Genomic DNA, 115,343 nt, shown 5'->3' on the forward strand with positions numbered 1-115,343 from the left:
AGGCGCTGGAGCTGCTGCTGCGCGCGGCGGAGCTGGCGGAGAAGAACCCCGACCTGGAGCCGGCCGCCGCCCTCTACCGGCAGGCCCTGGAGCTCCAGCCGCAGTGCCTGCCCGCGCTGCACGGCGCCCGCCGCGTGGCCCTGCGCCGCGGCGACTTCGCCACCGCGCGCGCCATGATGGAGACGGAGGCCAGGGCGAGCCGCGATCCCAAGAGCGCCATCGAGGGCTTCGTCGCCGCCGCGAAGCTCGCGTTCCAGAAGCTCCAGGACGCGGACGGCGCCGCGGCCCTCTACCGGCTGGCCCTGGAGCGCGACCCGCTGCACCCGGGCGCGGCCACCGGCCTGGAGGAGCTGCTCGCGCAGCGCGGCGGCTCCTCGGACCTCGCGGCCCTGCATGAGCGGCGCGCGGAGGCCCGGCTCGCCCAGCGCGACGCCGAGGCGGCGGCGGCGGCCTACGTCACCGCGGCCCGGCTGCACAACGTGGCCCTGGGCGACCGCGCCCGCGCGCTCGCGGTGCTGGAGAAGGCCCTGGCGGCCCGGCCCGGCTACCCCGACGCGCTGGAGACGCGCGGCCTGCTGCTGCTGGAGGCGCAGCAGTACCTGGAGGCCGCGCAGATGCTGGGCCAGCGCGTGCAGCAGGGCGGCGACCCCCGCGTGCTCGCGCAGCACCACCTGACGCTGGGCGCGCTCTTCCAGCAGCACCTCAACGACCCGGGCCGCGCGGCCGCGCACCTCCAGACGGCGCTGGCCACCCTGCCCCGCCACCCGGAGGCGCTGGAGCGGCTGGCCACGGTGTACGCGCAGGGCCGCAACTTCGGCGGCGCGGTGGACTGCCTGCGCCGGCTGTTGGATCAGGACCTGCCCAACGACGCCCGCGCGCGCTTCACGGTGGAGCTGGCGCGCATCCACGACGAGGGCCTGGGCGACGTCGCCGCCGCCACCGCGCTCTACAAGAAGGCGCTGGAGCTGACCCCGGGCGAGCCCGCGCTGGTGGACCGCCTGGTCGTCCTCTACGAGCGCGTGCGCAACCTGCCGGAGCTGGCCCAGATGCTGGAGGCCCAGGCGGCCGCCACCGCGTCCACGGACGTCAAGCGGGCCGTGTCGCTGCGCATGCGCGTGGCCAGCTTCTACGCCGGGCCGCTGTCGGAGCCCGCGCGCGCCACCGTCATCTACCGGCAGCTCGTGGAGCAGGACGCACAGAACCTCCAGGCCCGCGCCGCGCTGGCGGACCTGTACGGCCGGGACACGACCAGCTACCCGCTCGCCATCGAAGAGCACCGGCAGCTGCTCCGCCAGGACCCCGCGCGCGTGGACAGCCTGCATGCGCTGTTCAAGCTGTGGGAGGCCCAGAAGCAGCAGGACAAGGCCTACGCCGTCGCCGCGGTGCTGACCTTCATGCGCGCCACCAACGAGGTGGAGCAGGCCTTCTACTCGGAGGCCCGCCTCCGTCAGCCCCAGGAGCCGCGGGATGCCCTGCCCGCGGCGGATGTGGACACCGTCCTGATGCACCCGGCCGCTCGCGGGCCCCTGACGGAGCTGCTGCGCGCCATGGGCGACCACCTGGGCAAGGTGCACCCGCCCCAGTTCGAGATGCTCGGCGTCAACCCGAAGACGGACAAGCTCAAGCAGGACTCGGCCGTGTACAAGGCCGTGCGCGCGGTGGCGCAGACCTTCGGCGTGGAGGAGTTCGAGGTCTACCTGGCGCGGCGTGGGCTGATGCAGCCGGAGACGACGGAGCCCCCGTCCCTCTGCGTGGGCCAGGACGTGGTGCGCCGCTTCAACGCCCGCGAGCAGAAGTTCCTCATCGGCAAGGCGGTGCTGGGCCTGCTCAACAAGACGGCCGTCCTCTCCAAGCTGTCCCAGGGCGAGACGGCGGACCTGTTCGGCAACGCCATCCGCGTCCACGTGCAGCAGTACAACGGCCTGGGCCGGCGCAATGACGACGTGACGAAGCAGCTCAAGAAGGCCTTCAGCCGCAAGGCGATGAAGGCCTCCGAGGGCCCCGCGCAGGCGCTGTCGGAGCAGCCGAAGCTGGACGTGCCCGCGGTGGTGGACGCGCTGGGCTTCTCCGCCGACCGCGCGGGCCTGCTCGTATGCGGCGACCCGTCCGTGGCCCTCAACATGGTGCTGCGCGAGGACCCGAACATCACCGCCAACCGCCAGGAGGGCACCGACGCCATCCTCCAGGCGGTGCGCGAGCGCGCCGACCTGCGCGCCCTGCTGGGGTGGCTGCTCACCGACGACTTCTTCCGCCTGCGCCAGCGGATGGGGCTGTCGCTGTAGTCGCCGCCCTCGGGAAGCCTCAGCCCCGGCGGACCAGCGCGTCCGCCGGGATCCCCGAGAGCAGCAGGCCCACGGCGACGTCCACGTGGGCCCGCTCGGGCGCCTCCACCGTCACCTTCACCCGGTAGTCCAGCGCCTCGTCGAAGACCGGGTACGAGCCGATGGCCACGTGGGGCATGTCCAGCGCCACCCGGTCCAACACCCCGGCCAGGGCGCTCTCCCCCAGGTTGAAGAACAGGTTGACCAGGTGCACCGGCGTGCCGCTCAGCCGGGCCAGCACCGTCTCCAGTTGCATCCGGAACAGCTGCGGCACCCCGGGCAGCAGGAAGAGGTCGTCCACCGTCAGCACCGGGAACCACATCCCCGGCTGGGCCAGGAGCACCGCGCCCTCCGGGGCGTCCGCCAGCCGCAGGGACTCCGGCGTCACCGGCCCCCCGCCCGCGCGCGCGTGGATGGCGGAGACCATCTCCGGCAGGCGCACCACGGAGCGGCCCAGCGCGAGCGCCACCGCGCGCACCGTGACGTCGTCGTGCGTGGGGCCAATGCCCCCGCTGGTGAAGACGTAGCGGGCCTTGCGCCGGGCGCGCGCCACCGCGTCCACGATGGCGTCCACGTCGTCCAGGATGGTCTCCACCGAGACGAGCGGAATGCCCAGCTCCCGCAGCCGCTGGATGAGGTGGGGGCCGTTCTCGTCCTTCACCTTCGCGGTGAGGACCTCGTTGCCGATGATGATCGCCGCCGCGCCGGTGCGCTCCATGGAGCGCCGGACTCTAGCCCATCGCCTCCACCCGGTGGACGCGCGGACGTCCCATCCGTTTCCACCGGAACGCGGATGTCAGACCCCTGGGCCATGGTTCGGGATGAGCAGTTTTTTCATGATAAGGTATATGTTCATGAATTCAGCGGATGGCAGCGAGAGCAAACTGGGCTTGACTTCCAGCCTCGTTGACCAGCTCGTCCCGCGCCCGGAGCGGCAGACGCAGGCACGGCTCTATTGGTTCCAGGAGACGGACACCGAGGACGGCCCCACGGAGGAGTGGAGCTTCGCGGACCCGGGAGCGCGGACCCATGCCCTGAAGGCCCGGTTGCAGGCCCGGGGCGCGGCGGACGAGCGGGTCCTGCTGCCATGCCATGGCCTGGCGGAGGCGGCGCTCGCTGGCGGGGAGTCCTCGGCGGTGCATGCGCGGCCCGCGCTCGCGCTCGACCTGTCCTCCGGGTTCCGGGCGCAGGCGGGCCGGAGGCCGGACGCGGTGGCGGTGGTGGGGGGCCACGAGCGGCTGACCTACGCGGAGCTGGATGCGCGCAGCGACGCGCTGGCGTGGCACCTGCGGGAGCACGGCGTGGGGCCGGACGTGCGGGTGGGCCTGGCCATGGAGCGCTCCGCGGGCATGGTGGTGGCGATGCTCGGCATCCTCAAGGCCGGGGGCGCCTGTGTGCCGTTGGCCATGGACGCGACGCGCGACGCGCGGGCCTCCGTGCTGGAGGCCGCGCGGGCGCGGGTGCTCGTCACCCGGTCGGGCCGGGACGTCTCCGAGCCTCCGGACGGCGTGTGCACCGTCTTCGTGGACTCGGAGGAGGCATACGAGCTGGGGGTGCTCGGGCCGCCGCATGCGGGCACGTCGCCCGGGGACGCCGCCTCGGTCCTCTACTCGATGGTCCCCCACGGACGCCCCCGGGGCGTGACGGTGTCACACGCGGACATGGCGGACGCCTTCCTCGCCATGGACTCCCGCGTGGGCTCCGTCCCCGAGGGCACGTGGCTGACCATCACCCCACCGGCCCGCGACGGCTCCCTCCTGGAGCTGCTCTGGGCGCTCGTGCGCGGGTTCCGGGTCGTGATGCCGGACGCGTGACGTTCGCGTCAGTACGGATGGAAGCGGATGACGAAGGGCTCGGCTTGCGTGCCGCCCTCCGGGGTGCGCGAGCCGGCGACGCGCAGGAACCCATCCGCGCCCAGCACCGCGGCGGTCGGCTTCTCGTCCCCAGGCAGGTCGGTCCGGTTCGAGCGGAGCGTGGCCGATCCATTCGCGCGCAGGTGGGTGACCCCCACCGCGGAGGCGCCCTGGGCATCCTGGCTTGAAGTGGCGACGACGATCGTCCCATCCGCCAGCAGGCCCGAGCCCACGACCGTGTCGGTCACGCTCGCCGGGTATGCGAAGGTATTGAAGGACATGTAACCATTGTCGCCAAAGGACGAGTCCTCGGCCCCGGTCGACGTCAGCCGCGCGACGACGGCGGAGGTGCTTCCGCTGTAGGATACCCCCTTCCCAGCCACCAGCCAGTTCCCGTCGGAGAGCCGGTGCAGTGAGCGCGGGGTGACTTCCGGGTAGGCGGCCAACGGGAGATAGCGGAAGGTGCTGTCCGGGGAGCCATCCGCGTTCAGGCGCTTGAGGGCCAGCAGATTGAAGCTGCCCGTGGACGTGCCCGCCAGCATGATCTTCCCGTCGGGTTCGACGACGACGCAGCGGCCGTCATCCGACCGGCCCAGATCCACGGAGGCCACGCCATCCCCACTGAAGGTCGTGTCCAGGGCCCCGGTCGGAAGCAGGCGGACCACGACCATGTCCGTGCCGCTGTTGTCGCCGGTGCCCACGCCGATGTACCGGCCACTCGCGTCGACCGTGAGCCCGTGCAGGGTGGCGATGCCCGTGGTGATCTTGAACGTGCGCACGCCCGTCCCCCCGAACGTCGTGTCCAGCGCTCCCGCCGCCGTGTAGCGGGCCATCAGCAGGCCCTGCTGTTTCGTGCCCCCGCAGGTGTTCGTCCCGGCGACGGCGCCCCCCGCCACGACAATGCGGCCATCCGGAAGCACCGCGACGGCATCCGCGTAGTCATCGCCGCCGCAGATGTCGCTGACCACCACGCCGTTCGTGCCGAACGTGGGGTCCGGCGTCCCACCCGGAAGCAGACGGGCGACCCACACGTCCCGCAGGCCAATGACGGAACCGGTGAAGCCCGCGAGGATCCACTTGCCGTCCGGCTGCACGGCCATGGAAGTGATGGTCACCGGCGAAGGACCGAGCCCGGGCACCATCACCCCGCTTGCTCCGAACGCACTGTCCAGCGCGGCCGGACCGGGCTGGACCTCCAGGGTCAGCGGGAACTCGACGCGCTCGCCGCCCCCCACTCCGACCAGCTTGAGGGAGTAGCGGCCATATGCCGCGAACTCATCCGGGACATAGCCCAGCAATGCCGACGTCTCCGAGCCAGGGATGAGCAGCGGCAGCGCCTGGACGGTGCGCACGTGGGGAGGCAGCCCGTCCACCGTCACGGAGACGTCCCCGGTGAACGAGGGCTGGCGGGTGACGTAGACCCCGCTCGAACTGGACGCGCCGGCCATGAACTGGACCGTCTGTTCTGGGGACGTCGACAGGGAGAAGGAAGGCTCCACCCCCGCATCCGGCTCCGAGGGGCCCGCATCGCCTCCGCCATCCGTCGTCCCCGGCCCCGCGTCGACGCCCGCGTCGACGCCCGCATCCCGGGGCGGGGGCACGGGTGGGTCGACGGTCTCGTCGGAGCCGCACGCCGCGGACAACAGGGCCGCCGCGCAGAGGGCGAGCACGACGAGGCTCCTGGGGTGGAACCGCGAACGAACACGGGGAGGAGCAGCGGGACGCAGGATGGAGTTCATACCTGTCCGGGTGAAGGGTGGCGCGGACCGGGCCAGGCCCAGGGTCCGCGCGCCGGATAAGTCACCCTTGTCACCCGCGAAAGGTGAAAAACGACCGAGGCAGGAACAGCCGGAGCTCAGCGCCCGCGCGCGAGCACCCGCCGCACCTGCATCAGGCACGCGTCCGTCACGGCCTCCACGGACAGCTCGCCGTCGATGCGAACGATGCGCTCTCGCTTCTGCCGGAGCGTGATGGCCTTGAGGTATTGCCTGGCGATCCGCCGCTGGGCCTCGTCCGCCTCGAACAGCTCCGCGGGCGCGCCGCGCACGGCCCGGCGCTTCGCCGCGACCCTGGGGTCCACGCCCACGAACAACGTCAGGTCCGGCGACACCGCGTGCGCGTTCACCGTGTCCACCCACGCCATGGGCAGGCTCGCCCCCTGGTACGCCAGCGAGGACAGCACGTAGCGGTCGCACAGCACGACCTTGCCCTCCTCCAGCGCCGGCAGCACCCGCGCGTGCAGGTGGTCCGTGCGGTCCGCGGCGAACAGCAGCGCCAGCGTCTCCGGCGCCAGCGGCCCGCGGCCCTGCGGCAGCCCCAGGCGGCCCGTGAGCGCCTGACGCACCATCGTGCCCACGGGCCCGTCGGAGGGCTCGCGCGTCGTCACCACGGCGTGCCCATCCGCGCGCAGCGCGGACGCCAGCCGCTCCGTCTGCGTGGTGGTGCCCGCGCCGTCCAGTCCCTCCAGGACGATGAACCGCCCCGGGCGGGCGGTCTTCCTCGCGGCGCTCACCGGGGCAGGAGCGCGGCGGGGTTGTCCAGGTGCAGCTCGCTGCGCAGCGCGAGCAGCGTCTCGTAGCGCTGGAGCTCATCCGCCAACACCGCGCGGCCCTTGCGATAGCTGCGGAAGCCGTACCCCAGCAGCCCCAGCGCCAGCAACGCCGCACCCCAGGCCAGCAGCGGTGTTCGCAGCGAGTCGTGGAACAGCTTCCCCGCCGCCCCTGAAATCAACAGGAAGGCGATGGTGGAAACCCCCGCATGGGTGAAGTGGGTCGTGCTCTGCCGGGTCGCCAGGCTCTCCTGCAACTGGTCGAACCGAGCCCGCTTGTCCTGGATGTCTGCGCTCACGGAGCCAAAGACCCTACATCACCCGCCCCAGGCCGTCGAGTCGCGGGCCTGGACCCGGACGCCCTGTCACAGGTTCCCCTCATCCCACCTATTGAACGGACGCACGCCTGCTCCCCGGGCACGGCTTGCCACCCCACCCCCCTCGCGTTACATGCCGCCCACCATGCCCCTCCACGTCGTCAGCAGGATGAGCAGCCCCGCAATGAGCCCAGACTCCGAGTTGAACACCATCGAGGAGGCCATCCGCGACATCCAGGCTGGCAAGTGCGTCGTCGTCGCCGATGACGAGGACCGCGAGAACGAAGGCGACCTCATCATGGCCGCCGAGCTGGCCACGCCGGAGCAGCTGGCCTTCATGGTCCGCCACACCAGCGGCATCATCTGCCAGCCCATGCTGGCCGAGCGGCTGGACGCGCTGCGCCTGCCGCAGATGGTGGCGGAGAACACCGAGTCCCACCGCACCGCCTTCACCGTCTCCGTGGACTTCCGCCACGGCACCACCACCGGCGTCTCCGCCGCGGACCGCACCAAGACCATCCGCGCGCTGGCGGATCCGAACAGCACCGCGGATGACTTCCTGCGCCCCGGTCACATCTTCCCGCTGCGCTACCGCGAGGGCGGCGTGCTGCGCCGCGCGGGCCACACCGAGGCCGCCGTGGACCTGGCGCGGCTCGCGGGCCTGCAGCCCTCCGGCATCCTCTGCGAGCTCGTGAAGGACGACGGCACCATGCAGCGCATGCCGGACCTCAAGGCCTTCGCGCGCGAGCACAAGCTGTCGCTCATCACCATCGCGGACCTCATCCAGTACCGCAGCCGCAAGGACCGGCTGGTGCGGCGCGAGCCCGGCCAGAGCGTCGTGCGCACCCGCCACGGCGAGTTCACCGCCCTCACCTATTCGTGGACGCCCGACGGCGCGAAGTCCCTGGTCCTGGTGAAGGGCGACCCCGAGCACGCCCAGCCCGCCCCGCTGGTGCGCCTGCACGGCGCCTGCGCCCTGGGGGACGTGTTCGGTTCGCCGGACTGCAAGTGCCACCTGCTGTTGGATCGCGCCCTGGAGCACGTCGCGCGCGAGGGCTCCGGCGTCATCGTCTACCTGCCCGGCATGCACGGCGACGACTTCGGCATCCACCACAAGCGCGCGGGCGATGGCAGCAACACGGCCTCCGGCCGCACGCCCCACGAATCACGCGACGTGGGCATGGGCTGCCAGATCCTCACCGACCTGGGCATCGGCGCCATGCGCCTGATGACCAACACGGACATGACCTACCGCGGCCTTTCGGGCTTCGGTCTCACCATCGAGTCGCGCATCCCGCTCCTGGTGGAGTAGCGCCGCCGTCGTGCGCGGGGCCCGGCTCAGCCCAGGTCCTTCAGGGCCGCGCGCACGGCGGACAGGTCCGCGGGCAGTTCCACCGGCGGGTTCGCGTGCGCGGCCTTCACGTCCGCCAGCGCCTCCCGGTGGTAGCCCACCTTGAAGTCGGCGAACTTCAGGCCGTGCGCGGTGGCCACCACCGCGACGCTGGCCCCCTTCGCCATCACCCCCGACGCCACCAGCTTCTCCACCGCCGCCAGCGCCACGCCCGTCTGCGGGCAGGCGAAGGTGCCTTCGCGGTCCGCGCGGGCCGCGGCGTTCGCCAGCTCCGACTCCGACGCCTCCTCCACCACGCCGTCGAACGCGCGCAGCATCCGCACCGCGCGGCGGAACGACACGGGGTTGCCAATCTGGATGGCGGACGCGAGCGTGGCCCCCGCCTGCATCGGCACCAGATCCTGGAAGCCGCCCCGGAAGGCGCGCGCCAGGGGGTTGGCCCGCTGCGCCTGCGCCACCGCGATGCGGGGCCGGCGCGCGATCAACCCCAGGGTGAACAGCAGGTCCAGGCCGCGCCCCAGCGCGCTCGCGTTGCCCAGGTTGCCACCCGGGATGACGATCCAGTCCGGTGGCTCCCAGCCCAGGTCCTGGCACAGCTCGATGGCGATCATCTTCTGGCCCTCGATGCGCAGCGAGTTCATCGAGTTCGCCAGGTACAGCCCGGTGTCCGCCGTCACCGCCTGCACCAGCTTCATGCAGCCGTCGAAGTCCGTGTCCAGCGACAGCACGCGCGCCCCGTTGGCGATGGGCTGCACGAGCTGCGCGAGCGACACCTTGTTCTTCGGAAGGAACACCACCGCCGGGATGCCCGCCGCCGCGGCGTACGCGGACAGCGCCGCGGACGTGTCGCCGGTGGACGCGCACGCCACCGCGCGGATGGGCGTGCCGCGCGAGCGCAGGTGCTTCACCGCGGACACGAGGACCGTCATGCCCCAGTCCTTGAAGCTGCCCGTCGGGGACACGCCGCACTCCTTCAACATCAGCGAGCCCAGGCCCAGCTCCGCCGCCATGCGGGGCAGCGGCTTGAGCGGCACGCGCCCCTCGCCCAGCGAGACGATGTCCTCCAGCGGCAGCTCGGGCAGCGCCCACTCCCGCTTGCCCCACACCCCGGAGCCGTCCGGCAGCCGCGACGTCGCGAAGCGCGACTCGAAGCGGCGCTTCCACTCCGCCGCGGGCACCGCGCGCAGGGCGGCCTCGTCGTGCGCCACCTCCAGCAGGCCCTCGCAGCGGGGGCAGCGGTAGACGACGTCCCACAGCGAGGCGGTGAAGCCACAGCCCTCGCTGCACGCGTAGCCCGCCTTGAGCGCCGGGGCCGTCACGCCTCCACCTCCACCCTCGTGCCGCACGCCAGGCACGCGCGGCCGGGGTACGTCAGCACGTGGCAGGAGGGACAGGGGATGCGCTCGCCCGCGTCCGCCCCGCGGCCCTTCGCGGCCACCGGCGCCGCCACGCGCGCGCGGGGCAGGCGCATGCCGCAGCCGTCACACATCAGGCCCTCGGCCTGCACATGGCGGCAATAGCGGCACGTCACCGCGCCCACGGGCGCGGCGGTGCGCACGCCGTCGTCCTGCGCGCGGCCCGTGTCCAGGTCCATCATCGGGGCGACAGGCACCGCGCCGGTGTCCCCCGAACGGGTCAGCTCCAGGTCCGGCACCGACATGGCCGGCAGGTCCGGGCCCGAGCGCAGCCGCGTCAGGTCCAGCTCCGGCAGCGGGGGCGCGTCCACCTCCGCGCGGCCCCCCGCGTGGTGCGTCAGCTCCAGCTCCGGCATCGGCGCCACCACGGCGGGCGGGGCGTTCACGAGGTCGGGGAAGCGCCTGCCACAGCCTTCGCACTCTTCGCCTTCCGACTGCACGTGGTCACAGACCGGGCAGATGATCATGGGCGGGACGTTACCGGTCCCCTCCCCGCTCGGCAACGCGACCCCGGACGGAGGGGTGGCGTGCAGGCGGACGCCCTGGCGCCCCATCCGCTCCCCCCATCAGCTCATCGACGAGCCCTGCCCCGTCATGGGGACGAAGCGCACCGGCAGCAGCCGCTCCACCCGGGGCAACAACCCGGGCATCCCCCGACGGATGCGCAGCAGCTCCTGCGTCTCGTTCATGGCGCCCACGGGGATGACCATCCGGCCCCCCCGCTTGAGCTGATTCAGGAGCGCGCGGGGGATCTCCTCGGGCGCGGCGGTGGCGATGATGGCGTCGAAGGGCGCGGCTTCGGGCCAGCCCAGCGCTCCGTCCCCCTCCCGGAAGAACACGTTGCCGAAGCCCAGCCGGTGCAGGCGGCGCCGCGCGCCCCGCGCCAGCTCGCGGACGATCTCCACCGTGAAGACCTCTCGGGCCAGCAGCGCCAGCACCGCCGTCTGGTAGCCGGAGCCGGTGCCGATCTCCAGCACGCGCTCACAGCCGCGCAGGCGCAGGGCCTCGCTCATCAGGGCGACGACATAGGGCTGGCTGATGGTCTGCCCATGGCCGATGGGCAGGGGGACGTCCTCCTGGGCCGCGTCCCGCTCGTGGGCGGGCACGAAGTCCTCACGGTTCAGGCTGGCGATCGCCGCGAGCACCCGGCGGTCCCGGATGCCCTCTCTCGCCAGATATTCCGCTCGCCCCCAGTCTCCCATCGCGTGCGTCCCCCGTGGTCCTCCAACGCCCAAAGTAGGCATGCCGAAAGTCGGAGACACCCTGACGGACGAGCGCCGCTCGTGCCTGCCCTACCCGACCCGGGCCAGCGCCAGCCGCCCCTCCCACCGCTCCTCCAGCGCCTTCACGAGCCCCTGGTGGTCCGGCTCCTGGAGCTTCGGATCGGTGTCCATGATCCGCCGCGCCTCCACCTGCGCCAGCGACAACAGGTCGCCGTCTCGCACCAGGTTGGCCACGGCCAGCTCCGGCAGGCCGCTCTGCCGCGTGCCCAGGAACTCACCGGGGCCGCGGATCTCCAGGTCCTTCTCCGCGATGACGAAGCCGTCGCTGCTGCGCTCCATCACGCCCAGCCGCTCGGTGGACTCCCAGGAGCGGGCGGCCCCCGCGACCAGGAAGCAGAAGCTGGCCGCGGCGCCTCGGCCCACGCGCCCGCGCAGCTGGTGCAGCTGTGACAGGCCGAAGCGCTCCGCGGACTCCACCACCATGACGGACGCGTTGGGCACGTCCACGCCTACCTCCACCACCGTGGTGCACACGAGCAGCTGGATGCGCTTGTCGCGGAAGGCCTCCATCACGGCGTCCTTCTCCTCCGGCTTCATGCGCCCGTGCAGCAGGCCCACGCTCGCGGAGGGGAAGACCTGCTGCAGCTTCGCCGCGCCCTGGGTGGCGTCCTCCAGGTCCAGCTTCTCCGACTCCTCCACCAGCGGATAGACGACGTAGGCCTGATGGCCCTTGGCCAGCTCCGCGCCCACCGCCTCGTAGACCCGGGCTCGGAACTGGATGTTGAAGACGCGCGTGGTGATGGGGGTGCGGCCGGGCGGGAGCTGGTCGATGACGGACACGTCCAGGTCGCCGTACAGCGTCATCGCGAGCGTGCGGGGGATGGGCGTGGCGGTCATCACCAGCACGTCCGGCGTGAGGCCCTTGCTCATCAGGGTGTGGCGCTGAAGCACGCCGAAGCGGTGCTGCTCGTCGATGACCACCAGCCCCAGCTTCTGGAAGGACACGCCGCCCTCCAGCAGCGCGTGCGTGCCCACCGCGAGGTGCAGCTCGCCCTTCGCCACGGCCTCGCGCACCCCGCGCTTGTGCTTCGCGGTGCCCGCCGCGCTCACCAGCCCCACGCGGAAGCCCAGGGGCTCCAGGATGCGGCGGAAGGTGCGCTCGTGCTGTTCGGCCAGGATTTCGGTCGGGGCCATCACCGCCACCTGGTAGCCGTCCTGGAGCGCCACCATGGCGGCGACGAGCGCCACCGCCGTCTTCCCGCTGCCCACGTCGCCTTGCACCAGCCGGTTCATCGGCTCCGGCCGCGCCATGTCCCGGGCGAGGTCGCCCACCACGCGGGCTTGCGCGCCCGTGAGCTGGAAGGGCAGCGCGGCGCGGGCCTTCTCCAGCCGCTCCGGGGTGACAGCGAAGGCGATGCCCTCTTCCGCCTTGATGCCCTGGCGCTTGAGGGCCATGCCCAACTGGAGGAAGAACAGCTCGTCGAAGGCGAGCCGGCGGTGCGCGGGGCTCTGGTGCGCGTCCAACGCCTCCAGGTCCGCGTCCTCGGGCGGAAAGTGGATGAAGCGCAGCGCGTCCGGCAAGCCCATCAAGTGGTAGCGGCGACGGAGGTCCGCGGGCAGCGGCTCCTCCAGGTGATGCGCGTGCTGCTCGCTGATGCGCGAGGCCAGCTCGCGGAACGAGCGTTGTTCGCCGCGCTCGAAGCCCGGGTAGATGGGGACGATGCGGTGGAAGTGGACGGACGTCGTGGACTCCAGGTCCTCGGCGGGCTCCAGCTCCGGGTGGGCCATCTCGCGGCCATTCATGGAGGCGCGCACCTCCCCGGAGAGCACCAGCTGCTTGCCCACGGAGAAGCGGCTCTTGAGCCAGGGGCCCGCGTGGAAGTACGTCGCGGCGATGCTGCCGGAGCGGTCGCCCACGACGGCGCGGAACATGCGCCGGCCACCGCGGCCCGGGACGAAGTCCGCGGTCTTCACGGTGCCCACCGTCACGCCGCGCTCGCCGGGGATGAGCTCCGCGATGGTGCGCAGCTTGCGGCGGTCCTCGTAACAGCGTGGCAGGAGGAACAGGATGTCGCCGGTGCGGCGCAGGCCCTTCTTGTCCAGGACCGCGATGAGGCGGGGCCCCAGTCGCTTGCCCAGCGTCTTGAGCGGCGCGGACAGCGGGCCGGAGCGCGGCGCGATGGACAGGAGCTTCGCCTCGGAGCGCGACGCCTCCGCGCCCACGGCCTTGGCCTTCTTCTTCCGCGCCTTCTCCGCGGGAGGACGGTCCGCCGGAGGGGCCGCCTTGCGGGGGTCGGCGCCCACGCCGGTCCGTCCCGCCGGAGCACGGGCCGCCGCGACACCAGGGCCGCCCCCCATGTTGCTCCGTCCCGCCGGAACACGAGCCGCCGCGACACCAGTGTCGGAGTCCATCGCCGCGGAGCGCGCAGCCGGGGCACGGGCCGCCTCGCCACCAGGGCTGGAGTCCATCGCCGCGGAGCGCGCAGCCGGAGCACGGGGCGCCGCGCCACCAGGGCCGGAGTCCATCGCCGTGAGCCGCGCGCCCCGAGGCGGGGCTTCGCTCATGGGCGACGGGCCAGCGGCGCCCCCTCGCGGCGCGGTGGCACGCGGGCCGCGCGGCGAGCCCTCCGCCTTCAGCGACGGAAATGAATCGACCTGCGTGGGACCGCCGCCCGGGTGCGTCGAGCGAGGGCCGTCGAAGCCCGGGGACTGGGCCACCTTGCCTGCCCCAATCCCCTCTGGATGCACGCCGCGTGCGACCGCATTCCCCGGGCCGCGCGCACCCACTCCCGCCGTGCGTGAAGCGGACGATGTCGCGCCTCCGGGCGCGCTCCGGTTCTCTCCCCTCACCAGGGGCACGGGGTCCTGGGAGCGCCAGGGCGGCACCGCGCTTCCCCGGGCCTCCACCGTTCCCGGGGGCGGCGTCATCCGGCGACGAGGCGGCGCGGGGTTCGACTCCGCTTCGAGCAGGTGCCCACGCTCCGGCGCCCGGGGGAACCGGGCCGCCACGGCGTTGAGCTCCCCCGTGACGACGACCCGCTCCAGCTCCTCCGGAAGGGCCACGCCGCTCCGCTTCAGCGCCCCCAACACCTGGCGCAGGGCCGCCTTGCGGTGCTCCGGTGGCGCGGGGGGATCCACATGCGGGAGCGCCGCCCGCAGGTCCTCCAACGCCCCCGCGTCCACGCCCCCAGCCGCCGCCAGGGTGCGCTCCATCAGGGTGCGCAGATCCCGAACAGTGCCCAGCTGGGCGAAGTCACGCTGGCACGCGTACTTCAAGGGTCCGATGAGGCTGGCGAGCGGGTGGTTCACGCGGGTTTCCAGCCTCCATCCTACGAAGCGGTTCTGACGCCGCGCGGAAAACGAAACCGGGGGAGCGAGCCCATGCCCGCCCCCCCGAAGGACCCGCTGACCACCGGGCTTCAGCCCTGGCCGGGCTGCGCGTCTTCCCGCGGCTCCTCGAAGCGGATCTCCACGATCTCCAGCTCGCGCACGCCCCCAGGGCTCTGCACGGTCGCGATGTCGCCCACCTTCTTGCCGATGAGCGCGCGCGCCACCGGCGAGGTGACGGCGATCCACCGCTTCTTCAGGTCGGCCTCCGTCTCCCCCACCAACCGGTAGGAGATGGTCTTGTCGTTCTCCGTATCCACCAGCTCCACCGTGGCGCCGAAGATGACCTTGTCCCCCCCCAGCTTCGACGGGTCGATGACCTCCGCGCGCGCAATCCAGTCGTTGAGGGTCAGGATGCGCCCCTCGATGTGCGACTGCTTCTCCTTGGCCGCGTGGTACTCGGCGTTCTCCCGCAGGTCGCCGTGCGCGCGCGCGACCTCGATTTCACGCGAAATCTTTCCCCGCTCCACGGACTGGAGGTGCTTCAGCTCGTCCTTGAGCTTCTGCAGACCGTGGGGGGTCATCGGGATGTTGTCGCTCCCGCTCATCGAACCACCGCTCCTTCCATCACCTGGCTGCAAACATCGGGGACCCGGCGCTCCCTCCTGGAACCCGGCCCTCGACTGGAAACGGGCAATGTAGGGAACGAGTCGCTGGTGGGTCAACGAAAGCCGTACCGCCATCGTCCGGTACCGGCTGGGCGCCCGACTGCCGACCCGTTAGGCTGCCCACGTGTTGTCCGTCCAGGAACTGCGCGCGCTCGCCTCGGGACTCCCCGTGGGTACCTTCCAGCACCAGCTGGGTCCCTTCGCACTGGTGCAGCGTCCGCCGTCGGAGCTGTCCGCCGCCGCGCTCGCGCCCACCCGCATGGCGGATCCCGGCGACGTCGAGCAGGGCATGCTCGCGCTGCTCTTCGAATTCGACGACCTGCTCGTCGCCACCCTGCCCACGCTCAAGGACGCCGACGTGCTGCGGATCGGCCGCAGGCTGGACTGCGAGCTGGTGCTGGACGACGCCTCCGTCTCCAAGCAGCACGCGGAGCTCCGGTGGAGCCGCGCGCAGAGCCGCTGCACCGTGCGCGACCTGGGCTCCACCAACGGCACCTTCGTCAACGCCAGCACCATCGGGCAGCGCGAGGTGCCGCTCCGGGGCGGCGACATCCTCAGCTTCGGCAACGTGCAGTTCTGGTACCTGCTCACCGACGCGCTCCATGAACGGCTGCGCGCGGGCGCGGCCTCCGGCCTGGGTTCCCACTCCGGCTGAAGGCCGCCCCACCCTCCTTCAGGGGCACGCCCCGCAGTCCGCCGCGCACGCGTCGTACGTGGTGGATGCACCGCAGGACTCCGTCACCTGACAGGTGCCGTCGCCACAGACGGCCACGTCCGCGTCGCGGATGCGCGTGGTGATCGGCGAGTACGTGACGCCCCCCGTCGAACAGTGGAGGAATGAGAGCCCGGCCGTGCCGTCCGGCTCGCACACCGCCGAACAGCTCCCCACGTAGACCAGGGGCGCGCATTCGATGCGCGGCATCCCGGAGCCATCCACCACCGCGCACGCGCGCGAGGTGCTCTGCGTGGCGTCCAGCGGCGGGTTCTGGCTGCCCGCGTAGACGCCCTCGCCCTGGAAGAGGTTCCCGAAGAAGCACGACTCTGGCCGGGTGAACGACGCCAGCTCCTCCGGGGTGGAGGGGATCGTCTGTCCCAGCGCGTCACGGCCCTGCACGGAGATGGGCACGCTCACGCCAAACGGGTTGGTGTGCGCCGCGAGGCACGCGGAGACGAGCTGCTGCTCGGCCACCGTCGCCGCCGCGCCCCCGGACCAGCCCGGCGCAAGCCCCAACAACCCGCTCCAGGTGTACGCCGTGTTCGTCCCCGCATCGGTGTACGTGCGCGTCTGGCCCGCGGGGACGGCGCAGAGGACGACGTAGTGCATGACCTCGGCGGCCAGCGCCGGATCCAAACCGAACCACGACGCGAAGGCGGGCGATGACAAGCCATTGAACGACAGCCCGTTGAAGGACAGGCCATTGAACGACAGCCCGTTGAAGGACAGGCCGTTGAAAGACAGTCCATTGAAGGACAGGCCGTTGTAGCTGAGGGCCGCCTGTTGCTGCGTCCCCACCGGGTCCGCGGGCGAGGGCCCGCTGCCGCCAGGGCCGCACCCCGCCCCCAGCACCGCCAGGGACACGCCCCACGCCCAGGACCGCGTGCGCATCCCCATTCCATGACGGCGCCCGTTCTGCATGCTCCCCATGTGCATCCCCCCTGCTGACGCGGGTCTTCCGGTCACACCCACGGTCGTTCGGACAAGGAGGCCGCCAAAGACAAACAGGCGTGCCGCGCCCCCTCTTGCGCGAAAAGTGTGAGCACGGCGGATGTGGGGCAAGCCGCGACAGAGGCAGGGACCGCCACGGCGAGCTCAGGGCGGACAGTCCGCGCGTCGGGGGCTGAACGGGCTGGCGGGAACCCATTCACAAACACGAAGGCCGCGGCCCTTCGGGGCGAGGACACCTGTCCCCCCGGAGCCACGGCCCTCGTTTCGTTCGGGTGGAAAGCGGACCCTACCGGCGCGCCTGGGTTCCGACCTTCACCTGGGTCTGCTGCACCTTCATCACCGACAGCTCGCGCTTGATGTTCGCCAGGTCCGCCTGGGTGATGAGGCCCGGATCATCTCCACCCGGGGGGCCGCCCTTGGGGGGCTTGCCTTCAGGGGACACGGCGCCGCCCTTGCCCGGGTCCATGAGGGACGTGCCGCGCTCCACGGCGGCCAGGTCCTTCAAACTCGAGGTGGCGCTGGCCGAGTCCTTCTGAGTGACCTGCTTCACCAGCGTGAGCTTCCCGCTGGACCGGTCGTACCGGTACAGCCGGGTGCCCTTCGCGCCGTCGTCCACCGCCACGTCGACCGTGCCGCTGCTCTTCGTGGCCGTGCTGGCGACGGCCGTCGTGCGGGGCGCGAGCTGCACCGGCTTGTTCGCGGCCTTCACGTCCTCCGCCCCGGCACTCGCCGACGACAGGGTGACGAAGCCCACTGCCATCCATCCCACTGCGGACATCCAACGCTGGTGCATGGTGATTCCTCCCGCTCTCCATACGCGGAGCGGCGGCGATATTCGTGGAGGCCTATTCGAACGCGACCAGGTCCTGGACCCACGTCGCGCGGCCCTGCTGGAGCCACCGCTCGCGGGTGTCCCGGAGCGCCTGCGCGGGGGGCTCGCCGCGGCGCAGGGACTCCAGCAGCCGTTGGAAGAAGGCGCCGGCCTCCACGTCCGGCACCTCCGTGGAAGGCGCGACCACCGCGCGCGCGCCGGCCTGGATGAGCGCGGAGGGCAGGCTCCACACCGCGTGGTAGCGCCATGCGCCCACGTTCGCGTCGCACGCGGCCAGCAGCACCACCGGGGCCCCGCGGAGCGTGTGCCCCTCCAGGTCCTCCGCGGTCAGCGCGTAGCGGCCCGCCGTGTCCGGAGACAGCACCAGGAAGGCCGCGTCGGACAGGCCCGCGCCGGAGAGGCCGTGCGTATGCAACTCCACCTCCGTGGCGTCCTCCATCTCCGCGAGCACCGCGTCCGGCGTCGCCGCGCGGCCCCGCAGGTGGACATCGCCCGGCGCCGCGACGCCCTTCCAGGGCATCAGGCGCGGAAGGCTCAGGGCCGCCGGCGGCTCCACGTCCGACACCACCAGCCGCTTGGACGTGGGGGCCACGGCCGGAGCCTCCACGCGGTGTCCCCCAGGGGCGAGGTAGCTCCAGGCCCGGTCCGCGGGCAGCAGCCCGGGGCGTCCCTGGAGGATGGGCTCCGCGAGCACGCGGACCGCGTCACAGCCGGAGAGCAGCTGGAGGATCCGCTCGGGCACCGCCGGCACCCGTTCGCGCAGGGGCCGCTTCAGCGCGTGGAGGTACACCCCGTCGCTGGCGCCCGTGGGGCCCCGGGCGACGAAGAGCAGCCGTTCATCCTGGCCGGCCAGCGCCAGCAGGCATGACGTGGGCGCGGTGCGGTCCACCTCCTCCGCGAGCAGCTCCACGGCCGGGCCCCACTCCTTCGAGCGGCCCGCGTCCATCACCAGCACGTGGTGGCTGTGCGCCCAGGCCTTGCGCGCCTCGATGTCGGTGGAGCGCCGGAGCGCCGACCCGGCGATGACGCCGCGCAGGAGCTTCTGGCCCGCCTCGGGGTCGCGCTCGATGAGGATGCGCCCCTCCAGGTGGTTCACGAGCAGCTGGTCCCCGGCCGTCAGGGACGGGTCCTCGCGCAGCACGCGGATGCGCTCGCGCACCCGGTCCAGCTCCCGGCCCGGCACCGCGGTGCCCTCCAGCCGGAGCAGGTCCCCCGCGACGGCGATCTCCAGCAGCGTGGGCGCCGTCGGACAGCCCAGGGCGTCCTGCACCTCGCGCCGGGCCGCCTTCGCGTCCAGGTCCTCCACGGCCAGGAGCGCCCGGGCGTGGTGGTACTCCGAGCGCCGCGCGCAGTCCTCGGGCGCGTGCTGGACGTACTCGTCCAGATACGCGCGGGCCAGCGCCGGCGCATGGCTCAGCCGCGCGCTCGTCACCAGGTCCGAGAGGAGCACCTCCTCCTGGAACCAGCTGTCGGTGCGGAACGCCTCCTCCAGCGCCGAGCGGGCCAGCTTCTGCGCCTCCTTGCGGCGGTCCAGCCGGTTGTAGAGCGCCGACAGGTGCTGCTGGAGATCCACGCAGCGGTACTGGAAGCCCGCGCTCCGGCACGACGCCAGCCCCTCCTGGAGGGACTTCTCCGCCGTCTGGGTGTCGCCCCGGGCCAGCGCGGCCTGCGCACGGCCGCGGGCGAGCGGGGCTTCGTACCAGGCGGGTTCGCCGGACTGGCGCACCAGCGTCGCCAGCTCCTCCACGAACCGGTCCTCCTGGCGCAACAGCAGCACCGCGCCCAGCAGCAGATCGCGCTCGCCGGAGCGCCGCAGCTTCGCGAGGAACGCGTCCGCCTCCGCGCCTACCAGCGTCCGCGTGCCGGCCAGCACCTCGCGGTAGGTGTCCGCCAGCGGGCCCCGCTTGCCGAAGTCCGCCGCCGCCACGCGCGCCACGTAGGCGCTGGCGGTCTTCGTCCGCGTGGCGTCATCCAGCACGTCGGCCAGCGGCGCCAGGGCCCGCACGCGCGCCACGGACGGCGCCGCGCGCAGCGCATGGTAGAGGTACAGCCTCGCCAGGTCGGGGTTGCGCCGCGCCATCGGAGCCGGGTACGGCGTGCCCTCCAGCGCCAGCGCCATGCCGGCCGTGTTCATCGCCTGCCATGAATCCCGCCGCGCCAGCGCGCCCTGGCGCAGGCCGTCCGCGCGCTCGGTCGCCTCGGCGCTCCAGCCCGGCTCCTTCGCCTGGGCCACCCGCTGGAACTCCGCCGCGGCGGCCAGCTCCAGCGACAGCGCCTGGAGCGCGAGCCCCCGGTTCCAGTGCAGGCGCGCGTCGTCCGGCGCCGCCTCCAGGCCGGCCTCCAGCAGCCCCAGCGCGCGCTCTGGCTGGCCCTGGCCCAGCGCCGCCAGCGCCCGGTCTCCCAGGACGGCGGGGGACGGCGGCAGGCGCTCCAGGATGGGGGCCGCGCGCGCGAAGTCCCCGGCGGCGAGCCACGCGGTCGCGACGCCGTGCAGGTCCCCCTTCGCTTCCAGCGCCGCCAACGCGGGCAGGTTCAGCTCCGGACGCCCGTCCGCGCCGCCGCGCATCGTGCCTTGCGCGCGGTAGTCCGCGAGGCCCGGGTGGCTCAGCCGGCCCTCCAGCGGACGCGCGGAGGCGACCGCGAAGGGCAGCTCGCGCTCCGTCCCGGACTCGCGCCACGGACGCACCACCGCGAGCACCGCGAGCACCACGGCGGCCGCCGCCGCGGCGAACCCGGCCACGCGCCGACGGTCCCAGGCCGGCGTCGGACGGGAACGCGGGCGTTCGGACCGGCCGGGCGGAGGCGCCACGGGGCGGACCGCGCCGAGCACCTCCCCGGACCGCGCCTCCGCGCCAGGGCTCCACCCGAACGAGTCCCCGGGCCGCGCCTCCGGGCCGGACGCGGCCCGGGCCTCCGCGGCGGCCTGCACCGCGAGGCTCGCCTGCACCTGGTCCTCCAGGTCGGCCTGGCAGCTCTCGCAGTCCACCAGGTGGACGCGGAAGGCCTCGGTGTCATCGAGGGGGAGCTCTCCGTCCACGAAGGCGGCGAGCTGTTCACACGGGGAGCTCACGCCGGGCCCCCAGCGCTTCCCTGCCCTGCGAGGAGCAGCTCCTTGAGCTTCTTGCGGGCGCGGAACAGGCGGGTGCCCACCGTCATGGACGGGATGCCGAGCCGTCGGCCGATCTCCGCGTAGCTCTGTCGCTCCATGTCCTTCATGCGGACCACCTCGCGCAGCTCCGGGGGAAGCTGTTCCACCGCGCGCCACACGTCATCCAACGTGTAGCGCGCCCATGTCTCCGGCGGGGCTTCGGCTTCCGCCAGGGTGTCCCCCATCGCGTCGGTGAACTCCTCCTGGGGGTGGCGCCGGTCGTGCCGGCACCAGTCGAGGAATCGTCGAACGAGGATGGACGCCAGCCACGCCATGGGGGGCGCGGACCGGTCATACGTATGAAACGCGCGGAAGGCCCGCTCGTAGGTCTCCTGCAACAGGTCCTTCGCGTCCGACGGGTTCCGGCCCCGGCACAGGATGCGGGCCCGCTCCTCCAACGCTGGCGCGCACCGCGCGACGAGCGCCTGGAACTCCGCGACGTCCTCTCGGGAGGCCGGGGAAAGCTCCTTCACGGAGGGGGAGGACTCCCCGGGCCGGGGGACGGCGCTGGGCGATCGCGGGCGGAACACCACGGGGCCGTTCCTAGCAGGAGCGGACCCGGCCGCGAAGTCCGTCGACACCCGGATCTTCGGTTCCCACCCGGTGGGTGGGCGATCCGGGACGGCGGCCTGGAGGGCTAGCAGGGGCCCGTGCCCAGGCGCACGCCGGTGCGGACCCGGGTCTTGAACACGCCGAGCGCCGCCCCCAGGCCCGTGACGCGGATCTTGCTGTAGCCCGAACCTCCCGAGCCGATGTTGAAGCGCAGCCCGCAGTGGGCCGGCCAGAAGAGGGTCGCGGGGTACCAGACGCCATTGGTGGTCAGCTCCCCCAGTCCCCACCAGACGCCGCCCTTGTACCCGAACGCCGCGCCGGAGATCGCCAACCCCTTGCACGCGCTCTCGGTGACGTTCGAGGTCGCCGGGATGACCTCCACGAACGGCTGGGCGAAGTTGCCCCCCAGGCCGGTGACCTCGGTCACGAAGCGATGGGGACACGACGGCTGATCGTAATTGCTGTCATTGGAAGCCGCCGCCGAGTCCGAATACGAGCAATTGGGAATGACCGCTGTCACCACCGCGCCGTCCGGCTGCGCCAGCACCACGTCCGAACCCACGCACGACTCGTCCAAATCCTGCTCCTGGCTGGCGACGGACTCGTCCGTGACGCCCGCGGCTGCGTGCTCCTCGGCCAACGGACCTCCACAGGCGGCACAGAGCGAGGCGGCGAACAGGAGGGCGGCGGACGGGGTGAGGCGCATGGCATGCAACTCCGCGAGGGCGGGCCCTGAAGCGGGCTCATGCCTGTTACGTCCAATGCCGCGCTTATTCCCCCGGGCCATTTCCACGCCGTTTTTGGGCCGTGCTAAGGCACCGCCCGTGGACATCGACAAGCCCTACCTGCTGTTCCTGGGAGACGTGAAGGATCAGCTCGCGGCCAAGACAGCTCACGGCATCGTGGACTGGCGGCCGGAGTGGTGCGTGGGTCAGCTGCGCCTCCCGGGCTGCGCGGCGGACTGTGGCCTGGTGGACATGGACCTCGCCCAGGCGAAGGCGAGGGGCGCGCGCACGTTGGTGGTGGGCGTGGTGAACCCCGGGGGGGTGTTGGCGGAGGCGTGGGTGGACACGCTCGTGCGGGCGCTGGAGGCCGGGCTGGACGTGGCCACCGGGCTGCACAAGCGGCTCTCCAGCTTCCCCGCCGTGGCCGCGGCGGCGGCGCGACACGGGCGCAAGCTGCACGACGTGCGCTTCCCGGACCGGGACTTCGCCACCGGCCAGGGCACGAAGCGGCCCGGGCTGCGCATGCTGACGGTGGGCACCGACTGCGCGGTGGGCAAGAAGTACACGGCGCTGGCGTTGGAGAAGGAGCTGCGGAGCCGGGGGTGGAAGGCGGACTTCCGGGCCACCGGACAGACGGGCATCCTCATCTCCGGCAGGGGCGTGGCGCTGGATGCCGTGGTGTCCGACTTCGTCGCGGGCGCGGCGGAGTGGCTCACCCCCGCGAACGACGTGGATCACTGGGACGTGGTGGAGGGCCAGGGCTCGCTGTTCCACCCCTCCTTCGCGGGCGTCACGCTGGGCCTGCTGCATGGGGCGCAGCCGGACGCCTTCATCGTGTGTCACGAGCCCACGCGCACGCGCATGCGCGGCGTCAGGCACCCGCCGCCGTCCATCCAGGACGTCATCGACCGCACGGTGCTGGAGGGCCGGCTGACGAACCCCGCCATCCAGTGCACCGGCATCGCCCTCAACACCGAACAACTGGGCGAGGACGCCGCGCTCGAGCTCCTGGAGGCCACCGGCCGGGCGCATGGCCTGCCCTGCGTGGACCCGCTGCGAACGGGCACGGGCCCCCTGGCCGACGCGCTGGCGAGCCGCTTCCCGCGCGGATGACACCCTTGCGGAAACCCATCCTCCCGGGACGGGCCACGGTATATTGAGGAAACCATGGGACGCATTTTCGAGACACGCAAGGCGACGATGTTCGCCCGCTGGAACAAGATGGCGAAGGTCTTCACGCGCATCACGAAGGACATCGTGATCGCGGTGAAGGCCGGCGGGCCGAATCCGGAATCCAACCCCGCGCTGCGCCGGGCCGTCCAGAACGCCCGCGCCGCGAACATGCCGAAGAACAACGTGGACAGCGCCATCAAGCGCGCCAGCGGCCAGGACCAGGCCGACTACCAGATCCTCCTCTACGAGGGCTTCGCGCCCCACGGCGTGGGCATCCTGGTGGAGGCGGCGACGGACAACGTCACGCGCACCGTGGCCAACGTCCGCTTCCCCTTCACCAAGCTGGGCGGGAGCATGGGCACGGCGGGCAGCGTGTCGCGCCTCTTCGAGCGCATGGGCGCCATCCGCCTGGCCGCCGAGGGGCTGAACGCGGAGGAGCTGGAGCTGGAGCTCATCGACCACGGCCTGGAGGAGATGGGCGAGACCACCGGTGAGAAGGGCGAGAAGCAGCTGCTGCTGCGCTGCAAGTTCTCCGACTTCGGCAAGCTCCAGGCCGCCATCGAGGCCAAGGGCATCTCCCCCGTGTCCGCGGAGTCCGAGTACATCCCCCTGCCCGGCACCCTCAAGGAGCTCCCCGAGGAGCAGGCCACCGAGGTCCTCAAGCTGGTGGACATGCTGGAGCAGGACGACGACGTGCAGCACGTGTTCCACAACCTCGCCTGAAGCACCGGCGCCCGGCCCCCGCGTGAGTCTTTCCCGGGGGCTGGCGCGCCACGCCTGGAATTGAAGATGTGCTGGGCTTGTGCTTGAAGGCAGCGAGGGCCGGGAGCACGCGGATGCGCGAGGAAGTCCATGTCGGACGAGGGCGGTGAGCAGGACCTGCGGGACACGGTGAAGCGGCTGGAGGCGACCGTCTCCGCGCTGGAGACGCGGCTCGCCACGCTGGAGGGACAGGGAGCACCGCGTCCACTGTCCCCGGCCGCTGTCGTCACGCCCCCTCCCCCCGCCCCCGAGCCGCGGGACCTGGAAGCGCACGTCGGCACCTATTGGTTGAGCCGCCTGGGCATCGTGGCGCTCATCATCGGCATCGCGTACCTCATCACGTACCACTTCGGGGAGCTGGGGGTGCTGGCGCGGGTGGGCGCGGGCTATCTGTTGAGCGCGGGGCTGGGCGGGTTTGGGCTGTGGCTGGCGCGCAAGCACCAGCTCTTCGGACGCATCGTCTTCGGTGGCGGTCTGGCGCTCGCGTACTTCGTCACCTACGCGCTGCACTTCATCCCCGCGGTGCGGGTCATCGACAGCGAGGCGCTGGCGCTGGTGCTGTTGGCGGCGTTCGTGGTGGCCATCGTCACCATCGCGCACCGGATGCAGTCGGAGACGGTGGCGGGCATCGCGCTGTTCCTGGGGCTGCACACGGGGATGCTCAGTGACATCACCGCGTTCACGCTGCTGTCCACGACGCTGCTCGCGGCGGGCGCGCTGTTCTTCCTCGTGCGCAACCGCTGGGTCATCGTTCCCTTGTCCAGCCTCGTGGCGGTCTACAGCACCCACGTCGTCTGGGCGGTCCGCACGGGCCACATGGCCCCCGGGGCTCCCGAGCACGACCGGCTGCTCTTGAGCATGGGCTTTCTCTCGCTCTACTTCCTGCTCTTCTCCGCGGCGCTGCTCGTCCGGCCCCGCGACCTGCCCCTGCGCGCGAGCCTGGCCTTCACGCTGCTCAACTGGGTGGGCCTGACGTCCCTGGGGGCCTACGAGGTCTCCCGGGAGCAGGACTCGCGCCTCTTCGCCTTCCTCCTCGTCGTCGCGCTGGCGCACGGCGCGGGGGCGGGGGTGGCCCGGCTCCAACGCGCGCCCGTGGCGCTGATGCATACGTACCTGGCGCTGGGAGCGGTGACGCTCGCGCTGGCCATGCCCGCGCGCTACGACGACGTCGCGCTGGTGGCGGCGTGGACCGCGACGGGGCTCATCGCGGGGCTCGCCGCGCGCGGCGTGGGTTCGCCGGTGCTGCGCGGCGTGGGCGTGCTCATCCTCTTCGTGGCGCTGGCCGCGTGTGAGTGGGAGACACCGGGGCGGATGACACCGCTCCTGGGGCTGGGGGTGGCGTTCGTGCTGGTGGAGCGCGGCGGGACGGTGCGCGTCTCCGGGCGGGTGGAGCCCCAGGTCCACCCGTTGTTCACGGCGGTGTGCGCCGTGGGCGCGGGGCTGTCGCTGGTGGCGCTGGTGGGCGCGAGGATGCCCTCAGGGCTCGTCACGCTGGGCTGGGTCATCGCCGCGTTCCTCCTCTTCGGCGTGGGGTTCGCGCTGCGCGAGCGTTGGTACCGGCTGGCCGCGCTGGCGGTGCTGGGGCTGTCGCTGGCGCGGCTGGTGCTGGTGGACGTCGCGCGGCTCCCGCCGGACCAGCGCGTGCTCACCTTCATCCTCCTGGGCGTGATGCTCCTGGTCGTCTCATACACATACACCCGACTGCGCGACCGGCACGGTTGAGGCCATCCGGCTCGCGGGAGCGAGGGCCTCGCGCCTGACGCGGCATCCCGTTACGATTGTGAAGCTGGATTTCAGCGACAGCGCGCTGTCGCCCGGGTCCACCGTCACGGAGATGTCATGCGCCGGTCCCGCTTCCATGCGCTGTTGCCCGCCCTCCACCCTGGCGTGCTGGGCTTGATGGTCTGGGGGGGCGTCGTGACGCAGGCGGGCGGTGCCCCTCGTCCCGAGCCCGCGCAGGAGGAGCTGGCGAGCGAGTTCTCCGCGATCTCTGGCGGAGACATCCTCTTCGTCGGCAACAGCTTCACCCACGGCAACGAGGCGCCGGTCTATTCGTACAACAAGGCCGCGGTCACGGACCTGAATGGCTCCGGCGTGGGAGGGATTCCAGGCATCTTCAAGAAGATGACGGTCCAGGCGGGGCTCTCCTTCAACGTCAGCCTGGAGACCGCCAGTGGACAGACGCTCCGCTGGCACCAGGTCAACCGGGCGTCGATCATCGGCCAGGCGAACTGGGACGCCGTCGTCTTGCAGGAGCAGAGCGTGACGCCGCTGCCCGCGGCCCGGGGTGGCGCGCCGGCGAACTTCATGGATGCCGCCCGCGCGCTGCGCGCGTTGGTGCTGTCCAGCAACCCCGCCGCGAGCGTGTTCCTCTATGAGACGTGGTCATCGCCCACGTCCGTCGGCACGCAGGGCTACCCGAGCGGGACCCCGGGCTTGCAGGCGATGCAGGCCGACCTGCGCGACGCCTACTTCAAGGCGTACCGGGACCTGGGCTTCACGGGGGTCGCCCGGGTGGGCGATGGCTACATGCGCGCGGTGGAGCAGGGACTGGCCGACCCGAACCCCGCCGATGGAATCACCCCGGGGATGTTCAACCTGTGGAGCGCGGCGGACAGCCGCCACTCGAGCAAGTACGGCAGCTACCTGTCGGCGGCGGTGCTGTTCGCGAAGATCACGCAGGCCGATCCCCGCAACCTGGCGACGGGGGCGGGCAGCGCGGCGGCGGACCTGGGGATCAGCGCGACGGAGGCCAGCGAGCTGCACCGCGTCGCGTATGAGATCTCCTCGCTCGCCGACCCGGTCGGGACTCCTCACACCCGGATGCCGGTCACGGGCGCGACCTTCACGGGCGCGGTGACGGCGGGCACTCCGGCCCAGCTGACCGGCGCCGCGCAGCTGGCGTCCGTTACCACGGCGGAGGGCACCTTCACCCAACTCGTGGGCGCCACGGCCAACGCCATCACTGGCACCAACACGCCCAGCGCACGGGGCTCGGCGCCCGCCAATGCCAACGCGGCCGCCTCCGGCCTGGGCATCCACGACGGCGCGAACAACGTGGGCGCGGGCAACTTCCAGTTCGGCATGGCCTTCACCGCCAAGACGCGCTTCTTCATCGTCGACAGCACGCTGGCCTCCGCGACGATTGGCGACGACACCACCGTCACGTTGATCAACGCGTCCAACCAGCCCGTGGGGACGTATTCGCTGTCCCTGCTCGCGAGCGACTTCACCGCGTCGGCCGCGGGAAACACCTCCACCTCGCTGGCGACCGTCTCCTACACGAGCGGTGTGCCGAGCATCACCGGCAACCCCGTGGGCACGGTGCCGTCGAAGCTGGGGGCCGTGTCCTTCTCCTTGTCGGACCTGGGGGTGACCGACGTCGCGAGCGTCAGCGGCGCCACCGGCCTCCGGCTGACCAGCGCGACGCTGGATCCGAACGTCGTCGGGCTCTACACCGTCCCCTGATCCGGCGGGAGGCATCGCAGGCATGCGCTCCGCCGCGCGGTCATCTTTTTCTGGAGAAGGCGCTGGCCGGCTGATTCACACCTCCGGTCATTCGGTCGTTGCCCAAAGCGAACCGAGACCGTGACTCGGCTGTCGTCAGATGCCGGATGACGTGAGGAACGCCTCGACCTTCGCGTCGAGCGCTTGCGCCGCCACGAGGAGCTCCCGGTTGTCACCCACGGCAATCAACGACGATGGCCGGACATAGGTCACGGTGCATCCAGCCGCGGGCACGGCCTCTTCGATGAGGAGCTCGACAGGCACGAACAAGCCCGCCGTCGCGTCATGCCGCAGCATCGTGGCCGCGATGATGGGATTGCCGAAGATCCAGCGCACCAGCCGTCGGTGGATCCCCACCCGGTGCATCCACGCACCGTGGTCGATCTCCGCCATGAGCACGAAACCGCTGCCGCCGAGCAAGGGACGCATCCGCTCCTCGAACTCCTGGGCGGACCCGGTCTCCATGCTCAGCCGCGCGATCTCCGGCACCGTGACCTCTCCAAGGCGGGAGCGAAGCCGGCTTCGCACCTCGTCGAACGCGAGCGTGCTCCGATGGGTCACTCGCACGCCCGTGAAGGGCGTGGCCTCGGGGCCAGGCACGTGCTTCGTCATGGGGAGCGTCCTTTCGGTCCACGCCTGAAAGATACGACCGGCCCTCATGACCGGTACCCCTCGCAGCGCACGCGAGCCGTGCGGCCCCCGTTCGCCTGAGCGGCCTGCGCCGCGTCCGCCTCCCCGCCACGGTGGGGTTCGACACGCACCTCCGTGGGTGGGGGGCGCTGAATCTGGCCTAAGCTCCAAACGCCCTCCCCGCCGTTCCCCTGGACCTCTCCATGAGCCAAGACACCCCGCTCCCCGCCCCCGAGCAGCACGGTCCGCTCGGCCCCCTCGCGCTGGCCCTGTCCGGCGGCGGCTATCGCGCGGCGGCGTTCCACCTGGGAACGCTGCGCCTGCTGGACACCGTGGGACTGCTGCCCGACGTCGTGGGGCTGTCCACCGTCTCTGGCGGGACGCTCCTCGGGCTGGCCTGGGTGGTGAGCCAGATTGACGGCACCCCGTTCAAGACGTTCCACGAGGCCTATTCGGCCTACCTGAAGCGCACGAACGTGATCGCCGAGGCGCTGACCGGGCTGACCTCGGACCGCGAGCACGGCAGCCATGCCTGGGCCAGCCTGATCCGCTCCGCCGCGGACGTCTACGCGCGGCCTGACTTCCTGGGGGACCGCCGCTTCGGAGAGGTGCTTGGCGCCAGCGGACTCCCACTCCAGGAGGCCATCTTCAACTCCACCGAGTTCCACACGGGCCTGGACTTCCGCTTCCGGCGCAGCGGCAACCCCAACACGATCCTCGGCAACAACGGCTACCGGCTGCCCCGCGCCGTGGCCCCGCACATCCGGCTGGCGGACATCGCGGCCGCGTCGTCCTGCTTCCCGGGTGGCTTCGAGCCGCTGGTCTTCCCGCAGCAGTTCCACTGGCCTGAAGGCTTCCCGCTCGAAGCCGCGCGCGAGGCGCTGGGGCCGAAGTTCCAGGACGGCCTGCCGCTGATGGATGGCGGCATCTACGACAACCAGGGCATCGACAGCCTGCTCCTGGCATACGACCGCGCCGAGTCCCCGCCCACGTTGCTCATCTCCGACGTCAGCACGCAGGATCCGCAGATGTACAACGTCCCCGAGAACCCGACGAAGCGGGGCTGGGTGACGCTGAACGGGGTCTCCTGGCTCGCATGGGGGCTGCTCCTCCTGGCCCTGGCCTCCGCCGCCATCCTGGCGTGGCGCGGGTTCGACGCCGTGAGCTCGGGCACCTGGGCGCCCCGGGACTACCTCCTTTACCTGGTCCCCGGCGTCCTGACCGCGGCGGTGGCGACGGCGCTGTTCTGGGTCCGCGCCCGGCTGGACGACGCCACCGCCCTGCTCAAGAAACAGATGAACCTGGACGTGTGGCCCTCGTTCAAGAAGCTCACGGTCCCGGAGTTCTCGCAGATGCTGGTGCTGCGGGCCTCGTCGCTGATGGCCCTGACGTCCAAGGTGTTCATGAAGCGCGTGCGCGGGCTGGTCTTCGGAAGGCTGTATCAAGACCCCCGCTTCAAGAACCAGCGCGTCTCCAACCTCATCTCCGCGCTCACGGTGGACCGCCCCAACCTCTTCTCCCGGCACCCCTGGATCAAGCCCGAGGCGCGGCTGGTGGCCCAGGCCACGCAGGCCTGCCAGATGCCCACCACGCTCTGGTTCACGGCCGACGCGCAGTTCACCACGGTGGAGTCCACGGGCGCGGCCACCGCCTGCTTCGTGCTCCTGCGCCACCTGCTCGACCACCACGCGGGACAGTTCGAGTCACCGGGTCGTCCGCTGCACGAGCTGTACGTTCGGCTGAGGCAGGAGTGGGCGGCGTTCAACCCGTCCAACCCCCTGCCAGGGGAGCCCCAGCGGTCCATGGCGGCCTAGAGCGCCGAACAGGTCGGGTATTGGCGAGGCCGAGGACCGCGGTTGGTCCGAGCAGAGCCTCATCATCCCGGGACTGCCCCGCGCGGAGGCGGAGCGCTTCGGTCGCGCGCACGGTCAGGTGGCCGTCCTGGCGGATCGCACCGGAGGTCCCGCGGAGTTGCTGCTGTGTGGCAACGAAGCGCCGCCATCCGCGCCATGAGCACGGGCAACAGCCGCGGACCCGTGTCGAGACGAAGTCGGGGCGCGAGCTTCACCGCGCCACCATGAAGTCGCGCCATCGTCCACGAACCAGAGTAGGTTCCCCCTCCCTGTTCGCTGGAGCTCCGTCGATGCCACAAGCCACACCGCGCTCGTCACCTCTGGGAGCGCGTCCCAGCGTCTTCCTGCTCGCCGGAGCGTTCGTCACCGGCATGTTCCTCTTCGCCCATGGCGGCTGCGGAGGTGACGAGTGCCAGGACGCCGCCGACTGCCGCTTCGATCACAGCACACCGGCCGAGGGCAAGGAGTGGGTCTGCGAGGACAAGCGCTGCGAGCAGCATCCCGTCCAGCAGCCGCCTCCGGATGCGGGCTCGGACGCGGGGATGCCCGACGCGGGGACGCCCGACGCGGGGATGCCCGATGCGGGGAGACCCGACTCGGGGATGCCCGACTCGGGTCCCACCACGGTGAGCGTGCAGGTGCTGGCGTTCAATGACTTCCACGGACAGCTCGAGGAGCCCGCGGGCCAGATCCTGACGGGCGTGGCCCCCGACGGTGGACCGGTGCGGGTGAACGCGGGCGGCGTGACGTACTTCGCCCGGCACATCGCGGCCCTGCGGGCCACCAATCCGAACACGGTGGTGGTGGCGGCGGGAGACCTCATCGGCGCCTCGCCGCTGCTGTCGGCGCTCTTCCACGACGAGCCCACCATCGAGGCGATGAACCTGATTGGCCTGGACCTGGTCGCGGTGGGCAATCACGAGTTCGACGAGGGCAGCACGGAGCTGTTGCGCATGCAGTCGGGCGGCTGCCACCCGGTGGATGGCTGCCTGGACGGGGATGGCTTCCCGGGCGCGAAGTTCAAGTTCCTGGCGGCCAACGTGGCCACGGGCGTGGACCGCACGCTGTTCCCCCGCTACGACGTGCGCGAGTTCGAGGGCGTGAAGGTGGCCTTCATCGGCATGACGTTGGAGGAAACGCCGGAAATCGTCACGCCCACGGGCGTGGCGGGGCTCACCTTCAAGGACGAAGTGCAGACGGTGAACGCGCTGGTGCCGGAGCTGCGGCGGCAGGGCATCGAAGCCATCATCGTGGTGGTGCACCAGGGCGGAATCGCGACCTCGGGCTCGCTGGTGAACGACTGCAAGGGCGCGGGTGCGAACGGCCTCATCTCAGGTGCCATCGTGGGCATCGCCAAGGGCCTCGACGACGCGGTGGATGTCATCGTCAGCGGCCACACGCATCAGGCCTACAACTGCGTCATCGACGGCAAGGTCGTCACGAGCGCCTCGTCGATGGGGCAGCTCGTCACGGACATCGACCTGACGTTGAGCAAGGCGACGGGCGACGTCGTGGAGGCGCGAGCGAACAACGTCATCGTCACCCGCGACGTGCAGGAGGTCGGCGAGGTGAAGGAGCTGGTGACGAAGTACCAGGAGCTCGTCACGCCGCTGGCCAACCGGGTCGTCGGCTGGGTGGCGCAGACGCTCAGGACACAGTCAGACTCCGCGGGCCAGTCCACCCTGGGCTACGTCGTCGCGGACTCGCAGCTGGAGGCGACGAAGCCCGCGAACCTGGGTGGGGCGCAGGTGGCCTTCATGAACCCGGGCGGCGTGCGCGCGGACATCGCCCAGGGCGAGGTCACCTACGGCGAGGTCTTCACCACGCAGCCGTTCGGCAACAGCCTGGTCACCCTGACGCTGACGGGCGCGCAAATCGGGCAACTGCTGGAGCGGCAGTGGCGGTCGTCGGGAGCCACCCTCATGCTGCTTCCGTCTGCGGGCTTCACCTATGCGTTCAGCGCGTCGGCGCCCATCGGAAGCCGCGTCGACCCGGCGTCCATCCGGATCAACGGCGTGCCAGTGAGCCTGACGGCGGAGTACCGCGTCACCGCGAACAACTACCTCGCGAGTGGGGGTGATGGCTTCTCGGTGCTCGCCGAGGGGAAGAACCGGCTGGGTGGCGCCGTGGACAGCGACGCGCTGGAGGCATACCTGAAGGCACACAGCAGCCAGGCGAGCCCCTTGCCCGCCCCCGCGCTCAATCGCGTCACCGTGCGGCCCTAGAGCGCCGGACAGGTCAGGTCACGACGCGCGAAGGTGACGCGCGGCGACTTCGAGGTCTGGGTCGAGCGCTCCGAGAACCGACCGCCAGCAGCGGTCGCTCGCAGACATCGGGAAGCCTCAGGAGCTTCTGCTCGCGAGCACTGCACTTCATCGTGGGCTTCCATCGGTCCAACCGGCACCTCCATGCGGAGGTGACCGGAGCACTCGGCGGCGGCTCGCGTCGGCGGTGCTCGTAAGCGATCGATTTTCCCTCGGGCTGATTCCTGATCGGCGCTCTAGCTTCCTGAAGGGGAGCGAATGCCTGGAGTTTCGCGTGCATCAGGCGATGCCCTGCGTAGGATTCAGGCCCTCACCCGTCCCCCCTCCGGAGGTCCCATGGCATCTCCCACCGATACGCAGGATCCCTTCGAGCGCATCTACCGCGTCTGCGAACAGGTGCCGGCCGGAAAGGTGGCCACGTACGGCGACATCGCCGCCATCGTGGGCGGCGGCTGTGATGCGCGCATGGTGGGCCACGCGATGGCGGCCCTGGGCTCGCGCGCGGCGAAGGTGCCGTGGCAGCGCATCATCAACCGCACGGGCGGCATCAGCACCTCCGGCCCTCGCCAGCGCGAGCTGCTGGAGGAGGAAGGCGTCGCGTTCGACGACAAGGGCCACGTGCGCATGGACGCGCACCACTGGGCGGGACCGAGCGACGCGTGGGCGCGCGCCCACGGCTTCAGCGTGCTGCCGCCCCGGGACGCGCCAGCTCCGGCCTCGCAGCTCAAGCTCTTCTGAAACACACCCCGCGTCGGGGCGTCCGGGCATCGGCCCGAAGCGCTCGGTGGGTCGGCTGCTTTTCAGCGCGGAATAAAGACGGCACCTTCAGGTCCTCGCCCACTCCTTGGACCTCCGAAGAATGTCCCCTCCCCTGCTCCCACGGGGCCTCGTGCTCCTGGCCTGGCTGCTGGCAACCCCTGGGTTCGCGAAGGACGCGAAGGTCGGCAAGGCCCAGGGGAAGGGCCCGCGGCTGGTGCGCATCCAGGGCGCCCACCGGCTCCACCGCGACGCGGCGGCGGCCTTCGAGCGCATGGCGGCGGAGGCTCGCGCGGCGGGGCGGGCCCTGCTCGTGACGAGCGGGTGGCGTTCGTACCAGCAGCAGCGCTTCCTTTGGCGCCGCTACCGCAACGGCCTGGGGCCCAAGGCCGCGTGGCCGGGCCGCTCCAACCACAACCGCGGGCTGGCGGTGGATCTGGTCGTGGGGAGGGACATGGACTCCCCCACGTATGAATGGCTCGCGGCGAACGCGTGCCGCTTCGGCTTCCGGCGAACGGTCGCGTCGGAGCCGTGGCACTGGGAGTACCGGCCGCGAAGCACCGCGACGCCCCAGGACGGTGAGGACTGCCTGGGGCGTCCGGTGGAGAGTGAGCCCGCGTCAGCCGTGGTCCGTCAGGACGCCAGCTAGCGCGTGCGCCTCCGTCACCTCACTGGCACCTGCCGAAGCTGCACGTGAGCGGGAAGCCACACGTATTGCCGCAGCAGGGCCCGTTCCGGTAGCCGCAGGACTCGCAGCGGTTCGACACACCACACCCACCCTGCACGCAGTAGGCCCCCGAGCAGCAGGTTTCACCGATGTGGCCGCAGAACAGCTGACAGGTCCCACCGCTGCACGTGAGGACCCCTGAGCAGACCTGCCCCGGGCAGCACGTCTCGCCGTTGTAACCACAATGGGCCTGACCGCAGCCGAACAGCTCCAGCTTCCCCATGGAGACGACGACGATGCCCGCCGCCGGATCATTGTCATCCGTGATGTTCAGCCGGTACTTCAGGTAGCTTCCCGGGGACCCCACCGTATAGGTGCGGGTCTGCAGCCCGGGCCAGCCGGTCTCTCCCGAGCGCGTGTCCACCACCACCCAACCGCTGCCATTCCATCCCTCCAGCGTCCAGGCGCTGGGCGCGCGACTGGTCAGCGAGCCGTTGGCGAACGTGATGGCGTAGCTGGTGACGAGCCGGGGCGTGAAGTCCGTCCACTCGTAGGCGATCCACGCCGGCGTTTGATAGACGGCGGAGATCCACATGCTCGTGTTGGAGCTGTCGAAGGCCTGCCAGGCCTCATACGAGGAGTCATAGGCGCCTGACCGGGTGACACTGCCGCTGGGGGCCGTCGCGCTGGTCATCGCTGGCACCAGGCTGACGGTCGTCGAACAGCTCAGCGCGGCCTCGCTCGTGGCCAGTTCGGGTATCGCCGCGGCGCTCTCCTCTAGCGGCGCTCCAGGCGAATCGGTATTTCCACAGCCAAGGGCGAACAGTGAAAGCAAGGCACTTCCCAGGACGACGATACGGCCAGGATTTCTCATCGAGATGAGCCTCCAGGATTCGGAATGGTGAGCCTTTGACAACTCACACCCAGAGTCTCAGTTGCTTCACCCTCGATGTCCATCACCGCGCCCCCCGCCCTCCCGTTCTTCCGTGGCGGACGCCGCGGCGCGCACGTGCGTGCGGTAGCGTTCCGGTGCGGGTGGATCGCCGGCTGGGCAGGGGATGCACTTGGGCACGAAGATGTCACCCAAGACGCGCTCCTTTTTCATCGCCAATGCGAGAAGCGTCGGGTGCCCCCATCCGCGATAAAAGCCGGCGAGCCAGACTGTATTCTAGTCGATACTCGGCGGGAGCGCCTCCATGAGCAACCCGTGTATGAGGCATGCTGCTGGCGGGTCGGTATTGCCCGTCCAGGTTGGTGTTTGGATTGGAAGTCGAGCGCCTGGATTTGAGGGGGAGCCGTTGCGCGCCATCCGAGATCGGGTGCTACATGAAAACCTGGATTCGCTTCCTGGGGAGTCGCGCCACTCAACTCCGGCAGACGGTGCTGGGAGCCCTCCAAGGCTCGGGCCTCGAGATGGTGTCGCGCCCGGAGGAAGCTCCCCCTGGCCTCGGAGTGATTGTCTTCGATGAAGTGGAAGCGAACACGCTGGAAGCCGTGCGGGACTGCCGGCTGAGCCCTTCGACACGGGTCCTCGCGGTGGCCACGACGGGCCAGGGACTCGGTGAAGGGGCTTGCTGGCGGCTGCTTCAGGCGGGAGCCTCGGACGTGCTCGTCTGGGAGGGCGCGCGTGACGCGGCGGCGGAGATCGCCGCACGGCTGGAGCGCTGGCACCAGGTGGAGCGGCTCATCGAGTCGCCCGCCGTGCAACGGCGCCTGGTGGGCCGGGCCGCCACCTGGCTCCCGGTGCTGCGCCAGCTCGTGGAGGTGGCCGCGTTCACTGACGCCTCGGTGCTGCTGCTCGGGGAGAGCGGCACCGGCAAGGAGGAGATGGCCTGTCTCATCCACGAGCTGGACATGCGCCCGGACAAGCGGGAGCTGGTGACGCTGGACTGTACGACGGTGGTGCCGGAGCTGTCGGGCAGCGAGTTCTTCGGGCATGAGCGGGGCGCCTTCACGGGAGCGACGAACACCCGAGACGGGGCCTTCGCCCTGGCCCATGGCGGGACGCTGTTCCTGGACGAGGTGGGCGAGCTGCCCCTGGCCCTCCAGGCTCAGTTGCTGCGGGTGGTGCAGGAGCGTCTGTACAAGCGCGTGGGCTCCAACACCTGGCAGCGGACGGACTTCCGGCTCGTCTGCGCCACCAACCGCGAGCTGTCCCAGCAGGTCGCCCAGGGCGGCTTCCGCCGCGACTTCTTCCACCGCATCCTGAGCTGGGTGTGCCGGCTCCCGCCCCTGCGCGAGCGACCCGAGGACATCCTCCCGCTGGCCCAGCACTTCCTCCGGTCGATGCGACCCGACATGGCGCTCGAGCTGGATCCCCACGTGCGGGAGTACCTCCTCAAGCGCAGCTACCCGGGAAACATCCGGGAGCTGCGTCAGCTCATCGGGCGCCTCTGCAAGCGGCACGTGGGCACCGGGCCCATCACCGTGGGCGACATTCCCCCCGACGAGCTCCCTTCCTCCGAAGGGCTCGGGGACTGGCAGGACGTCTCGTTCGCGCAGGCCATCCAGCGCGCCCTGTCGCTCGGGGTGGGGCTCAAGGAGATTGGCCGGAGCGCCTCGGACACGGCCATCCGGCTGGCCCTCGCCGAGGAGCAGGGCAACCTCCAACGCGCCGCCCGGCGGCTGGGCGTCACGGACCGCGCGCTCCAGCTCCGCCGGGCCCAGCGCGACGAATAGCCGGAGTCATCGCCTCAGCATCCGCCGCCTCGGAGCGCATCGGGGGTCCAGGGGTCTCGCGGCTCTTCCTCCACCGAGGGGGCCGGGCCCTTCCAGGCAGACCTCCGCCCCAAGGGCCTTGGGCGGCACCGGCCCATCAATCGCAGCAGGTTGCCCCCCAACACGAGCTGCCGGTCCTTCGGAGACAGCTCCAGCGCGAGCACCTTGGCCAGCTCCACCCCCGGGTGCAGCCACGGGCCATCCGAGCCGAAGAGCAGCTTGTGTGCCCCGGCCCGCTCCACCGCCTCCTCCAGCAGGTCGAAGCGGCGCACCCCAGCGGTGTCGGCGTGGACGTTGGGCAGGCGCGCCAGGAGGTCCAACAGCGCGCGCTGCGCTCGCCAGTCGTCCGCGAAGCTGCCCAGGTGCGGGATGATGAAGCTCACCTCCGGGTACTCGGTGGCGATCAACTCCACACCGGAGACTTCTCCCATCACGTCGTAGAGGATGGGCAGCGCGAAGGCCCGGGCCACCTCGCAGATCTCACGGGAGATGCGCGCGTCGTAGCGGTGGACCTTGATGCCCCGGAAGCCGTAGCGCCGCACGGCCTCCTGGACCCGCTCGAAGACGCGCCCGCGGTCTCTCACGGCATGCACGAAGGCGAAGCCGTAGAAGCGCTCCGGGTGGCGTTTCACGAGGCGGGCCACCTGGCGATTCGCCGTGGCGTAGTCGGAGTGGAACGCGGCCAGCAGCACCGTGCGGGAGATGCCCGCGGCGGACGCGCGCCGCAGGTAGTCGTCCAGCGGCGCGGAGGTGTCCCAGGGGCCGGTGAGCCCGTCGCCCTTCCCGGCATGGCAATGGCAGTCGATGATCATCGTCGCGTCATCGGCGCTCGAACAGCTCGTAGAGCGCCTTGTCGGGGAGCGAGAGCGCGCGGTTGGCGATGCCAGGCGCCTTGGCGGCCCGGACGCCCCATGGATTCGGCGGGAGCAAGCCCTGGATGGAGACACCTCCTCTCACGCGGAACTGCCGGATGGAGCTCAGGTTGCGAAGGCGGCCCGCGGGGACGGCTCCAGAGAGCAGGAGCGCGCGGATCAGCGCATGCTCCACCGCCCTGCGAGCCTGTCGGGTGTTGGGTTGAATCGTCCCGAACCAGACCGTGATGGGCTTGGGCAGCAGCCCCCCCTTCTGGGTGAGCCCCATCTGGTAGAGGCTCAGCAGGCGTCCTCGCCAGCGCCCCTGGAAGCTGTCCGTCTCGCCCACGTAGAGGGGAAGCCCCTCCTCCTCCACGACGTACAAGCCACCTCCGGCGGGAAGCGCGGAGAACGGGTGGCGATCAATCTTCCGCACCGACCAGGAGAGGACCTTCGCGGTGACGGGGCCCCGCTGTGCCTCGAGCTCCTGCGACTCCGCGGGAGGGGGCCCGTCCTGCCCGGGCGGAGCGTCCGAGGGTTCCTCGGGAGGCGCCACATCCGGCGGCGGCTGCGCCGCGGCCACCGGCTCGACGCTGTCGGGAGGGGGCTCGTTCAGGGCCGGCTGGTAGAGCGGGTAGCCGTACGGCCCTCCGCCGTAGACCACCCAGGGGCGGCCCCTCGGCCACCGCCGCCCCGGCCTCGGCCCCTGCCCCTGCCCCTGCCCCTGCCCGGGGCTCCGCCACGCACGGGCCGGTCTCGAACCCGAACGCCAGACCTGCGCCCGGGGGACGCCCATCATCCCGCGTCCGACCCCGAACCGCCTCGCGCCGGGCTGGAGTGCACGAGCGCGGCGCGCAGGTGGCGCACGGAAGGACCGCGCGAAGTGGCCCTCCTCTTCGCCTTCCCACTCGGACTCCAACGCGTCTTCGCTCTCGTTCTCGTACCACTCATTCATGACGTGTCCTCCGCTGCTGCCTTCCGTCGACGGCTTCCACCAGCGCCTCCACTGCGTGAGTCAGCTCCTCCGCGCCGTGCCGCGCGGTGAGGATGAAGCTCACCGACACCTCCGGACCGCAGCGCGAGCGCTGGAGCACGGTCCGGATGCCACGCCGGTGCAGCCGCTCGTGGACCGCTCGCGGGTTCACCCCGCGAGGAAGCTGGATCCGCTGCACCGGGAACCGCCCGCCCACCGAGGACAACCCCGACCGCCGCAGCCGCCCCCGGAAGTGCGCCACCCGCAGCGCCAGCGCCTCCCGGAGCGCGTCGCCTTTCCGGCGATTGATGGCCACCGCGTGCTCGGCGGCATGGAGATCCGCCACCGAAGGTGGACTGCAATGCATCCGCGTCTCGCTGCGCTCCTCGTACCTGGCCACCACCCGCGCGCCGCCGGCCATCAGCGCCATCGGCACACCCAAGGCCTTCGCCATCGAGCCGCACCACAGGACATCTGGCCCGTGGATGCCGTACCAGCGCAGCGAACCCCCTCCGCCGGCTCCGTATGGCAGGCCGGGCCCCGGCATGCCGAACACTCCCAAGGCTTGGGTGTCGTCCAGGATGAGCAGGCCCCCATGGGCCCGGACCACCTCCAGGTACGCGTCGAGCGGCGCCAGCGCGCCGCAGCCCGGACACCAACCGTCGCAGACCACCACCGGCCGGAGCCCCTGGCGCGGCGCCCGTGCCAGGAGCCTCGCCAGGGCCTCGGGCGAATGATGGGGAAAGCTCCTCACGGGTCCGCCGCGCGCCACCACCCGCTCGAACCCCCACCGCACCACCGGGTAGCTGCCTTCATCCCAGTAGAAGGCCACGGGGCGCCCCGCGAGCGCTCCGAACACGTCCCAGAACAGGTGCAGCGTGGAGCGGGCGAACAGCCCCCGCTCGCAGCCCACCAGCTCCGCCAGGGCGCGTGACGTCTCTTGCGTTCCGGGGGGCTCCTCGAGGATGGCCGGAGTGCCCAGGGTGAGCCGCTCCCACGGCGCGAGCGATCCGCTGGAGTGCTCCAGGCCCAGGTAGAGCGCGGAGGTGAAGTCGAGCACCGGCGCCGTCCCCCGTCACCGCCTCCGCTGCAGGGCCAGCCGGTTGCGCAGGTGCACCGAGGGGGACACGTAGCGCTCCGCCAGGCGCTGCTGGTCGGTGATGTCGACCGCGAGGTCCACGCCGGTGACGGCCCGGTACGCGTGGATGTAGCCCTGGATCTCCGGCCGCCAGTAGCGCGCCCAGTTGGCGGCCTGGTTCGGGTCGTTCGTGATGCTCCACGCGCCGTAGCGCACGGCCAGGAGCACCTGCTCGCCGTAGACGGCGAGGTCGTGGAAGTGCACCACGCTGACGTCCGTCCACCCCAGGAGCGACTTCATCGCATCCACCCGGTCCATCCACGGCTCCGGGTAGGGCACCATCACCCGCCCGCCGAGGAACTCGCGCATCTCCGGGCGCGACAGCAGCCACTGCTGCATCAGCATCTCCTGGCGCGCGGTGGAGGGCATGTCTCCGAACTGGTTATGGGCCCCCTGCGCCAGCAGGTAGTGCGTCTCCTTGAGCGAGTTGAGCACCGGGAAGCCGTCCGACACCACGGTGGTGTCATCGTCCTGCCGGAAGAACTGCACGCATTGGTGGAGCAGGTTGTGGAAGGACTCGAGGAACTTCGAGCGCCGATCCGCGGTGCGCATCCCGGACACGGCCTTGCCGTGCAGCGTGAAGCCATATTCGTGGTCGTACTCGTGGGCGCGGCGCACGACGCTCAGCCGGTGCTGCTCGTCCTGGAGGTAGCCCCACAACACGTTGTTGAGGGGCCGCAGCGGATCGATCTCCATGTTCGCCAGCGGATCCCGGTCCCCGGGCCCGCGCACGTTCTGGAAGCGATTGCTGATGTAGTTCATCGCCTGGACCAGCATTCCCTCCTCGTGCCAGTAGTTCCAGATGAGCTCCAGGAAGGTGGGGTAGCCCAGCTTCTGCTGGAGGATGCCGTAGCAAGCGGCGTAGTCGTCCTCCGGAATGTTCCGAGGCGCGATGACCGGCACGTCGGGGAGCTTGTTGCGGATGATCGCCAGGTAGGGGAGCGCGACATCGGCGCTTCCGTTCACATCCTCCAGGTAGTGCTTCCACACGACCTCGAAGTCGAAATCGCGAGGAAGCGTCTGGCCGAGGCGACCGCCCTCCACGCGCGCGTCCAGCTTGTCCAGCAGCTCCGTGAAGTCCACCAGCACGCCCGTGCGCTCCAGCATGAAGGCCTCGGTCAGGGCCTTCAGCTTCCGGTAGGCATCCACGCCAGGGAATGGCAGCCGGAGCTTGGGCTTGCGGATCGGGGTCGGCCTGCCCGTGCCCGGCAGGCCCGTGCCCGGGTCCGTCATGTGGTCGGGCGGGCAGAGGTGTGCGTCGATGAACCGGCTGTATTGATCGAAGGAGAGCCAATCGGTGGTCTTGCGGATGACCATCCAGAGGATGACGTCGGTCGTCAGCGGATGAAGGGTGCGCTGCAGCGCCACGGGGAGGACAGGCATGCGTCCAGCCGCGCCGAAGGAGTTGAGCTCGTTGAGCGCTTCGCGCACCACCTCCCGGACGTTCCTGTCGCCCTCTCCCGGGAGGAGGGTCAGCGACTGTTCGGCTTCCCAGGTGAACGCGGGCCTGGTGGAGCCCGCCCCTTCGAACTCCTCGAGGATGACCTTGGCCTTGAGGACGCCCGCGCGCCTCGAGCTGGGAATCGTCCAGGTCGCGTGGCCATTGAGCTCCTGCCTGTCCGCGCTGGACTTGGAGACCGGGGGTTCGACGCTGCCGGCCTCCACGGACCATCTGTAGACCCGATGCGTGAGCTTCGGGTTCACGTGGACGGGGGACGCCGACAGTTCGACGGTGGCACCCGAAGCGCTCGAGGTGACGGTGGTGGGTGAGAGAGTGAGTGTGACGCCAGCCATGATTCCATCCTCCAACGCTAGGTGACGACGTTCCGCGGCAACGCGGGAGCCCGGAGCACCGACGCCAGGGTCCGCGACTTCGAGAGTGACGCGCAGGTCTCGGACGCATCGAGCGTGCTGCGCAGGGCCCAGTACTTGAGGAGCTCGGCCAGGGCCTTGCTCTCCTCCTCGGGAGTGATGGCCCCGTCGGCCCTGGCCTGCCCGATGACGGCGAACACCAGCGAGGGCGGCGACTCACGAATGCGGGAGCGCCGGGCGCGCCACTCCCGGTACAGCTCGGCGAGCCGGTCTGGCTGACGCTCCCGCGTCTTCATGACCTCCACCAGCGTGCGTCCACGAAGGGACTCCGGCCGGTGCTCCACCAGGAGCCGCGCGATGCGCGGCAGGCTCGCCTCGAGCGCGCCGAGCACCCGGCGGTGCTGCTCGGACAGTCCGTCGATGGGGTAGAACGCCTTCCACAGTCGCGCCAGCCGCGCCCACTGCGGATGCGGATACAGCAGTCCGCCCAGCGCGCTGCTCAGCTTGACGCGGATCCACGGGATGGGATGGGGGTCGTCCATGTTCAGCCGGAACACGAACGGCCGCGGCAGGCTCACCACCCCCATCAGCCCCACCGTGGCGGTCACCCCCACGCGAGCCACCGACCAGAAATCCGCGACGACCTCCGAGATCCACCGCTCCCACAGGCCCCAGACCAGCGCGTCCTCGGGCCCTTCACGCGGCACGTCGCGCAGGGCCACGCGGAGCGAGGCCACCAGGTCCAGCAGCGCCGCCCCCTGGTGCCCCACCTCGTGGAAGAGGGAGGACGCGAGGCTGCTGCCGATCATCCGCTCGCGGGGGACGCGGATGATGGCCACCGGGTTCGCCCCGCCGCCGGGCAGACGCGTGCGCGCCCGGCGGATGGCCGCTCCGGGGCCGCGAGCCAGGTAGCAGATGACGGGCGGCGCCTCGTAGTACCCCGGCAGCTCCAGCGCGTTCTTGGAGAGCACGTCCAGCCCCGCCAGCCAGACGCCGTTGTCCGCCTCGCTGCGCTGGCTCATGGCCTCGCTGAAGATGTCGAACTGCGACAGCACCACGTTGAAGCGCAGCCGCAGGAAGGTGAAGCGCCGCTGCGCCTCGGCGGGGGCCGCGTGTCGGCCCCAGGGGCCCTCCAACCACGCGAGGTACTGGTGGATCTGCGTCCGTAGCTCACGGCGCCCCTTGACCAGGTAGCTCTCCAACGCCGCCTGCGCTTCGACGGAGAGCGTGGCCGCTGGGACCATCGTCTCCGACATGGCGAAGGACTTGATGCGCTCGAGCCGGGTGAGCAGCGCGCGGGCCTCCTGTGACAGCATCCAGGAGGCGAAGGAGCCGGAGGACATGGTGGCTCAGACCCCGTAGAGGATGATCTTGTTGCCCTTGCGCACCCAGCGGCCACTGCGGCCACCGGTGCCCGCGGCGTGCGGCATCTGGGCGGCGAAGCCAGGGGCGAACTTCTGGATGGCCTGGTGGACGGCGGCGCCAGCCACCTGCTGGGGCGAAGCATTGTCGGGCGAGTTGAGGGCCGTCTTGGAGGCGTCCGAGGCGAGTCGGACAATCTGCCGGGCCACCTCGAACTCGCGGTCCTCCTGGCTCAGGCCCTCCAGTTCGAGCCCGAACGCCTGGCCCGCCATGGAGGCCAGCTTGCCACCGACGGCGCCGCCCACGCCGGGGACCACGAGGTTGCCGAGCGCGCTGCCCACCATCGGCAGGGCCTGCCTGGCCAGTCCCTTGAGCATGCCCCCGAGCTGCTTGCCCAGCGGAGACTTCACGACCTTGCCGACGGCGCTGCCCACCTTCTTGATGATGTTGCCGAGGAACTGATCCAGCTCCTGCTCGTTGCTGACCTCCAGCAGCTCCGAGGCGAGCTCGTTCAGCTCGTTCTCGTTGAAGACCTCGCCCCACTCCGACTCGGCGTTGAACTCGAACTCGAACGACTCCCCCTCCAGTTCCTGGTAGGTGCGATCCACGTCATGCATGATCAGTTCCTCGTGTGATGGGGCCGGCTTCGTGGCCGCGGGTTCGGACCGGGCATAAGCAGCGGCTGTGCCAACCCCGCCGAGGGTCGCTCCTGCTCTGGGAGTCAGGGCGCGGGAGCGAAGCGCGCTTCGGCGGCGCCGGCCGAACGGGAGATTCGGCGAAGCAGGCTTCGGCGCCCCGTCATGGCCCCGTGGGCTCCGGGCGAGTCCCACCCCCTGGCGAGGGCATTCGTCCCCTCGCCGTCGCCATTCGCGGGGCCGTCGGCTAGCGTTCGGCCCTCTCCGCGGAACAAGAGGGGGGCCCATGCGCGTCGTACCGTCCATCCTGGAATCCGTCACCGTTCACGCCGAAGGCGCGCTGTGCACCCGCGCGCTCGTGCTCTCCCCCGAGAACGGGCACCTGCCCGAACAGGTCCGCGTCGACGGCCTGCCCCTGGCCCTGCGAACAGCGACCCTGCGCGCCCGCGTGGTGGAGGGCCCCACCGGGCTCCTCGTCCGCGACCTGCGGCCCACGTTCGACGTGCGGCTGCCCGCCGAATCGGACCTGCCCGCGGAGCTGCACGCGGCCGAAGCGGCGGAGGCCGCGCTGTCGGACGTGCTGGGCCGGCTGGAGCGGGTGCGCGCGGAGCTGGAGACCCTTCAGGGACTGGCGCCCTCCTTCCCGCCCCAGCGCAAGGGCCAGCTCCCGCGCGAGGCGCCCCTCGCCGCGATGCTGGCGCTGACGGGCTTCGTGGACGCGGAGCTGACGGCGCTGCATGCCCAGCGGCTGGAGCTGGAGCGGCAGTACCGCGACGCCACCCAAGAGCTGGAGCTGCGCCGCCGCCTCGTCCAGGAGCTGTCCTCCGCGCGAAGCGTGGACCGGGCCCGGCTCTTCCGCGCGGCCCTCCTCACGCTGTCCGGCCCCATCGCCGCGAACGCGGAGGCGCGCCTGGTGTTGGAGTACGCCGTGGCGGGCGCGCGATGGGTGCCCACCTACGACCTGCGCCTGCCGCGCACGCTGGAGGAAGGCACGCTGCGCATGCGTGCCGCCGTCATCCAGCGGACCGGCGAGGACTGGAAGGGGGTCCGGCTGTCGGTCTCCACCGCGAGCCTGGAGCGGCGCGCGGTGGTGCCGGAGCTGAAGTCGCTGCGCATCGGCCGCAGCCAGCCGGCGCCCGTGCGCTCGGGATGGCGTGAGCCCGCGCCGGGCCTGGACGAGCTGTTCGCGGGCTACGACGCCATGAAGGTGCCGCCCCCTCTCGCGATGCCCGAGCCTCTTCCGCCCGCTCCGATGGACGAGCTGGACGCGGATGAGGACTCGTTCGGGAGCGTGGTGGCCTTCGAAGAGTCCTTGAAGGAGAAGTCGCCGAAGGCGAGGTCGTCCTCGTATGGGGGCGCGCCGGGCGCTCCGCCCATGGCGCCCCCTTCCGTCTCCCGGCCCGCGCCGCCTCCCATGCCGGCTCCCAAGGCCTCGGCCCCCACGCTGGGCGGAGTCCGCCCGTCGGCGGCCCCGAGCCGGAACATCAGCGACGGCGGAGACCTCAGCCGGAGTTTCCGGCGGGATGCCCCGGGCCGGGGCGGCGGCGGGATGAGCAAGAAGCGCGCGGCCGAGGAGGAGAGCCTCGATGATGCCCCGATGATGGACCTGTCATCGGACCTCTCGGACGGCGAGGGCGGCGGCGGGGAGTCGCGGCGCACGAGGGCCCTGGAGCCCGCGGACAGCCTGTTCGACTACGACTCGCTGACGCTGGCCCCTCCGGGCGCTCCAGCCGAGCGCGGCCGGCTGACGCCCCGGCCGGCGCTCATCACGCAGGCGAGGCTGTCCGTCACTTCCGTGAGTCTCCAGGTCGAAGTGGTGCGCCTGGAGTCCCAGGCCTTCGTCACCGCCGAGTCCGTGAACACCGTGCCGCCGCCCACGTGGGCGGTGGCGCCGCGCGACTCCGCCCGGCACTTCGACGCGCGCTTCGACGCGGAGGCGGTCGCGGACGTGCCCGCCGACGGCGCGTGGCACACGGTGCCCATGCTGACGGTGCCCCTGGAGTTCCGCGCCGAATACGTCTGCGTGCCTTCGGTGGAGCCGCGGGTCTTCCGCACGGTGCGCCTGGACAATCGGACACCGCACCCGCTGCTCGCGGGGCCCGTGGACGTGACGCTCGGGGATGAGTTCCTGATGACCTCTCCGCTGCCCACGCTCGGGCCCGGCGAGACGCAGCGGCTGGGATTGGGCGTGGAGGAAGCGATCCAGGTGGCGCGCAACACGCGCTTCGAGGAAGCGACGGGCGGCATGTTCGGCAACAACACCGTCCTCACGCACCACGTCTCCGTGGAGGTGACCAACCACCTCGCGCGTCCCGCGACGCTCGCCATCTCCGAGCGCATCGGCGCGGTGCCCGAGTCCCAGAAGGACCTCAAGGTCGAGGAGGCGGAGGTCATCCCGCCCTGGCAGAAGCCCACGCCCCTGCCCGGAGAGGTCGCGGTGGAGGGCGAGCGGGTCTGGCGCATGAGCATGCCCGCCGGAGAGAAGCGTTCGATGAAGGCGACATGGGTCGTGAAGCTGCCCGGCAACAAGATGCTGTACGGCGGGAACCGGAGGACATGATGCGCACTTCCATTCTGTTGCCCCTGGTCAAGGTGACGGTCCTGGAGGACCGGGCCCTCATCGAGCGCACCGGCGAGGTGACGCTGCCTCCGGGCCCGTGCCGCCTCGCGGTGGACGGCCTGCCGGCGGTGGCCGTGGACCGCTCGCTTCAAGCGAAGCTCTCAGGTGGCGTGGTGACCCAGGCCAGCCTGCGCCGCTCGATGCGCGCGGTGCTCCCGGAGGCCCTGCGCGAACACGCCACGGAGCTGGCCCGCCGCGCCTTCGAGCGCGAGCAGGAGCTGGAGCGCGCGCAGGCGGAGGTCGGTCGCCTGGAGACGCGGCGCGACCTGCTGGGGGCCGCGCGGACCGAGGTCTTCCGCGCCATCAGCGAGCGCACCGGCGCGGGCGAGGCGGATCCGACGCGCTGGAAGGAACAGCTCGAAACGCTGCGCAAGGAGCAGGCCGCGACGGACGACACGCTCTGGCAGGCCCGGCGCTCCGCGGCGCGCCTCCAACGCCAGCATGAGCAGGAGACCCGCGAGGTGCTGGCGCGCACGGCTCCCGCCGAGCCCACGGTGGACGTGCGCGCGGAGCTGGACGTGAGCCACGCGACGGGCGGGCCGGTGACGTTGACGCTGACGTACCTGGTGCCCTGCGCCGCATGGCGGCCCGCGTATCGCGCGGCCCTGAGCCTCGCGGACGAGGGCTCGACGGTGGCGTTGGAGTGCGAGGCCGTCGTCTGGCAGAACACCGGCGAGGCCTGGAAGGACGTGACGCTGGCCTTCTCCACGGCGCGCCCCACGCTGGGTGCCACGCCCCCCAGGCTCGAGGAGGACTGGCTGTCCCTGCGGGACAAGACAGTGCGAGAGAAGCAGGTGGTGGAGGTCTCCGTCCGCGAGGAGTCCATCCAGACGACCGGCGAGGCCGGGACCTCGAAGGCCGCGGATGCGCTGCCCGGCATGGACGACGGCGGAGCGCCGGTGACGCTGTCCACGCCCCACAAGGTCACGGTGCCGTCGGACGGCGAGGCGCACCGCGTGGCGCTGTTCGCGTTCACCGCGCCCGCGACGTCGGAGCTGGTGGCCTGCCCGGAGCAGTCGCCGCTGGTGCACCGGGTGGCGCGGTTCGACAACACGGGGCCGACGGTGCTGATGGCCGGGCCGGTGGACCTGGTGCGCTCGAAGGGCTACGTGGGCCGCGCGCAGCTCAAGTTCGCGGGCCGGGGCGAGCGCGTGAAGCTGGGCTTCGGCAGCGAGGACTCGCTGCGCGTGTCACGGCAGGCGGAGTCGAGCGAGGAGGTCGCGCGCATCACCAGCCGGCGCACGAACACGGAGCGGGTGAAGCTGTTCGTCTCCAACATGGGGGCGATGCCGGCGAACCTGGTGGTGGAGGAGCGCATGCCGGTGTCCGAGGTGGAGGCCGTGGAGGTGGCGCTGCTCAAGGACGCCACGAAGCCCGCGCCCACGAAGGTGAGCGACGACGGCATCGTGCGCTTCGAGTTGAACGTCCCGCCGCGCTCCCGGCAGACGGTGTCCTTCGGCTTCACGGTGGCCCGCTCCGGGAAGGTCTCGGGCCTGTAGGAGAGAGTCCACGCCATGCCCTTCGCGACGAAGTCCGGCCGCCGCATCCACTACGAGGTCCAGGGACGTGGGCCTCCCCTGCTCCTCCTGCACGGCCTGCTCCAGCTGGGCTCGCACTGGGCCCTCAAGGGGTACCTGCCCGCGCTGACGGAGGCGTACACCGTGGTGACCTTCGACTCGCTGGGGCACGGGCGGAGCGAAGCGCCCCACGACCTGGAGGCCTACAGGCTGCGGCACCGGGTGGAGGACGTGCTGTCGGTGCTCGACACGCTGTCCATCGGCAGGGCCCAGGCGTGGGGCTATTCGATGGGCGGTTGGACGCTGTGCGGGCTGGCCGCCGCCGCGCCGGAGCGGCTGACGTCCTACGTGGTGGGCGGTTGGGATCCCGTCGTCGGGCTGCCCATCGCCTACGCGGCCCTGGCGAAGCAGCTCAAGTCGTCCGAGGAAGTGGATTGGTTCCACGTGCTCCTGATGGGCGCGCGGCGAGCCCCGGAGCTGGCGGAGGCCATCGACGCGGGCGACCTGGAGGCCCTGCGCCTGTGCCTGAGGGCCTGCGAGGACTCAGCGGGCCAGGATGAAGCGCTGGTCCGCTCCGGGCGACCGGGGCTCTTGTACTGCGGGGAGAAGGACCCGTACCACGACGCCATGAAGGGGGTGGCGGAGCGGGCGGGCGCGGCCTTCGCCACCATCGAACACGCGGACCATGGTGGAGCCTGGGCGAAGGCCCCCAAGGTGCTGCCGCACGTCCTGCCGTTCCTCGCGTCGACCGCGTCGAAGTGACCCCCGGCCTGACCGGGGCGCGGGTGAGACCGCGCGCCCGCTCCGGCGCGGCTCAGCGCAAGGGCGCCACCAGCTGGCGGAGCTGGTTCTTCGCGGCGGACTCCGGGACACGCCGGAAGAGCGCATCGCGGACAAAGCGAGCGGCCGTGCTCTCCCACTGGGCCATCCGTCCCACCTGGTGTGAGCGCACGACCATCGCGTTGGCGCGCTTCACCCGGATGGCCTCGTAGGCGCGCAGCGCGTCCTCCACGCTCCCGGGAGCCGTCAGACACTCCGCCAGCACCACGCCGTCCTCGATGGCCTGACATCCCCCCTGCCCCAGGTTCGGGGTCATCGGGTGCGCGGCGTCTCCCAGGAGCGTCACCCGTCCGCGGCTCCAGTGCGCCAGCGGCGGCCGGTCGTGGATGTCCGTGCGCAGGACGCGCTCGGGAGGCGTCGCCGCGAGCAGTCGCGCGATGGGCGCATGCCACCCCGCGAAACGCTCCTGGAGGACCGCGAGCGTCTGGCCCGGAGCATCCTCCGCCCCCGCGGGGGCGTTGAGCGTGGCGTACCAGTACACCTCGCCGTGACCGATGGGCACGATGCCGAAGCGCGCCCCGGGCCCCCACGTCTCGATCATCTGGCCCGCCGTGACCCACTCCGCGCCCGGGCAGACGCCACGCCAGCTGGTGTAGCCGGAGTACCGCGTGGGCTCGTCGCCCCGAAGGCCGGAGCGCACGACGGAGCGCAGGCCATCCGCGCCCACCAGCACGTCGCCGGAGACGGTGGTGCCGTCGGACAGCGACACCGTGACGTGCCCCTCCGCGTCCTGGAAGCCCGTCACCGACACGCCCAGCCGCACGGCGTCCTCGGGGCCCGCATGGGCGCGCAGGACGGCCTGGAGGCGGGCGCGGTGGATGGCGACCATCGGGGCATCCAGCTCCTGCTGGAGCGAGCGCACGTCGACGCGGCTGATGCCTCGCCCCGCCAAGTCGAGGATGAGGGTCTGCTCAGGCTGTTCGCCTTCCGCCACGACGGCGTCACACAGGCCGATCCTGCGCAGGGCGAGCGCCGCGTTCATCTGCACGATGATGCCCGCGCCGACCTGCCGCAGCGCCTCCGCGCGCTCGAACACCGTGGCGCGAACGCCGGCCCTCTGGAGCGCGCACGCCAGCGTGAGGCCGCCAATGCCCGCACCCGCGATGAGGACATGGCGGGAGGACGGAGGCGCGACGAGGGGAGGAGTCATGGTGGGCCTCGCGGGAAGGCCGGGGCTGGCGCTCAACCGAACCAGCGGCCGGAGTCAGGCGCGAAGACTCGCACGCGCTCCAGGAGCGAGGCGGGGAGGCGGGCCTGGAGGGTCGCATGGACCTGCGCGGGGCTGTAAGCCTGACTGAAGTGCATCAGGACCAGGGCCTCGTTCTGGAAGCGGTCGGCCATGGCGGCGATCTCCTCCAGGTGGATGTGCGCCCGCTCCTGCGCGTCGCGCACGGTGCGCTCCGAGTCAATGAACGTGCACTCCAGGATGAGCACGCGGCTGTCGAACAGGGACGGCTGGCGCTCCAATACATTGGAGAGCGTGTCGGTGCAGTAGGCCAGCTCCAGGCGCTCGACTTCATCGAACAGGGGCTCACCGGCCTGCCTCCGGCGGCCGATCTCCGCTGGAGGCAGCTCGCGGTACTCGGCCTTGAGCTTGGCGACGCGGCGGAGGAACTGGTAGCCCAGCGAGGGCACGGGGTGGTGCGTGCGAAAGGCGCGCACCCACAGGTCCTGCTGCACCTTCACGGTGTCGCCGGGCCGCAGGGGAACGGTGCGGATGTCCGACTTCATGCGGTGCAGCCGCCCCAGGGCCGCGAGCGCCTCCTGCACGGGCGCTTCGATCTCCGCCGGAAGGTAGACGAACGGAGGCCCCTTCCCCACGAGCGCGCGGATGCCCAGGAGCGAGCCCAGGGCGCTGGCGTGGTCCGCGTGGCCATGGCTCAGGAAGATGCGGTCGGTGCCAGCGAAGGACCGGATGGGGATGCCGGCATCCAGCAACACCCCCAGCTCCGGGACCAGGAGCGACGTGTACACGCCGCCCACGGACACACCGCGCACGGTATAGGGGCCCGCCTGCACTTCGGTCAGCATGGGGACCAGCTTACGCGGACTTTGAACGGGACCGGCGGCCCCAGGACGCGCGTCAGTTCTTCGCGCGCTCGTACTGGTGCGGCCACATCACGTCCGCGCGCAGCTCCTTCGCGGCGCGCAGCGGCCAGTACGGATCCCTCAGGAGCTCCCGGGCCAGGATGACGACGTCCGCCTGCCCCGTGACGAGCACGTGCTCCGCCTGGAACGCGGAGCGGATCATCCCCACCGCGCCCGTCATCACGCCCGTCTCCTGCCGCACCTTCTCCGCCAGGTGCGTCTGGTAGCCCGGCCCCACCGGGATCTTCGCGGCGGCCACCACGCCCCCCGACGAGCAGTCGATGAGGTCCACGCCCTCCTTCGCCACCAGCCGCGCCAGCGCCACCGACTCCTCCGGCGTCCAGCCCCCCTCCACCCAGTCCGTCGCGGAGATGCGCATGAAGAGCGGCAACGACTCCGGCCACTTCGAGCGCACCGCGCGCGTCACCTCCAGCGCGAAGCGCGTGCGGTTCTCGAACGACCCGCCGTACCGGTCCGTCCGCGTGTTCGACAGCGGCGACAGGAACTCATGCAGCAGGTAGCCGTGCGCCGCGTGCAGCTCGATGACCTGGAACCCCGCCGCCTTCGCGCGCACCGCCGCGTCCGCGAACGCCTTCACGACGCGCGCGATGCCCGCCTCGTCCAGCGCCGCGGGCACCGGATAGCCCTCCGTGAACGACTCCGTCGTGGGCCCGAACGGCGTCCAGCCCCCGTCCTCCGGGGCCACCCGCGACCCCGCGTCCCAGGGCCGGGGCGTGGACGCCTTGCGCCCCGCGTGCGCCAGCTGCACGCCCGACGCGGCCCCATTCTGGTGCAGGAAGCGGTTGATGCGCGCCAACTGCTCCACGTGCGCGTCCTTCCACAACCCCAGGTCCTGCGGCGAGATGCGCCCCTCCGGCTCCACGGCCGTGGCCTCCGTCAGGATGAGCCCCGCGCCGCCCACCGCGCGGCTGCCCAGGTGCACCACGTGCCACTCGTTGGCGAAGCCGTCCTCGCTCGAGTACTGGCACATGGGCGAGACCACGACACGGTTTCGCAACGTGATGTCCCGCAGCTTCAACGGGCTGAAGAGCTTGCTGCTCATGACTTGTCCTCCGGGGAAATCGAAACCTGCTGCTCCGCCAGCCCCAGCGCCGCGCGCACCTGGGCCGTGCTCCTGCCCAGCCAGTGCCGCCGGTGGTTCTCCTGCGTCGTGAGGCTGCGCGTCTCCATGCGGTCCACGTAGAGCGTGCCGTCCAGGTGATCCACCTCATGCTGGAGGATGCGCGCGTACCAGCCCCGCGCCGACACCGTCACCGGCTTCCCGTGCTCGTCCAGCGCCTCTACCCGCACGCCGCGTGCCCGGGACACCAGCGCCGCGAGCCCGTTCACGCTCAGACACCCTTCGTGGAACTCCATCGGCGTGGGGTCCTCCACCACCAGCCGCGGGTTGATCAACACGTGGAAGCCCACCGGCGCCCGCTCCCGCGAGGCGAGGTCCGCGGCCGAGGCTCCGGCCTGGTACTCGGCGCGGTCCTCGATGACGACCAGCCGCACGCCCACCCCCACCTGGGGCGCCGCCAACCCCACGCCGGGGGCATCCCGCATCGTGTCGCGCATCAGCGCGATGAGCTGGCGCGTGGCCTCGCCGCCAATCTCCTCGGGGGTCAGCTCTCGCGCGCGCTGGCGCAGCACCGGTTCTCCTGCCTGGACGATTTTCAGCACCATGGTGGCCCCCACCGTAACAATCGCTCTCCCGCCGCGCCGCATCCCCGTGAAGCGGGCACGGGCCCGGCCGCCGGGTTCCCCACGGGGAGGGCAACCCCTGGCGTGGAGGGGTGCCACTGACGGTAGGCTGCGTCGCACCATGGCTCGCCGCAAGAAGGCCGAAGAGACCACCGCCCGGGTGCGCAACCTGCTCGCCCTCGACGCCGCCGGCATCATGCGGAGGCTCGCCGCGCGCAGGGAGGAGATGTTCCTGCTCTTCTCCCGCCTGCGCAGCCGAGGGCCGCTGGTGGAGACGGTGGCGTCGCGCTACGCGGAGGGCGCCTTCGCCCAGCTCATCCACCTCCCCGAACAGGAGCAGGCGGTGGTGGACCACTTCTACGCGCGCCTGGACGAGCTGCGCTGGTACTTCACCTACACCGAGGACATGCCCGGCACCGCGCACCAGACCTTCATCGCGCTGCACCGCAGGCTGGAGGAGAGCTACCGCCTGTTCGTGGAGACGCTGGGGCTGCCCGTGCAACCCGACGGCGTGCGCGTGGTGAACGCGGAGGCCGTCCGCCACGAGGAGGTCGCCGCGGAGCCTACGCCGGTGGCGCTCGCCCCGCTGCCCCGCCGCCGGCGCGCGCCGCCCGCCTGACTCAGGCCGCGGAGGCCTCCGCCGCGTCCGCCGCCGACATCTCGGGGGCCGGAGCCTTCACCAGCCGCTTCATGGACGCCTTGCCCACGACGACGTCCACCATCTTCCGCGCGCGCGTCCAGACGCTCTCCTGCACGTACGGGATGCCGTACTTCTCGCACAGGGCGCGCACGTGTGGCTGCGCCTCGCGGTACTTCAGCATCGGCAGGTCCGGCCAGAGGTGGTGTTCAATCTGGTAGTTCAGCCACAGGTGCGCGAAGTCGTTGAGGTCGCCGCCCGTGCGGTAGTTCGCGCTGCCCAGCACCTGCTGCACCATGCGCTCCGACTTGTTCGCGGGCGCGGAGTCGAAGCGGTACAGGTCCTCGCCGGTGTGGTTGGGCCCCACGACGAAGAACGTGTGCAGGTTGGTGACGACGTCCGCCAGCACGGAGTTGCACAGCACGCTGAACGCCGCCCACGGGCCCAGCAGCCCGAAGACCGCCGGGTACAGTCCAAAGTAGACCGCCGCGTACGGCAGGTAGCAGCGAGAGAGGAGCTCCCACACCTCCGCGCGCGTCAGCGCCCCACCCTCGCGGCGCCCCTTGCGCCGCAGCGACCCCAGCGTCTCCGGCGCGTAGTAGCTCGCGCGCCAGGTGATGGCCAGCAGCGCCAGCTGCACGTAGCGCAGCGGCAGCGGCCGGCCGGTGTCGCGCAGCGTGCCCTCCGCGTTGCGCTCCAGCAGATCCGGATCCGCGTCCTCGCCCGTGTGCGAGTGGTGCAGCACGTTGTGCTCGAAGACCCACGCCTCCGGCAGCATCCAGTCCAGCCAGTCCACGAACCTGCGGGCCCCCTTCGCGAAGCCCTTGCTGGTGCGCGACGCGGGCATGCCCGGCACCCGGTCGTAGCCCCGGTGCCCCACGTGGTGCATGAGCAGCCAGCGCGTGGAGCGCCCCAGCCCCAGCGCCACCGCGCTCAGCGGGTTGGGGGCGATCCACGCCGTGGCCACGCCCAGCGCCGTGGCCACCCGCCCCCAGCGCTCCAGCTTGCGCAGGTGCGCCGCGTCCGCCTCGCCCAGGTTCGCGTCCAGCCGGGCGCGCAGCGCCTTCAGCTCCTGGTGGAACCCCTCCACGTCCACGGAGGCGAGGTCGAAGTCGGGGGTACCGCGAGACATGGAGGAACTCCTCGGGAGCGGGACGGAAACCAAGGCACGGCCAAGGCGGGCCGCACGGTAGCCTCCGCCCGCGCTCGCGAAAAGCCTCCCGTCCCGCTCACCCGCCCGCCGGGCGACGGGGCAGCACCAGCTTCGCGGTGAGCACCTGCAGCACCTCTCCCTTCTGGTTGCGGGTCTCGCTGCGCACGACGGCGATGCCCCGGTCCGGCCGCGTGCGCGAGGGAATGAGCTCCAGCACCTCGCTCTCCACGTGCAGCACGTCCCCCGGACGCGTGGGCTTCGGCCAGCGCAGCTCCCCGCCCGCCCCCACGATGCCCCCCTTGAACGGCAGCCCGCTCTGGACGTTGAGCTTCATGGTGAGCGCCGCCGTGTGCCAGCCGCTCGCCGCCAGTCCCTCGAACAGCGTGTCCCGGGCCGCGTCATCGTCCAGGTGGAACCCCTGCGGATCGAACTCCCGCGCGAAGGCGACGATCTGCGCCGCGTCCAGCGCGTGCGTGCCGCTGATGAACTTCTGGCCCACCTGGAGGTCGTCCAGGCAGAACTCCTTGCGCCCACCCTCTTGCGACGAAGCCATGTCCACGTCCTTCCCAAATGGATGCATATCCAGATGATGAGGATAATGCATTCTTTGGGGACCGCGCCGCACCACCCGTGCGTGCCACCGCGTCCTCCGCGCCGAGCCGAGGGCGCGGGGTGCCGCCGAACGTCGAGCATCGCGCGCCCTCCCGGTGCGGGAGGAGCCGGGGCCCCGGAGCCTGGGGTATGAGCACGGGGTGCTCGTGTCCTCGCGCGTCCGCTCCCTGCTGTCCCTCCTCACCGTGGCCATGACGGGAGGGGGCGCGTCCGTGGCCTGGGCCGAGGAGGAGCCCGGGGCCGCCTCCGGCCCGCCGGAGGTCGCGGAGGTGCGGGTGGAGGGCGTGGACAAGACGAGGCCCTCGACGGTGCGTTCGTACGCGCGGCTGGACGTGGGTGACACCGTCGACGAAGAGCTGCTGCGCAAGGTGGAGCGGCGCCTGCTGGCCACGGGCCTGTTCCAGGAGGCCCACGCGAGCACGGAGCCCCTGCCCGACGGCCGCGTGCGGCTGGTGCTGAAGGTGACGGACAAGGCGTCGTGGGTGGTGGCCCCGACGGTGGCCTTGTCCTCCGCCAACACCGGCGGCGGCCTGCTCTACGCGGAGAACAACCTGGCCGGCCGCGCGAAGAAGTTCGCCGTCGCCGGGCAGGTCAGCACCGCCGAGAGCGGCCTGTACGTGGGCTTCCTGGACCCGCTCCTCTTCGGCCTGCCCCAACTGAAGTTCAGCCTGGAGGGCCAGCTGCGCAGCGACCGCGTGGACGAGTACCTTCCAGGGGCGAGCCAGGCGGATCCGGAGATCCTCCGGCGCACGCGGCTCAACTCCGCGGCCCTGGGCGCGGAGCTGGGCTTCATCCTCTTCGAGCGGGTGCGCGCGGCGGCGAAGTACCGCGTGTCCAGCATCGACGCGCAGTCGCCGGACCCGAAGAAGCCGGTCACAGCGCAGGCGTTCTCCACCGGCCCCGCCCTGCGCGACACGTCGCTGCGCTTCATGGTGGGCCTGGACTCGCGCCAGACGCTGCACGCGGTGACGGAGGGCCTCAACCTGGAGGGCTCCTACGAGGTGTCCGTCCCGGGCGTGTGGAGCGAGTTCCGCTACCGCAAGTTCAGCGTCCTCTACCGCCAGGGCCTGCGCTTCTTCAGCGAGCACAACCTGGTGCTGCGCGGCGAGCTGAACGTGGGAAAGGACCTGCCCTTCCACCAGGAGCTGGTGATGGGCGGCACCACCCTGCGGGGCTTCCAGTACCGCCAGTTCCGCGGCGACACCCGGCTCACCCTCAGCGCCGAGTACCATTTCCCGCTCTTCTCCGTGAAGTCGCTGGCCTTCCGCGGCGTGGGCTTCTCCGACACGGGCGCCATCGCGTGGAGGGACCTGCCCGCGGATGGAACGCTGACCGACACCACCGGTCGCGTCATCCGCCGTTACCTGCCGGAGTCCAGGTCCGGCCTGGACCACGCCACCGTGGCCCAGGGCGTGGGCGCGGGCCTGCGGCTGTACTTGAGCAACGTCGTCCTGCCCCTGCTGGGCGTGGACGTCGCGTACGGCGTCAACTCCGGCCAGGTGCGCGTCTACCTCGTGGCCGGAGTCACGCCCTCCTGAGCGCCCTCAGCTGGCGCGGGCGCTGACGTCCGCGTCCGCCGGGTCCGGAACCTTCACGCCGGGCCAGTCCTCCGGCGCCAGGTCCAGGCTGAAGGGCGGCGCCTCGCCGCGCAGCGTGTGCCACAGCGCATAGTCCGCGCACAGCGCCTGCGCGATGCGGCCGGACGTCGTGCGAACGCGCTCCACGACCGCCTGATGCTCCTCGGGCGTCTGCGCCTCCAGCATCGCGACGACGTTCTCCCAGACGCGCTGCCGCCAGACGATGAGCATCTGCATGACGGCCCGCTCCACCATGGGGCGGCTGAAGGGCACGAGCAGGACGAGCTTCGTGGACGTGCAGTGGTAGCGCTCGACGAGCAGATCCAGACACTCGGGGATGCACGAGCGGAGGATCTCATTCACGTGGAAGTAGTCGTGCCGGTAGCGCGCCATGCGCCGCGCATCCGCCGGGGGAGACTGGTGCGCGATGTTGTCGTAAACGACCATGCCCAGGTCGTGGTTGATGTGCGCGCTGACGCCCAGGAGCGCGTCCTGGAACGGCCGCGTGAGTCGCTGGGCCGGATAGTGCGTCGCGAAGCGCCAGGCGGCCGTGGGCAGCGGCAGGTTCTTCAGCGAGTCCCGCACCGCGATGAGCGCCTCCTCCGCGAAGCGGCCCGTCAGATGCGACAGCCACTCGGGCTCCAGGAACCCGCCCGCGTCCGGCTGGCTCAACAGGTGGACCACCCGCCGTGTGACAATGGCGTAGATGTCCAGGAAGATGGCGCGTGAATCATCCCGTGCGTTCAGCCGGGCGAGGATCTTCTCCAGACCCTCCAGCGCTTCCTCCGCGTTAATGGGATTCCAGAGGACGTCATCCAGTTGGATGGGGCCCGTGTCTTCCGGGGCCTTCGTCTCATGGAGGTGGACGGCCTTCGAACGATTCTTCCGGTGCGGCTCGGGGGAAACCGGTGAAACATTCATGGAGTGACGCTCCACGGCTGGGGGAACGACTTCGCATGAAACCTTATCTCACCCGGTACTTTCTGTAACGCCAGCCCCCCCGGAAAAACGCTTTGTTTCAGCGAATCCCCGCGTGTCGACATGACACGCGGGGCATTTGTCACCCGCTTGTGGCACTCAGGGCGCGGTGCCTTCGCTCACGCCACTGCCCGTCTTGCCCAGCACATACTTCGCGAGCGTGAGGGCGTTGGCCTCGTCGAGGAGGGATTCGTAGGTGGGCATCTGCGTCCCGGGCTTGAAGGACTCCGGGTTGCGGATCCACTTCGCCACCTCTTCGGCGGGCTTGCCCTTCGCGCCCTGGAGCTTGGCCTCGAACTGCTTGTTGGCGCCGTGGCACGAGGCGCAGCCCAGGGAGCTGAACAGCTTCTCCGGGTCGTTGGTGGGCTCCGCCTTGGGACGGCCACCGGCGGGGGGCGGCACGGCCATGTCGTTGGCCTTCATCGTGCGCAGGAAGGTGTAGATGGCGGTGAGCTCCACGTCGTCCGCGTAGCGGTACTTGGGCATCGGCGCGCGCAGGATGTAGCCGCCCGGCGTCACACCGGTCTTCATCGCGAGCTTGAACTCCTCCAGCGTCCACTTTCCGATACCGGCCGTCTCGCTGGGGGTGATGTTGGGCGACAGCAGCTTGCCCTCGCCGCCCATGGGCGTGAGGTCGAACTCGAAGCCGCCGCTCAGCACCGTGTCCGGGTTCTTCAGCTTCGCCGCGCTGCCCTCGAAGCCGGGCGAGTGGCAGAAGACGCAGTCGTAGACGCTGGCGGACACGTAGCGGCCGTACTCCACGGAGTCCGCCGCCTTCGCGGGGATGACCACCGGCTCCGTGCGGGCCTTGTCGTTGATGCCCATCGCGAAGGAGAACACCATCCGGCCCATGGGCGTCAGCACGGAGCGCGGCGGCTGGGACTGCTCCGGCGCGAAGTCCGGGTGACCGGAGCGCATGAAGCCAATCACCGCCGCCAGGTCCTTGTCGCCCATGTTGGGGAAGGCCGGCATGGGGCGCACGTGGTTGTCACGGTCGATGGCGTTGATGACCATGCGGGCGATCTCCTCGTCCTTCCAGGCGCCCACGCCCTTCTCCGGATCCGAGGTGATGTTCGCCGAGTAGAACGTGCCCAGCTCCGGCGGGAAGTCGTGCATCTGCACGCCGGTGGGCTTCGTGTTGCCGCCGCCAGCGTGACACTCGGCGCACACCGCGCGGAACACCTGCTCACCGCGGGCGATGCCCTCCGGTGAGCTGTCTCGCTGGATGTTCGGCAGTGCCACGTCCGCGTAGGACTTGTTGATCTTGTGGGTGGCGACACCCATCGCGGTGCCCGCGCCAATCAAGACCAGGACGACCAATGCTCCAAGGGCCAGCAGTATCTTCTTCACCATGGGGAACGTTGCTCCGGCAGGACGGGGACACGGCTCTCCGCCGGTCCCCTCGAAAGGGGAGCCGGCGGAGCGGAGGCGTTGGGACGGGGTGTGACGGGGGTGCTACTGCCCGGGCACGCAGGTGCTGGGCGGGGGAATCGACGGCGTCGTCGACGGGGTGCTGCTCGCCATCTGGAGGCCGGCGAACGTGACGATGCCGGGGATCTGCGGAATGGCCAGCGCCTGGAGCAGCCAGGGGCGCCCCTCCGGCGCGCTCGTCGTGGAGTCCTTCGCCGTGTACGTGACGACCGGCGGCGGGCCCATCAGCGGCGGGTGGACGACGGCGACCAGGCCCAGGCTGCTGTTGGGGGCGGGCGGGCCGGGCGGGATGAAGAAGCCGCGCGGCGACTGGAGCGGCGCCAGCGGCGGCGGCAGCGCGCCCACCGGTGCCCACTCGATGTTGAGCACGCGGCCGGACGTGGCCTCCACGGTGGTGTTCGCCGCGGGCACGCGGAAGACGGGGAACCCCGGGCGGTAGAGCCAGAAGACCGTCACGCCGCCGAAGCGGGCCGGGTTGAGCAGGTCCTGCACCGTGACGGAGGTGCCCTCGGAGCTCAGGCGCCGGGCCACCGCGTCCAGGATGCCCTTGTCGCTCACCTGGAGCGCCTCCAGGCCCACGCACGCGCTGTGGGCCGGCACCACCGGACGCACGGTCATCGTGGTCAGGTAGTTGCCTTCCACGACGGGCGGCAGCGGCGGCGACGGGGCGTCGTTGGCCAGCGTGCCCTGCTGTCCCAGCGACAGGACGAAGAACGGCGCGCCCCGGCGGGTGGGCACCTTCTCCAGGGTCCACAGGCCCGTGGGCCCGGACACCACGGGCGCGGGCGGCGGGGGCGGCTGCCCCGTGGCCGGGTCCGGCACCGTGTCCTGCAGGGTCACCAGCGCGTTGCGCACCACCGAGCGCTGCAGCAGCGGGCTGAACTCCGCGTACAGCGGCGGCAGCTGGCACTGCGTGCCCGGCGGGGCGCAGTTGGCCAGGTTGATGAAGTAGGCCTCCGGGTCCACCGTGAAGCCGGTGAGCCGGGAGGTCAGACCCTCCGGCTCGCGGTTCTGGTAGTTCGGGCGCGGGATGAACGTCGACACCGCGGGGGAGGAGGATTCCTGGCAGCCGGCGCCCAGCAGGGCCGCGCCAAGGAGCGTTCCAACGTAGAGGGCTCTTTGCATGGCTCGTCGCATCCCCTACTTCGCGGGGAGGATGTGTCGGGAGGGAAGCTGATCGCCGCCGTGGCACGTCTGCGCGCAGTTGCCGAACCGGCTGGGCGTGCCGCGCTGACTGAAGGCGATCTGGAAGAACTCGTCACCGTGCTGAGACACGTGGCACGAGCCGCACAGCGACAGGCTGGGCCGCTCGGTGCTCTTGCGCGTCAGGTGGCAGACGGTGCAGTCCGCGCGGTTCGCCGGGTAGCTGGGCGAGTTCATGTGGATGCGGTGCACCATCTCCTGCGTGCGGCCCACCGTGTCGGTGTCGTAGTGGTGGCACACCTTGCAGCTCTCGATGTGGTCCACCGACAGGCCGTGGCGCAGGTTGTCCAGCGACAGCACGCCGCGGTGGCACAGCTGGCAGTTGCCCACGTTGCCCGGGTAGGTCGTCGGCTCGTCCTGGCCCACCTGGAAGAAGAACGGCGACATCTTCGCCACGCGCTCGCCCATGGCGGCGCGGTTGAACTTCACCAGCGCCACGTAGGTGCCCGGCTTCGCGTCCGCGGGCAGCGTGAACGTCTGGCGCGTGGGCCACTTGAAGTCGACGAGGCCCGGCGTCAGCCCCGTGAGCGTGGCGTCATCCAGGAAGGCGAACGGGAACGGCTTGGCGAAGAACTGGGGCTTGTCGCCCGGGTCGCCCAGCACCTTCAGGTCCTGGATGGGACCGGCGATGGCCACGTTGGAGATGGAGTCGTTCTCCGTGATGATCCCGATGACGTTGGGGACGAACGTCATGATGCCGTTGGCCTGGTTGGTGATGATCTCCTTCGCGGACGGCAGCAGGTCCGGCGAGTGCAGGTGGGCGCCCGCGCTGTCGCGCAGGTCGACGTACATGCTCACGTCCTCGCCGGGCTTGTAGAAGCTGCCCTCCTTCGGGGGCGAGAACACCAGCCGCGAGTCCAGGCCCGGGCTGCACTGCACCGCATTGCCGCTGTCGTCGGTGCAGGTGGACGGGCGGTCATCCGGGATGACGTACGTCACCGGGAAGTAGAACGGGCGGTCCGGCAGCTGGCTCCAGGTCGCCTTGAGCGCGCCGGGGCCCGACAGGCGCGGGATGCGCAGCACCTTGAAGGGGTTGGTGCTGCCCACCATGTCCACGCGCGCGATGGTGCGGAACGTGGGGCCCTGCGCCATGCCACCCGGGAAGCCCGCCACGTTGCGGGTCTCCTTGTCACCGGGGAAGCGCGGCGCCTGCAGGTTCTCCGAACGCCAGGAGAAGCGGCTGTGGCCCGCGTAGGGCGAGGACGCCAGCAGCTCCGAGCGCAGGTACGTCTGGCTGGCGCGCGGGGCGCCCGTCTCGTCCAGCACCTCCACGGTGATGGTGTCGCCCTTCACCTTCTGCCAGTTCGCGTTGCCGAACTGCACCTCGCGGGTCCAGCAGTCCTCCACGGCCCCGCCGAGGCTGTAGAAGCTCCACTCGTCCGCGCCCTGGTTGACGTTGCTCCAGTCCAGGCCCGCGAAGACCGACTGGTTCTTGATCCACCCCAGCGCGGCGCTCAGGTCGGTGGGGTTGGTGTGCTGGTTGACCACCGTCTCCGAGACGGAGAACTGGTTCAGGAAGTACTGGGTGTCCGACAGGATCTGCAGCGTGCCCGTGGGGGGCGACAGCGTCAGCGGATCCTGGCCGAGCGGCGTGATGCACACGTCCGGGTACGGGACGGGCACTCCGTTCTTCGCGACCATCTGCCCGTTGGGAAGAAAGGCGCAGCCGTTGATGTACTGGAGGCTGAGCCGGATCGCGCCGGAATCAAGCCCCTGGTACGGGTCGAACCGCTTGGCGCCGCGCCCCGTGGTGGAGCCTTCGTCGTCGGTGACCTTGAGGAGGTTGCAGGACAGCAGGGGCACCAGCAGGGCGCACCACGCGCTCTTGCGTAGGATTGAGCGGATCATGGAAGACGAGGCCGGGGGAAGGCAGAGGGAGGAAGGGAAGGAGGTGCACTCACGCGCAGGCCCACGCGTCCTACCCTTCCCGACGCCGCCACCACTTCGCCACGCGAAGTCGGTGAGGGCCGGCAAGGGTTGGGAGGAGAACACCTCATCGCATCAAACTGACCACATTATGAGAGTCCGCGCAATTCGCGAACCTCCCGGGGAATACCGGACACGGTGGATCAGCGGCCTCCCGGGAGGAGAAGGAAGCCCGCGGACAACAAGAGCGCGAAGACGAGCCCCAGGCCCGCCGTCCTGCCCAGGTGGGGATTGAGGGCGCTGCCGTCCTCGCGCCAGATGGCGCGGATCTCCCGGGCCGCCAGCGGGAGCGCCAGCAGCGGACAGAGCCACGCCAGCGGGTGTCCCGGCAGCGTCATCCAGGAGATGACGGGGATGACGAACGCGCCGACCACCGCCACCGTGTACTCCCACTGACCGAAGGCCCGGCCAAAGCGCACCACCAGCGTGCGCTTGCCGGCGGCCCTGTCCGTGTCGCGGTCCCGCAGGTTGTTCACCGCGAGGATTCCGGACGCGATGAGCCCCATGGACAGGCCCGCGAGCACGACGCCCGGCGTGACGTGGTGGGCGAGCACGGCGTAGCTGCCGGACACCCCGGACAGGCCGAAGATGAGCAGCACCAGCACGTCCCCCAGGCCCATGTAGCCCAGGGGCACCGGGCCCGCGGAATAGAAGACCGCGCCCGCGAGACAGAAGGCGCCGCCCGCGAACACGGGCCAGCCCCCCACCGGGGTCAGCACCAACAGCGCGAGCATGGAGCCAGCGAACGCCAGGGCCGCGGCGCTCGCCACCTCGCGCGCGCTCAGCCAGCCCTTCTGGGTGACGCGCGCGGGCCCCAGCCGCTCGGCCGTGTCCGCGCCGCGCTCGAAGTCCGCGTAGTCGTTCACCAGGTTGCTGACGATCTGCATCAGCACGAAGCCCACCAGGAACGTGAGCGCTGGCGCGGGCCGCCAGCTGCCTTCCGCGTTGGCGAAGGCCCAACCCAGCAGGGTCGGAGCCACCGACGCGGTCAGCGTCTTGGGGCGCAGCGCGAGCCACCAGATGCGCGCCAACGGGGGTTTTGCTTCAAGCGCGACACTCGACGACGGGGGATTCGGAGTGGCCATGTGACCCTGGGGGAAGGGCAGCAGGCGCACGCTAGTGCTACAAAACATCCTTATCAATACGTCTCATGTCTCAAGTGAAACATCCTCACTCTCAGGAATCATGTGTTTTATCGCCCAGAGAAGTAAAAACCGATAACTCGAAACACGCGCATCCGGCGCGACGGCACCAGAGCAGAATAAGCAGATTTACGAGCTTAAAATGCTCTCCCGGGTGATAAGACCCGGGGCATGATCCCTTCCCATCTCCCGCTCTCCCGTTCCCCTTCCCTTTCGCGTCGGAGTGTCCTGGCGCTGCTCGGCGTCGTCGCGCTCGCGCTCGGCGGCTGCGACACGGCGCTCTCCATCGCCGACGCGCGTTCGCGTGGCACCGGCGCGGAGGTGACGGTGGAGGGCACCGTCACCGTGGCCCCCGGCACCTTCGCCTCCGCGTTGGGGGACGAAGGGTTCGCGATCCAGGACGACACCGCCGGCCTCTACGTCAAGGTGGCCGAGAAGCTGTCGTTCGGGCTGGGCGCCCGCGTGCGCGTCACCGGCACGCTGGATGAGCAGAACCAGCTGCGCATCCTCAAGGCCGTGCCCGCGGACGTCGAGCTGAAGTCCGGAACCGGGACCGTGCCCCCGAAGGACGTCTCCACCGGCGGCGTGAACGAGTCCGTGGAGGGCCAGCTCATCCGCGTCAGCGGCGCCATCACCCAGGCGTTCCAGGACGACTCGCCCTACGGCTACAAGCTCTACATCAACGATGGCTCTGGCGAGGTGCAGGTGTTCGTGCACGTGTCGGCCGGCTTCGACGCGGCGGCGCTGAAGGCCCTCGCCGTGGGCCAGCGCATCCAGGTGGTGGGCCTGGCCGCCCAGTACGAAACGACCTACGAGGTCGCGCCCCGCATGCCGGGCGACCTCGTCGTCCAGACGACGACCCCCTAGCACCCGACGCCCCCCTGGGTGCGAGGAACCCCGGGCACCCGTTCCGGGTGAACCGGGCCGTTGGCTTTCGTGCATCGCTTGGGATGTGGGCCTCCGAGCGGATGCACGAAAGCCAACGCGCGTCCACGAGGTGGCCGGACGGGCAGGTTCCGTTCTCACCGGCAGTGCCAATCCATCGAGGTCCCTGGCGGACGAACGAGGGCTGGCATGGACGGAGTTCGAGGAGCGACAGCGGTCTTGCTCGCGTGCGCGGGGCTGTGGGCTCCGGGCGCCGCGTGGGCCCAGGCCCCCGGCGAGGACGAAGCCAGCGACGTGATGTCGGAGGAGAAGCTGGAGGCCCTGCTGGACACGCCGACGGCGCAGCCTACCCAGGACGAGGTGACGGCGGAGGCGTTTGGACCGGAGCGGCTGACGTCCTACTTCGCGGAGGGACTGCTCGCGAAGGCGCGCGCGGAGTTCGACCGGGGCCGCTACCGGTCCGCGCGGGCGCTGCTCGCCACCGAATCCCCCCCTTCCCTTCCGGGCCGCTACCTCCAGGCCCAGAGCGCGTTCCTCGCGCGCGACTTCGCCACCGCCGCCGAGGAGTTCACCGCGCTGGCGGAGGACTATGTGCCCCTGCGCGACCACTGCCTGATGCGGGCCGCCGAGTCCCATGAGCGCCTGCACAAGCCGCTGCGCGCGGCGGAGCAGTACGGCGCGGTGAGTCCGGCCTCGCCGCTCTATCCGGAGGCGCGCTTCACCCTGGCGCGCGTGCTCAAGCGCCAGAACCGCATCCCCGAGGCGCTGACCGCGCTCCAGGCCCTCATCGACAGCCGGCAGGCGCGGGGGCCGGACGCGCTCCGGATGAAGGCGCTGCTGGCGTACTGCGACCTGGCGCGCGCGCAGGGGCAGTACAACGCCGAGCACCGCGCGCTGCTGGAGGTCTGGGCGACGGCGCCCCTGTCGCCCGAGGCGGCCCGCGCGCGCGTGCTGCTGCGGGACCTGCCGCTGCCCATGAAGTGGCGGGTGCGCCGCGCCGAGGCGCTGGTGGAGCTGCACCAGAACGTCGCGGCCATGAACCTGCTGGCCCGTTCAGGGCCGCGGACGGAGCTCCCGGACGAGCTGGCCTGCGGCGCCCAGCTCACCCTGGGCCGCGCGCTGCGCAAGGAGCGGCAGCACCGGCGCGCCATCCAGGTGCTGGAGCCGGTGGCGCGCGAGTGCCTGTCCCCCGAGCAGCGCCCGCAGGCGCTCTACCTCCTCGCGTATTCGCAGTCGGTGGTGCAGCCGGAGGCGGCCGTGGACACGTACGCCACGCTGGCCCGGGACTACCCGGCGCACGGCTACGCGGACGACGCGCTGTTCTTCGAGGCGTGGACGCAGCAGCGCCTGGGGCTCGTGGACGAGGCGCTCCAGAACTACGAGGCGCTGGCGAAGCAATACCCCGCCGGCAACTTCGCCGCCGAGGCCCTCTTCCGCGCCTTCTGGCTGCACCAGCGCAAGGGCGAGACGCAGCCCGCGCTCGCGTCGCTGATGGCGGTGGAGCAGCTGCCGGAAGCGGCGCGCACCGACGAAGCCCTGTGGCGCGCCCGCTACTGGCAGGCGCGCGTGCAGGAGTCCGGCGGCGCGGTGGACGCGGCGCTCACGCGCTACGAGCTCATCGCCACCGAGCGGCCCACGGCCTGGTACGGCCTGCTCGCCCGGACGCGGCTCGCGCAGCACGCGCCGGAGCGGATGGCCCGCCTGACGGCGGCGTCCGCCGCACCGAAGGCCATGTCCATCCCGAACACCGCCGGGCCCGTCACCGACGAGGTCTGGCCCCTGCCCCCGGGCCCGCTCCAGAAGGACCCGCGCTTCGCCGCGGGCGTGGAGCTCTTGCGCCTGGGCCAGCCGGGCGTGGTGGAGGAGCTGCTCGCGGTGGACACGCGCGGCCTGGCGGAGGCGCCCGCGCGGCTGCTCTACCAGACGATGCGCCGCACCGGGCGGGGCCGGGCCACGCGGCAGGTGGCGCGCGTGTCGCTTCGCCAGGAGGCCGCCGGGCCGCTGAGCGCCGCGTCGCGCCCGGTGTGGGAGGCCACGTGGCCGCTCGCGTTCCGGCCGCTCATCCAGAGCTCTTCGCGGTCAGCGCGAGTGGATCCCGATCTGCTCCAGGGCCTCATCCGCGAGGAGAGCCGCTTCAACCCGCGCGCGCGCTCCGCCACGGGAGCGCTGGGACTGGCGCAGCTCATGCCCTCGACGGCGCGCCAGGTGGCGGACTCGCTGAAGATGGCCTCGTTCGACGTGTCCTCGCTGCTTCAGCCCGCGCCGAACATCCGCCTGGGCGCGGCGTACCTGGGGCAGTTGCTCAAGCACTTCGACGGCAACCCCGCCTACGCCGTGGCCGCGTACAACGCGGGACCCGCGGCCGTGGAGCGCTGGCGCCGGGCCCTGCCCCAGGCGGAGCTGGACGAGTGGGTGGAGCACATCGCCTTCGACGAGACCCGCGACTACGTGAAGCGCGTCCTGGGCAGCTACAGCGCCTACAAGCTGCTCTACGCGAACGAAGTGCCCGCGTCGTTCCAGAAGGCCCACAAGGCCCCCCTGGAGGCCGCGCGCGCGCCTACGGTGAGCCCCGCGACGGGCACCGGCGGCAGCGGCAGGAACGCGGTGACGCCGACGTCCACCCTGTCTGGCGGACGGTAGGGCTCCCACCTCGACGGTGAGGCCAGGACGCGAACGCCCAACGGCGGCAGGACTCCATGGCACGTTGGGCGAACGCCTTGACCCCCTCACGTCGCCGGACGGGACCTTGGCTCCCGTCCGGCGCGCGAGGAAACAGTGCGGCGATGGGCGCTACTTCACGCCCGTGGGCGCGGTGATGGACTCGGAGTTGATGGTGTACTGGCTGGCGATGGCGTTCGTGTCGATGCCCGTGAAGTGGCGGTACGGGTAGGCACCCTCCGCGATGGTCTCGATGAACTCCACCTGATCACCGGTGATGCGCTTGCCGTTGATGTCCACCGTGAACGTGTTCTTCTCCGAACCCACGCGCCACACGCACGCGCCCACGTTCTCCTTGGCCGAGCCGAGCGACAGACCGTCGACGTCGAAGTCGTTCAGGAAGTGGTGGTGCATCTCCGCCCAGCGGAGGAAGTCCCGCCAGTTGGTGAACACGATGACCATGCCCGCCGGCTGCGGGCTGGAGCCCTGGAGCACGCCGCCCAGGTAGACGTTCATCGTGTAGCGCGAGCCCCCCGGCGAACCGGTGAACGTGGGCGCCATGGTGACCGAGTTGGCCTCCTTGCCCGGCGTGACCCTCAGCGTGCTGACGACCTGATCGCCGTCACGCGCGGACAACTGGTAGCCACCGTTCGCGCCCAGGCTCATCCCGACGCGCTGCTCCCACTTCACGGCCTGCGCGAAGGTGCTCGCGACGCCGTCCTTCTGGGTGGTGAGCCCGGACACAGCGAGACCGTCCGCCACGGAATCGAGCTTCGCCCGGCCCATCGCACAGCTGCTGATGCCTTCGAACCTCTTGACACACTGGGACTGCGCCGCCGACTCCTGCGCGTTCAGGGAACCGGCGGACTGGCTGTCGTCGCCGCCCGCACAACCCGCGAGGCTCAGGAACATGGAAGCCAGCAGGGGACCCGTCATCTTCAGGTGCATGCGCTACCTCGTCATGGGGTGAACTGCACGCCTCCCCATTGCACCCCTTGAGCCAACACACCGGACGCGTCTGTCTTCACTCTTGCCATTCATTGAATGAGAAAACAGGAGTAGCGACATGAGTCACATGAAACACTGTATTTGTAGCAAGGCGAGTCACAGCGGCCGCCAAGACGGCCCGGCGGGATCCGGCGCGCCCCCTTTGAAACCTGGATTCACTGAATGAACTGATAACGCACGGAATCGCGCCGCGGCGCACAACTTCTGACCGGCTCGGTCGGATAATCTCAGGAAGCGCGTTTCCTCCCCCGGACTCCCCACCATGGCCACGAAGATCAACGACAGCTCGCGCCCCCTCACCTCCGTGTCGCGGTTGAACTCGCAGGACGCGCGGAGCACGGACGCGAAGTCGAAGAACCGTCCCCTCGCGTTCAAGGACGGCTTCGAGTCCTCCGGCACGCGCCCCTCCCTGCCCCGGCTGCCCGCGCCGCCCCCGGTGCTGTCGCTGCCCGCGCCCTGCACTCCGGCGCCCACGACGCCGGTGCCGGAGACGCCCGCCGAGCCGCCCGTGTCGGTCGACTCGGATCCGATGACGCACATCGAGTACCTGGCCTCCGACGCGCTGAAGGGCCGTGACAGCCCCTCCGAGGGCCTGGACGCGGCGAGCGCCTACGTGCAGGCGCACGCGGAGAAGTACGGCCTCGTGGGGCCCAACTCGAACAACCCGGCGAACCCCTTCCAGCAGAAGTTCAACGTCTACTCCTGGCTGGGGCCGAACACGGCCGGCGAGGCGAACGGCGCGGCCCACGGCGAGCACAAGCAGTTCGGCCACAAGATGTTCCAGGAGGGGTTCTACCTGGACGAGAAGATGCCCAAGGACACGCTGAAGCTGCTCAACAAGCAGTACGAGAGCACGATGAAGGCGGCGGGCCAGCCGCTGGCCCCGGCGCGGTCCGGGAAGCAGCGCAGCGTGGAGGAGCTCAAGCAGGTGGCCACGGCGACGGGACAGGCCGTGAACACGATGGCGATGCTGCCCGGCACCGGCCCCCACAAGGACGAGGTCATCGTGGTGATGGCCCACCTGGACCACGTGGGCGTGGACCGCAAGGGCAACCCGTTCAACGGCGCGGACGACAACGCGTCAGGCAGCGCGGTGCTGATGGCGGCGGTGCCGGAGCTGGCGGAGGCCGCGAAGAACGGCAAGCTGGACCGCTCCGTGCTCTTCATCTGGACGGGCGCGGAGGAGAAGGGGCTGGTGGGCTCGCAGTACTTCGTGGACCACCCCATCCCCGGGCTGGAGATGAAGGACATCGCCGGCGTCATCAACACGGACATGGTGGGCCGCTGGGATGATCAGCGCCTGTCCGTCGTGGACACCAACACCAAGGGCCAGCCCAACTACTTCCGGGACGTGGTGGACCAGGCGAACCAGCAGATGGCGGACCCGTTCGACCGCATCAACCGGGACATCAACGTGTACCGCGACCGCCAGGACGGCGCGTCGTTCGGGCGCAAGGGCGAGGACGTGCTCTTCCTCTTCGAGGGCCTGTCCAACCCCGAGGGCGGCGGCGATCTCATCCCCGAGTACCACCGGCAGGATGACGACATCGAGAAGATCATCGAGGACAACGGCGGCAACAAGCCCCGCCGCGTGAAGGACCTCCTGGTGAACGTCATCAACCTGGCGGCGAACCGCGTCCCCGCGGAGAAGTGATGGGACGGGGGGGCGGAGCGCCCCCCTCTTTTTCCGCCGGACGACGGCGCTCCGCGGGGGGCCCTCGGCCTCAGGCCGCCAGCTTCTCCCCCGTCGCCGCGGGCGCCGCGGCGATGGCGTCCAGTTCGTGCTGGCTGAGCACGACCTTCGCTTCGGAGCCGCGCCAGACGAACGGGATGCCCGGCTGACGGTAGAGGTGCGCGGGGATCTCCCGCGCGAGCTGGGCGTGCAGCTCCGGCAGCTTGGACCAGTGCAGCCCGTGCCGCGTGTGATGCGCGGTGTGGTAGCCCAGGTTGCCGGTCATCAGGTTGTAGCCGCGGTGGAGGATGTTGTACGAGGCCTCCGAGTGCAGCTCGGTGTTCAGGTCCACGTGGTGGAAGAAGGTCGCCCACACCGTGACGAACAGCGACGCCACCATGGGCAGCAGGAACACGAAGAGCGCGTTGTAGGGGTTCACCCAGAACAGCCCCGCCAACAGGACGACCTGCAGCACGCCCATCGCGATGAACACCCGCAGCGCCTTGGGGTGCTGCTGGCGCCCCACTTCGAACGCCCGCGGATACGCGGTCAGCATGGTGCTGAGCGAGTACTCCAGCTCGCCCATGGTCGTGCCGTCATCGCGCTTCCAGCGCGACTCGTCCTTCGTCTGGTCCAGGTAGTTGCGGTGGTGGCCCAGCACGTGGTGGAGGAACCACGCCTGCGACGTCACGCCCGTCTGGAAACCGAAGATGATCTCCAGGAGGCGGTTGGGCAGCGCGTGCCGGAACATCGACAGGTGCTGGTGGTGGTGGTTCCACGAGCAGATCCATCCCTTGGGGATGATGCCCAGGCCGAACCACAACACCGGCACCCACCAGCTGCTCGCCGTGAGGAACACCGTCACGTCGAGCGCGAACACGCACGTGAACAACAGGACCGGGATGCGATCTTCGGGATGCCGGAACAGGGTCATGCGCCTTCCGCGACAAGAGGGATCAGGGAACAAATGCTGATTTTCCAACTGTAGGACGTGAAGCCCCGCCTGGAACAGGCCCGCCCAGGCGGACATGCCCCACGTCGCCCACTCGCCCCTTCTCCCACACACCCGCCGTGGGGGCCCCCTCTGGAACGGGCAGGTTCCACAATGGCGGTAAACAACGTAGTCGCATTGAACTTGCATTTCTACTATTTCAAGAATCACAGTCCTGAATTGTGATAAACGCCGACCCAGCCCTTTCTGGCAGCACAGGCCCTGGAGGCGTCATGCGGAACCAGACCATCGAGGCGGCGCTCGCGAAGAACCCCCACCGTGAGCAGCTCATCAAGCACCGGTTCTTCGAAGTGGTGGATGAGAAGGCCTTCAGCCGCGAGCAGGCGGAGATGGTGCTGGGCCAGTGGTGGCACCCGCTGCACTACTTCCCCAACTTCCTGGGCAAGCTGCTCGCCGTCTGCCCGCAGATCGAGATGAAGACGGCGGTGTCGCACATCCTCAACCAGGAGGTGGGCGAAGGGGATCCGGAGCGCGCGCACGAGCGCTTCTTCATCACGACGATGACGGACGCGGGCTTCACGAAGGCGGGCGTGTCCGAAGCGGACATGGCGCCCGCCACGCGCCGGCTGCTCGACGGCTACCAGCGCTCCACGGACAACCACCTCACGGGCCTGGGCTTCCTCTACGGCACGGAGGTGGCGGACCTCACCATGGTGGCGAAGCTGGGCAAGCTGGTGCGCCGCACCACGGGCCTCAAGTCCCTGCCCTGGGTGGACATCCACGTGAAGCAGGAGCCGGACCACGTGGAGACGGCCGGCCACACCATGGGGCTCGAGTACACCGACGCGGAGCTGGCCACCATCACCCGGGGCGCGGAGGAGATGTGGCAGCTGTGGGTGGGATTCTTCGAGGAGCTGCGCAACCGCGTCGTCTGAGCCGCCGCCGCGTCACGCTCCAACCTCCTGGAATTCGTGCGATTTCGCACGCGGCACTGGCGAATCTCTCCAGGTAGGGTACTCACTCGCGCGCCACGGGAGTGCCACACCTCGCGCCTCTCCTCCTCCCGCGGCGGACCTCGCCTGGCCCTCCAGGCGCCGAGGGAGAATCCATGCTCGAAAAGCTGATGCCGAAGTCGGACGAGTTCTTCGACGACTTCGACGCGCAATGCGCAAGGACCGTCGAGGGAGCCCAGCTCCTGCACGACCTGTTGAGCGACTACCGGGACGTGCCCGCGCGCGTCCAGGCGCTCAAGGACGTGGAGCACAAGGGTGACGACGTCACCCACGCGGCCTTCAACCGGCTCCACCAGCAGTTCATCACCCCCTTCGACCGCGGGCAGATCCACTCGCTGCTGTCGCGCATCGACGACGTGCTGGACCTGACCAACGCGGCGGCGGCGCGCCTGCTGTACTACGAGATCGACAGCACCCGGGCGGACGCCACGGAGCTGGCGCGGCTCCTGGTGCTGTCCACGCGCAAGGTGCAGGAGGTGGTGGCCGCCCTGCGCCTCATCAAGAAGCCGGAGCAGATCCTGGCGGGCTGCAAGGAGATCAAGCACCTGGAGTCGCAGGCGGACGAGGTGCTGCGCGCGGGCATGGGCCGGCTGTTCAAGAGCGGCGTGGACACCCTGACCATCATCAAGTGGAAGGAGATCTACGACCTCATCGAGACGGCGACCGACAAGTGCCAGGGTGTCGCCAACGTCATCGAAGGCGTCGTGCTGGAGCACTCCTGAGATGCTGCTCGCCGCGGTCGTCCTCATCGTCATCGTCGCGCTCGTCTTCGACTTCATCAACGGCTTCCACGACGCCGCGAACTCCATCGCCACGGTCGTCTCCACGCGCGTGCTGTCGCCCAACCTCGCGGTGGCCTGGGCGGCGTTCTTCAACTTCGTGGCGGCGTTCGCCGGCGGCGTTCACGTCGCCAACACCATGGGCAAGGGCATCATCAACTTCGACATGCTCCGCGCGGCCGGCCCCACCGCGGTGTTGATGGTCATCTTCTCCTCGCTCATCGGGGCCATCTCCTGGAACCTGCTCACCTGGTGGTGGGGGCTGCCCTCGTCGTCGTCGCACGCGCTGGCGGGCGGGATGATTGGCGCCACGCTGCCGGTGCTGGGCTTCCAGGGCCTGGTGGGCTCCGGCATCGCGCGCATCGCGGCGTTCATCGTGCTGTCGCCGCTCATCGGCATGGTGCTGGGCATCGGGATGATGGTGGCCAGCACGTGGGCGGTGCGCCGTCAGACGCCCCTGCGCGTGGACACCTGGTTCCGCAGGCTCCAGCTGGTGTCGTCCGCCATCTTCTCCTTCAGCCACGGCACCAACGACGCGCAGAAGGTGATGGGCATCATCGCCGTGGTGCTCTTCGGCACCATCTGGCGCGACCGGCCCTTCCACATCGACTGGTGGATGATCATCTCCTGCCACGCCGCCATCGCGATGGGCACCTTCTTCGGCGGCTGGCGCATCATCCGCACCATGGGCCACAGCCTCACGAAGCTGGCGCCCATTGGCGGCTTCTGCGCGGAGACGGGCGGCGGCGTCACCATCATCGCGCTGGCGGAGCTGGGCATCCCCGTGTCCACCACCCACACCATCACCGGCGCCATCGTCGGCGTGGGGTCCACGCGCGGCTGGCGCGCGGTGAAGTGGGGCACCGCGGGACGCATCATCTGGGCGTGGGTGTTCACCATCCCCGCCGCCGCGCTGGTGTCCGTCATCGTCTACGGCATCACGCTGGCCATCGTCCAGATGGTGGGCTGAGCGCAAGAGCAGCGTCCCCCCACCCAGGGCGGGCCCCTTCGCGGGGGTCCGCCCTTCGTGTCTTTGGACTAATCCACGACGCGGGCGTTGGTCAGCGACGGCGGCCCGCCCAGCGCGGGCGGCGTCCAGGGGATCACCTTGCGGTTGCGCCACTCGACGAACTTGAGCGACGGGTCCTCCAGCGGCACGTCGAAGGTGAAGGAGATGCGCGTGGGGCCCTCCGCGTCCGCCTCCTCGATGCGCGCCTTCATGCCCTTCATGTCGAACTCATCCCCCTGCTTCACCGGGTAGTTCACGCCGCGGTAGATGCGCTCCTCCAGGATGTTGAGGTAGTGCTTCCCGTCCGTCAGCGACAGCTCCAGCGAGTTGGGGCCGGTGCGCGTCACCTTCTGCTCCTCCGACTTGTAGGACAGCACCCACCAGTTCTTCGGCAGGGGCCGGCCCGAGGACCACCACTGCACGGAGCCGTAGATGCCCACCGTGCCGCTGGGGGCGTTGAGCACCACCAGGCGCTGGTTCGGGAACTGCTCCAGGTCCAGGGCCTCCGCGTAGCGCAGGTTCACGCGCTTGAACAACGCGTCCACCTGCGAATAGAAGCCCGAGGTCTGCCACCAGACGTACGGCGCGCCCACGACGTGCAGGAGCGCCATCACCGCCGCGCCCGCCAGCACCGCGCCCGCCCGGGGCTTCAGCGCGCGGCCGCGCCACGCGCAGCGCAGCACCACCGCCAGCGCCACCGCCATGCCCAGGCTGGGCACGATGAGCGTGCGGGCGCCCGCCAGCGGCGAGCTGCCCAGCCACGTGGACAGGAACGAGCCCGTCAGCAGCCACTTCAGCGTCTTGCGCTCCGCCGGCTCCACCTGCGGCCACACGCCCCACAGGAGCAACCCGAAGAACACCAGGCCCGCCGCGCCCAGCAGCTGGAAGGTGGGCACATAGGACGGGTCCAGGATGTAGTCGTTGGGCGCGCTGAGCGTCAGCCCCGCGATGGCGGCGGGCACGCGCGCGAACATCCCCATGAACCACTGCACCGGCGCCCCGTACGGATCCAGGTGCGTGTCCTGCCTCGCCGCGCCGTAGCCCAGCGCCTTGTACATGACGAGGAAGGCGGTCATCAGCGCGCCAAACGGGATGAGCGCCTTGAGCCGGTCGGACGGCTTGCCCGGACCCGCGAAGGCCTCATAGGCGAGGACGTAGGGGATCATGATGAGCACCGTCTCCGCGCCCGCCAGGCCCAGCGCGAAGGCGATGAGCGACCCCACCAGCGCGCCCTTGCGCTGGCGCTCGCGCCACTCCATGTGCAGCCAGAGGCCCAGCACCCCGAAGAGCATGGACACCAGCAGCACGCGGTAGGACAGCCAGCCCACCACCGCGCTGTGGGAGCCGTTGACGGCGAAGAGGAACAGCGCCAGCCCGGCCAGCCCCGTGGGCAGCAGCCGCCGGAACAGCACGCCCACCAGCATCACCAGGCCCACGTACCAGAGCAGCGAGTGCACGTGATACGCGACGGCGACGCGGTTGTAGAGCAGGTGATCCAGGCCGAACAGCGCGCTGCCCAGCGGCCGGAAGAAGGCCAGCTTCACCCCGGGCTCCACCCACCACGGGAAGATGCCCGCATGGGACATCTGCGCGGTGTGCTCCGCGACGCCCGTGGCCGTGCGGTACACGTCGAAGTGCGTGTTCGCCAGCGGCGCTGGCTGCGGCAGGTTGTCCCAGACGCCCAGCCAGACATAGTCGTCGAACATCCAGCCCGTGTTCAGCGTCAGCAGGCTGAGCGCCGCCGCGGCGACGACTGAAATCCAGAAATAGCGTCGAAACGGCCAACCACCGGAGGATGGCGGAGGAGAGGTATCCATGTTTCAAAGATCTATCAGCAGCGCCCCCCGACGAGATAGGTCCTGCCGGGTCGTCCGCTGACACCGGAAACACGCGGAGTGCGTCGCGGCCGACGGAGATCCTTTGCCACTGCCCGGACTCCGGGTGATTCTCGGCGAACGGAGGGGGCCGCGGTCCGGCAGAGGCAACCGCGAACGGGCGCGGGGCGTTCCTTCCGTGCCCTCGTCCGGAGCGCACGCATGCGCATCGCCATCATCGCCACGTACACCCATCCGACCCGCCTGCGGATCAAGGAACCCTCCATCATGCAGTCCTCCGTGCCGGAGCTGATCGCCGGCCTGTGCCCGGAGCACGCGCAGGTGGAGATCTTCAACGAGAAGGAGGCCGACCTGCCGTTGGACAGGCACTGGGACCTGGTCTTCTTCTCGTACCTGCACTCGTACTACGAGCACACCAAGGTGCTCTCCACCCTCTTCCGTCAGCGCGGCATGACGACGGTGGCGGGCGGGCGGCACGCCAGCCACTTCCCCGACGACGCGGCCCTCTATTTCGACGCGGTCATCACCGGCGAGCCCGAATCCAACGTGCCCGCGCTCATCGCCGACTTCGAGAAGGGCGAGCTGAAGCCGCGCTACAGCCTGCCGTCGCAGGGCGCCGCGGCCATCCGCCCGTACCGCTACGAGCTCATCGACTTCACGCACAACAAGGTGCGCCTGCCGGGCATCGAGGCGTCGCGAGGCTGCCCCTTCACCTGCAACTTCTGCGTGCTCACCGGCCACGAGCGCTACCGCTTCCGCCCCATCCCCGAGGTCATCGACGAGATCCAGACGCGCATGCGCTGGAACCCGAACTTCCTGGGGCTGATGGATGACGCCTTCGTCTTCCTGGACAACAACCTGGGCGGCTCCCCCAAGTACCTGCGCGCGCTGTGCGAAGCGCTCATCCCCTTGAAGAAGACCTGGGGCTGCGCCCTCACCTTCAACGTGCTCAAGGATGAAGCGCTGGTGAAGCTGATGGCGAAGGCGGGCTGCCGCTACGTCTACACCGGCCTGGAGTCCCTCAACCCGGACTCCATCAAGGCGATGAACAAGGGGCAGAACAAGCTGTCGGAGGTGGACGCCGTCATCCGCCGCGTCTTCTCCGCCGGCATCCTGCTGTCCTTCGGGCTCATCGTCGGCTCGGACGGCGACACCAACGAATACCTGCACCGGCTGCCGGGGTACCTGGCGGACCTGAAGTACTTCTCCGTCACCTTCCTGGGCATCGTGTGCCCGTATCCGGAGACGCCCTTCTTTCGCGAGCTCCAGGCGGACAACCGGCTGCTGCCGGGCACCACCAGCCGCGACTATGACGGCTACACGCTGTGCCACCGGCCCAAGCAGCTCCACGCGTCGGAGGTGGTGGAGCACTTCCGCCGGCTGTGTCACACGCTGGGGAGCCTGCCCAACATCGCGCGGCACTACGCGTCCAAGCTGATGATGAGCGACCTGCCCCGCTACAAGCAGACCATCCTCTTCTCCGGGCCGGAGATCATCAGCATCCGCAACCCGGTGAAGAACCCGGCGCGCCGCTACATCGCGGGCCTGGACGCCATCGAGGAGTGGGACGTGAAGCAGATGGCCGCGCTGGGCCTCAAGCCCCAGCTTCTGACCTGAGCCGGGACGGCAGGCGCACGTCCCACGCCAGCCCCACGGCCTGGAGCGCGCGGATGAAGAGCCAGCCTGGATCCCACTGCCACCACACCCAGCCGTGCCGCGCGGACGCAGGGAAGGCGTGGTGGTTGTTGTGCCAGCCCTCGCCCAGCGCGAGGACGCTCACCCACCACACGTTCCGGCTCTGGTCGCGCGTGTCGTGGACGCGCGAGCCGAACGCGGCGTGGCACACGGAGTTCACCGCGTAGGTGCTCTGCATCCAGCACACCACCGGCAGGAAGAAGTACGCGGGCACCGCGCGCCAGCCGAACGTCAGCCCCACCGCGAGCACCGCCAGCACCTGCGGCGCGATCCGGTAGCGCAGGAGCCAGTGGTAGTAGCCGTCCTGCGCCATGTCGCGGCACCAGGTGCGCCAGCCGTCCTCCTCCGTGGAGGCCTCGTTGAGGATCCACCCCATGTGCGCGTACCAGAACCCGCGCACGGGCGAATGCACGTCGCCCTCCATGTCCGCCTTCGCGTGATGCAGCCGGTGGTTGGCGGCCCACAGCAGCGGGCTGCCCTGCGCCGTCAGCATGGCCACCGTCACCAGCGCGTACTCCACCCAGCGGGGGCAGGCGAAGGCCCGGTGGCAGAGGAGCCGGTGCAGCCCCACCGTGGTGCCCAGCCCGATGGACACGTACACCCCCAGCGCCACCGGCAGCGCGTACGGAGGCCACGGGAGGAAGAAGGCCAGCGCGGCCAGCGCATGCACCACGAGCATGTAGCCGACGATGACGGGACTGAACCGGAAGCGGAGCGGAGCGGTGGTCATGGCCTGGTGCGGAGTCGAAGGGGAGGCACGCAGCGTAGGGGCCGGGCCTGACGGCGCGGGGGGATGCACGGTCACCCCCCCCGCGCGGCGCGGGGCGGCGGGAGCGCCGCGGTGCCGGGCAGCAGGGCCTGCATCGCGGCCTGGAAGCGGTCCATGCGGCGCAGCTCCGCGTGGGCCTCCACCTGCGTGAAGATGGCCCGGGCGCGGGCCAGGAACGCGTCCCGCCGGTGCGGCAGCGCCACCGCCGCGTCGAAGTAGGCCACGCCCGTCTCCCAGCGGTTGGGGCTCTTCTCCAGGACGGCGATGGCCTCCAGGAACACCGGCTCCGCGGCCCTCGGGCCCTTGCGCAGGGCCAGGGCGCGCGCCGTCACGCGCAGCGCCGGGCCCTTGAGGTACGGGTACAGCCGGGCGATCACGCGCGCCTTGAGGCAGGCCAGCCGCACGATGCGCAGCAGCTTCTTGCGCGACACCACCGTGGCGCCCTCCTCCAGCGCGAAGAGGGCCGCCTCCGCCGCGTCCACCAGCCCCACCTGGAGGAAGGGCACCAGCACCTGGTAGCTCCAGATGCTCTTGAAGCAGCGCACCGCGACGAGCGCCGCCTCCTCCACCTGGTGCTCGCGCACGGTGACGTTGGCCAGGTGGTTGAGGCTCGCGCACTGGTTGGCCAGGTCCGCCACCTCCATGCTGATGCGCAGGCCCTGCTCCATCTCCGCGCACAGCTCGCCGACGTCGCCTTCGCCCAGCAGGTAGCGGCACATGGGCGCCCACGAGTGCGCCCAGCCCTGGTGCATCAGCGCGTTGAGCTCCAGGCCAATGGTCCCCATCTGCTCGTAGAGCGACTCCGCCGTCCGGAAGCGCGAGTGGAGGAACTCCCCTGTCGCCTGCATCATCAGGGACGTCTGGCGCTCCCAGCGCTCGCCCACCTGGCGCAGCGTGGAGACGGCCTCCTCCTGGAACTCCCGCGCGCGCTCCAGCTCGTTGGCGAAGAAGGCCTGGATGCCCAGGCGGCTGAGCGCGAGCCCCTCCGCCACGGGGTCGCGGGAGCGCAGTGCGTAGGTGAGCGCCCGCTCGCAGTGCAGCCGCGCGCGCTTGAGCAACCCCGCGCCGAACAGCAGCGTGCCGTAATAGCCGCTGGCGAGGCTCATGGCGTAGTCGCTGCGCGAGCGCTCCGCCATGTTGGTGGACACCAGCGTCGCCCAGGTGAGCTTGGTGATGTCCGCGAAGTAGTAGATGCGGATGAGCGAGTTGAGCGTGGACAGCTGCTGGAGGTAGTTGCCCAGCCGCGACGCGGGCAGCGGCCGCAGCACGAACGGCATCAGCGTGGCCAGCCCCCGGAGGAGCAGGTTGCCCAGCGTCCGCGCGCCCAGCGCGGCCAGGTTCCCGGGGAGGCTGCGGCCTCGGAGGACCAGCGACTGCTCCAGGTGCTGCGTGGCCAGCGCGGACTCGCCCTTCTCCTGGTGCGCGCGGCCCAGGCCCAGGTGCAGCTCCGCCTGCTGCGGCACCTCCTCCTCGTCCACCAGGCACTGCTCGAACATCAGGATGGCGTTGGCGTAGTGGCCCGCCTGGAGCAGCGTCTCCGCCAGCTCCTGCATCACCCGGCGCGTCTTCAGCAGCATCGCCTCCGGGTCCACCGGCACGACGGTGCCCAGGAGCTCCAACCCCCGGTTGTAGTGGTAGAGGGCGTCGTCGTTGGCGTACTGCGCCCGCGCGCTGCGGGCCGCCATCAGCGTGTACTCCAGGCCCTTGTCCTCCACGTTGCCCGCGAGGAAGTGGAACGCGAGCAGACCCGCGGAGCCCGCGAGGTTGTCGCTCGCGCGGGCCTCCAGGTAGCGCGCGAGCCGGCGGTGCAGGTCCTCGCGCGCCGACACCAGCAGCGTGTTGTAGGCCACGTCGCGGATGACGATGTGCTTGAAGAGGCAGGTGTAGGGCTCCTCCGCCTCCAGGAGGGTGAGGCCCAGGCGCCGGAGCGTGTCCATGGCCTCGCGGAGCCTCGGGCCGGCCAGGGAGGGCACCAGCGCCGCCACCGCGTCCAGCGTGAAGATGCGCCCGATGACGGACGCCACCTTCACCACCAGCTTCTCCGTCTCGCTCAGCAGGTCGATGCGCGACAGCACCACGTCCTGGATGGAGTCCGGGAGCAGCAGGTCCTGCAGGCCGCGCTTCACCTCCATCCGCGACGCGCCGGGCTCCACCGGTCCCAGGTAGCCCTGCTCCGCCAGGCCCTCCACGATGGACTCGATGAAGAACGGGTTGCCCTGCACCTTCGCGAGCAGCCGCTCCTCCAGCGCCACGTCCGGCGGCGACAAGCGCAGGTGCACGCGCAGGAGCGCTCGCGTGTCCTCGTCGTCCAGGCTGCTCAGGTCCACCGGACAGTACTCGGGCGTGTCGCGCAGCCCCTTGAGCTGGTCGCCCGGGCGCATCGTCGCCAGCACCATGATGCGGTGCGACCCCACGCGCGCCGCGAGGTGCTGGAGCAGGTCCAACGAGATGTAGTCCGCCCAGTGCAGGTCCTCGAAGAAGAGCAGCAGCGGCTGCGCGTGGCTGAGCTTCTCCAGGAGCTGGAAGACGATCTGGAACACCTTCTGCTGCTTGCGCCTCGCGTCCATCCCCGCCGTGACGGACGTCTCCTCCAGGGACATGCCCAGGATGCCCGCGACCACGGGCATCCACTCCGGCCCCACGTCCTCCAGGCCGTCCAGCCCCTGCCGCAGGCGCGTCAGCTGCGCCTCCGTGTCATCCGAGTCGTGCAGCCCGAAGGCCTGGAGCAGCACCTCCTTCCAGGGGAAGAAGGGGGTGAACATCTCGTAGGAGTAGCAGACGCCGTACAGCGCCCGCGCGCCGCCCTCCTCCGCGTCCTCCAGGACGCGCGCGCCCAGCCGTGACTTGCCGATGCCGGCCTCGCCGGACACCACGCACACGCGGCCCTGGCCGGTGAACGACGCGTTCAGCGCCTCATGCAGCACGTTCAGCTCACGGCTGCGGCCGATGATGTCGCCCCGGCCCTTGATGAAGAGGCCGCGGCGCGTCTCCCCCAGCAGCCGGTACACCGGCACCGTGCGCGAGACGCCCTTGAGCTTCGCGTCCTCCACGAACTCGGTGGCGAAGCCGCCCTGCAGCGAGCGGGCCTGGGTGTTGGCGCACAGGTGCACGCCGCTCTGGCGTCCGCCGTGCGTCATCAAGCGCGCAGCCATGTTCACGACCTCGCCCAGCGCCGAGTACCCCTTGCGCGTCGGGGAGCCCATGTCCCCGCAGTAGGCGTGGCCGGTGGCGATGCCGATCTGCAGCTCGTCCAGGAACGGGAACGACTCCCGGGCCTTGAGCAGCTTGCAGGCCAGCCGGCACGCCAGCACCTCCTTGTTCTGCTGGGCGGTGGGCGCGCCGAACAGGACGTAGAGCACGTTGCCCTTGTCCGTGAAGTCCGTCATCAGCAGCACGCCGCCGTGGTGGGCGCTCTCGCGCTGGACGAACTCGTAGTAGGCGTTGAGGTCGCGGGTGAACGCGCCGGGGTCGTGGTCCGACGTCGCATGCGTGAAGCGCACGAAGAAGCAGGTGACGTCGCGGAAGTCTCCGGTGAACTCCTGGTGCGCGGTGGTGATCTTCGTGAAGAGCACCGGGTGCAGCAGGAGCGCGCACCGGCCCACCAGCTCCGCCCCTCCCGTGGGCGGCGGCAGCGGGCGCTTGACGGAGTCCACCGGCGCGTCGAGCGCCAGCCGGTGGTTGCCGCCCTCGCGGGGCTCCCCCCTTCGCGCGGCTTCCGGCAACACGTCCCACGCACGGGGGCTGAGCACCACCTCCGACACCGTGGCCTGCTTCTCCGCGCCCACCGCCTGCGCCAGCGGCTCGCCCACGAGCGCCGGGTGCATCCACAGGCCGGTGCTCCCCATCACGATGCGGGTGGACTCACCAAAGCCGATGCCGATGCGCGACGACACGCCGAAGCGCTGACCCAACAGCTCCAGCCGCGCGAAGCGCGCGAGCCGCCGCTGCACGCCCAGCGCGCACACCGCCGCGCGCTGCACGACGTCTGCGTCCGCCTCGCCGGGCGCGGCCTCGAAGCACGCGAGGATGGAGTCTCCGGCGAACTGGTAGATGTCCCCGCCGTGGTCGCGGACCACGTCGATCATCTCCGTGTAGTAGTTCGTGAGCAGCCGCTGGAGCGCGTCGATGCCTCGCGGACCCGCGCCGCTCAGCCCCACCACGATGGGCGTGAAGCCCGCGATGTCCAGCAGCAGGATGGCGCCCCGCACGGCTTCCGCGTGCGGCAGCGAATCCGCCTCATGGCTCCCGAGCCGCGCGAGGATGGCCGCCGGCATGTAGGGCGCCAGCGCCGCGACCACCGGATCAATGGGCTGCGTGGAGGACATCCCCAGGGCCTTCCGCTCAGGACAGCGTGGCGTAGCGAAGGTACAGGGCCCCCACGCACACCAGGCCGTAGAGGGGAATCTCCGCCGTCTCCGTCCAGGGCTGCTGCTTCATCACCGCGCCCCAGATGTGCACCGCCGTCATCAGCCCGCCAATCAGGCCGATGAGCTCGAAGATGACCAGGTGGCTCTTGGGGTCCGGAATGAACCGCACCACCGCGATGATGACGGACAGCGCCAGGCCCCCCAGGCAGCGCGCGAAGTAGACCGTCAGGTCGTTGTTGCCCGTGGGCAGCTCCCACCCGAACCAGCGCGCCCACCGCAGTGGGACGAACAGCAACGGCAGTGCGTAGACGATCAGGAACAGCGACGTGGAGAGCGCGAGGAACCAGCTGGCCAGCGGATAGTCGGGGTTGATCATGGTGGCGAACGTGGCAGGGGCCTGGCGTCCGCGATGCCGGGCGCACCCTGCCCCACGTGTCCATCCTAGAATCTTTTCCCACCCCGTGGGGTACCTTCCCCCCACCCACCAAGGCCGGTGGGTCGCCTGCCCCGGCCGGCTACCGGGTGGCGGCCAGGAGGAACTCCGTCACCCGCTCCAGGGAGGTGGTGCGCTCGGCCTCCGCCGGGAAGCGCCGGAACAGCTCCGGTGGCCCATGGAGGATGAGCGGCTTGCCATAGCGCAGCGCCAGCACGGCCTCCGCCGCGGTGCCCGCGCCCCCGGGCAGCGCCACCAGGGCGTGCGGGGTCAGCACGTTGATGTGGTTGCGGCTCATGGGGTCCGTGCCCTGCTCCCCGCTGAGCGGCAGGTGGGTGTAGATGGGGATTTCGATGTCCGTGTTCGGATAGCCGGGCCGGGGCTGGTAGCGGCCGTCCGTCCCCACGGTGCCGGGGATGATGCCGATGGCCGCCCCCCGCCGCCCCTCCACCTGGACGAAGGCCTCCGCGGCCGCGCTCATCACACCGCCCCCCGCCCCGGTGAGCAGGTCGAAGCCCGCCTCGGCGATCCACCGCGCCAGGGGGACGACCCACTCCGCGTGGGCCTCCGCCCCCGAGCCGAAGACTCCGATGATGCGGCGGTGTCTGCGCATGACTGCATCCTCCCCAGGAGCCCCGAGCTGCGTGAGCCCCTGTTCCATGCGAATCCGTTGCCAACGCCGCAAGGGCTCACGGACCGCCGTGCGGCCTCCCTCCCGTCCACCCGTGGAAGGTGCGCGGGGCGAGCGTCCGACACCCGTCGCTTCCCCCCGCCTGGAGCGCCAGACGCCCTCACCCAACCTGGGATGTCGGACCCCTCCTCTACCTTCGTTCACGAATGAGCCCGGAGACTGCCCATGTTCGACGCCTGTGGAGGTTGTGAGCGCCGTGGTACCGCCGGTGAGGTGTTCGACTGGTGCGCGCACTGCGAATTGTCCCTGTGCCCCCTCTGCCTCGGACGGGGCTGCTGCGGAAGCACCCCCGCGGAGTCCGGACGGGGCGCGCCCCGGGAGCTGCCCGAGCCCCCCGAGCACGCGTGCGAACCCCTGCCGGAGCACTTCGGCGGGCGCTGCTGCACGCACGCGCGCGCGGTGGCGTGCTCCTGCGCCTTCCACTGGGTCTGCGTGCGCCACGGCGACGTGCACGTGGGGACCCACGACTGACATCCGGTCAGTGCCCGGGTGACGTGAAGCATCAACCCCAGGCGGGGCGTTGACACATGGGGGGCCTGTCCACGACGGTTTCAGCCCGTCGGGCACTCCTGCCCGGACGCATCGCGGAGCAAGACACCATGGGACTCGCCGAACGGAAGGAAATGGCGGCGTTCAAGAGGGATTCCTTCGAGCCGAAGGTGCAGGAGCTGAGGCAGGCCGCGGGCGGCGCGGACATCCAGGCCACGCTCGACGAGGCCAGCTTCACCACGGTGGCCGCCATCCAGATGATCTCCAACGGCATCTTCGACCGGCTCATCGACGACATGAAGTCCGTCTGCGACGACGACATCGGCAAGGAGGCCGTCCGGGACGGCATCAAGACGGTGCACATCCTCCACAAGGACGAGGCCGGCTACACGCTGGAGCTGGGGGGCGGCACCTTCACCATCCGCGCGAAGGTGGACGGCTCGCTGGGCGACGACCTGCCCGGGTACGGCGCCTACAAGGACTTCCTGCTGAAGAAGCTGTAGGCCGCGCCGACAGGCCGGTGGGACGCCCGAGCTGGCCACCGCCAGCCCGGGATCATCCGCTCCAGCTCAGGGCACGTCCAACGCGACGCCCTGGCCCGGGACGGCCATCACCCAGCGGACGAGGTCGGGCTTGCCGCCGCAGGTGACGCGCACCTCGAACTCACGCCCCGCGGGCATGGGACTGGCGAGCGGCGTCTGCCCCTGGAGCACCTGGGAGCCCAGCGCGACGCGGCACCCCTGGGCGCCGGTGACGCTGAGCGTGCCCCGGGCGTCCGCCTGGGGCGCGGCATCCGCGAGCGTGCGCAGGTCGATGTGCTCGGCCTTCGCCACCTTGCCAAAGCGGTGCAGCTTGCCGTCCACGGCGGTGGAGACGAGCCAGCCGCCCGGATCCTCGGGCAGGGCGTGCTTGCCCTCCAGCAGCACGCCGGACACGTAGACGCGCTCACCCTCCTGGGCGTTGCGGACCTCCATGCCTCCCTTGGGCAACAGGAAGGCCAGCGCGAGCCCCGCGAGCACCAGTCCGCCTCCGCCCACCCACAGCCCCTTGCGCTGACCGGACGTCAGGCCCTTGCCTGGCGCGGGGTGCCCGCCCGCGCTGGGAGCAACGGGCGCGGGCGGCGGCACGGCATGCACCGGGGCCGGAGGTGGGGCCACGCGCTCTCCCGAGGCACGCGCATGCGTGGGCACGGGAGTGGAGCCAATGGGCGGCAAGGAGGCCGTGTGCGGAGGAGGCGGCGGCGCGGAGACCTGCGGCGCGGCGGCAACGGGAGGAGGCGGCGGGACCGCGGTCATCGGCGCCACGCTGGGCACGGAGACCGAGGGCCGCGCGGGCGGCTGCGGAGGAGGCCCCACGCGCGTGGGCACGTTGGCGGAAGCGGCCGGGCGCACCGCCGTCGGTGACGGCAACGGCGACACGGGCGGCGGCGCGGCAGGGCGCGACGGACGGGGCGCGGGAGCGGCCATCACGGGCGGCGCGGCGGGAGGGCGCGGCGGTTCGGAGGCGACGGAGACGACCTCGGTGCCCCGCTCGGCGGGCTCGGGCGCGGCGGCGACGGGCGGCGGCTCCATCCGCGGCATGCTGCCGGAGCCCCCGCGCACGGGAGGCCGGGACAGGTCCGACGGAGCCCGCATGTCGCTGCCCGAACCGGAGCCCGTGCCCAGGTTGCGCGAGTGCGAACCCGTGCCCGGCATCAGCGCCCGGGGGTTGGAGCCCGTCCCCGAGCCGGCGATGGAGGACGGCGCGTACTCGGAGAGCCGGTCCCCCAGCGCCTCCTTGAAGAACTGCGCCACCGACGCGGGCGACGAGGACAGCCGGTGGTGCGCGATGACCGCTTCGATCTCCTCGCGCATCGCCGCCGCGGAGGGCGTGCGGCGCGCCGGGTCCTTCACCAGCGCGCGCAGGATGAGGTCGGACACGTCCTGCGGGATGTGCGGCTTGAGCTGCGAGGGCACCGGCGCGGGCTCGCGCACGATGGCCGCGAGCGTGGCCGCGTCATGGTCCCGGCGGAACGGCAGCTGCCCGGTGAGCAGTTCGAAGAGCACCACGCCCAGCGCGAACACGTCGTTGCGCCAGTCCAGCGGGCGGCCGCTGGCGGCCTCCGGGGAGAGGTACGAAATCTTCCCCTTGATGACGCCCGCCTGCGTCTGCTCCTCGCCCTGCACCTTGGCGATGCCGAAGTCCGACAGCTTGATGGCGCCGTCGAGCGACACGAGCACGTTGTGGGGGCTGACGTCGCGGTGGACCACCGGGTGCGCGGTGCCGGACGGGTCCACGTAGCTGTGCGCGTAGTGCAGGCCCGCCGCGACCTCCGCCACGATGCGCAGCGCGTGCTCCAGCGGCAGCGCCATGCCCTTGCGGCGCAGCTCCGTGATCAGGCGCTTGAGGTCCGGGCCGCGCACGTACTCCATCAGGATGTACGCCACGCCGTCCGTCACGCCCACGTCGAAGGTCTGGACGATGTTGGGGTGCGTGAGGCGCGCGTTCGCGCGGGCCTCCGCGAAGAGCATGTCGACGAACTCGGGGTTCTCCGCGAACTGCGCGAGGATCTTCTTCATCACCACGAACTTCTCGAAGCCCTTCACGCCCTGCTGCTTGGCGAGGAACACCTCCGCCATGCCGCCCTGCCCCAGCCGGCGGATGATCTGCAGCCGGGCGCTGCCGCCGTGCACGTCCGTGGGCGACGTGCCGCGGGCCCCGGGGTCCGCGTTGGTGGAGCCGAAGAGGTACTGGCTGAGCGCGCGCTGCTCCAGCGCCTCGATGTCGTCGAGCGGCTTCTCGGTGAGCGGCGTGCGCGCCAGCAGGCCCTGGAACTGCGCCAGCGCCGGGGCCCGCGCGGTGCCGCCGCAGACGGGGCACACGCGGTCCATGGTGCCCTTGGCGCGCAGCACCTCCAGGTATTCGGAGGTCTGGATGCGCTGGTGGGTGACCTGGCCGCAGTTGCGGCAGTCGCACGGCAGCCACAGCGTGGCCAGCTTCGCCGGCAGCGGCTTGGAGGACTTCGCCAGCACGCCCAGCATCGGCGGGGGCACGCGGCAGAGCACCACCTGCGCGCCCTGCGCCGCCACCTCCAGCACTTGTTCGATGCGCGGCAGGGCCTCCGGCTCCACCGTGCTCACGTGACAGCAGTCGAACGCGACGCGCCCCTCCAGGCCGGACGCGAGCCGGCGCACGTTGAGGTCGCCCTTCAGCGTGCTGGCCAGGGTGATGAAGGTGATGTCGTCCTGGATGATCTTCAGGTGCGAGGAGAGCTCGGACGGCTCCGACGGACTGCTGGCGCGCAGGTAGCGCAGCACGGCCGGGTCCACCGCGGAGAACTGCTGGCGGCGGGCGAAGTCGAAGAACTCCGTGGGCTCGTCCGCGAACTCCAGGGGCTGCGCGCACACGGGGCACTGGTGCGGCGGGGCGCCGCCCTGCTCCAGGATCTTCGCCTCCTCCACCAGCCGGACCAGCCGCAGCCGGTCCTCCTTGCAGAAGCGGCAGGTGTAGGGCGCCAGCAGGGAGAGCACGCGCGCGACGCCCGCGAAGCCCTCCACCATGTTGAGCTGATCCACCACCACCGGCGGCGCGTTGACGACGTACAGGGCCGACACGCCCTGCGGCGGGTGGCCCACGAACTCAATCCACCGGCGGACGCCGAAGGAGCTGATCCGCTCCACCAGGCCCAGGTCCACCACCACCAGCCCCGACATCCCCTTGGAGGCGGGGGAGAGGGGGAAGGTCTCGTCGATCACTCCGGCCACGCGCACGTGGGTCAGACTGCCCACGCGCAGGGGGGTGATGCTGGCATTGGAAGTTTGGCTTTCCACCCGCCTACCCTCGTTCCAGACAGAACAGCAGCGACTTGGGCTGCGCGGCCCGGCGGCGTGTATCCCCCAGGTCCACCCCACAAGCGAATTGCGTCCGCTTTCCCGGGGTCACCCGCACCGCCACTGCGTCGCTGTGCTCCAGGATGCGCCGCAGACCCAGGCCCGCGCCACCGCCAGAAGCATCCACCTGCGCCTTCTCACCCCACGCCTTCACCACCCGCACCAGCGGTGACACCGTCAGCCGGCCGAAGCGGTCCGTCGCCTCCAGCCACGCGCGGCCCTCCGCCACCGCCCAGGACACCAGGCAGCGATCTTCCTCGGCCACCGCCTGCACCTGTCCCCGCCGGTGGGCGTACTTCGGCTGCCCCTCGGCGTCCACCGGGGCGTCGAGGAGCGCGTTCACGCCAATCTCATGGACGACATCCGCCACCCGGCTGGCCGCGCCCTTGGAGGCCCCCGTCCGCAGGACCTCCTCCGCGGCGCGCTCGCCCGCGGCCGTCACCTCCGCCACGCTGCCCAGCCAGGCCACGGACGTGGCGGCCTCCCGCGGAATCAGGGGCTCGCCGCGCAACAGCGAGCTCAAGAGCCGCGCCTCCCAGCCGGACGGCTGCCCCGCCTCGCCGCGAGTGGCCAGGAGCAGGGCCGGGGGCCGCTGCTCCAACATCGCCGCGTGCGCGGCCGTCAGCCGCCCGTCGAAGAGCACCAGTCGCGGCGCCGCGTCGTCACCCCGCCCCAGCAACAGGCCATCCCGGGCGAGCACCCCGGAGGCCTTTTCCAGCGCCTCCGGCGTGAGGGTCGTATCCGGCGTCAACTTCAGGGGAGCATCCTTCACGGCGGCGACGGTATCCAAACAGCGCCCTAATAATGGAGTCGAACTTCTGTGAAGACGCCCAGCGGCGGAGCGGGGAAGCCGTGGGACTCCTCGTACTTCGCGTTGAACAGGTTCGTGCCCAGCAGGGACACCGCCACCCGTTCGTGGACGTTGAAGCCCACGCGCGCCGTCGCGGTGATGTAGCTGGGCAGCTTCACGCGGGTGGTGGTGCCCGCGTTCTCGTCCACCACGAAGCCGGGGTCGAAGCGCGGGCCCACGAACAGGCCGTAGAGCTCCACGAAGGCGAACTTCCCGATGTTGGTGCGGCCGCGCAGGTAGACGCGGTGGCTGGGCGCGTAGTCCAGCGGGTAGCTGGCCCCGCCGCCCACGGGCAGCGCCTGGGCATCCAGGAACTGGTAGGCCACGTCGAAGGACGAGTTGAGGGACGGCACCTGCGCCGCCGCCTCCGCCTCGAAGCCCGCCACGCGCGCGTCGCCCAGGTTCCGGAACTGGGACGTGGAGCCGAAGACGAGCTCCTGATTGATGAAGTTGCGGGCGCGGTTGTAGAAGCCCGTGCCCGTCAGGCGCACCCGGCGGTCGAACGGCCAGAAGTCCACCGCCGCCTCCACCGTGTCCAGCGTCTCCGCGCGCAGCGACGGGTTGCCCAGCAGCGTCGCGGCGTACATCTGCTGGTTGATGGCGAGCTCCGCCAGCGTGGGCGCGCGGAAGGCGCGGCCGTAGTTGGTGCGCAGCGTGAGCAGCTCCGGGATGGCGTGGAACACGACGCTGGCGCGCGGGGAGATCTGATCCGTGCGCGCCTCCCAGACCTTTTCGGGGATCTGGTAGTTGTCGTAGCGGGCGCCCGCGCCCACCACCAGCCGGTCCGTGGCGCGGAACTCCGCGTCCACGAAGCCGCCCAGGATGGTCTGCTTCGTGTCATCCAGGGTCAGGCCCGGGAGTACGTTCTGGTTGTTCACCTGGTCGGCCTTCACGTCGCCGCCCACGGTGACGGACAGCCGGTCCAGGGAGAAGAGCGCGCGCGCCTCGCCGCCCAGCCGGCTGCGCTTGCCCAGCGTGTCCTCCAGCGCGCCCGTGATTTCATTCTCCAGCGTCACGTTGCGGCGCTTGAAGAACGCATAGCCCTGGGCGAACACGCGCACGTTGTCCGTCACCTGCTGATCCAGCTGCACGGCGGCGTTCAGGTTCTGGACGTGCTCGTTGTCCTGCGCGGTGTAGTGGCAGCGACCGCAGTTGCCCACGGTGGAGATGTTCTGCCCGCCGGGCCGGCCGATGTTGCCGTCGGTGAAGTCCGCGTCCAGCGCGAGGGGCCCCACGCGGACCTTGCCGTTCACCTGGTGCACCAGCGAGTCCTCGTTGGTGTCCGTCTGGTTGAGCTGCGGGTTGTTGAAGAGCTGCGGGCCGTCCGAGCCGTAGCCGTAGTAGCCGAGCAGCGCCTCCACGGGGCCACCGCGGCCGGCGACGTTGGTCTGCAGGCGCCACGTCTTGTCCTGGCCGGCGAGGATGCGCGCGTCGGCGCCCACGTTCTGGCCCTTGGCGATGAGATCGCCCGGCTGGCGCTCGATGATGTTGATGACGCCGCTGAAGGCGTTGGAGCCGTAGAGCGACGAACCCGGGCCGCGGATGACCTCCACCTGCTTGAGGTTGGTCAGCGGCGTCGTCTCATCCGCGTAGAACTGGCCCGTCCAGGGATCCGTCAGCGGACGGCCATCCTTGAGCAGCAGGAGGCGGTTGGACAGGTAGTTGGAGCCCAGGCCGCGCGCGCTCACCGCCGCCTTGCGCATGGAGCCCCGGCGGCACTCCATGCCGGGGAAGTACTGGATGGCCTCGCAGAGCGAGAACTGGCCGGTGCCCTCCAGCTCCTCCGCCGGAATCCAGGACACCGTGAGGGGCACGTCGGAGATGCGCTGGCTGCGCTTGGAGGCCGTGGTGACCATGGCCTCGCTCAGCGCCTGGTTGACGGTCTTCTCGAAGTCGTCGCCGTTGCCCAGCGCATCCGGGCCATCCAGGCCGGAGAGGCTGGAGGGCGGCGGCATCGCGCGGTCCGACGTGGGCTCCGTGAAGGGCGCGCGGTCCGGGACGTTCTCGTTCATCCGCGGCTGCGAGCCCGACAGCACCGCGCCAGCGCCCAGGTGCTGCGCGGGCGGCGGGTTGGCCGGCACATCCGACGTCAGCGGGCCGTCGTAGGGAGACGGCGACGCGACGGGCGTCCCCGGCGAGGCGACGGGCATCGGATCCGCCACCGACGGGCCCGGGCCGGGCGCGGCCACCGGGGCCGGCTGCTCCACGGGCGGCGTGGCGACGAACGGCTCCTCCGTGGGAGACGGCGCGGCGTCCGGCTCCACGGGCGGCGGAGGCGTCTTCGCCCCCCTGCGCGTCTTCGCCGTGCGCGCGGGTTTCGTCCCCGGCGCGGCGCTCTTCGCCGCTGGCGTGGCGCTCTTCGCCGCTGGCGTGGCGGGCGCGGCACGCTTGCGCGTGGCCTTCGTCCGCGTCTTGGGAGCCGGCTCCTGGGCCTCCTGGGCCTGGGCACGTTCCACCGTGAACAGCGACAGGGCGCACAGCACCAACGTCAGACGCGCGAACGCGCCCGGCCGTCCTGCAAGCCCCTTCACCGCGAAGCTTCGCGGCCCACCGTACTCAGTCGAGTCCATCGTTCTCTATTCCACGAGGGGAAGCAGGGATGTCCGCGGTCCTTGCGCCAGGATCCAGAGCCGGTGCGACTGGCAATCGTCCACAGGGGCGTGTTTCCACCCCTGAACGGTGGCGTTCCGCTCGACTTCTCAAATTACCGCAATAACTGGTCTAAGGCCAAGTCATGGCTGTCGATCCCAGCAAATCGCGCGCGCGGCATCGCAAGGCCGCGCGCGGATCAGCCGCGCCACGCCGTCAGTCGTCGGGCTGTTCGGCGGAGACGGCCAGGTCGTCCGCGAACGGCGGCAGCGCGGGACCCAGCGAATCCGACTGCACCAGCGCGGGCGTCTCCACCCGCAGGTCGGGGGCGTCCGCGAAGACGGGCAGCCGGCGCGGAGGACCCTGGGTGACGAGCTTGCGGAAGTCGTCGAATTCACGGCCCTGGATGCGGGCGAAGGCGTCGAACGGGGCCACCGCCCCCACTTCGGGCAGGGACTGGGCCAGCGCGCTCCCCCCGCCCTTCAAGTCCACCAGCACCGCGCTCGGCACCCGGGCGCTGCGGAAGAGCACGCGCTGGTCCTTGGGGACGTGCGCCACGGGAACGAGCGCGGCCTCCGCGCCCTTCGCCTCCAGCATCTTCACCGCCGACTCCACGTTGGGCACCGGCACCAGCTTGAAATGACGCTGCGCGTCCAGGTCTCCGCCCAGGACGACGTGGGAGACGAACTTGGGATCCGCGGGGCCCGCGCCCTTGACGAGCGCCATGCGCTTGCCGGCGAGGTCCTTCACGGTGCCCTTCTGGGTGGAGATGATGGCCCAGCGCTGCTGCGTCTCACCGGCGTGCGGCGCGTACGCCACGGGGTCCGCCTTGGCGCCCAGCTGCACGGCGGCCCAGGCGTCCACCACGGCGAAGTCGATCTGCCCCTCGCCCACCGCCTTGGAGAAGTCCTCGTAGCGGCCGAAGCTGCGGGCGGCGACGGGGCGCCCCAGGGCGGCCTCCAGCTTCTGGGCCAGCGCCTCCGCGTACTGGAAGCGCTCCTGGCCGTCCGACAGCGTGGTGGCGAGGAACACGCCCAGCGTCGCCTTCTTGGGCGCCGCGGACGCGGGGAGTGCGACGAACAGCACGGCGGCGAGCAGGAGGCTCCACCGCGCGACAAGGGATGGCGTCTTCACGGTGTCTCCTCCGCGACCCCGGAGGCCTGACCGACGCCCTGCGCGTCGCCCAGCCCGTAGAGGCCCTGCAGGCGGTCCTTCCATTCCCGAACCTGGGCGGCGCGGGGGCCCACGCCCGAGGCCAGGTAGCGGCGCCAGGCGTCCACGGCCTCGGCGGGTTCGTGGCGGCGGTCCTGCGCGTCGATGCCCAGGTTGAGCGCGGCGATGGGGACGGCCGTCTCCAGGCGCTTCCACACCGTCAGCGCCGCCGCCGTCTCGCCCTGGCGCCAGTCCACGCAGGCCAGGTTGTGCTGCACGAGCGCGTCGTCGGGCGTGGCGGCCAGCGCGGCCTTCAGCGCCTTCTCCGACGCCTTCATGTTGCCGGAAGCGTACGCGAGCGCCGCCTCGCGCCGGAGCAGCGAGCCGGTGAGGTTGCCCATCCAGCGGGGCTGCCCGGGCATGGGCTTCTTCTGGGCGGTGGTGAGCAGCTTGCGCGAGGGCGCCACCTTGCCCTGGCGGTACAGCACCCACGCGTCCGCGAGCGGGCGCGTGTTGGGCCACGCCCACTCCGGGGTCGGCATGAGCGCGCGCTTGATGCCGGCGGTGGCGTCCGCGAACTTGCCCTCCTCCGCGCGCGTGAGCGCCCGGGCGAAGGTGGCCAGCTTCGCCAGGTCCGCGCGCTTGCCGGTGCCCAGGCGGTCCACCGCGTCCAGGTCCCGGTTCGCCGAGGCCGCGTCGCCGACCTCCAGCTTCGCCAGGGCCCGGCGCACCAGCACGCGCGGCAGGTTCGCCTCCGCCACCTTCGCCGCCGTCTTGGAGGGCCCCGCGTCCGTCAGCCGCTGCACGGCGGCGTCCACCTGGCCCAGCTCCACCTCCGCGAGCGCGGCACCCGCGGAGGCCTCCGCGCGCTGATCCGGCTCCTGCGTGGCCTCACCGGACTGGGTGAAGGCGGCGAGCGCGGCCTGCGCGTCCCCGCCGCCCAGCCGGGCGTAGCCCAGGAGCAGGTGCTCGCGCCAGGTCGCGCCCGGCAGCGTCACCGCGCCCTCCATCACCTTGCGAGCCTCCGCGAACTGGTGGCTGTCCAGGAGCGCCGCGCCCAGCCGGCGGGCCATGGCCACGGAGCGATCCAGGTCGTACGCGCGGCGCAGGTCGCGCACGGCGTCGTCCAGGCGCTGCGTGCCCGCGCGGTCGCGCGCGCGGTGCGCCAGCGCTCGGGCCAGCCACTGGCTCGCGCCGGGGTGGCCGGGTTCGACCTGGAGCGCGCTGCTGTAGTCCTCGATGGCCTGGTCCCACTGGCCGGTGGCGAAGTGGTCCGCCCCCAGCAGCATCCAGCCCAGCGCCTGGCGCGGCGCCATCTCCACCACGCGCCGGTGCACCTCCACCGCGCGCTGATAGCGGCCGGCGCGGCGGTTGACGGAGCCCAGCGTCGCCCACAGCTCCAGGCTGCCTCCGCCCGACTTCACCGCCGCCTCCAGGAACTGGATGGCCTCCTCGTGGCGGGCCTGCGCCTGGAGCGCCTTGCCCACGGCGATCTGCCCCATCAACAGGCCCGGCTGCAGCTCCAGCACCTTGCGGAACTCGGCCTCGGCCTGCGCGGGCTGCTTCTGCGCGAGCCGCACGTCGCCCAGCAAGAGGTGCGCGGCGGGCGTGGCGCCCAGGTTCACCAGCGCCAGCGCCTGGGCCTCCGCGCGGGGCACGTCCCCCGCGGACAGGTACAGCCGCGCGAGGCGCTCCTTCGGCTCCGCCACCTGCGGGAACTTCGTCACCAGCCGCTCCAGCAGCGTGCGGGCCTCCGGGACGCGGCCCTCCAGCTCCAGCACCGCGGCGAGGCCGATCTGCGCGGTGGCGGACTCCGCCCTCCCCGCCTGGGCCTTCTCGAACGCGGCGCGCGCGGCGGGCGCGTCCCGGCGCAGCAGGTGCGCCTTGCCCAGCAGCTCGAGGATCTGGAAGTCATTGCCCGCGAGCTTCTCCGGGCGCAGCGACAGGTAGCGCTGGAGCCGCGCCACCGCGCGGTTCCCGTCCTGCACGTACAGGTAATAGCTGGCCAGGTAGTAGTGGACGATGAGGTGGTCCGGCTGATCCGCGGCGGCCACCTGCTCCAGGAGCGGCACGGCCTCCTGGAAGCGGCGCAGCTTGAAGTACGCCGTGCCCAGCGGGTACGCGAGCGACAGCTCCGCGCGGTTGCGCTCGAACACCGGCTGGAGGCGCGCGGCCGTGCGCTGGAAGTCCTGGAGCGCGTTGGCGGCGCTGCCCAGGCCCGCGGCGGCCGTGATGGACTGCGGCTCCTGCGTGAGGGCCTGCTCGAAGAGCTGGAGCGCCTTCTTGAACTTCTCCTCCGCCTCCTTCTTGTCGCCCTTGGACGCGGCGGCGTTGGCGGACACGAGCGCCTGCTCTCCCTGCTCCGTCATGCGCTGGGCTTCGGTGGCGGGCGGCGGGCGGAACTGGGCGAGCGCCGTCGGCGGGCCGGCCAGGGTGGCCAGCAGGACGAGCGCGGTGGAGACGCGGCGCGGGGGACGGTGGAATGGACGCATGCGGTTCGTCACGGCGAGGGGGCGGGGCTGAATTCGGCGACGATGACGGTGATGTCGTCGCGCTGAGGCTGGCCGGCGCTGTAGGCGCGCACGTCCGCGAGGAGCGCGTCGCGGAGGGCGTCGGCGGGGAGGTGGGCGTGGGCCTGGAGCGCGGCGGCGAGCCGCTGCGTGCCGTAGAGCCGGTTGGCGCCGTCGCGCGCCTCGGTGAGGCCGTCCGTGTACCAGACGATGATGTCACCCGGGCTCAGCTGCGCCTGGCGGGACGTGAACTGCGACGCCACGTTCGCGCCCAGCAGCGGGCCGCGCGCCGGCAGCGACGCCATCTGCCCGGTGTTCCGGTTGAAGACCGCCGCCGCGGGGTGCGCGCCCGCCGCGTAGTCGATCTGCCCGTTGTACACGTCGATGACCGCGAGCGCGCTGGACATCTGGTGCTCGCCCCGGCCCACGTTGGCCAGGGTCACGTTGAGCGCGGTGATGAGCATCTGCGCGTGCACCTGCGACGGCTCACGCAGCGTCATCGCGGACGCGAAGCCGCTGGTCGCGCTGGTGGCCACCAGCGACGTGGACAGGCCGTGGCCCGTCACGTCCCCGATGCCGATGACGACCCGCCGGTCATCCAGCGCCGCGCGGAACCACCAGTCACCGCCGCACGCGTCCGCGGGCACCACGAGCCCCGCGAGCCGCAGGGGCCCCACCGTCACCGCCTCGCGGCCGGGAAGGAGCGTCTCCTGCACCGTGCGCGCGAGCGACACCTCGCGCTCCAGCTGCGCCTTGGCGCGCACGTCCTCCAGCAGGACCTTGATGCGCTCGGCCATGTGGTTGAACACCACGCCCAGCGTCGTCACCTCGCGGCCCGCGCCCGGCGCCGTGCCCGCTCTCGCGCCCAGGTCACCGGCGGCCAGCTGCATCACCCGATGGGTGAGCACGCCCAGCGGCTTGGTGATGCGGCGGCTCTGGAACGCGGCCAGCACGCCGGCCAGCACCACGAAGCCCACGCCCAGGCCCACGATGCGCAGGGTGTTGGCGCGCACCGCGGCGCGGTTGGTCTCCTCCAGGTCGTGCAGCTGCTTCTGCAGGTCCTCCAGCGAGTAGCTGATGACGACCACGCCCTTGCCGCCCTGCGAGCCATAGTCGAGCGGCTCCTGGAATTCGAAGACGGGCTGGCCCTGGAAGAAGGCGCTCGCCCAGTGGCGCTCCGCGGTCCGGCCGCCGGAGGACTCCCCCAGCTTCGCCGCCGGGTCGCTGTCCGCGACGAGCTGCCCGTCCGCGTCGAACATCTGCACGCGCAGGATGTTGCGGTTGTCCGCGATGATGGAGCGCGCCACCTCCGTGAGGAACGCGTAGTTGTTGTCGCGCAGGCTGGTGGCGGAGGTGAGCGCCAGGGTGTGACTCACCGTCTGTCCCAGCTCGCGCGCCTGGGACTGGAGCCGCTGCGTGAAGCGGTCCGACGTCGCGGTGAGCTGCGCCTCCGTCGTCTTCGCCGACAGCGCGGCCAGCAGGCCCACGATGACGATGACCAGCGCCCCGGTGGTGAGCAGCAGCAGCTGATCCAACCGCAGCCCGCGGATGGCCGCCACGTTGGGCAGCTCCCCCGCCTCCATGGGCGCGATGACCGTGTGCGTCGCGTCCGCGGCCGGCAGCCCTACCGCGCCCGTCAGCCGGGTGGCCGTGCTCTCCCCGCGCAGGACGGTGAGCTCTCGGGAGTGGGTGCCAGTGTGCTCCGGCGGAGGAGGCGGCCCCCCGCTCGGCGCGCTCGGGGACGCATCGGGGGAATCGGGCACGGGGTCGAGGCGCGTGTTCGTACGGGACAAAGGCACACCTGGGAGGGCCCGCGAGGGGAACACAGTCGGGGCGGGGCGGACTCTATCGCACTTCCTGATTGACGCGAGGAGTCCACCTGTCGGGTTTTACTCCGGGGGCGCTCCCTCCCCCGCCCGCCCGACGTGCTCCCAGCCGTCACGGGAGCGTTTCCGAGCGGCCGGAAACCCGCCCTGGCGCGGCATGGATGAGTTCCGCTCATTGCCGCGTCGCGCCACCCGGGGCTCGAAACGGTGGCGGCGGACACCGGCCGCTCAGGGAGCTTGAGTCGGGAGGTCGCGTTCGGAGTATAGGGGCATCCCTTTCCTTTCCCTTCGAGGTCCTCCGCGCGTGTCACGGCCCCGGTTGATCAAAGAAAACTCCGCGCCGCTTTCGCTCGCCCGAGAGCAGCTCATCCGCATCCACGACCTGATGGTGAAGGCGCGCGTCCTGGAGGAGCGCCTGATCCAGATGTACAAGCAGGGCCACGGCTACTTCTGGATTGGCGGCCCCGGTGAGGAGGCGTTCAACGTCCCCCTGGGCCTGCTGATGAAGTGCGGCGAGGGCCCCGCGTACGACTACCTGCACGCGCACTACCGCCAGTCCGCGACGCTGCTGGCCCTGGGCGAGGAGCCCATCGGGGCGCTGCGGCAGATGAAGAACACGGCCACGGACCCCTACTCCGGCGGCCGCAACTTCGCGGGCCACTTCAGCCGGCGCTCGAAGAACATCGCCCCGGTCACCTCCCCCATCGAGGTGCAGTACGCCATCGCGCCGGGCACGGCGATGGCCCAGAAGCGCCACGGCGGCGACGGCATCACCATCGTCACCGGCGGCGACGCGGGCACGGCCGAGGGCGATTTCGCCAGCTGCCTCATCTGGAGCAGCCGCCCCGCCAACCCGCTGCCCATCCTGATCATCGTCACGAACAACACGTGGGGCATCTCCACCACGTCGGACGGCCAGCACGGCGAGACGAACATCAGCGACCGCGCGCGCGCCTTCAACATCCCGGCGAAGACCATCAACGGCAATGATCCGGTGGAGTCCTACCAGGAGATCCAGGCCGCGATGGACTACGTGCGCAAGGAGCGCAAGCCCTACTTCCTGGAGGCGAAGGTGTCGCGCCTGTACGGGCACTCCTCCGCGTCCGGCGCCAACTTCGTGAACGAGGAGCAGGACTGCCTGCGCCTGTTCGAGGCGCGGCTGGAGCAGGAAGGCGTCCTCAGCCGGCAGCAGATGGACGAGGCGCGCAACCGCTACTCCGAGGAGCTGGCCGCCGCGGCGCGCACCGTGCGCGACGAGCCGCAGCCCTCCGGCGATTCCATCTGGGAACACATCTACGCGGAGAAGAAATAACCATGGCGAACATGGCACAGGCCATCCGCATGGCCCTGCACTACGCCGAGGAGAACCTGGGCGTCACCGACATCTTCGGCGAGGACGTGGGCGCCCCGCTGGGCGGCGTCTTCACCTGCACCCAGGGCCTGAAGACGGCGTGGAACAGCCCCCTGGATGAGCGCGGCATCATCGGCGCGGCCATGGGTCTGGCGATGGCGGGACACCGGCCGGTCGCGGAGATCCAGTTCTGCGACTACATCTACAACACCATCGACCTGCTCAAGCTGGCGGGCAACACGCACTGGGCGACGAACGGCGACTGGGCCATGCCCATGGTGGTGCGCACGCCCGTGGGCAGCGGCATCCGCGGGTCCATCTACCACTCGCACTCCTTCGACGCGACGATGACGCACATCCCCGGCTGGAAGGTGGTGATGCCCTCCACGCCGCTGGACGCGTACGGCCTGCTCATCTCCGCGTGCCAGGACCCCAACCCCGTCATGTTCCTGGAGCCCAAGGCGCTGCTGCGCGTGAAGGGCGACGAGCGCATCCCGGGCGAGCCCGACGACGACCGCGCGCTGTCGAAGATGATCGACGCGCCCCTGGGTGACCGCTCGCAGTGGAAGCCCCAGTGGCCCTTGGTGGAGGGGTTCGCGGTGCCCATCGGCAAGGGCAAGGTGGTGCGCGAGGGCGCGCAGGCCACCGTGGTCAGCTACGGCCGCACCCTGCCCCTGTGCGCGAAGGCCGCGGCCCAGTTGGCGGAGGAGGGCCTGAGCGTGGAGGTCATCGACCTGCGCTCGCTGTGGCCCTACGACTGGGAGCTCATCAAGGCCTCCGTGCAGAAGACGGGCCGCGTGCTCTTCGTCAACGAGGACACCGAGGTCACGAACTTCGGCGAGCACCTGGTGCGCCGCACCGTGGAGGAGCTGTTCTACTCGCTGCTCGCGCCGCCCCGGCTCATCGCCGGCAAGTTCGTGCCGGGCATCGGCCTGGCGGACGCGCTGGAGATGGCGTCCGTGCCGCAGCAGGGCGACATCACCGCGGCCCTGCGCACGCTCTGCCGCGAACAGCCCTGACCCCACCCCGGCCCGGGGGACCCACACCGAATGTCCGGTGCCCCCGCGCCAGAAGCCACCTGGGCCGCCGTTCCTCTTTGGAGGTCCGGCGGCCCTGTCGTTAGAATCCCAACTTCCGTGTCCCAGCCCATCGTCCGCACCATGACCCCCGCCCCTGACGCCAACGCCTTCCGCATCCGCCGCGCGCGCCGTGGCGACGCCGAGGTCATGGCCCAGCTGCTGCGCGAGCTGGGCTACCCCCAGGGCACCGATCAGCAGACAGTGCACTGGGTCATCAGCCATCCGGAGATTGAGATCTTCGTCGCGGGGGATCCGCAGGACCGCGCGGTGGGCATGGTGTCCTTCTCCCACCGGCCGCAGCTGCGGCTGCGCGGGCGCGTGGCCACGGTGGACGAGCTGGTCGTCTCCGAGGGCTGGCGCCGCCGGGGCGTGGGCCGAGCGCTGCTGGCGCAGGTGGCCCAGCGCGGCAAGGTGCTGAGCGTGAAGCAGCTCCAGCTCATCGCCCCCATCAACGTCACCGACGAGACGCGCGCCTTCTACCGGGCGTGCGGCTACGTCGAAGGCGACTCGGGGGTGTTCCGCCACGCCGAGAGCGAAGCCCAGCGGTAGCAGAAAGGGCCCGGCATCCCGGCCGGGCCCCAGGCTTTCAGCGCTTGAAGCTCGCGACGACGCGGCGCAGGCGCTCGTGGTCCTCTTCGCTCACGTCGATGAACCGCACGCCGATGGCCTCCGCCTCGTCGCGCACCCAGGCGACGATGCCGGTGAGGTGGAACTCCTCGCCATCCACCACCATGGCCAGGCGCACCTGCGCGCCCACGTCGTAGGACTTGCGCGTGCGCAGGCACAGGCCCCCCGCGGACAGATTCAGGGAGTAGGCCCGCAGCGCGCGCGCCGCGTCCTCCGCCTGCTCGAAGCGCACCTCGAACCGCGCCGCCACCCGTTCCTCGGCGCGACGGTTCAAGTACGGGTCTGGCTCCACCGGCCCATCCAGCTTCGTGTTCATGCGCACCCTGACCCCCTCGGTTCTCGAACCAGAAGTGTCGGCTGGTTTCCAGGCCCGGTTCAAGGGCCCCCGTGAGACGGAACGGCTCGTGTAAGTCCCAGGTTACTTCCACGGAGGGGTTTCCGGATGGGTGCGCGTCTCGTGTTGTTGGGTGGGGCCCTGATGCTGGGGCTGTGGGTGGCGGGCTGCGATGGCAGCGGAACTGTCCGTCCGCCGACGGATGGCGGCACAACCCTGGATTCCGGGGCGGACGCCGGTGATTCCGGGACCATCGACGCAGGGGACGGGGGCGGCCCGTCGGACTTCGCCTGCAACGTGGCGAAGCAGGAGGGCTGCGCGGCGGGCCAGGGCTGCTTCTACACGGACCTGCTGGATGGCGGCACGGGCAGCCAGTGCTTCGCGGGCGCGTGCGATCCCGTGAGCCAGGGCTGCGCGAACGGGCTGCGCTGCACCTACGTGGGTCTGGATGCCGGGACGACGGAGCGCCAGTGCGTCGCCGCGGGCACCGCGGCCGAGGGTGCTCCGTGCACGCTGGCCGCGTCGCCCCCGGGGCAGACCTACGACACGTGCGCGGCGGGCCTGTACTGCAAGGACGAGGCGCAGGCCGACGGCGGCACCGGCTTCTTCTGCCGCAAGCTGTGCCATGCCGCCTCCGACTGCGGCTCTGGCGACTGCAACACCGTGCTGCGCCTGGCCGGCACGCGCGAGCTGCCGCTGGTGTGCGGCCCGCCGTCCGCCCGGTGCGATGCGTTCGCCCAGGACTGTGAGAGTCCGCTGGGCTGCTACCCGGCCGCCAACGGGCCGGTGTGCGCGGGCCAGGGGACGCTGGCCCCGGGCGCCGCATGCGAGTTCAGCAACCAGTGTTCACGGGGAAGCACTTGCGTGGTGTCCGGTGGCGCCGGCGCGTGCCGGACGCTCTGCCGCACGCCGTCGGGCTCGCCTGGCTGCACCAACGCGACCTGCCGGGCCATCACCAACAACGGCGACGTGGGTGCCTGCATCCCATGACGCGGGGGGCACGCCCCCGGTAACACCGTGTGGAAGGCGACGGTTCTACCCAGGGGCGGAAGCCCTCCACCCCGGGGTGGCGATGCGACGGGACTGGACGGGCGCGCCGTCCCCCCTTGCGGTGGCGGTCATCCGCCGCCGCGTCCCCGCGGCCGGGCGTCCGGGCCCCCCGCGCGGCTGGCCCGCGACGTGAATCATCGGTCGCCAAGAAGGCGTGTCGTGCACATTCTCTTGCGCCGGGAGGTGGTGGGCATGGGTATGGGAAAGGCGCTGCGGTGGTGCGGCTTCGGTGCCCTGAGCCTGCTCGTGGGGTGCGGCGGCCTCATCGAGGACGGGGATACGAGGGAGTCAGCCCCGGGCCACACGGACGCGGAGGTCGGCGTGCCCGTGGGGCCCGTGGAGGCCGCCCCCACACTGACGCTGCATGACGGACACACGGTGCAGGCCACGCCGCCAGTGGCGCCGGGCGAGGTCCAGTTCCAACCGGGCTTCCACCAGGCCCTGCGCGAGTCCGGCTTCGTGGGGGCCGTCACCACGTACCGCCTGAGGATTCCGGTGGGTCGCGCGGGCAACCGCGTCCGCGTCACCTTCCGTTCGGGCAACGGCGAGCTGACCCTGCAACGGGCCACGGTGGCGAAGGCGGGCGCCGACGGCGCGCTGGCCTCCACGCCCGTGGCCCTCACCTTCAGCGGCAAGCCGGGCTTCACCACCGGCGCGCGTTCGCTGGTGACGTCGGATCCCGTGGCGTTCCCGGTGGCGTTCCGGGACGAGCTGGCCCTCTCCTTCGAGGTGAAGGGCGCCATGGGCCAGAGCCTCATCAACGCGTTCCCCGGCAGCTACGCGCACACGGGCGCGTACGCAGCGACGCAGACCGCGCTGGGCGGGCAACCCTGGCAACAGGCCGTGGCGGTGGCCACGGTGGACGTGGAGGGCACGCCGGGCCGGGCGTTCGTGGCCATCGGGGACAGCATCACCGAGGGCTACACGGACACCTGGAACGACACGCGCAACGCCTGGCCGGCCCTGGCGGAGGCGCAGCTCGGGGTCCCCGTGGTGAACTCGGGCGTGTCCGGGCAGGGCTTCTGGGACGCGAACATCCAGCTGCCGCAGGAGGTGCTTGCGATGCAGGGCTTCACCGACTGCATCGTGCTGCTGGGCACCAATGACCTGGGCGCGCCGGACGTGACGGTGGAGAAGCTGGAGCAGCGGATGACGCAGCTGCTGGATCAGCTCCAGCCCCGGTGCCGGCTGTGGGTGAGCACGCTCTTGCCCAAGGAGAAGACGAACGAGGGCAGCTACGAGGTCGTGAAGGCGCAGCGCCATGAGTTCAACGCGTGGATCCGCGCCCAGAAACGCGCGGAGGTCATCGACCTGGAGGCGGTGACGCGCCAGCCCAACAACGTGGACCTCTTCATCGACGGGCTGGAGGTGGACGGCATCCACGCGTCCAAGGAAGGCCACCGCGTCATGGCCGCGGAGGTGGTGCGCGTGCTCAAGGCGAGGGGCGGCCTGTAGCGCCCACCCGCAAGGAAAATGCACGGCGGGTGTGAATAGAGGCGGGGCCTCCGCGTCCGTGCGGCACCACCGCACCACTTCCTCCATCCGGAGCCGACATGCGCACCCTGTCCGCCAGCCTCGTCCTCGCTTGCCTCGCCCTGCCCTCGCTCGTCCACGCCTCCGCGCTGCGCTGCGACAACAAGCTTGTCTCCGAGGGGGCGTCCCAGGCGGATGCGCTGGCCAAGTGCGGCGAACCGGTGACGCGGCAGAGCCGCACGGAGTACGTCACCAACAAGGTCAAGTCGAAGACCCCCATGGAGGAAGCCTCCACGGAGGTCACCTCCTCGACCACCTTCGAGGAGTGGACCTACAACTTCGGCCCCCACCGGCTGATGCAGGTGGCCATCTTCCGCGATGGCCGCCTCGTGGACGTGCGCAGCGGCTCGTACGGCTACTGACCGTTGGCCTCGGCCTCGGGCGGCGTGAGCGGCCCCAGGTGCCGCTCCAGGAACCGCCGCATGAAGGCAGGACGCTGGATCGCCGTCTCGCGCACCCACGCGAGGTTCAACCGCCAGGCCTCCATGGAGGCCGGCTGGCTCCAGCGCGCCACGTGGCCAGGCATCTCCGGCTCCAGGTCCGCGGCGGCCGCATCCAGATAGGCCGTCACCCGCTCCGCGGTGAAGGTGTGGTCCAGGTGCCAGAGGAAGCGCTCGATGAAGCGGGCCTTGAACTCCGGTGACCGGAGCAGCCGCCGCAGGAGGACGACGGACCATGCCTCCAACGTCGGGTCCTCCAGCACGCGGCCCAGGCTGTCGAAGTCCGGGCCGGAGTGCAGGGCGAAGTCCAGGTCATACACGAGCCAGCGCCAGCGGCCGTCCTGCCCGTAGGGCGCCCCCGGCGCGTACGCCTTCGTGCGCAGCCGCCAGAACTTCACGTTGTTCTCCGGCCAGTCCTCGTTGCCCAGGTACAGCTGCGCGACCTGGTAGTCGATGAAGTCATCCACGTCCATCCGCGTCCCCACCCAGGCGTAGTTCGCCGGGATGGCCGGGTCGTTCGCCTGGACGTAGTCGATGAGGTCCAGGTAGTGCTGCTCGTCGCCCGCCTCGCCGACGTTCACCTCCCCGAACCGCTCCAGGATGACGACCTTCTTGCGGTCCACGCCGTAGTGCGACGCGAGGTAGTACTCGTCATAGCGCTCGCGCAGCTCGTGCAGGCCCCAGTACTCGCCGTCGAAGAACACCAGCGTGGGCCGGCACGGCTGGAGCGCCAGCCGCGTTTCGGCGAGCAGCCGCTGCAACGCGCAGTCGCGAAGCTTCGTGTCGCCCTGGTCCTGCCCGGACGTGCGCACCAGCAACCGCGTGAAGTCCGTCACCGTGGAGCCGGGGAACACCGCGCCGGAGAACGTCTTCGGCCCGTACTCCTCCTTCGCGTACAGGCGCAGGCTCTTCTGCGGCAGCACGGCGCTGCCGGAGCCGTGGATGCGCACCCCGGCGTCCTGCGCGAAGACGCGCGCGCCCGTGGCTTCGAACCACTCCACGTAGACGGGCCGCTCCCACTCCTTGCCGTCCTGCATGTAGTTGCCCGCCCCCGGGTCACCGGGGCTCGCCTCGGAGATGCGGCCGGGGACGTAGATGCCCCGCTCCGCGTCGAAGAAGTTCGCCGCGTCGGTGACCAGCGACAGCACCGGGAGCGTGTACGGCGTCCGTCCAATCAGGAACGTGCGCGTGGACACGGGCCCCACCGGCACCGTCCCCACGTATTGCTGGTAGCGCACCACCGTGGCCTGCGGCACCACCTCCAGCGGCGCGGCCCACCGGGAACCCTCGGGGGCGCTCACCGGCGTCGTGGGGACATAGGCCCAGGTCACCGGCGTCGTGGGACGGGGCAGCAGCACCAGGGGCCCCGTGTAGAGCGGGGACTCGGGCGTGGGCAGGGAGCCGTCCAGCGTGAAGTTCGTCCGCACGCCCCGCGTCGTGGGCAGCGTCAGCAGCGCCTCCTGCTGATAGAGGCCGGGCCGCGCGTCGAACGCGAGGTGCTGGAAGTCGACGCGGGCCCGCGACTCGACGCCCTGACGGTCCTTCGCCACCACCTCCACCGCCAGCGCCCGTCGGCCCGGCCACCAGGGCAGGCTCCACCGGCCGGCCTCCACGTCGGCATAGCCCAGGAAGCGCCCGTCCTCGTACACCTCCACCCGGGGCACCCCCGCATCGCTCCACACCGTGCCGGACAGCCGGTGCGTGTCCACCGCGTGCCCTTCGATGGTGACGTACGGCCGCGCGGGCGGGGGAAGCTCCGCCTCCGAGACGCGCCGCTCCGGTTCGGGTCCACAGGCGGACCCGCTAAGGACGAGGAGACCTACGAGCAGGGACGGGAGGTATCGGAAGCCCATGATTGGCTCCGTCCTCTATCAAAGAATCATTTGACCTCCCATCGCCCTGTGACACGACGCGGTGGAAGGGCGCCAACGCCTAGGGGGCGGGCGCGACGGGCTCCAGCAGGCCATGCTTCTGGAGGAGCGCGGCCAGCGCGGGGGGGGCGAGCATCCAGTCCTCGCGGGTGGGCACCCATCGCACCGGGGCGTGAGCGGCGGCGAGCCGGGCGTTCACCTCCGCGATCATCGGGGCGAAGGTGGGCTGGGGCACATCCCAGCTCCCCACGCCGGCCTGGACCTCCACGGCGCCGGGCTCCACGCGCACGGCGGGCTGGCCCTGCACGGGCTGCACGGCGAAGCCCGGGAGGTAGGGCTGCATGGCGGCGGAGAGCCGCTCCAGCAGGGAGGGGTCCTCGAAGGGGTGGGCGCCCTCCCAGTCGAAGAAGGTGGGCAGCTGCGCCTGGAGCTCGTCGCGCAGCGGATCCTCGCGGCTGTCGCGCCAGGAGTGCTCGGCCAGGAAGCGGGCTTCATGGGGGATGCGGATCTCCCAGCGCTCCAGGAGCGCGAGCAGCTCCGCCACGCGCTCCACCTCCTCCCACGGGGGCTCCACGCGCTGAAGCCAGGACACCTCCGACACCGTCTGGCCCCGGCGCAGGCCCGTCACGCGGTCCCCCTTGCGCAGTTGGAAGGGGGGCGCGTGGGTGAACTCCGGATCCGGGTAGAGGGCGGTGTGGAGCACCCCGTCGCCCGGCGCGGGCGCGTCCGGGCGCAGCCGCGCGAAGCCGTGCTTCGGGTTGATCTCCTCGACGGTGAACGTCTCCTGGGCCATGGTCCGCGCGCTCCTGTGTCGCCCTTGTCTAACCGGTGTTCCGCATCCCCGCAGCAATGCCGTTGAGCGCCAGGAGCAGCGGGCGGTCGCACTCCGCGTCCCCGTCGCGCTTGCGCTTGAGCAGCTCCACCTGGAGGAAGGACATCGGGTCCACGTAGGGGTTGCGCAGCGCGATGCTCCGCTGCAACTGCGGATTGTTGTCCAGGAGCTTCGCCTCGCCGGTCAGCGACTTCACCGCGCGGCGCGTGCGCGCGTGCTCCTGCTGGATGCGCAGCCACAGGGGCCGCGTGGACGCGGGGGCCAGCTTCGCGTACCGCGCCGCGATGGCCATGTCCGTCTTCGCCAGCACCATGGTCACGTTGTCGATGACCGTGTGGAAGAAGGGCCACTCCTTGTACATGCGCTGCAAGAGCGCCGCGCCCTCGGGGGTGGCCGCGTAGGACTCCAGCGCGCTGCCCACGCCGTACCAGGCCGGGAGGATGGCGCGCGTCTGCGTCCAGGCGAAGCTCCAGGGGATCGCGCGCAGCGTCTCCAGCCCGCCCGCCTTGCGCTTGCTGGGGCGTGAGCCGATGGGCAGCGCGGCGATCTCCTCCACCGGCGTGCCCGTCATGAAGAACTCCACGAAGCGCGGGTCGTCCCACACGAGCGACCGGTACGCCTGACGGCCCGACTCCGCGAGCACGTCGAACGCGGCGCGGAAGGCCGACTCGTCCTCGGGGGACGGGCGCGGCTGCGCGTCGAGCGTGTGCAGGAGCACGCCGCCCAGCACGAGCTCCAGCGTGCGCTGCGTGAGCTCCGGGCGCGCGTACTTGTGGTCCATCGCCTCGCCCTGCTCCGTGGCCTTGTAGGCCCCGGCCACCGTGCCCGGCGGCAGCGCGAGGATGGCCGTCTGCGCGGGGCCGCCGCCGCGCGCCACCGTCTCCCCCCGGCCGTGGAACAGGCGCAGGGGCACCTCGGCCTCGTCCGCCACCTGGGTGAGCGCCACCTGGGCGCGGTACAGCGCGGCGCTCGCGGCGAGCAGGCCCACCTCCTTGCCGGAGTCGCTGTAGCCCACCATCACCTCCTGCACGCCCCGGCCCTGCAGGTGCTGGCGGTACTCCGGGTGCGCGAACAGCTGGCGCAGCACGTCGGGCCCGCCATCCAGCGCGCCCAGCTGCTCGAAGAGCGGCGCCACGTCCACGGTGGCGCACTGGCGCTCCGCGTCCCAGAGCCCCGCGTGCTTCAGGCACTGGAAGGCCGCCAGGACGTCCTCCGCCGTGGAGGCCATGGAGAGGATGAGGGTGCGGCAGACGGACTCGCCGCCCTCGTCCTGGCCCTCGCGAAGCCGCTTCAGCACGTCCAGCAGCCGCTGGCCCCCCTCGGAGGGAGGCGGTCCCCCGGCGATGGAGGCCGCCGCGCTCACCGCGTCCTCCGCGGGGACGCGCACCTCCAGCTCGCCCAGGCCCAGGCCCAGCGCGCGGACGCGCTCGGACATGCGGCGCACCTCGCGCAGCCCGGCGTGCTCGGCGCGGGCCGCGAAGAGCGACCGCTCCAGCACCGCCAGGTCGTCGCCCAGGGCCTCCGGAGAGCGGTAGGCGCCCGGCGCGAGCGTGGACGCCCTCCCCTCACGCCGGGCCAGCACGTGCTTGAGGGCCAGCGACAGCCGCTCCTCCATGAAGCGCAGCTTGCGCCGCCACGGCTCGCCCAGCGTGCGCGGCCCCTGCTGCTTCGCCACCTCCGGCAGCGCCTTCGCGTCCTCATCCAGCGACCGCTCCAGCTCCTGGGTGGGGCGCGCGTGCCGCTCCGACTGCGACAGCATCCCCCCCAGCCGCTCCACGTCGCGCAGCAGCAGCCGCAGGCCCCGGGCCCGGTGCGCGCGCAGCGTGTCCGCGAACACGTCGGGCGTCACCAGCGGGTTGCCGTCCATGTCGCCGCCCACCCACGAGTGCACGCGGACGGGCGTGTCCAGCGCGCCCAGGGGCTCGCCGTAGGCGCGCTCGAAGGCCCAGTCCAGCGCCTCCGGCAGCCGGGACACCGGCTCCGCCAGCATCTCCTCCACGTACCAGTGGACGTTCTTCACCTCGTCACCCACGGTGGGGCGCTCGCGGCGCAGCTCGTCCGTCTGCCAGAGCGCGGTGATCTCCTCGCGCATGGACGACAGGTTCGCGGCCGCCTCGCGCGGGGTGAGCGCGCACCGGTCGCGCTCTTCCAAGAGCTGCGCCAGCCGATAGAGCTTCTCCAGCAGCGTGCGCCGGACCGCCTGCGTCGGGTGCGCGGTGAACGTCAGCGTCACCTTCAGCGTCCCCAGCGTCTCGCGCACCTTGTCCGCGCCCACCCCCGCGGCCCTCAGCGCGAGGAGCGTCGCCTCCAGCGACCCCTTCTGGGGCCGGGTGGCGGTGGGGCTCGCGTGGGCCCGCGCGCGGCGGATGCGGTGGTGCTGCTCCGCCAGGTTCACCAGCTGGAAGTAGACGGAGAAGGCGCGCAGCACCGGCTCCACCTGCTCCGAGGGCAGCCGCCGCAACACCGCCGCCAGCTCCGCCGCCGCGGCGCGCCGCCCCGCCACCGGCCCCCGCCGGCGCTGGATGGCCAGCTGGCGGACCTCCTCCTCTTTCTCGAACAGGGCCTGCCCCTCCTGTTCGACCAGCACCTCACCCAGAAGCCGGCCCAGGAGCCGGACATCCCGCCGCAGCGGGGGATCCACGGGACGTGTACGCGCCATAGCGGAGCGGAACCGTAGTCCCTCGCCCTGCCCTCGCCCCTACCCATTCTTCGACTTCCGCCGTCCACCAACGGATCACCCGCTCCGTCCTTGCAGGAAAAATTTAATGTCCCCGTCTTCCAAAACTCCCATGTCTTCCACTAGAAACAGGGGCATCCCGGACCCGCCGGGATGCCCGTCTTCAACATCTTGAAGGAGTCGCCATGCGGAAACCCCCATCCTGGCTTGCGTGGAGCCTGCTCGCGCTCGCGGCGCCGTCGGCCTACGCGGAGCGTGCGTGGTACGAGAAGCCGCAGCCTGACGTCGCGCCGAAGACGAAGTCCTTGCGCGCCGCGGCGGAGGACATCTCCGACGACCTGCCCCACACGCTGGGCGAGCAGCAGAAGGAGCTCAAGGCCCAGGCGCTGAAGGAGCGCATCGAGGGCAACGTTCAGCCCGGCAAGGTGCACAAGCTGGCGAACGGCAAGTTCGTGGAGCTGGAGCTGGAGCGCACGGACCGCATCTTCGTGATCCTGGTGGAGTTCGGGACGCAGATCCACCCGGTGTTCGGCAACCCCACCACCAACCCGGGCGGCAACGTGCCCGGCCCGCTGCACAACGCGATCCCCGCGCCGAACCGCGCGGTGGACAACACCTCCATCTGGCAGCCGGACTACGACCGCGCGCACTTCGAGAAGCTGTACTTCGACGCGACGCCGGGCGCGGACTCGGTGGCCAACTTCTACCGGACCGCGTCGTCCGGGCGCTACACCGTGAACGGCGTGGTGTCCGAGTGGGTGAAGGTGCCGTACAACGAAGCCCGCTACGGCAACAACCTGTGCGGCAGCTCCAGCTGCTCCAACTCCATCTGGCCGCTCGTCAGCGACGCCATCAAGGTGTGGACGCAGGATCAGCTCGCCGCCGGCAAGACGCCCGCGGAGATCAAGGCGTACCTGGACACGTTCGACACGTGGGACCGGTATGACTACGACGGCGACGGCGACTTCAACGAGCCGGACGGCTACATCGACCACTTCCAGATCGTCCACGCCGGCATGGGTGAGGAAGTGGGCGGCGGCGCGCAGGGCCCCAACGCCATCTGGAGCCACCGCTGGTTCGCCTACAGCACCGGCACGGGCCCGGACGGCCAGGGCCCGGCCTGGAACAAGCGCGGCGGCACGCGCTTCGCGGCCAACGTGGACAAGTGGGTGGGCGACTACACCATTCAGCCGGAGAACGGCGGCCTGGGCGTGTTCGCGCACGAGTACGGCCACGACCTGGGTCTGCCGGACCACTACGACACGACGAACGCGGCGGACAACGGGACGGGCTTCTGGACCATCATGTCGTCCGGTTCGTACCTGAACGACGGCACGACGGACATCGGCAGCCGGCCGGGTGACTTCTTCGCCTGGGACAAGCTGCAGCTGGGCTGGCTGGACTACGCCACCACGAGCGCGGGCCTGTACTCGTACCACAAGCTGGGCCCCGCGGAGGTGACGTCGCAGAACGCGAAGCAGGCGCTGCTGGTGAAGCTGCCCGGCAAGCCCCGCCCGCAGCCCACCACCGCGCCCTTCGAGGGGCAGTTCGCGTGGCAGGGCGGCCAGGGCAACAACCTGGATCGCGTGCTCGTGAAGACGGTGAAGCTGCCGAACAAGACGCCCATCACGTTCTCGTTCCAGACGTGGTTCGACATCGAGGAGGACTGGGACTACGCCTACGTCGCGCTGTCGGTGGAAGGCGGCCCGTTCGTCAACCTGCCCAGCGCGGTGAGCCGGGCCACGAACCCCTATGGCAACAACCTGGGCAACGGCATCACCGGCACGTCCAACGGCTGGACGCCGCTGGAGTTCGACCTGTCCGCCCACGCGGGCAAGACGGTCACGCTGAAGATCCGCTACAAGACGGATAGCGCGGAGTTCGGCAAGGGCTTCCTGGTCGACTACTTCCAGCTGTGGGCGAAGAACAAGTACGTCTTCGGTGATGACGCGGAGTGGGGCGCCAAGTGGTGGGACGAGAGCACGTTCTTCCCCACGGACGGCACCAACACCTTCTACGATCACTACTACCTGGCCGAGTGGCGTCAGTTCCGCGGCTACGACGAGACGCTGGAGACGGGCCCGTACAACTACGGGTTCAGCGCGGACGGCCTGCCCAAGTACGCGGAGCGCTACGCCTACAACCCCGGCCTGCTGGTCACCTACTGGGACACGTCCATGAGCGACAACCGCGTGTCCGTGCACCCGGGTGAGGGCCGCATCCTGCCCATCGACGCGCGCCCGGTGCCCCTGCAGCTCACCAACGGCCGCTTCTGGTCCGGCCGCGTGCAGACGCACGACGCGACGTTCGGCCTGCAGCCCAGCTTCCCGCTGTCGCTCAAGCCCAACGGCCTGCCGCGCGAGGAGTACCCGTCGCAGCCCGCGGTGCCGGTGTTCAACGACACCAACACCTTCTGGTACGCCGCGCAGCCGTACGCCGGCGTGAAGGTGCCGCCCACGGGCACCATCATCGAGGTCCTGAGCGAGAACAAGAACCAGACCGTGATGCAGGTCCAGGTGCGCCCGGTCGAGTGAGCGCCTGACGAAGGTCGCTGATGCTTGAAGGAGGCCGGCTTCCGCTTCGACGCGGGGCCGGCCTCCGGTCGTTTCCGGGGGCCGTCACGGGCCAGCGCTCACGCCTTCGCGAGCGGCAGCTCCACGCCGAACGTCGCGCCCTCCCCCAGGCAGCTCTCCAGGGACACGCGCCCGCCCTCCGCCTCCACGATGGTGCGGGTGAGGTAGAGCCCCAGGCCCAGGCCGCCGTAGTGGCGCTCGGACACCGCGCGGCCGTAGCGCTCGAAGAGGCGGGGGCGCTGCTCCGGCGAGATGCCGATACCGCCATCGCGCACGGTGAGCCGCGCCACCGGCCCCTCCACCGCGAGCCGCACGGACACCGGCGTGCCCGCGCCGTACTTGAGGGCGTTGTCCAGCAGGTGATCCAACACCTGCGCCAGTCGCGCGCGGTCGAAGCAGCCGCGCACCGACTCCGGGGCGTCCACGCTGAAGTCGCAGTGCTCCAGGGCGAAGCGCGGCGCGAACCGCTCGGACACGTCGCGCACCAGGGCCGCGACGTCCACCTCCTCGCGCTGGAGGCGGAAGGTCCCGGCGCTGATGCGGGAGACGTCCAGCAGGTCGTTCATCAGCTCCGTGAGCCGGCGGACCTGGCGGTGCCCCACCTCCACATGGGATGCGATGATGGGCGCGAGCGGTGAATCCGGGTGCGACTTCAACGCGCGTGTGAGCGCCTGGAGCTTCAGGCTCAGCGGCGTCAGCGGCGTCTTCAGCTCGTGGCTCGCGACGGACAGGAACTCGTCGCGCAGGCGGACGGCCTCGCGCGCGCCTTGGAGCAGCCGCGCGTTGTCCACCGCGAGCGCGGCCAGGTTCGCCAGCTCCTGGGCGAACTGGCGGTCCTCGTCGCCGTAGCGGCGGCCGGACGTGGTGCTCAGGAAGGACAGCGCGCCCAGGATCTGACCGCGGGCCATCAACGGCACGGTGAGCAGCGACCGCGGGCCCACCCGCCGCAACAGCTCCAGGTGCTGCGCGTCCTGCGCCAACGCCTGCATCAGCGCGTCGGTGACGTCGGACGCGACGGTGGCATGTCCGGTCGCGAGCGCCACCGCGGGGGGAGAGACGGGCCGGTCGAGAGACACCGGCGACAGCTGCCGCAAGGCGAACGCGAGCGGCGCCTGGGAGGCGTCCGCCGTCACCACCTGGGCCCGCTCGAAGTGTCCGTTGGGATGCAGCACGTCCACGATGCACCAATCCGCGAGCGCCGAAACGGACAGGTTCGCGAGCGAGGCCAGCGTGGTGGAGGCATCCATCGACGACGAGAACAGCTCGCCCGCCCGCGCGAGGAACGCGGCCCGCTCCTCGCCCAGCGCCTGGGCGTGGATGTCCACGCAGGTGCCCACCCACTCGCGCACGGCGCCGTCCGGCCCCAGCACCGGCGCGCCCCGGGCGAGCATCCACACGTACGCGCCATCCGCGCGGCGCAGCCGGTAGCGCGCGCAGAAGGGCGCCCGGGCGGCCACGGCCTTCTCCCACGCGGACCACGCCCCCGCCCGGTCATCCGGATGCACCGCCTGGAGCCAGCCCTGGTGCCGCATCTGCTCCGGCGTCTGTCCGGTGAAGGCCTTCCACGACGGCAGCAGCGCATCCGCTTCGTCGCGCGCGGGGTTCGACCAGGCGACCTGCGCCGCCGTGGCGAGCAGCAGGCGGAGCCGCTCCGACTCCTCGCGCAACTGGTCGAGCTCCGCCCGCGTCACGGCCTCCATCCCTTCAGGCGGCACGGCGGAACGCTGGGCATCCGAACCAAGGGACGTCATCGCGAGGACTCAATACACGTTGTACTTGGCGCGAAGCGCCTCGTGCTCCTGCGCGTTGCGCGACGGGTGCAGGACCCGCTGCGCGTCATGCAGGTAGTACCAGAAGTCGCTCTTCACCGGCCGCAGCGCGGCGAGCAGCGAGTCCACCGTGGGCGCCCCGATGGGGCCGGGCGGCAGGCCCGCGCGGGTGCGCGAGTTCCACGGGTCCGAGTTGTCGCGCAGCCGCTTGAGGAACGCCTTGCGGTCATTCCACTCGGCGAGCTCGTAGCGGCTGGTCGCGTCCACGCCCAGGGGGAAGCCCTTGTCCACGCGCTTCCAGAGGATGCCCGCGACGAGCGCGCGCTGCGACGGCACCGGCTCCTCGCGCTCCAGCATGGAGGCCATCACGACGATGTCGTGCAGGGACCGGCCGCTCTTCGCGATCTCCTCCTGGTGCGCGTCGTAGAAACGGGCGCGGAAGGTGTCGATCTGCCGCTGGATGAAGGCGTCCACGCGGAAGTTGTCCGCGATGATCCCGTACGTCTCCGGGTAGAGGTAGCCCTCCAGGCCGCGCGACGGCAGCGGGAACGGCGCGGTGAAGTGCTCCGGATGGGTGGCCGCGGCGATGTAGTCACCCGGCTTGATCAACCCCTGCGAGGCGAGCATCTGGTCGGTGTCGCGCAGGCGCCAGCCCTCGATCATCGCGAAGGGCACGTCCTCCGGCAGCGGCGAGCCTTCCAGCGCGGTGGCCAGCTCCTCCACGGAGGCGGTGGGGCTCAGCAGGAAGCGGCCCGCCTTCACGTTGAGGCTGCCCCGGCGCCACAGGTGGAAGCGCCACACCGTGGCGTTGTCCAGGAAGCCCTGGGCCTGGAGCTGCTGCCCCAGGGAGCGCGCGGACGCGCCCTTCTTCACGATGAATTCCTTCGGCGCGGGATCCGCCGCGGGGTGCGGCGCCACGGTGGCCTTCTGGAGGGACACGAACACTCCGCCCACGCCCGCGACCGCCAGGACGCCGAGCACGAGGAGCGCGACGAGGATCTTCTTCATGGGGCGGCAAACTATCACCGGCCCTGACGGTGCCAACGGGAACCGCCAGCCGCGCGGCCGAGCAGGCGGGCGCAGGCGCCCTCTTCTCAACACCCCCCGAGAAGGCCCCCCTCACCTCCAGGCGGAGGACCGGACCGCCTGCTCCGCACCCAAGAGATATACCCAGGGTCGCGGCGCCGTCCCTCCACCGAAAGGCGCGGGCCTCTTCGAGGATAGGCGCACGCCGCGGCGGCCCGGCCCACGGCCACTCGCGCCTGATGCCCGTTTCAGCGGTCCCGCCCGCCGCCGTGGAGGAGACGGTGAGCCTCCGGGGGTCCCTGGTGGGAACCGGACAGCCTGGATTCCGCGCGCGGCCGGCCGTCATGTGAGGCGGGTGGGCCCTGGACCGGGCGCGAGTAGGATGGGGGCTTGTTCGTCGATCCCCGCCGGCTCGAAACGTTCCGTGTCGTCGCCACGACCGGACAGATCTCCGCGGCCTCCCGGCTGCTCCACCTGTCACAGCCAGCGGTCACGGCGCAGGTCCGGCAGCTGGAGGCCGATTGCGGTCAGCCGCTCCTCGTGCGCACCGCGAGGGGTGTGCGGTTGAACGCGGCGGGGCGCGTCCTCTTCGACTACGCGCAGCGCATCCATGGGCTGCTCGATGAGGCGGCGCTCGCCATCGCGGCGGAAGAAACGCTCACCGGGGAGCTGGTGCTGGCGGCCAGCACGACCATCGCCAGCGACATCGTGCCGGGCCTCCTGGCCTCGTTCCTTCGCACGCACCGGGACCTCCAGGTCCGGTTGGAGGTCGGCAACACGCGGGAGGTGTTGTCCTGGCTGGCGGAGGGCCGGGTGCCGCTCGGGCTGGTGGAGGGGCACGCACGGGCGCCGCGGATCCGCCTGGAGCGCTACCTCGACGACGAGCTGCTCCCCGTGGTCGCGGCGCGGGGGCCGGCGGAGTGGCTGCGCATCCGCACGCTCGAAGCGCTGCGAGGGGTGCCGCTGCTCTGGAGGGAGCCGGGCTCGGGCACGCGCGCGGTGCTGGAGCGGGCCTTGCGCAAGGCGGGCGTGCGCAAGGGGCCGCGGCCGGGCGACCTCCAGTTGGGGAGCACGGAGGCCATCAAGAAGGCCGTCGCGCTGGGCCTGGGCGTGGCGCTGCTGTCCCGCTGGAGCATCCACGAGGAGCTGTCCCTGGGCCGCCTCCAGGTGTTGCCCGTGCCCGGCTTGCGCGTCCCCCGCGTCTTCTCCTGGGCCCTGCCCGTGGACGAGCCCTCCGGCGTCGCGGGGCGCTTCCTCCGCCACGCTCGCGCCACGCCGCCCGTGCTGTTGCCTTGAGGGTCCCCCATCCCCGGTGACCGGGCGCGCGGTTCAGGACACCCAGCCCAGGAGCAGCCCCCCCAGGCACAGGCCGGCCATGAGCAACCACAGCAGCACCGCCTGCGCGAGCGGCCGGAGCCCCACGGCGCGCAGCGTGTCGCGCGTCAGCCCCGCGCCCAGCAGGAAGAGCGTCACGACGAGCACCTGCCGCGCGACGGCCGCCACGCCCTGCCCCACCGGAGCGAGCGAGGGGAAGACCGTCACCAGCGCCGCCGCGCCAAGAAACCCGGCGATGAACCACGGTCGGCGCACCTTGCCCGTCACCGCGTTCCCCTTGCGCCGCTGCCACGCCGCGAGCCCCAGCGTCAGCGGGAGGATCCACAGGGCGCGCGCGAGCTTCACCGGCGTCGCCACCGCGAGGGCCTCCGGGCCATAGCGCAGCGCCGCGCCCACCACGGAGCTGGTGTCGTGGATGGCCATCGCGCACCACAGCCCGAACTGGTGCGGCGTCAGCCCCACCGCGTGGCCCACGGCGGGGAAGACGAACAGCGCCACCGCGTTGAGCAGGAACACCGTCCCCAGGGCCACGGACGTCTCGTGCTCCTTCGGCCGCAGCACCGGCACCACCGCGGCGATGGCGCTCCCGCCGCAGATGGCCGTCCCGACGCTGATGAGCAGTCCCGTCACGCGCGGAACCCGCAGCAGCCGGGCAAGCCCCACCCCCACCGCCAGGCACAGCGCGATGCCCACCACCGTGTAGCCCAGCCCTTCACGCCCCGCCGTGAGGACCGTGCGCAGGTCCATGCCCGCGCCCAGCCCGACCACCGCCAGGGACAGCAACCGGGGCGTGAGTCCGCGCGTCCGCGCCGCGAACGGATTGCCCACCGTCATCGCGACGCACAGCCCCGCGAGCAGCGCCGCGCCCGTGGAGACCTGGGGCAGCAGGCACGCCGCCGCGCCCAGCGGCACCAGGACGTGTCCGGGGGTCCATGACCGTACCCGGGCGACAGGGAGAGGAGGAGGAAGTGCCATGCGCGAAGAGATGCGCGCGGACCGCCCCGTCCACCAGATGGCAGAAGCGATGGGCCATCAGCTTTCCGGATACCTCCCGGAGACCCGCAGGTTCAGCTCGCTCGGGGTGAGGACTTCACAGCCATCGCGGGTGACGAGCACGGTGTGCTCGAACTGGGCGGACAGGCTGCCGTCCGCGGTCACGACGGTCCACCCGTCCGGCATCATCCGGATGTCCGGCCGCCCCAGGTTCACCATGGGCTCGATGGTGATGACCATCCCCGAGCGCAGCGTGATGCCCGTGCCCGCCCTCGCGACGTGCGGCACGTGTGGCTCGCCGTGCATCCGCCGGCCGATGCCGTGCCC

The 115,343-nt window shown here is 71.1% G+C and carries 90 protein-coding genes (2 of these 90 running past the window's edge); 36 read left to right on the top strand and 54 right to left on the bottom strand.

Going from position 1 to position 115,343, the window contains the following annotated elements; genetic code table 11:
* A protein-coding gene (locus tag FOF48_RS11565) for a tetratricopeptide repeat protein (protein WP_143900868.1) crosses the window boundary here: on the top strand, positions 1 to 2,282 show its final stretch. 2,791 nt of this gene lie to the left of the window's left edge; only the last 2,282 of its 5,073 coding nucleotides appear in the window; the start codon falls outside the window, past its left edge; the stop codon is at positions 2,280 to 2,282.
* Positions 2,283 to 2,301: 19 nt separating this feature from the next.
* On the opposite strand, the gene FOF48_RS11570 is transcribed toward FOF48_RS11565, so the two are convergent.
* The gene (locus tag FOF48_RS11570) at positions 2,302 to 3,039 is read right to left on the bottom strand and encodes a molybdopterin-binding protein (protein WP_143900870.1); all 738 of its coding nucleotides are present in this window, start codon (positions 3,037 to 3,039) and stop codon (positions 2,302 to 2,304) included.
* A gap of 130 nt (positions 3,040 to 3,169) precedes the next feature.
* On the opposite strand from FOF48_RS11570, the gene FOF48_RS11575 reads away from it, so the two are divergent.
* Positions 3,170 to 4,135: an AMP-binding protein gene (locus FOF48_RS11575; protein ID WP_186001874.1), complete on the top strand. Its 966-nt coding sequence runs from the start codon at positions 3,170 to 3,172 to the stop codon at positions 4,133 to 4,135.
* An 8-nt stretch (positions 4,136 to 4,143) separates the two neighbouring features.
* On the opposite strand, the gene FOF48_RS11580 is transcribed toward FOF48_RS11575, so the two are convergent.
* The 3 genes from FOF48_RS11580 to FOF48_RS11590 form a co-directional block, all read right to left on the bottom strand.
* Positions 4,144 to 5,844, bottom strand: a complete 1,701-nt coding sequence (locus FOF48_RS11580) for a hypothetical protein (RefSeq protein WP_186001875.1) — start codon at positions 5,842 to 5,844, stop codon at positions 4,144 to 4,146.
* A gap of 185 nt (positions 5,845 to 6,029) precedes the next feature.
* Complete coding sequence (tmk, locus tag FOF48_RS11585) at positions 6,030 to 6,686, bottom strand: dTMP kinase (protein ID WP_143900876.1); 657 nt, start codon at positions 6,684 to 6,686, stop codon at positions 6,030 to 6,032.
* Complete coding sequence (locus FOF48_RS11590) at positions 6,683 to 7,021, bottom strand: hypothetical protein (RefSeq protein WP_143900878.1); 339 nt, start codon at positions 7,019 to 7,021, stop codon at positions 6,683 to 6,685. The genes tmk and FOF48_RS11590 overlap by 4 nt, the downstream gene beginning before the upstream one ends.
* Positions 7,022 to 7,223: 202 nt before the next feature.
* Here FOF48_RS11590 and ribB point away from each other — a divergent pair, with 202 nt between their 5' ends.
* Positions 7,224 to 8,351, top strand: a complete 1,128-nt coding sequence (gene ribB, locus FOF48_RS11595; RefSeq protein ID WP_143900880.1) for a 3,4-dihydroxy-2-butanone-4-phosphate synthase — start codon at positions 7,224 to 7,226, stop codon at positions 8,349 to 8,351.
* 26 nt (positions 8,352 to 8,377) lie between these two features.
* Here ribB and thrC read toward each other — a convergent pair whose 3' ends face one another.
* From thrC to greA, 5 genes are all read right to left on the bottom strand, one after another.
* Positions 8,378 to 9,709, bottom strand: coding sequence for a threonine synthase (gene thrC, locus FOF48_RS11600; RefSeq protein ID WP_143900882.1), 1,332 nt, complete (start codon positions 9,707 to 9,709; stop codon positions 8,378 to 8,380).
* Positions 9,706 to 10,272, bottom strand: coding sequence for a hypothetical protein (locus tag FOF48_RS11605; protein ID WP_143900884.1), 567 nt, complete (start codon positions 10,270 to 10,272; stop codon positions 9,706 to 9,708). The genes thrC and FOF48_RS11605 overlap by 4 nt, the downstream gene beginning before the upstream one ends.
* A 99-nt stretch (positions 10,273 to 10,371) precedes the next feature.
* Positions 10,372 to 11,007, bottom strand: a complete 636-nt coding sequence (locus FOF48_RS11610; protein WP_143900886.1) for a protein-L-isoaspartate(D-aspartate) O-methyltransferase — start codon at positions 11,005 to 11,007, stop codon at positions 10,372 to 10,374.
* A gap of 90 nt (positions 11,008 to 11,097) precedes the next feature.
* Positions 11,098 to 14,337, bottom strand: coding sequence for an ATP-dependent DNA helicase RecG (gene recG / locus FOF48_RS11615; RefSeq protein ID WP_143900888.1), 3,240 nt, complete (start codon positions 14,335 to 14,337; stop codon positions 11,098 to 11,100).
* Between the two features lie 110 nt (positions 14,338 to 14,447).
* A complete protein-coding gene (gene greA / locus FOF48_RS11620) occupies positions 14,448 to 14,963 on the bottom strand; it encodes a transcription elongation factor GreA (protein ID WP_143900890.1) in 516 nt (171 codons plus the stop codon).
* Between the two features lie 184 nt (positions 14,964 to 15,147).
* Between greA and FOF48_RS11625 the strand changes: the two genes are divergently transcribed.
* A complete protein-coding gene (locus FOF48_RS11625) occupies positions 15,148 to 15,678 on the top strand; it encodes an FHA domain-containing protein (RefSeq protein ID WP_143900892.1) in 531 nt (176 codons plus the stop codon).
* An 18-nt stretch (positions 15,679 to 15,696) separates the two neighbouring features.
* Here the strand turns inward: FOF48_RS11625 and FOF48_RS11630 are convergent, their stop codons facing one another.
* From FOF48_RS11630 to FOF48_RS11650, 5 genes are all read right to left on the bottom strand, one after another.
* On the bottom strand, positions 15,697 to 16,629 hold the full coding sequence (locus FOF48_RS11630; protein WP_255442078.1) for a hypothetical protein: 933 nt from the start codon (positions 16,627 to 16,629) through the stop codon (positions 15,697 to 15,699).
* Positions 16,630 to 16,975: 346 nt separating this feature from the next.
* Positions 16,976 to 17,482, bottom strand: a complete 507-nt coding sequence (locus tag FOF48_RS11635; RefSeq protein ID WP_143900896.1) for a hypothetical protein — start codon at positions 17,480 to 17,482, stop codon at positions 16,976 to 16,978.
* A gap of 52 nt (positions 17,483 to 17,534) precedes the next feature.
* A complete protein-coding gene (locus FOF48_RS11640; protein ID WP_143900898.1) occupies positions 17,535 to 20,591 on the bottom strand; it encodes a CHAT domain-containing protein in 3,057 nt (1,018 codons plus the stop codon).
* Positions 20,588 to 21,142, bottom strand: coding sequence for an RNA polymerase sigma factor (locus FOF48_RS11645; RefSeq protein WP_255442079.1), 555 nt, complete (start codon positions 21,140 to 21,142; stop codon positions 20,588 to 20,590). Before FOF48_RS11645 ends, FOF48_RS11640 begins: the two co-directional genes overlap by 4 nt.
* Before the next feature lie 164 nt (positions 21,143 to 21,306).
* Positions 21,307 to 21,927 carry a hypothetical protein gene (locus tag FOF48_RS11650; RefSeq protein ID WP_143900902.1) on the bottom strand — a complete coding sequence of 207 codons (621 nt, stop codon included), beginning with the start codon at positions 21,925 to 21,927 and terminating at the stop codon, positions 21,307 to 21,309.
* A gap of 118 nt (positions 21,928 to 22,045) precedes the next feature.
* Here FOF48_RS11650 and dgcN point away from each other — a divergent pair, with 118 nt between their 5' ends.
* The 4 genes from dgcN (at position 22,046) to FOF48_RS11670 (ending at position 27,349) form a co-directional block, all read left to right on the top strand.
* Positions 22,046 to 23,059 (top strand): N-acetyltransferase DgcN, encoded by a 1,014-nt coding sequence (dgcN, locus tag FOF48_RS11655; RefSeq protein ID WP_143900903.1) that lies wholly within the window; start codon positions 22,046 to 22,048, stop codon positions 23,057 to 23,059.
* 54 nt (positions 23,060 to 23,113) lie between these two features.
* A complete protein-coding gene (locus FOF48_RS11660; protein WP_143900905.1) occupies positions 23,114 to 23,842 on the top strand; it encodes a YebC/PmpR family DNA-binding transcriptional regulator in 729 nt (242 codons plus the stop codon).
* A gap of 129 nt (positions 23,843 to 23,971) precedes the next feature.
* Positions 23,972 to 25,603: a DUF2339 domain-containing protein gene (locus tag FOF48_RS11665; protein ID WP_143900907.1), complete on the top strand. Its 1,632-nt coding sequence runs from the start codon at positions 23,972 to 23,974 to the stop codon at positions 25,601 to 25,603.
* A 117-nt stretch (positions 25,604 to 25,720) separates the two neighbouring features.
* Complete coding sequence (locus tag FOF48_RS11670) at positions 25,721 to 27,349, top strand: cell division protein FtsK (protein WP_143900909.1); 1,629 nt, start codon at positions 25,721 to 25,723, stop codon at positions 27,347 to 27,349.
* 135 nt (positions 27,350 to 27,484) lie between these two features.
* Here FOF48_RS11670 and FOF48_RS11675 read toward each other — a convergent pair whose 3' ends face one another.
* The gene (locus tag FOF48_RS11675) at positions 27,485 to 28,000 is read right to left on the bottom strand and encodes a DUF302 domain-containing protein (protein ID WP_143900911.1); all 516 of its coding nucleotides are present in this window, start codon (positions 27,998 to 28,000) and stop codon (positions 27,485 to 27,487) included.
* 221 nt (positions 28,001 to 28,221) lie between these two features.
* Between FOF48_RS11675 and FOF48_RS11680 the strand changes: the two genes are divergently transcribed.
* The 5 genes from FOF48_RS11680 (at position 28,222) to FOF48_RS11700 (ending at position 33,540) form a co-directional block, all read left to right on the top strand.
* Positions 28,222 to 29,832, top strand: coding sequence for a patatin-like phospholipase family protein (locus FOF48_RS11680; RefSeq protein WP_143900913.1), 1,611 nt, complete (start codon positions 28,222 to 28,224; stop codon positions 29,830 to 29,832).
* A gap of 19 nt (positions 29,833 to 29,851) precedes the next feature.
* Positions 29,852 to 30,031, top strand: a complete 180-nt coding sequence (locus FOF48_RS11685; protein WP_143902117.1) for a DUF3293 domain-containing protein — start codon at positions 29,852 to 29,854, stop codon at positions 30,029 to 30,031.
* A gap of 130 nt (positions 30,032 to 30,161) precedes the next feature.
* Complete coding sequence (locus FOF48_RS11690; RefSeq protein ID WP_143900915.1) at positions 30,162 to 32,096, top strand: bifunctional UDP-sugar hydrolase/5'-nucleotidase; 1,935 nt, start codon at positions 30,162 to 30,164, stop codon at positions 32,094 to 32,096.
* Positions 32,097 to 32,471: 375 nt separating this feature from the next.
* Complete coding sequence (locus FOF48_RS11695; RefSeq protein WP_143900917.1) at positions 32,472 to 32,873, top strand: MGMT family protein; 402 nt, start codon at positions 32,472 to 32,474, stop codon at positions 32,871 to 32,873.
* Positions 32,874 to 32,994: 121 nt separating this feature from the next.
* Positions 32,995 to 33,540: a M15 family metallopeptidase gene (locus tag FOF48_RS11700; RefSeq protein ID WP_143900919.1), complete on the top strand. Its 546-nt coding sequence runs from the start codon at positions 32,995 to 32,997 to the stop codon at positions 33,538 to 33,540.
* A 19-nt stretch (positions 33,541 to 33,559) separates the two neighbouring features.
* Here the strand turns inward: FOF48_RS11700 and FOF48_RS11705 are convergent, their stop codons facing one another.
* A complete protein-coding gene (locus FOF48_RS11705) occupies positions 33,560 to 34,252 on the bottom strand; it encodes a discoidin domain-containing protein (protein WP_143900920.1) in 693 nt (230 codons plus the stop codon).
* A 632-nt stretch (positions 34,253 to 34,884) separates the two neighbouring features.
* Here FOF48_RS11705 and FOF48_RS11710 point away from each other — a divergent pair.
* A complete protein-coding gene (locus FOF48_RS11710; RefSeq protein ID WP_143900922.1) occupies positions 34,885 to 36,237 on the top strand; it encodes a sigma-54 dependent transcriptional regulator in 1,353 nt (450 codons plus the stop codon).
* 14 nt (positions 36,238 to 36,251) lie between these two features.
* Here FOF48_RS11710 and FOF48_RS11715 read toward each other — a convergent pair whose 3' ends face one another.
* The 6 genes from FOF48_RS11715 to FOF48_RS11740 all read right to left on the bottom strand — a co-directional run bounded on the left by FOF48_RS11715 (position 36,252) and on the right by FOF48_RS11740 (position 43,029).
* The gene (locus FOF48_RS11715; RefSeq protein ID WP_143900924.1) at positions 36,252 to 37,088 is read right to left on the bottom strand and encodes an amidohydrolase family protein; all 837 of its coding nucleotides are present in this window, start codon (positions 37,086 to 37,088) and stop codon (positions 36,252 to 36,254) included.
* 7 nt (positions 37,089 to 37,095) lie between these two features.
* Positions 37,096 to 37,791: a hypothetical protein gene (locus FOF48_RS11720; RefSeq protein ID WP_143900926.1), complete on the bottom strand. Its 696-nt coding sequence runs from the start codon at positions 37,789 to 37,791 to the stop codon at positions 37,096 to 37,098.
* Between the two features lie 283 nt (positions 37,792 to 38,074).
* Positions 38,075 to 39,160, bottom strand: coding sequence for an aminotransferase class I/II-fold pyridoxal phosphate-dependent enzyme (locus FOF48_RS11725; protein ID WP_143900928.1), 1,086 nt, complete (start codon positions 39,158 to 39,160; stop codon positions 38,075 to 38,077).
* Between the two features lie 15 nt (positions 39,161 to 39,175).
* A complete protein-coding gene (locus tag FOF48_RS11730) occupies positions 39,176 to 41,032 on the bottom strand; it encodes a hypothetical protein (RefSeq protein WP_143900930.1) in 1,857 nt (618 codons plus the stop codon).
* A gap of 17 nt (positions 41,033 to 41,049) precedes the next feature.
* Entirely contained in the window at positions 41,050 to 42,393 is a 1,344-nt protein-coding gene (locus FOF48_RS11735) for a hypothetical protein (protein ID WP_143900932.1), read from the bottom strand.
* A gap of 6 nt (positions 42,394 to 42,399) precedes the next feature.
* Positions 42,400 to 43,029: a hypothetical protein gene (locus tag FOF48_RS11740; RefSeq protein ID WP_143900934.1), complete on the bottom strand. Its 630-nt coding sequence runs from the start codon at positions 43,027 to 43,029 to the stop codon at positions 42,400 to 42,402.
* 304 nt (positions 43,030 to 43,333) lie between these two features.
* Here FOF48_RS11740 and FOF48_RS11745 point away from each other — a divergent pair, with 304 nt between their 5' ends.
* Genes FOF48_RS11745 through FOF48_RS11755 form a run of 3 tightly spaced genes read left to right on the top strand, consistent with a single transcriptional unit; the run spans position 43,334 to position 47,946 of the window.
* Positions 43,334 to 45,607 (top strand): DUF4139 domain-containing protein, encoded by a 2,274-nt coding sequence (locus tag FOF48_RS11745; RefSeq protein WP_143900936.1) that lies wholly within the window; start codon positions 43,334 to 43,336, stop codon positions 45,605 to 45,607.
* Positions 45,607 to 47,166 carry a DUF4139 domain-containing protein gene (locus FOF48_RS11750; RefSeq protein ID WP_143900938.1) on the top strand — a complete coding sequence of 520 codons (1,560 nt, stop codon included), beginning with the start codon at positions 45,607 to 45,609 and terminating at the stop codon, positions 47,164 to 47,166. The genes FOF48_RS11745 and FOF48_RS11750 overlap by 1 nt, the downstream gene beginning before the upstream one ends.
* A 15-nt stretch (positions 47,167 to 47,181) precedes the next feature.
* On the top strand, positions 47,182 to 47,946 hold the full coding sequence (locus FOF48_RS11755) for an alpha/beta fold hydrolase (RefSeq protein ID WP_143900940.1): 765 nt from the start codon (positions 47,182 to 47,184) through the stop codon (positions 47,944 to 47,946).
* Positions 47,947 to 47,998: 52 nt separating this feature from the next.
* Here FOF48_RS11755 and FOF48_RS11760 read toward each other — a convergent pair whose 3' ends face one another.
* Genes FOF48_RS11760 through def form a run of 4 tightly spaced genes read right to left on the bottom strand, consistent with a single transcriptional unit; the run spans position 47,999 to position 51,798 of the window.
* Entirely contained in the window at positions 47,999 to 49,174 is a 1,176-nt protein-coding gene (locus FOF48_RS11760) for an FAD-dependent monooxygenase (protein ID WP_143900942.1), read from the bottom strand.
* A 32-nt stretch (positions 49,175 to 49,206) separates the two neighbouring features.
* Positions 49,207 to 50,055 carry an MBL fold metallo-hydrolase gene (locus tag FOF48_RS11765; protein ID WP_143900944.1) on the bottom strand — a complete coding sequence of 283 codons (849 nt, stop codon included), beginning with the start codon at positions 50,053 to 50,055 and terminating at the stop codon, positions 49,207 to 49,209.
* Positions 50,056 to 50,107: 52 nt separating this feature from the next.
* A complete protein-coding gene (locus FOF48_RS11770) occupies positions 50,108 to 51,175 on the bottom strand; it encodes an NADH:flavin oxidoreductase/NADH oxidase (protein ID WP_143900946.1) in 1,068 nt (355 codons plus the stop codon).
* Positions 51,172 to 51,798, bottom strand: coding sequence for a peptide deformylase (def, locus tag FOF48_RS11775; RefSeq protein WP_143900948.1), 627 nt, complete (start codon positions 51,796 to 51,798; stop codon positions 51,172 to 51,174). The genes FOF48_RS11770 and def overlap by 4 nt, the downstream gene beginning before the upstream one ends.
* Before the next feature lie 139 nt (positions 51,799 to 51,937).
* Here def and FOF48_RS11780 point away from each other — a divergent pair, with 139 nt between their 5' ends.
* Positions 51,938 to 52,435 carry a hypothetical protein gene (locus tag FOF48_RS11780; RefSeq protein ID WP_143900950.1) on the top strand — a complete coding sequence of 166 codons (498 nt, stop codon included), beginning with the start codon at positions 51,938 to 51,940 and terminating at the stop codon, positions 52,433 to 52,435.
* A gap of 1 nt (position 52,436) precedes the next feature.
* On the opposite strand, the gene FOF48_RS11785 is transcribed toward FOF48_RS11780, so the two are convergent.
* Both FOF48_RS11785 and FOF48_RS11790 read right to left on the bottom strand, forming a co-directional pair.
* Entirely contained in the window at positions 52,437 to 53,585 is a 1,149-nt protein-coding gene (locus FOF48_RS11785; RefSeq protein ID WP_143900952.1) for a fatty acid desaturase, read from the bottom strand.
* Positions 53,586 to 53,682: 97 nt separating this feature from the next.
* Positions 53,683 to 54,159 (bottom strand): MaoC family dehydratase, encoded by a 477-nt coding sequence (locus FOF48_RS11790; protein ID WP_143900953.1) that lies wholly within the window; start codon positions 54,157 to 54,159, stop codon positions 53,683 to 53,685.
* 205 nt (positions 54,160 to 54,364) lie between these two features.
* Here FOF48_RS11790 and FOF48_RS11795 point away from each other — a divergent pair, with 205 nt between their 5' ends.
* On the top strand, positions 54,365 to 55,756 hold the full coding sequence (locus FOF48_RS11795) for a BamA/TamA family outer membrane protein (protein WP_255442086.1): 1,392 nt from the start codon (positions 54,365 to 54,367) through the stop codon (positions 55,754 to 55,756).
* 6 nt (positions 55,757 to 55,762) lie between these two features.
* On the opposite strand, the gene FOF48_RS11800 is transcribed toward FOF48_RS11795, so the two are convergent.
* The 5 genes from FOF48_RS11800 to menA form a co-directional block, all read right to left on the bottom strand.
* Complete coding sequence (locus tag FOF48_RS11800; protein ID WP_143900955.1) at positions 55,763 to 56,716, bottom strand: DUF5995 family protein; 954 nt, start codon at positions 56,714 to 56,716, stop codon at positions 55,763 to 55,765.
* A 156-nt stretch (positions 56,717 to 56,872) separates the two neighbouring features.
* Positions 56,873 to 58,126: a cytochrome c gene (locus FOF48_RS11805; protein ID WP_143900957.1), complete on the bottom strand. Its 1,254-nt coding sequence runs from the start codon at positions 58,124 to 58,126 to the stop codon at positions 56,873 to 56,875.
* A 102-nt stretch (positions 58,127 to 58,228) separates the two neighbouring features.
* Complete coding sequence (locus FOF48_RS11810; RefSeq protein WP_143900959.1) at positions 58,229 to 59,329, bottom strand: hypothetical protein; 1,101 nt, start codon at positions 59,327 to 59,329, stop codon at positions 58,229 to 58,231.
* A gap of 15 nt (positions 59,330 to 59,344) precedes the next feature.
* Positions 59,345 to 61,255: a hypothetical protein gene (locus tag FOF48_RS11815; protein WP_143900961.1), complete on the bottom strand. Its 1,911-nt coding sequence runs from the start codon at positions 61,253 to 61,255 to the stop codon at positions 59,345 to 59,347.
* Between the two features lie 221 nt (positions 61,256 to 61,476).
* Positions 61,477 to 62,364 (bottom strand): 1,4-dihydroxy-2-naphthoate octaprenyltransferase, encoded by an 888-nt coding sequence (gene menA / locus FOF48_RS11820; protein ID WP_161664635.1) that lies wholly within the window; start codon positions 62,362 to 62,364, stop codon positions 61,477 to 61,479.
* Between the two features lie 282 nt (positions 62,365 to 62,646).
* On the opposite strand from menA, the gene FOF48_RS11825 reads away from it, so the two are divergent.
* Positions 62,647 to 63,342: a DNA-binding protein gene (locus FOF48_RS11825; RefSeq protein WP_143900965.1), complete on the top strand. Its 696-nt coding sequence runs from the start codon at positions 62,647 to 62,649 to the stop codon at positions 63,340 to 63,342.
* 207 nt (positions 63,343 to 63,549) lie between these two features.
* Positions 63,550 to 66,000, top strand: coding sequence for a transglycosylase SLT domain-containing protein (locus FOF48_RS11830; RefSeq protein WP_143900967.1), 2,451 nt, complete (start codon positions 63,550 to 63,552; stop codon positions 65,998 to 66,000).
* A 150-nt stretch (positions 66,001 to 66,150) separates the two neighbouring features.
* Here the strand turns inward: FOF48_RS11830 and FOF48_RS11835 are convergent, their stop codons facing one another.
* Positions 66,151 to 66,966 (bottom strand): hypothetical protein, encoded by an 816-nt coding sequence (locus tag FOF48_RS11835; protein ID WP_186001876.1) that lies wholly within the window; start codon positions 66,964 to 66,966, stop codon positions 66,151 to 66,153.
* A gap of 322 nt (positions 66,967 to 67,288) precedes the next feature.
* Between FOF48_RS11835 and FOF48_RS11840 the strand changes: the two genes are divergently transcribed.
* On the top strand, positions 67,289 to 68,680 hold the full coding sequence (locus tag FOF48_RS11840; protein ID WP_143900969.1) for a M28 family metallopeptidase: 1,392 nt from the start codon (positions 67,289 to 67,291) through the stop codon (positions 68,678 to 68,680).
* A gap of 70 nt (positions 68,681 to 68,750) precedes the next feature.
* Here FOF48_RS11840 and FOF48_RS11845 read toward each other — a convergent pair whose 3' ends face one another.
* Entirely contained in the window at positions 68,751 to 69,632 is an 882-nt protein-coding gene (locus FOF48_RS11845) for a fatty acid desaturase (protein ID WP_143900971.1), read from the bottom strand.
* A gap of 290 nt (positions 69,633 to 69,922) precedes the next feature.
* On the opposite strand from FOF48_RS11845, the gene FOF48_RS11850 reads away from it, so the two are divergent.
* From FOF48_RS11850 to FOF48_RS11860, 3 genes are all read left to right on the top strand, one after another.
* A complete protein-coding gene (locus FOF48_RS11850) occupies positions 69,923 to 70,585 on the top strand; it encodes a TenA family transcriptional regulator (RefSeq protein ID WP_143900973.1) in 663 nt (220 codons plus the stop codon).
* A gap of 173 nt (positions 70,586 to 70,758) precedes the next feature.
* A complete protein-coding gene (locus FOF48_RS11855; RefSeq protein ID WP_143900975.1) occupies positions 70,759 to 71,385 on the top strand; it encodes a DUF47 domain-containing protein in 627 nt (208 codons plus the stop codon).
* 1 nt (position 71,386) lies between these two features.
* A complete protein-coding gene (locus tag FOF48_RS11860; RefSeq protein ID WP_143900977.1) occupies positions 71,387 to 72,412 on the top strand; it encodes an inorganic phosphate transporter in 1,026 nt (341 codons plus the stop codon).
* A gap of 68 nt (positions 72,413 to 72,480) precedes the next feature.
* Here the strand turns inward: FOF48_RS11860 and FOF48_RS11865 are convergent, their stop codons facing one another.
* Positions 72,481 to 74,268, bottom strand: coding sequence for a hypothetical protein (locus FOF48_RS11865; protein WP_143900979.1), 1,788 nt, complete (start codon positions 74,266 to 74,268; stop codon positions 72,481 to 72,483).
* Positions 74,269 to 74,487: 219 nt separating this feature from the next.
* Between FOF48_RS11865 and FOF48_RS11870 the strand changes: the two genes are divergently transcribed.
* Positions 74,488 to 75,903 (top strand): radical SAM protein, encoded by a 1,416-nt coding sequence (locus FOF48_RS11870; protein WP_143900981.1) that lies wholly within the window; start codon positions 74,488 to 74,490, stop codon positions 75,901 to 75,903.
* Here the strand turns inward: FOF48_RS11870 and FOF48_RS11875 are convergent.
* From FOF48_RS11875 to FOF48_RS11890, 4 genes are all read right to left on the bottom strand, one after another.
* Complete coding sequence (locus tag FOF48_RS11875; protein ID WP_143900983.1) at positions 75,881 to 76,711, bottom strand: acyl-CoA desaturase; 831 nt, start codon at positions 76,709 to 76,711, stop codon at positions 75,881 to 75,883. The genes FOF48_RS11870 and FOF48_RS11875 overlap by 23 nt on opposite strands.
* Positions 76,712 to 76,782: 71 nt before the next feature.
* Complete coding sequence (locus tag FOF48_RS11880; RefSeq protein ID WP_143900985.1) at positions 76,783 to 81,075, bottom strand: AAA family ATPase; 4,293 nt, start codon at positions 81,073 to 81,075, stop codon at positions 76,783 to 76,785.
* Positions 81,076 to 81,091: 16 nt separating this feature from the next.
* Entirely contained in the window at positions 81,092 to 81,493 is a 402-nt protein-coding gene (locus tag FOF48_RS11885; RefSeq protein WP_143900987.1) for a hypothetical protein, read from the bottom strand.
* Between the two features lie 139 nt (positions 81,494 to 81,632).
* Positions 81,633 to 82,163, bottom strand: coding sequence for a molybdenum cofactor carrier protein (locus FOF48_RS11890; RefSeq protein ID WP_143900989.1), 531 nt, complete (start codon positions 82,161 to 82,163; stop codon positions 81,633 to 81,635).
* Positions 82,164 to 82,406: 243 nt separating this feature from the next.
* Here FOF48_RS11890 and FOF48_RS11895 point away from each other — a divergent pair, with 243 nt between their 5' ends.
* Both FOF48_RS11895 and FOF48_RS11900 read left to right on the top strand, forming a co-directional pair.
* Entirely contained in the window at positions 82,407 to 82,712 is a 306-nt protein-coding gene (locus tag FOF48_RS11895) for a hypothetical protein (protein ID WP_143900990.1), read from the top strand.
* 128 nt (positions 82,713 to 82,840) lie between these two features.
* Entirely contained in the window at positions 82,841 to 83,233 is a 393-nt protein-coding gene (locus FOF48_RS11900) for a hypothetical protein (RefSeq protein ID WP_143900991.1), read from the top strand.
* A gap of 66 nt (positions 83,234 to 83,299) precedes the next feature.
* Here FOF48_RS11900 and FOF48_RS11905 read toward each other — a convergent pair whose 3' ends face one another.
* The 6 genes from FOF48_RS11905 to FOF48_RS11930 all read right to left on the bottom strand — a co-directional run bounded on the left by FOF48_RS11905 (position 83,300) and on the right by FOF48_RS11930 (position 95,493).
* Positions 83,300 to 86,539: a serine/threonine-protein kinase gene (locus tag FOF48_RS11905; RefSeq protein WP_143900992.1), complete on the bottom strand. Its 3,240-nt coding sequence runs from the start codon at positions 86,537 to 86,539 to the stop codon at positions 83,300 to 83,302.
* A 4-nt stretch (positions 86,540 to 86,543) separates the two neighbouring features.
* A complete protein-coding gene (locus tag FOF48_RS11910) occupies positions 86,544 to 87,371 on the bottom strand; it encodes a hypothetical protein (protein ID WP_255442089.1) in 828 nt (275 codons plus the stop codon).
* 26 nt (positions 87,372 to 87,397) lie between these two features.
* Complete coding sequence (locus FOF48_RS11915; RefSeq protein ID WP_143900994.1) at positions 87,398 to 90,019, bottom strand: TonB-dependent receptor; 2,622 nt, start codon at positions 90,017 to 90,019, stop codon at positions 87,398 to 87,400.
* Positions 90,020 to 90,254: 235 nt separating this feature from the next.
* Entirely contained in the window at positions 90,255 to 91,172 is a 918-nt protein-coding gene (locus tag FOF48_RS11920) for a PhnD/SsuA/transferrin family substrate-binding protein (RefSeq protein ID WP_186001877.1), read from the bottom strand.
* On the bottom strand, positions 91,169 to 93,682 hold the full coding sequence (locus FOF48_RS11925; RefSeq protein WP_143900995.1) for a tetratricopeptide repeat protein: 2,514 nt from the start codon (positions 93,680 to 93,682) through the stop codon (positions 91,169 to 91,171). The genes FOF48_RS11920 and FOF48_RS11925 overlap by 4 nt, the downstream gene beginning before the upstream one ends.
* Before the next feature lie 8 nt (positions 93,683 to 93,690).
* Positions 93,691 to 95,493 carry a PP2C family protein-serine/threonine phosphatase gene (locus tag FOF48_RS11930; RefSeq protein WP_143900996.1) on the bottom strand — a complete coding sequence of 601 codons (1,803 nt, stop codon included), beginning with the start codon at positions 95,491 to 95,493 and terminating at the stop codon, positions 93,691 to 93,693.
* 337 nt (positions 95,494 to 95,830) lie between these two features.
* Here FOF48_RS11930 and FOF48_RS11935 point away from each other — a divergent pair, with 337 nt between their 5' ends.
* The 3 genes from FOF48_RS11935 (at position 95,831) to FOF48_RS11945 (ending at position 98,505) form a co-directional block, all read left to right on the top strand.
* On the top strand, positions 95,831 to 96,838 hold the full coding sequence (locus FOF48_RS11935) for a thiamine pyrophosphate-dependent dehydrogenase E1 component subunit alpha (protein ID WP_143900997.1): 1,008 nt from the start codon (positions 95,831 to 95,833) through the stop codon (positions 96,836 to 96,838).
* A 2-nt stretch (positions 96,839 to 96,840) separates the two neighbouring features.
* Positions 96,841 to 97,896, top strand: a complete 1,056-nt coding sequence (locus FOF48_RS11940) for an alpha-ketoacid dehydrogenase subunit beta (protein ID WP_143900998.1) — start codon at positions 96,841 to 96,843, stop codon at positions 97,894 to 97,896.
* 117 nt (positions 97,897 to 98,013) lie between these two features.
* A complete protein-coding gene (locus tag FOF48_RS11945) occupies positions 98,014 to 98,505 on the top strand; it encodes a GNAT family N-acetyltransferase (protein WP_143900999.1) in 492 nt (163 codons plus the stop codon).
* A 37-nt stretch (positions 98,506 to 98,542) separates the two neighbouring features.
* Here the strand turns inward: FOF48_RS11945 and FOF48_RS11950 are convergent, their stop codons facing one another.
* Complete coding sequence (locus FOF48_RS11950; RefSeq protein WP_143901000.1) at positions 98,543 to 98,899, bottom strand: TIGR02266 family protein; 357 nt, start codon at positions 98,897 to 98,899, stop codon at positions 98,543 to 98,545.
* A gap of 126 nt (positions 98,900 to 99,025) precedes the next feature.
* Between FOF48_RS11950 and FOF48_RS11955 the strand changes: the two genes are divergently transcribed.
* From FOF48_RS11955 to FOF48_RS11965, 3 genes are all read left to right on the top strand, one after another.
* Positions 99,026 to 99,907 carry a hypothetical protein gene (locus FOF48_RS11955; protein WP_255442091.1) on the top strand — a complete coding sequence of 294 codons (882 nt, stop codon included), beginning with the start codon at positions 99,026 to 99,028 and terminating at the stop codon, positions 99,905 to 99,907.
* A 252-nt stretch (positions 99,908 to 100,159) separates the two neighbouring features.
* Positions 100,160 to 101,422 carry an SGNH/GDSL hydrolase family protein gene (locus FOF48_RS11960; protein WP_143901001.1) on the top strand — a complete coding sequence of 421 codons (1,263 nt, stop codon included), beginning with the start codon at positions 100,160 to 100,162 and terminating at the stop codon, positions 101,420 to 101,422.
* A 98-nt stretch (positions 101,423 to 101,520) separates the two neighbouring features.
* Positions 101,521 to 101,862, top strand: coding sequence for a DUF2845 domain-containing protein (locus FOF48_RS11965; RefSeq protein ID WP_143901002.1), 342 nt, complete (start codon positions 101,521 to 101,523; stop codon positions 101,860 to 101,862).
* Here the strand turns inward: FOF48_RS11965 and FOF48_RS11970 are convergent.
* The 3 genes from FOF48_RS11970 to FOF48_RS11980 all read right to left on the bottom strand — a co-directional run bounded on the left by FOF48_RS11970 (position 101,856) and on the right by FOF48_RS11980 (position 107,302).
* Complete coding sequence (locus FOF48_RS11970) at positions 101,856 to 103,793, bottom strand: CotH kinase family protein (RefSeq protein ID WP_143901003.1); 1,938 nt, start codon at positions 103,791 to 103,793, stop codon at positions 101,856 to 101,858. The genes FOF48_RS11965 and FOF48_RS11970 overlap by 7 nt on opposite strands.
* A gap of 79 nt (positions 103,794 to 103,872) precedes the next feature.
* The gene (locus FOF48_RS11975; RefSeq protein WP_143901004.1) at positions 103,873 to 104,604 is read right to left on the bottom strand and encodes a hypothetical protein; all 732 of its coding nucleotides are present in this window, start codon (positions 104,602 to 104,604) and stop codon (positions 103,873 to 103,875) included.
* Positions 104,605 to 104,632: 28 nt separating this feature from the next.
* Complete coding sequence (locus FOF48_RS11980; protein WP_143901006.1) at positions 104,633 to 107,302, bottom strand: phosphoenolpyruvate carboxylase; 2,670 nt, start codon at positions 107,300 to 107,302, stop codon at positions 104,633 to 104,635.
* A 203-nt stretch (positions 107,303 to 107,505) separates the two neighbouring features.
* On the opposite strand from FOF48_RS11980, the gene FOF48_RS11985 reads away from it, so the two are divergent.
* Entirely contained in the window at positions 107,506 to 109,854 is a 2,349-nt protein-coding gene (locus FOF48_RS11985) for an immune inhibitor A domain-containing protein (protein ID WP_143901008.1), read from the top strand.
* Positions 109,855 to 109,952: 98 nt separating this feature from the next.
* On the opposite strand, the gene FOF48_RS11990 is transcribed toward FOF48_RS11985, so the two are convergent.
* Positions 109,953 to 111,644, bottom strand: coding sequence for a PAS domain-containing sensor histidine kinase (locus tag FOF48_RS11990; RefSeq protein WP_143901010.1), 1,692 nt, complete (start codon positions 111,642 to 111,644; stop codon positions 109,953 to 109,955).
* 9 nt (positions 111,645 to 111,653) lie between these two features.
* Complete coding sequence (gene mltG / locus FOF48_RS11995; RefSeq protein WP_143901012.1) at positions 111,654 to 112,670, bottom strand: endolytic transglycosylase MltG; 1,017 nt, start codon at positions 112,668 to 112,670, stop codon at positions 111,654 to 111,656.
* Positions 112,671 to 113,078: 408 nt separating this feature from the next.
* On the opposite strand from mltG, the gene FOF48_RS12000 reads away from it, so the two are divergent.
* On the top strand, positions 113,079 to 113,984 hold the full coding sequence (locus FOF48_RS12000) for a LysR family transcriptional regulator (protein WP_143901014.1): 906 nt from the start codon (positions 113,079 to 113,081) through the stop codon (positions 113,982 to 113,984).
* A gap of 33 nt (positions 113,985 to 114,017) precedes the next feature.
* Here the strand turns inward: FOF48_RS12000 and FOF48_RS12005 are convergent, their stop codons facing one another.
* Together FOF48_RS12005 and map are read right to left on the bottom strand one after the other, a co-directional pair.
* Entirely contained in the window at positions 114,018 to 114,935 is a 918-nt protein-coding gene (locus tag FOF48_RS12005) for a YeiH family protein (RefSeq protein ID WP_143901016.1), read from the bottom strand.
* Between the two features lie 120 nt (positions 114,936 to 115,055).
* On the bottom strand, positions 115,056 to 115,343 hold the final stretch of the coding sequence (map, locus tag FOF48_RS12010; protein ID WP_143901018.1) for a type I methionyl aminopeptidase. The gene runs 504 nt beyond the window's last position; only the last 288 of its 792 coding nucleotides appear in the window; its start codon lies beyond the right edge, outside the window — the gene reads right to left on this strand; the stop codon is at positions 115,056 to 115,058.

Origin of the sequence: Corallococcus sp. Z5C101001, from assembly GCF_007352635.1 — a bacterium.
Lineage (GTDB): Bacteria > Myxococcota > Myxococcia > Myxococcales > Myxococcaceae > Corallococcus > Corallococcus silvisoli.

Excerpts from the sequence above, each read along its gene's own strand:
- FOF48_RS11715 (WP_143900924.1), bottom strand. The coding sequence starts at position 37,088 with ATGATCATCGACTGCCATTGCCATGCCGGGAAGGGCGACGGGCTCACC.
- ribB (WP_143900880.1), top strand. The coding sequence starts at position 7,224 with ATGAGCCCAGACTCCGAGTTGAACACCATCGAGGAGGCCATCCGCGAC.
- FOF48_RS11785 (WP_143900952.1), bottom strand. The coding sequence starts at position 53,585 with ATGTCTCGCGGTACCCCCGACTTCGACCTCGCCTCCGTGGACGTGGAG.
- FOF48_RS11700 (WP_143900919.1), top strand. The coding sequence starts at position 32,995 with ATGTCCCCTCCCCTGCTCCCACGGGGCCTCGTGCTCCTGGCCTGGCTG.
- FOF48_RS11855 (WP_143900975.1), top strand. The coding sequence starts at position 70,759 with ATGCTCGAAAAGCTGATGCCGAAGTCGGACGAGTTCTTCGACGACTTC.
- FOF48_RS11850 (WP_143900973.1), top strand. The coding sequence starts at position 69,923 with ATGCGGAACCAGACCATCGAGGCGGCGCTCGCGAAGAACCCCCACCGT.
- FOF48_RS11780 (WP_143900950.1), top strand. The coding sequence starts at position 51,938 with ATGGCTCGCCGCAAGAAGGCCGAAGAGACCACCGCCCGGGTGCGCAAC.
- FOF48_RS11860 (WP_143900977.1), top strand. The coding sequence starts at position 71,387 with ATGCTGCTCGCCGCGGTCGTCCTCATCGTCATCGTCGCGCTCGTCTTC.
- FOF48_RS11665 (WP_143900907.1), top strand. The coding sequence starts at position 23,972 with ATGTCGGACGAGGGCGGTGAGCAGGACCTGCGGGACACGGTGAAGCGG.
- def (WP_143900948.1), bottom strand. The coding sequence starts at position 51,798 with ATGGTGCTGAAAATCGTCCAGGCAGGAGAACCGGTGCTGCGCCAGCGC.
- FOF48_RS11875 (WP_143900983.1), bottom strand. The coding sequence starts at position 76,711 with ATGACCACCGCTCCGCTCCGCTTCCGGTTCAGTCCCGTCATCGTCGGC.
- FOF48_RS11765 (WP_143900944.1), bottom strand. The coding sequence starts at position 50,055 with ATGCTGACCGAAGTGCAGGCGGGCCCCTATACCGTGCGCGGTGTGTCC.
- FOF48_RS11880 (WP_143900985.1), bottom strand. The coding sequence starts at position 81,075 with ATGTCCTCCACGCAGCCCATTGATCCGGTGGTCGCGGCGCTGGCGCCC.
- FOF48_RS11990 (WP_143901010.1), bottom strand. The coding sequence starts at position 111,644 with ATGACGTCCCTTGGTTCGGATGCCCAGCGTTCCGCCGTGCCGCCTGAA.
- FOF48_RS11960 (WP_143901001.1), top strand. The coding sequence starts at position 100,160 with ATGGGTATGGGAAAGGCGCTGCGGTGGTGCGGCTTCGGTGCCCTGAGC.
- FOF48_RS11810 (WP_143900959.1), bottom strand. The coding sequence starts at position 59,329 with ATGCAAAGAGCCCTCTACGTTGGAACGCTCCTTGGCGCGGCCCTGCTG.
- FOF48_RS11710 (WP_143900922.1), top strand. The coding sequence starts at position 34,885 with ATGAAAACCTGGATTCGCTTCCTGGGGAGTCGCGCCACTCAACTCCGG.
- FOF48_RS11750 (WP_143900938.1), top strand. The coding sequence starts at position 45,607 with ATGCGCACTTCCATTCTGTTGCCCCTGGTCAAGGTGACGGTCCTGGAG.
- FOF48_RS11610 (WP_143900886.1), bottom strand. The coding sequence starts at position 11,007 with ATGGGAGACTGGGGGCGAGCGGAATATCTGGCGAGAGAGGGCATCCGG.
- FOF48_RS11690 (WP_143900915.1), top strand. The coding sequence starts at position 30,162 with ATGCCACAAGCCACACCGCGCTCGTCACCTCTGGGAGCGCGTCCCAGC.
- FOF48_RS11650 (WP_143900902.1), bottom strand. The coding sequence starts at position 21,927 with ATGCGCCTCACCCCGTCCGCCGCCCTCCTGTTCGCCGCCTCGCTCTGT.
- FOF48_RS11755 (WP_143900940.1), top strand. The coding sequence starts at position 47,182 with ATGCCCTTCGCGACGAAGTCCGGCCGCCGCATCCACTACGAGGTCCAG.
- FOF48_RS11890 (WP_143900989.1), bottom strand. The coding sequence starts at position 82,163 with ATGCGCAGACACCGCCGCATCATCGGAGTCTTCGGCTCGGGGGCGGAG.
- FOF48_RS11680 (WP_143900913.1), top strand. The coding sequence starts at position 28,222 with ATGAGCCAAGACACCCCGCTCCCCGCCCCCGAGCAGCACGGTCCGCTC.
- FOF48_RS11705 (WP_143900920.1), bottom strand. The coding sequence starts at position 34,252 with ATGACCAGCGCGACGGCCCCCAGCGGCAGTGTCACCCGGTCAGGCGCC.
- FOF48_RS11870 (WP_143900981.1), top strand. The coding sequence starts at position 74,488 with ATGCGCATCGCCATCATCGCCACGTACACCCATCCGACCCGCCTGCGG.
- greA (WP_143900890.1), bottom strand. The coding sequence starts at position 14,963 with ATGAGCGGGAGCGACAACATCCCGATGACCCCCCACGGTCTGCAGAAG.
- FOF48_RS11865 (WP_143900979.1), bottom strand. The coding sequence starts at position 74,268 with ATGGATACCTCTCCTCCGCCATCCTCCGGTGGTTGGCCGTTTCGACGC.
- FOF48_RS11965 (WP_143901002.1), top strand. The coding sequence starts at position 101,521 with ATGCGCACCCTGTCCGCCAGCCTCGTCCTCGCTTGCCTCGCCCTGCCC.
- FOF48_RS11840 (WP_143900969.1), top strand. The coding sequence starts at position 67,289 with ATGGCCACGAAGATCAACGACAGCTCGCGCCCCCTCACCTCCGTGTCG.
- FOF48_RS11815 (WP_143900961.1), bottom strand. The coding sequence starts at position 61,255 with ATGATCCGCTCAATCCTACGCAAGAGCGCGTGGTGCGCCCTGCTGGTG.
- FOF48_RS11770 (WP_143900946.1), bottom strand. The coding sequence starts at position 51,175 with ATGAGCAGCAAGCTCTTCAGCCCGTTGAAGCTGCGGGACATCACGTTG.
- FOF48_RS11940 (WP_143900998.1), top strand. The coding sequence starts at position 96,841 with ATGGCGAACATGGCACAGGCCATCCGCATGGCCCTGCACTACGCCGAG.
- FOF48_RS11760 (WP_143900942.1), bottom strand. The coding sequence starts at position 49,174 with ATGACTCCTCCCCTCGTCGCGCCTCCGTCCTCCCGCCATGTCCTCATC.
- FOF48_RS11845 (WP_143900971.1), bottom strand. The coding sequence starts at position 69,632 with ATGACCCTGTTCCGGCATCCCGAAGATCGCATCCCGGTCCTGTTGTTC.
- FOF48_RS11805 (WP_143900957.1), bottom strand. The coding sequence starts at position 58,126 with ATGGTGAAGAAGATACTGCTGGCCCTTGGAGCATTGGTCGTCCTGGTC.
- FOF48_RS11570 (WP_143900870.1), bottom strand. The coding sequence starts at position 3,039 with ATGGAGCGCACCGGCGCGGCGGCGATCATCATCGGCAACGAGGTCCTC.
- FOF48_RS11635 (WP_143900896.1), bottom strand. The coding sequence starts at position 17,482 with ATGCACCAGCGTTGGATGTCCGCAGTGGGATGGATGGCAGTGGGCTTC.
- FOF48_RS11695 (WP_143900917.1), top strand. The coding sequence starts at position 32,472 with ATGGCATCTCCCACCGATACGCAGGATCCCTTCGAGCGCATCTACCGC.
- FOF48_RS11575 (WP_186001874.1), top strand. The coding sequence starts at position 3,170 with ATGTTCATGAATTCAGCGGATGGCAGCGAGAGCAAACTGGGCTTGACT.
- FOF48_RS11895 (WP_143900990.1), top strand. The coding sequence starts at position 82,407 with ATGTTCGACGCCTGTGGAGGTTGTGAGCGCCGTGGTACCGCCGGTGAG.
- FOF48_RS11825 (WP_143900965.1), top strand. The coding sequence starts at position 62,647 with ATGATCCCTTCCCATCTCCCGCTCTCCCGTTCCCCTTCCCTTTCGCGT.
- FOF48_RS11970 (WP_143901003.1), bottom strand. The coding sequence starts at position 103,793 with ATGGGCTTCCGATACCTCCCGTCCCTGCTCGTAGGTCTCCTCGTCCTT.
- FOF48_RS11985 (WP_143901008.1), top strand. The coding sequence starts at position 107,506 with ATGCGGAAACCCCCATCCTGGCTTGCGTGGAGCCTGCTCGCGCTCGCG.
- FOF48_RS11630 (WP_255442078.1), bottom strand. The coding sequence starts at position 16,629 with ATGCGCACGCGGTCCTGGGCGTGGGGCGTGTCCCTGGCGGTGCTGGGG.
- FOF48_RS11955 (WP_255442091.1), top strand. The coding sequence starts at position 99,026 with ATGGGTGCGCGTCTCGTGTTGTTGGGTGGGGCCCTGATGCTGGGGCTG.
- FOF48_RS11735 (WP_143900932.1), bottom strand. The coding sequence starts at position 42,393 with ATGTCCTCCGGCTCCTTCGCCTCCTGGATGCTGTCACAGGAGGCCCGC.
- FOF48_RS11830 (WP_143900967.1), top strand. The coding sequence starts at position 63,550 with ATGGACGGAGTTCGAGGAGCGACAGCGGTCTTGCTCGCGTGCGCGGGG.
- FOF48_RS11975 (WP_143901004.1), bottom strand. The coding sequence starts at position 104,604 with ATGGCCCAGGAGACGTTCACCGTCGAGGAGATCAACCCGAAGCACGGC.
- FOF48_RS11740 (WP_143900934.1), bottom strand. The coding sequence starts at position 43,029 with ATGCATGACGTGGATCGCACCTACCAGGAACTGGAGGGGGAGTCGTTC.
- FOF48_RS11925 (WP_143900995.1), bottom strand. The coding sequence starts at position 93,682 with ATGCGTCCATTCCACCGTCCCCCGCGCCGCGTCTCCACCGCGCTCGTC.
- FOF48_RS11745 (WP_143900936.1), top strand. The coding sequence starts at position 43,334 with ATGCGCGTCGTACCGTCCATCCTGGAATCCGTCACCGTTCACGCCGAA.
- FOF48_RS11915 (WP_143900994.1), bottom strand. The coding sequence starts at position 90,019 with ATGGACTCGACTGAGTACGGTGGGCCGCGAAGCTTCGCGGTGAAGGGG.
- FOF48_RS11800 (WP_143900955.1), bottom strand. The coding sequence starts at position 56,716 with ATGAATGTTTCACCGGTTTCCCCCGAGCCGCACCGGAAGAATCGTTCG.
- FOF48_RS11605 (WP_143900884.1), bottom strand. The coding sequence starts at position 10,272 with ATGATCATCTGCCCGGTCTGTGACCACGTGCAGTCGGAAGGCGAAGAG.
- FOF48_RS11675 (WP_143900911.1), bottom strand. The coding sequence starts at position 28,000 with ATGACGAAGCACGTGCCTGGCCCCGAGGCCACGCCCTTCACGGGCGTG.
- mltG (WP_143901012.1), bottom strand. The coding sequence starts at position 112,670 with ATGAAGAAGATCCTCGTCGCGCTCCTCGTGCTCGGCGTCCTGGCGGTC.
- FOF48_RS11730 (WP_143900930.1), bottom strand. The coding sequence starts at position 41,032 with ATGGCTGGCGTCACACTCACTCTCTCACCCACCACCGTCACCTCGAGC.
- FOF48_RS11950 (WP_143901000.1), bottom strand. The coding sequence starts at position 98,899 with ATGAACACGAAGCTGGATGGGCCGGTGGAGCCAGACCCGTACTTGAAC.
- FOF48_RS11900 (WP_143900991.1), top strand. The coding sequence starts at position 82,841 with ATGGGACTCGCCGAACGGAAGGAAATGGCGGCGTTCAAGAGGGATTCC.
- FOF48_RS11885 (WP_143900987.1), bottom strand. The coding sequence starts at position 81,493 with ATGATCAACCCCGACTATCCGCTGGCCAGCTGGTTCCTCGCGCTCTCC.
- FOF48_RS11835 (WP_186001876.1), bottom strand. The coding sequence starts at position 66,966 with ATGCACCTGAAGATGACGGGTCCCCTGCTGGCTTCCATGTTCCTGAGC.
- FOF48_RS11980 (WP_143901006.1), bottom strand. The coding sequence starts at position 107,302 with ATGGCGCGTACACGTCCCGTGGATCCCCCGCTGCGGCGGGATGTCCGG.
- FOF48_RS11670 (WP_143900909.1), top strand. The coding sequence starts at position 25,721 with ATGCGCCGGTCCCGCTTCCATGCGCTGTTGCCCGCCCTCCACCCTGGC.
- FOF48_RS11790 (WP_143900953.1), bottom strand. The coding sequence starts at position 54,159 with ATGGCTTCGTCGCAAGAGGGTGGGCGCAAGGAGTTCTGCCTGGACGAC.
- FOF48_RS11660 (WP_143900905.1), top strand. The coding sequence starts at position 23,114 with ATGGGACGCATTTTCGAGACACGCAAGGCGACGATGTTCGCCCGCTGG.